The organism is Micromonospora matsumotoense (genome assembly GCF_050951065.1).
In the GTDB taxonomy this organism is placed as follows: Bacteria; Actinomycetota; Actinomycetes; order Mycobacteriales; family Micromonosporaceae; genus Micromonospora; species Micromonospora matsumotoensis.
This window is the reverse complement of record NZ_CP192025.1, coordinates 5,263,394-5,378,736: the sequence shown is the minus strand read 5'-3', so window position 1 is coordinate 5,378,736 and position 115,343 is coordinate 5,263,394. Positions and strand designations below refer to the sequence as shown.

The following is a 115,343-nucleotide window of genomic DNA, read 5'->3' as shown; positions in this document are numbered from 1 at the left end:
CGACCGTGGCCGGGATACCCACCCACCACGCATGCCGCCGCCAGGCACCTTGATTCATGCGCGACACCCTACCGAGGGTCACCAACAGGACACGAAACGATCTTCGTGGGCGTCGAGGCGGGCGTGCCGCTGGCTGGGAGTTGACGTCTATCAATCGAGATTCGTCGATTGACAGAATTTTGTCCGATCGGGACACTGGTTGAAACATAACCGTGCGTGCAAGGCGTGGCGCTGCCGCTCCGGGAGGACCAGATGAGGCTCGTACACCGGCGGCCCCTGCTCGCGGGAGCGCTCGCCGCCGCCACCCTCGTCGGCGTCGTCGGGGTCGCCACCTCGGCCTCCGCCGCCACCGGCTGCCGGGTGACCTACACGGTCTCCAGCCAGTGGAACGGCGGCTTCGGGGCCAACGTCGCGGTCACCAACCTCGGCGACCCGCTCAACGGCTGGCAGCTGACCTGGTCGTTCACCGCCGGGCAGCAGGTCACCCAGTACTGGAACGGCACCGTCACCCAGAACGGCGGCCGGGTCACCGTCGGCGACACCACCTGGAACGCCGCGCTCGGCACCGGGGCGAGCACGTCGTTCGGCTTCAACGGCTCGTGGAACAACGCCAGTAACCCGGTGCCGATCGACTTCGCGCTCAACGGCACCCCCTGCACCGGCGGCACCACCCCGCCCACCACGCCGAACACGCCCACCCCGGGCACCCCACCGCCCACCACCACGCCGCCGCCCACCCCGACCACGCCGCTGCCGAGCACCCCGCCACCCACCCCGAGCACCACCCCGAGCGGCGTGGAGGCGACCATCGTGCCCGACCCGTCCTGGACCTGCGGCCGGTCCGCCGGCATCGTGCCCCCGCCCCGTGGCCGGCTGGTCTTCCGCGCCACCGCCCAGCTCGGGGCGATCCGCGACGTCGGCGTCACCCAGTACGGCCACCGCCGCATCCTCGACATCAGGGGCGGCACGGTCACCGGGGACCGGATCAACGGCACCATCCTCACCGGCGGCCTCGACCTCGAACTCACCCTCGGCAACGGCGCGACCGAGCTGGAACAGGTCGCCATCCTGCGCACCGGCGACGGCACCCCCATCTATCTGCGCAGCTGCGGCGTCGCACCGGCCGGCGAGTCCACCGTGCGGATCGTGCCCGACTTCGAGGCCCCGAACTCCAGCGCGTACGCCTGGTTGAACACCGGGACGTACGTCGGCACCCGGACGGTCGACACCACGACGAACACCCTCGCCCTGGCCGTGTACGACGTCTCCGGGGTCTCGCCGGCCGACCCGCGCGTGCAACTGCGGGACCCGGCCGGGGTGGCCCACCAGTCGTGGGACTGCCTGACCGGCAGCGGCACGCGGGGCGCCGCCGTGTTCACCGAGACCGTCACGCTCGGGGGCAGCGTCTCGGTCGGGGCCAGCAAGCGCGGCACCCGCAACATCATCCCCATCACCGGCGGCACCACCACCGGCCGGGTGGCCGGCTCGGTCCTGCCCGGCGGGGCGGACTACCAGCTCATCGGCGCGACCAGCACGCTGGACGCCCGGTACGTGCTGTCCACCAACGACCGGGAGCTGATCCTGGTCCGCAACTGCGGGGCGTTCGGCCGGCTGGTGCCGACCTTCGAGGCCCGCGCCGCCGGCCCGTACGCCTTCCTCAACGCCAACACCTGGCTCAGCTCCGACCCGGGTTCCGCCCCGGGCGGCGTGAGCATCACCTTCTACGAACGCCGGTAGCGCGGGGAGTCCGCCACCCTCCCCGTCCTGACCCCCGGCCCTGTCCCACGGTCCCCGCCCGGTGGGGCAGGGCCGGGTGGCGTCCCGCCCCGGCCGGTCAGGTGTCCAGCGCCAACCGGGCCACCTCGTCCGCACAGCCCCAGGCCAGGGTCACCCCCGCACCCCCGTGGCCGTACGCGTGCACCAGCCGCCGCCCCGACGTGGCCTGCACCGCCACCCTCGGCCCGCCGTGCCGGGCCGGCCGCAATCCGACCCGCACCGCGAGCACGGGGGCGTCGGCCAGTTCCGGCACCAGCGCCACGCACCGGGCCCGGATCGCCGCCGAGGTGGCCGGGTCCGGGCCGGTGTCCCACTCGTCCGGCTCGAAGGTGCCGCCGAGCACCACGTCGTGCCGGCGCGGATGCACGTAGGTGATCCCCGCCGGGTTCTCCTCGTCGCGGACCGAGGTGGTCAGGCCCGGATTGGCCACCAGCACCAGGTGTCCGCGTACCGGGTGCACCGCCGGGTCGTCGGCGAGCCGGCCGGCGGCCAGGCCGGTGGCGTTGACCACCGTCGGGGCGAGGGCGAATCCGTCGTCGAGCCGGTCCAGCCGGCCGGCCCGGAGCACCCCACCGGCCCCGGTGAGCCGGTCCCGCAGCCAGTCCAGGTAGGGCGGCATCTCCACCGTGGGCGCGGTGAACCGCAGCTCGGACGCGTACGGGCCGGAGCCCGGCCCGGTCACCAGGTCGCCGGTCGCCGCCGCCCACCACGGCGGGCCGGGCCACGGTCGACGCAGCAGCATCCGGGTCGGCCGGGCCACCACCCCGGGCACCCCGGCGGTGGCCTGCCGGCCCAGCTCCGCATGGGTCTCGGTGGCCCAGCGCAGCACCCGGGGGTCCGCGTCGGTGTGGCTGGGATACCAGACGGCGGCGGCGACCGCCGACACCGTGTCCTCGGGCGGGTCGGCGCTCAGCAGCGTCACCCGGGCGCCCCGCTCCCGCAGCCGCACCGCCGCCGTCAACCCGATGATCCCGCCCCCGACCACCAGCACGTCCGCGTCCATCGTCGACCTCCCTGTGGGTGCCGCCCGGAGCCCGGGCGACCGGACCTGGATCGTCTCCCCGACCCGACGGTCCGGTCCAAGACGGAACCGGCGGCCGGCGATAAGCCCCGCTTATGCTCCCCGGATGGGGGAACCACCGACCACCGACCCGACCCGACCGGACCACGGCCGGGCCCGACCGGAGCCGGGTGGGGACCGGGCGGCCCGGCCGGACCCGGGGCGGGACCGGCCGGAGGTCGGGCGGGACGGGTGGGACCTGCGCCGGTGGCGGTACTTCGTGGTGCTCGCCGACGAACTGCACTTCACCCGGGCCGCCGCCCGGCTGCGGATCGCCCAACCCGCGCTCAGCCAGCAGATCCGTGCCCTCGAACGGCAGTTGGGGGTCACCCTGCTGCACCGGGACAGTCACGGCTGCACGCTGACCGGGGTGGGTGCGCAGGTGGCCGGCGAGGCCCGTCGGCTGCTCGCCGAGGTGGACGCCGCCACCGCCCGCATCCGTGACCTGGTCGGTGGGCGCGGCGGCCGGCTGCGGTTGGCGTACACCCGGTCGGCCCGGGGTGGCCGGGTGGACGCGTTGGTGGCCCGGTTCCGGGCGGCCCATCCCGAGGTGGAAGTGGTGCCCGAGACCGGGTGGACCGCGCCGAACGTGACCGGGCTGCTCACCGGCCGGCTCGACGTCGCCTTCGTCCGCCCGCCGGTGCCGGAGGCGGGCCTGACCTGCCGTACCGTCGATCGGGAGGAGTTGCTGCTGGCGGTGCCGGTGGGGCATCCGCTCGCGGCCGGCCGGGCCCGGGTGCGCCGGACCGAGGTGGTCGGGCTGCCCGCGGTGATGTGGCCCCGGGAGAACGGCCCCGGCATGTTCGACCGCACCATCGCCCAGATCTGGCCCGACGGCGGTTTCCACCTGGTCCGCCAGGAACCCGACGACGAGCAGTTGCTGCGCGCGGTGGCCGGCGGCGACGTGGTCGCGGCCGTCCCGGCCGGCCGGGCCCGCGCCCTGAAGGTTGCGGGGGTACGCCTGCGGCGCTTCGCCGCCCCGGTGCCGACCGTCGACGTGGCCCTGGCCTGGCGTCGGGGCACCACCAACCCGGCGGTACGACACCTCGCCGCCCTGCTCGCCGCCGACTGAACGGCGCACCCGAATGTCGGCACGGAACTGTCGATGGACAGATATCCGACACTGTTTCGGAAAGCCCTGCGGGAACGCGAAATGGGATCGCGGGCGGCATTCGCGATAGGTAATGTCCAGCGGCATCGAATTCCGCCAACCGCGGAGTCGGTCGACAGCTTCGTGTCATTGTCGCCGGCGACGATCGGGCTGCCGACCCCTGCGGGTCGCCGACCGTCTCACCCGCCGGCCGGCCGTCCCACCCGCCGGCCGTCCGATCCGCCGACCGTCCGATCCGCCGGCCGTTCGGTCCGCCGGGCCCGTCGTCACGGCCGGCGACATCCGTAGTCGAGGAGCCTCCCGTGTCCGACCTGGGCCCCGAGCCGCAACCCCGTCCGACCCCGCCCGCGCAGACCGCCGGTGCGCGACCCACCCCGACGGGCGAAGTTCCGCTCAGACCGGCCGGCGGTGCTGAGCCGGCCGATGGAGCAGGGCCGGCCGATGGGGCGGAGCCGACCGGGCCCCGGTCCGACGGTGACCGGTTCGCCCATCGGCCACCCGGCTACCCGAGCGCCCTGGTCTGGTTGCGCGCCGGCATCCTGCGGGACTGGCGGGGCGTGCTCGGCTCATTCCTGGCCACCTGGTTCTACGTACCGTTGGCGTTGGTGTCGGCCGTCTGGGGTGGCCTGGCCCTCGGCCTGTACGGGCTGATCGCCGGGGGCACCCGGTCCGACGAGGCGGTGCCCGCGCTGCTGCGGGACGCGCCGCTGGTCGGGCCGCTGCTGGACGCCTTCGTGGCGCGGTCCGGCGGGGTGGTCGGCGGGTTCGCCGGGTTCGTGGTCGGCGCGCTCGTCGGTTTTCTGGTCGTGCTGGTGCTGCCCTGGCGCAACGCCTTCGACGAGCCGGCCAACCTGTTCACCGGCCTGGCCGGAATGGTGGTAGCCGCCGGCCTGGTCGGGGTGCTGTACACCGTGGGGCGGGTGCTGCTGGAACCGTGGCTGCTGGGTGTCTCCGGCGCGCGTCCGCTCAGCCGGCGGGAGGCCGAACGGCTGCGTCCGCTGCTGACCGACTGCGCGGCCCGGCTCGGCCTGCCCGGTGAACCCCGGCTGCTGATCGAGGACGACCCGGTGCTGACCAACGCCCGCGCGTACGCCCGGCACGTGGTGGTGACCACCGCCGTGCTCGGCTGCTCCGACGAGGAGATCGCCGCGCTGCTCAGCCACGAGCTGGTGCACTGGCGGACGGGCGACGAGGTGACCAGCGCGTTCATTCGGGGCGTCGGCCTGCCGCTGGTGCTGGTGCACGCGCTGCCGGCCTGGCTGATGCGCCGGTTTCCGCACCCGGCCACCGACTTCGTGGTGTTCCTGTTCTTCTGGCCGGTGCTGCTCACCATGCGTTACCTGGTCCTGCCCTGCCACCGCCGGGACGTCCGGGCCGCCGAATACCGGGCCGACACCGGCGCGGTGCTCGCCGGACACCGGGAGGGGATGCGCGCGATGCTGGAGCGGCGACGCTCCTTCGAGACCGGGCGCAGCGGCTGGGACGAGGCGGTCTGCGCCACCCACCCGCCGTCCGAGCTGCGCCTGGACCGGCTGGACCAGCCCGCCCCGGACCCGGTCACCGACCGGGCCGCCACCGCGCGCGACCTCGACGCGCTGTTCGGCGGTACGGGGACAGCGGCGCTCAATTCCCGCCGGGCACTGCTGCTGGTCGGCGCGTTGGTGCTGGTGAGCTGCCTCGGCGGTGGGTTGACGGCGGCCCAGTGGGCGTTCTTCCGGCCGCAGGCGGCGGTCGGTGACTACTTCGCGGCTTTGGACGACCACGACGCCCCGGCCGCCCTCGCACAGCTCACCCCCGACGTGCGGGCGGCGGTCGGTGACGATGGCCAGCTCGCCCGGATGGTGGAGGCGAAGGGCTACCAGCCGCCCACCGACGTGTCCGTGACGGCGGTGGAGCGCGACGGCGACGAGGCGTCCGCCACCGTCGCCTACACCCTCGGCGGGCAGCAGTTGACCGCCGAGCTGTCGTTGCGCCGTGACGACTCGGCCGTGCTGGGGTTGTTCCACCGGTGGCGGATCGCCGCCGCCCCGGCCAGCCTGACCCTGCCCGGCGGGCCGGCCCCGCTGACCGTCAACGGGGTGCCCGCGCCGACCGGTCCGGAGCAGGTGGCGGTGCCGCTGCTGCCTGGGGCGTACACGGTGGCGGGGGAGAGCAACGCGCTCAGCGAGACGGCGTCGCGGGTGGTCTATGTCGTACCCGGGCAGCAGAGTGTGAGCGGCGCGGAGCTAACGCCCACGCTGCGACCCGAGGCGCAGTCGGCGGCGGAGCAGAGCGTGCGGTCCTACCTGGACGCCTGCGCGGCGCAGGCGGTGGCCGCGCCCCAGGGCTGCCCGCTGCGCTACTACAGCGGCGGCGCGACGGTGAAGAAGATCGCCTGGAAGATCACCGAGTACCCGACGATCGAGCTGACCCTGACCGGCCCGACCACCGCCCGGGTCTCCACCGCGTACGAGTCGCAGGGCTCGGCGCGCGCCACCGGCAGCACCGTCGGCTACTTCGGAACCACCCCGTTCACCGACACCGGGACGTTCGGGGTCAGCGGCGTGCTGTCGGTGGTCGACGGGAAGCTGACCTTCCAACCCGGTGACGACTGAGCCGCCCGTGGACGACTGAGCCGCCCGTGGACGACTGAGCCGCCCGGTGACGACTGGCCTACTCGGTGCCGGGTGGGCCCGCGGTGCCGACGGAGCCGCCCGGTGCCGGACCGCACCGTGGGTGACCGACTGAGAGGGAGATCGAGATGACCGCGCCCCGTTCCACCGCCCCGGCCCGGCTGGTGCTGGCCCCGCGTGCCGCCGGCCCGCACCGGGTGCCGCTGCTGACCTGGCTGCACCGCGACCCGCGCTACCGCACCCTGGTGCGCGACGCCGGGCAGGCCGGTGGCCGGCCCGGCTTCAGCGACGCGGTGATCATCGCGGTGGTGGCCCAGGGGCTGCTGCCCGGCCTGTTCAACCTGGTGCAGAGCTGGGTGGACCAGCAACGTACCGAGGTGAGCATCCGGCTCCAGGTCGGCGACTCCGAGGTGGAGATCCAGGTCAACGGCCGGACCGACCCGGCGAAGCTGCTCGACCAGGCACAGCGGGCCCTGCACCGGGACGACCCCGGCAACGAGATCACCCCCGCCGGCTGACCCACTGCCGACAGGTCCCGCGCCCCCCGGTCCCGCGGCCCGCCCGTGGGCCCCTCCGTGCCCGTTGGCGCTCAGCAAGGGGGGCGATGTAGCGGCATCCCGGGTTGTGGATACCGCTACATCGCCCCAGTGGCGTGCCCGGCGCGGCGAGGATTCCCGGTGTACTTCCCACCGAGACGCTTATGCCTGTCCGTCATATTGATGACGGACAGGCATAAGCGTTGTTCGGCCTGTTGCCATCAGGCGCGACACGCCGGTGCAGAGGGCCGACGCCGTCACCGCCGCCTGTCGGTGGGAGCCTGCCGTCGGTACCGCGACCACCGTGGTCGCCCGCGGGCACCGTGGTCCGCTGCGGCCGCCACGGTCAGGCACCGGGAGTGGTGGCGCGCCGGGGCGGTCGTCGGGTGAGGGGTGAGCCGGTCAGGCGGCCTTGGCCAGGGCGTCGTACTCCTCGTCGGTGAGCTGCACCTGGGCGGCGGCGACGTTCTCCTCCAGGTGACCGACCGAGGACGTACCCGGAATGGGCAGCATGACCGGCGAGCGGCGCAGCAGCCAGGCGAGCGCCAGCTGGGCGGGCGTCGCGTCGTGGCCGGTGGCGATGGCGTCCAGCGGGCCGCCCGGCTTGGCCAGGTTGCCGGTGGCGATCGGGAACCACGGGATGAACGCCAGGTCGTGGCGCTCGCAGTGGTCCAGGACGTCCTCGGCGCTGCGGTCGGCCAGGTTGTAGAGGTTCTGTACCGACACGATCGGGGTGATCTGCTGGGCCGCCTCGATCTGCGCGACGGTCACCTCGGACAGCCCGATGTGTCGGATCTTGCCCTCCTGCTGGAGCAGGGCCAGCTCGCCGAGCTGGTCCTCCAGCGGCACCTTCGCGTCGATCCGGTGCAGCTGGTAGAGCCCGATGGACTCCACGCCGAGGTGCCGCAGGCTCAGCTCGCACTGCTGGCGCAGGTATTCCGGGCGTCCCACCGGCCGCCAGTCGCCCGGCCCGGAACGGGTCAGGCCGGCCTTGGTCGCGATGACCAGATCATCGGCGTACGGGTGCAGCGCCTCCCTGATCAGCAACTCGGAGACGAACGGCCCGTACGAGTCGGCCGTGTCGATGAACGTGACCCCCATCTCGTACGCCCGGCGCAGCACCCGGACCGCCTCGGCCGGGTCCTTCGGGTCACCCCACACCCCCGGCCCGGTGAGCTGCATGGCCCCGTAACCGAGCCGGTCGACCTGGAGGTCGCCACCGATCCGGTAGGTGCCGGACGCCTTCGCGGGCTGACTGCTGGACCCCATGTGCCGTACCCCGATCCTGTTCGTTGTCGTCAGCGGCAAATCTAGCCACCACCACAACGCCTTTCCCGAAGATCGCCGTCGGCAACACCCGCGGGTCGAATGTGGGCACCGACACGCGCTCAGCCGACGTGCCGGATGACCACCAGCGCCTGGTCGTCGTCGGAGCCGGAGAGCTTGGCCAGGAGGGTGTCCGCGATGGCCTCCACCGGCTGGTCGCGTACCGGCACGAGCACCTCGTGCAACGCCGTCACCCCGGCGTCGTACGCCTGGTCGCGCCGCTCCACCAACCCGTCCGTGTACGCCACCAGCAGGTCACCCGGGCCGAACGCCACAGTGGTCACCGGCACCGGATCGCGGACCAGCCCCAGCGGCAGCGAGTGCCCCGTCCAGACCGTCTCGGGTGGCCGTCCCGACGGCAGCAGCACCGGGTGCGGATGCCCCACCCGGGCCACCTGCGCCTCGCCGGCCACCGGGTCGACCACCATCGCCAGGCAGGTGCCGAGGAAACCGACCCCGAGCAGCCCGGTCAACCGGGGGAACACCTCGGCCAGCGGCACCCCGGACCGGATCAGGGTGTTCACCACCGTCCGCAGCTGCGCCATGTCGGCCGCCGCCTCGACCTGGTGGCCCACCACGTCACCGACCACCACGGCCAGCCGGCCGTCGTCCAGGTCGACCAGGTCGTACCAGTCGCCGCCCAGGTGCAGGCCGCTCATCGCCGGCTGGTAGCGGGTGGCCACCTCCAGGCCGGGCGGCCCGATCGCGGCCGAGGTGCGCAGCCGGCCCGCCAGCCGGGTCACCAGGTTGTGCTCGGCAGCGGCCAACCGGACCCGCTCCAGGGTCTGCTCGCACAGGTCGGCGATGGTGTCCAGCAACGCCAGGTCGTCGTCGTGCAGCGGGCGTTCCCGGGACCAGCCGAAACCCAGCGCGGCGATGGGTCGCCGGGACGCGTCCAGCAGCGGCAGCACCACCGTGGTCACCATGCCGTACGCGCCGGCCGGGTCCGGCAGGCCGGGATGCCGGGCGGCGAACTCGGCCCGGTTGCGCAGGATGATCCGCTCACCGGTGCGCAGCGCGCGGGCGAACGGCCGCGGATCGTCGATGGTCAGGTCGTCGAAGGTGGCGATCAGCCCGGTGGGCAGCCCGCCGTGCCACAGCCGGATCCGCCGGCCCTCGTCCCGCATCGCCAGGCCGGGCAGCGCCGCGCCGAGCGCCATCGGTGCGGCGTCCAGGATCACCTCGATCGCCTCACCGGTGGACCGGGTGACGCTGAGCCGGGCGGCGAACGCCGCCATCGCTCGCGCCGACGCGGTCAGCTCGGCCCGACGCAACGCCTGGCTGCACAGCCCCGCCACCGCGTCGAGCAGGATGCGGCGGGCCTCCTCGTCGGCGACCGGCCCGGCCCACCGCACCTGCAACGCCCCGAGCACCGCGCCGCCTCCGTCGCGCAACGGCAGGCAGAGCCCGTCGGGCAGCGCCACGGTCGTCTCCTCGCGTACCGCGCGGGCCAGCGGTGCGTCGTCGGCGACCGCGAGCCGTCCGGGGCCGCTCCCGCCGGTGACCGTCAGGTCCAACGCGCCCGCCGTGGCCACCGCGACGCGGACCTCGGCCGCCCCGACCAGCGTCGGGGTGACCGTGGTGACCACCTCCGTCACCGCCTCCCGGCTCCCGGCGGCGCTGAGCGCCCCGGCGAGCCGGGCCAGCCCCTCGGCCTGCCGCAGCGCCCGCCGCCGCTCCCCGCCATGCTGATGCGGGACCGGTGGATCGAGGTCCCGGCGCGCAGCGGGAATCCCGGTGCCGGTGCCGGTGGCGTCCGGCCGGCGGGCAGCGGCGGGCTCGTCGACGTCGGTGGCCTCGGCCACGTCGGTGGCCCGGTCGGCGGGGGTGACCGTTGCGGTGACGGTGGTGAAGACGCCGCCCGACCGGCCGGTCGCGTCGACGATCGGACCGGAGGAGAAGACCAACCGGCGTCGCTCCCCGCCGGAGTCGACCTCCCGTTCCTGCCGGCAGGTGACCTCGGCCGCGGTCAGCACCCCGGTCAGCGCCGGCACCGCGTCCGGCCAGACCGCCGCCCCGGGGCGGCCCGGCAGTTGCGGGCCGGTCGGGTCGGGCAGCGCCAGGTATCCGTCGTTGGGCAGCAGCACGAGTTCCGGGCCCCACCAGATCGCCGCCGGGGTCGGGCTGTGCAGGCAGATGATCAGGGCGGTACGCAGGCTCTGCGGCCAGTCCCGCAGAGGCCCGAGCGGGCTGCCGGTCCAGTCGTGCGCGACGATCCAGCGGCCGGTCCGGCCCGCGCCGGAGACGAGGGCCCGCCAGCGTGCGTCGTCCGTCGGCCGGGGAGCGGCGGCGGCGCGAGTCATGTCGGGACCTCCGCTCTGCGGATCGAGCGCTTCCCCATCAGTCGGACCGTACCAGCGTCGGCCGCCGTGCACGTCTGTCGATCATCCGGTACGGGCCTGCCGGAACGTCACCCCCGCTGTCCGGCGGACCGGCACCGGGGGCCACCCGGCGGATCCGCGCCGCGCCGCCCGTCCCGGCCGCCGCCCCCGCGCCGCCCGTCCCGGTGCCCGCTGCCGCATCCGACCGGTGCACGACGGCCGCCGGGGAGTTGTCCCGACCCGCCGCCGGGGGCGTCCCCATCGTGGGACGCTGGCCGGGTCCGGGGGAGACCGGCGCGGGGTGGCGCCGACGCGGGGGAAGGGGACGCGATGGCGGGTACGCCGCGGCTGGACTTCGCACTCGACACGTACGAGTGCATCGTGCTCTATCCCGGACCGGCCGGTCGGGTGCTGCCGAAGGAGACCGTGCAGCGGCTCCAGGCCGAGCACACCGCACACATGCGGGCCCTGCAACGCCGGGGTCTGGTGCTGGTGGCCGGTTCGATCGACGGCCCGGCCCGGGAACCCGCCCCGCCGATCGGCATCGGCCTGGCCCGCACCGGCTCGGTCGACGACGTACGCAGCGTGATGGAGGCGGACCCGGCGGTACAGGCCGGCCTCTACATGGTCGACGTGCTGAGTTTCCTCTGCCCGGCCGGCTCGTTGGAGTTCCCGCTGGTCAAGACCGACAGCTAGGAGCTACGGCGGGAGGACGTCGGGTCGTGGTGACCGACGGTGCCGGTGCCGGGGCGGCTGAGCACGGGAGCGCGCGGACGGCGTTGGCCCCCGGGCGGTACGATTCCCGGCGCGCGGTCGCCGATGCCCGCGACTCCCCGACGTCCCGGCGTGGCCTGCGTCCCGCCGGCCAGGTGCCCACCCCGCGCCTCGTCGGACCCCTGTTCCTCAGTCCGCAAGGGGTCGGCCCCCAGGTCGACCCGGAGGAGAGACTAGCCTGATGGGCGTGAACCGCCGCGCGAAGATCGTCTGCACTCTTGGTCCCGCCACCTCGTCCCCGGAGCGGCTTCGGGGCCTCATCGAGGCGGGCATGAACGTGGCCAGGCTGAACTTCAGCCACGGCAGTCACGCCGACCACGAGTCGGTGTACCGCATGGTCCGCGAGGCAGCCGAGGCGGTCGGCGTGCCGGTCGCCATCCTGGCCGACCTCCAGGGCCCGAAGATCCGGCTCGGCAAGTTCGCCGACGGGCCGCACGAGTGGCGTACCGGCGACTCGGTGGTGATCACCGGGGACGAAATCCTCGGCACCCGGGACCGAGTCTCCTGCACCTACCGCAAGCTGCCCCAGGAGGTGAAGCCGGGCGACCGGCTGCTGATCGACGACGGCCGGGTCGCCGTCGAGGTCAGCGACGTCACCGGCAACGACATCCGGTGCCTGGTCACCGAGGGTGGCCCGGTCTCCAACAACAAGGGCGTCTCGCTGCCGAACGTGGCGGTCAGCGTCCCGGCGATGTCGGACAAGGACGCCGAGGACCTGCGCTTCGCCCTCGGCCTGGGCGTCGACCTGGTCGCGCTCTCCTTCGTCCGCTCGGCGGAGGACATCAAGCTCGTCCATAACATCATGGACGAGGAGGGCGTACGCCGCCCGGTGCTGGCCAAGGTCGAGAAGCCCGAGGCGGTCGACCACCTGGAGGCGATCGTGCTCGCCTTCGACGGCGTCATGGTGGCCCGGGGCGACCTCGGCGTCGAGATGCCGCTGGACCAGGTGCCGCTGGTGCAGAAGCGGGCCGTGCAGCTGTGCCGGGAGAACGCCAAGCCGGTCATCGTGGCCACCCAGATGCTCGACTCCATGATCGAGAACTCCCGGCCGACCCGCGCCGAAGCCTCCGATGTGGCCAATGCGGTGCTCGACGGCGCGGACGCGGTGATGCTCTCCGGCGAGACCAGCGTCGGCAAGTACCCGGTGCTCACCGTCAGCACCATGGCCAAGATCATCACCACCACCGAGGCCGGTTCGATCGGGGTGCCCCGGCTCCAGCACGACCCGCGTACCCACGGTGGCGCGTTGACCGTGGCCGCGTCCTCGATCGCCCGCGCCATCGGGGCGAAGGCGCTGGTGGCCTTCTCGCAGACCGGCGACACCGTCAAGCGGCTCAGCCGGTTGCACTGCGACCTGCCGCTGCTGGCCTTCACCCCGGTCCCCGAGGTGCGCAGCCAGCTCGCGCTCTGCTGGGGCGTGGAGACCTTCCTGATGCCGTTCGTCCAGCACACCGACGACATGTTCCGCCAGGTCGATCAGGCGTTGCTCGGCCTCAACCAGGCGACCCCCGGCGACTACGTGGTGATCGTCGCGGGCAGCCCGCCCGGCACCCCCGGCTCCACCAACACCCTGCGCGTGCACCAGCTCGGCTCCCTGGTCGATGCCGCCTCCGCCCGGGCGCTCCAGTGAGCCTGTCGGCGCGACGAACAGTGTCCGCCCGGTGAGCGCGAGGAGTGCGCCGGGGTTGCGCGCCCCGCAGTCGCGAACAGAGAGAATCCGGTGAACGGGCGTCCGGCGGCGACCGGCCAGGCCGCGGTCGACCAGCTCCTTGAGGTCCTCGACCTCGACCACACCGGCGCGATGACCTTCCGGGGCGTGAGTCCCTCGGTCGGTCCGCAGCGGGTGTTCGGGGGGCAGGTCGCCGGCCAGGCGTTGGTCGCCGCCGGGCGCACCGTCGACCCGGACCGGTTCGTGCACTCCCTGCACGGCTACTTCGTCCGGCCCGGCGACCCGGCCGAGCCGATCGACTACCAGGTGGAGAACGTCCGGGACGGGCGGTCCTTCTCGGTCCGCCGCTCGGTGGCGTTGCAGCACGACAAGCCGATCTTCTTCATGTCGGCGTCCTTCCAGCGGCAGGAGGAGGCCCTGGAACACCAGGCGCCCACCCCGCCCGACGTGCCCGGCCCCGACGACGTCCCGACGATGTCCGACCGGCTGGCCCGCTATCCGGAGCGGCTCGGCATCTGGGGGCAGATCCCCCGCCCGATCGACGTCCGTTACGTCGGCGAACCCGGCTGGGTACGCCCCGGCGACCGCCCCGCCGACCCGTACCAGCGGGTCTGGATGCGCATCGACGGCAAGCTGCCCGATGATCCGCTGCTGCACGCCTGCGCCCTCACCTACGCCTCGGACCTGACCCTGCTGGACTCGGTCCTGTCGGTGCACGGCGAGGTCTGGGGTCCGGGCGGCCTGGTCGGGGCGAGCCTGGACCACGCGTTGTGGTTCCACCGGTCGTTCCGGGCCGACGAGTGGTTCCTCTACGACTGCTGGAGCCCGTCCGCCTCCGGCGCGCGGGGTCTGGCCACCGGCCGGCTGTTCACCCTCGACGGCCGGCACATCGCCAGCGCCGTCCAGGAGGGCCTGCTGCGCCGCGTCGGCGCGTGACCCGGCAGCGCCGCCGACCCACCGCCCGGCACCTGCGCGAGCAGAAGGCCACCCGGCAGGTGCCGACCGGGCGACCGGTCAGAAGCTGCTGACGACCTTCACCAACGCCTCGTCGATGGTGGCCGGGTTCCTGGCGTCGAACGCCTTGCCGGCCGACGCCTTGGCGATCCGGTCCAGCGCGGTCAGGTCCGATTCCTGGTCGAAGGCCACGCAGAAGACCTTCACCGGCTGCTTCGGGTCCAACGCGATGTCCCGCAGCAGCCGGTTCAGGTCGCTGTCCTTCTGGTACTCGTTCTTGCCGTCGGTGAGCACCACCACCGCGTTGATCCGGTTCGGGTCGTACTTGTCGAGCAGGGCGCGGTGCGCCGCGCGGACCGTCGCGTACAGCGCGGTGTTGCCGCCGATGCGCAGCCCGGCCAGCTTCCGGTTGAACGCGCCCCGGTTCAGTGGCGCGAGCCGCACCTCCTCGCTGTACGGCTTCTTCGGCCGCTGCGGGGTCTCGCTGGAGAACGACCAGAGCGCCACCTGGTCGGCGGCGTTGAGCAGCTCGATCGCCTTGCTGGCGGCGTCGCTCGCCACCCGGAACCGGGTCTGGTCGCCGACGCTGGCCTTCATCGAGCCGGAGGTGTCCACGGCGAGCAGGATGTTGGCCTTCTTGCGCAGGGTGTCCCAGCTGCCGAGGATCGCGCCGACCACCTCCGGGGTGGGCGGGTCGAAGTAGCTGAGCCGGTCACCACCCGGCCCGGCCACCGTGGCCAGCAGCGTGTCGGCGGGCTGGCGCTCGTCGTCGCGGAAACCCAGGGCGGCGAAGCTGCGCTGCTGCGGGCCGTCCTGGAGGAACGTGAGGAAGTCCTCGGCGCCCTGGCGTTGCGCCGGGTCGGCCGAGGGCAGCACCACGTACGGGTGGTCGAGGTTGAAGGTGCCCTCCTTGGGGTGCACCGCCACCAGCGGGACCCGGGGCTTGCTGCCGGTGGGGCTGAGCTGCCCCTGGTTGTAGAGGTAGACCAGCTCCTCCTGGAGGACGATCGCGCTCATGTCGGTCGCCGGGGCGTCCCCGGTGGCGGCGGCGTCGGCCTCGGCGAGGTTGCGCAGCAGATCCACCGAGTCGTCGCTGTAGTGCGAGACGTTGGCCTCGATCCGCCGGACGAACTGGGTCACCGCCGGCTGGGCGAGGTCCTCGCTGGTCAGGTCGCTGGCCCGGTTGACCGCCGCGTAGTAGGTGGCGATCGTGGCGGCCAGGCCGGAGGTGGACAGGTGCGGGTTGTCCTTGCCGAAGGTGAACCGGCCCCACTCGGGCTTGCCGAACGCCGCCCAGCCGGTGTCGCCGGAGAGGCCGAGGACGTCGGCCCAGCCGAGCGGGCCGCGCTGCTGCACCACCTCGCCCCGGTCCTTGGGCATGGCGATGACCAGGGGACTGTTGGCGATCGACGGGTACTGCCCGGGGGTCTGGACGGGCCGGCCCGCCGCCTTGTCGAGCAGGCGCAGCTGCCCGGTCCACAGTGACGAGGTGGGCAGCCACACCTGTGGCTCGGCGACCTTCGGCTGGGTGAGCGCCCACCCGCCGGCCAGCGCCTCCATCGCCTCGCCCGAGTTGAGGCCGTGCACGGTCACCTGCGCGCACCGCCCGCCGAAGCGCCGGTCGGCGGCGTTGTACCGGTCGGCGAGCTGGGCGACCAGCTCGCTCTTCTCGGTGGAGGAGCTGACCTCCAGCCGTACGCAGTCGGCCCGGTCCGTCGGCCGGACGTACAGGTAGGCCGCGGCGATCACCGCGAGCCCCGCGACGACGGCCACCGCGTACGGGAGCAACGGTCGGGCGGGACGCTCACCGGTGGCCATCGGCTCCTCCAGGGGTTGGTGCGGCGGGTCAGGCGTCGGTACGGGGTGCCGGCACGGACTGTCCGGCGGGCTGCGGCGGGGGGCCGTGGGGCGCGGCGGAGGGGGTCAGCGCGGCGGCGACCAGCAGACGGACACCGTAGACCACGACGAGGGTGAGCGAGCCGACGGCGGCGGCGGTGCCCACGGCGGTGCTGGCGACGTACCCGGTGGCGCCGCCCAGCGCGCCGAGGAAGATCGCGGTGGACACCCCCCACGGGTCGGCCCACTGCCGGCGCAGCCGCCGCCCGAAGCCGGCGCGCCGGGCCGGCGCGGTGACCACCGTGGCCGGTGGGGCCGTGGCCGTCCGGGCGGGTGCGGGCGGGCGGGCGGGGGCAGGGGCGGTGGCCCGGGTCCCCGGGGGTGCCGTCGGTCCGGGCGGGGCGGACCAGGCCGTCGCCGGTGGGGCCGTGGCCGGGTCGGTCGGCAGCTGCGGCGCGTGGTGGGCGGTCGACGTGGTGGGCCACGGTGCCGCCGGCGGCTGCTGCCCGCTCGGCACGGGCGGTGCCGGGTGGCCGGTCGATGTGGTCGGCCAGGGTCGCGCCACCCCGGCGGTCGGCCAGGGTCCGCCGCCGCGCCGGTCGGCCACGGGTCGGCCGCTGCGCTGGTCGGCGCGTGCGGGGTGACCGGCGGGGGCGGCGGGGTGGACAGGGTCCGGGACAGCTGCTGGGTGGCCGCCGCGTCGGTGCCGGCCCGCAGGACGGTCTGCAACGGCACGTCGGCCCCCGGGTGGGTGTCCCGGCCGAGCAGCCGCAGCAGCACCTCCTGGGCGGTCGGCCGGGCCTGGTGGTCCTTGTCCAGACACTGCCCGATCAGGGTGGCCAGCGGGCCGGAGAGCCCGGTCAGCGCCGGGGGGTCGTGCAGGACCCGGTGCATCACCACCGCGATCGGGCCGGTGCCGAACGGCGGCTGTCCGCCCGCCGCGAAGGCGATGGTGCCCGCCCAGGCGAACACGTCGCTGGCCGGCCCGACCGCGTCGTCGCGGAACCGCTCCGGGGCCATGTAGGGGGCGGTGCCCATGATGCGGTTGGTCATCGTCTCGGTGACGTCCAGCGCGCGGGCGATGCCGAAGTCGATCACCCGGGGGCCGTCGGCCCCGAGGATCACGTTGTCCGGCTTGAGGTCGCAGTGCACCACGTCGGACTGGTGGATCGCGGCGAGCGCGGTGGCGGTGCCCACGGCCAGCCGGTGCAGCGCGTTGCCGCCGATCGGCCCCTGCTCGCGGACGTGCCGTTGCAGGGTGACGCCCTCGATGAACTCGCTGACCACGTACGGCAGGTCGCCGTCCACGTCGGCGAAGAGGATCTGCGCGGTGCAGAACGGCGCGACCCGCCGGGCGGCGGCGATCTCCTTGGTGAACTGGGACTTCGCCGCGGGGTGCTGGTGCAGGTCCACGTTGATCACTTTGACCGCGACCCACCGGCCCTGCTCGTCGCGGCCCAGGTAGACCACGCCCTGACCGCCCGCGCCGAGTCGACCGATCAGCTCGTACGGCCCGGCCTGGCGTGGGTCCCGTGGGTTCAGCGGCGTCACGTCCGGCATCGCTGTCGCTGCCCCCATCGGCCGGTGCTTCGGTGCGCTGGTGTGTGTGTCGTGCCCCGGCGACCCTGCCGGCGACACGGGTATGGTGCCATGCCCACGCCACCGGGACATGGCACCCTACCCGTTCGGTGGAGGGTGGCGACCCGGCCGGCCGGGCCGCCGACTAACCTTGCGGCCATGCGCCTCTCCGCTCGGGTCGACTATGCCCTCCGTGCGGCCGCCGAACTCGCGTCGGTCGCCGATGGCGCGGACTCCGGACGGTCCCGTCCCGTCACCGCCGAGCAGATCGCCCGGTCGCAGGACATCCCACCGAAGTTCCTGGAGAGCATCCTGCTCCAGCTGCGCCGGGGTGGCATCGTGCACGCCCAGCGGGGCCCGGAGGGCGGCTACTGGCTGGCCCGCGCGGCGGCGGAGATCTCCCTCGCCGAGGTGATCCGGGTGATCGACGGTCCGCTCGCCCACGTCCGGGGGCAGCGCCCCGAGCAGCTCGGCTACCACGGCGCGGCGCAGGCGTTGCAGGAGGTCTGGATCGCGTTGCGGGCCAGCGAGCGGGAGATCCTGGAGCAGGTCACCATCGCCGACGTGGCGGCCGGGGTGCTGCCGGGCCGGATCACCGAGCTGGCCGCCGACCCCCGCGCCTGGAGCTGACCCCCGCCAGGAGTCGCTCCCGCGCGTGGAGTTGACCCCGCGTCTGGAGTTGACCCACCGTGGCCCTGCGTCGTCCCATCCACCGATCAGGGGGTTGACCCGGGAGCGTCCGTGCCGCATTGTCGACCAAGTCGATAGGAGATGCCGAATAGTACGGAGGGCTCGTGCGCAAGCTTCTGATCCTCGCCCTGGTCGGGCTGGCTGCGCAGCTCATCGACGGGGCGCTCGGCATGGCGTACGGGCTCACCTCGTCCACCCTGCTGCTCTTCGTCGGCGTCGCACCGGCCGCCGCCTCGGCGTCGGTGCACCTCGCCGAGATCGGCACCACGCTCGCCGCCGGTGTCGCGCACTGGCGGTTCGGCAACGTCGACTGGCGGGTGGTCACCCGGATCGCCCTGCCCGGCGCGGTCGGCGCGTTCCTCGGTGCCACCTTCCTCAGCTCCATCTCCACCGAGAACGCCGCCCCGTGGATGGCCGGGATCCTGTTCGCCCTCGGGGCGTACCTGCTGGTGCGTTTCTCCCGCCCGCTGCGCCAGCGTTCCGGCGCCGGGCGGCTGCGCGGCCGGTTCCTCGGCCCGCTCGGCCTGGTCGCCGGGTTCGTCGACGCCACCGGTGGCGGGGGATGGGGTCCGGTGGCCACCCCGGCGCTGCTGGTGTCCGGTCGGATGGAGCCCCGCAAGGTGATCGGCTCGGTGGACACCGCCGAGTTCGTGGTGGCCGGGGCGGCCAGCATCGGCTTCCTGATCGGCCTGGGCAGCGAGGGCTTCCTGCTGCCCACCGTCGCGGCGCTGCTGATCGGTGGCCTGATCGCCGCGCCGGTGGCCGCCTGGCTGGTGCGGATCGTCCCCGCGCAACTGCTGGGCGCCACCATCGGCGGGGTGATCGTGCTGACCAACGCCCGCATCCTGCTGAAGACCAGCGACGCGGGGTCCACCGTCCGTCCCGTTGTCTACGCGCTGCTCGCGGTGGGGTGGGTGGTGGCCCTGACGCTGGCCGTCCGCGCGCTGCGGCGGACCCGCCAGGCCCGCGCCATCGTCGACGCCGCCACCGAAACCGGTGCCACCACCGCCGACGCCGGTGCCACCTCCGCTGGCACGCCGCCGTCGACGGGCACCGCGCCTACCGCCGTCGCCGGGCCCGCCCCGACCGGCACCGCGCCGATGGGCACCGCGCCGATGGGCACCAAGCCGGCCAGCACCAAGCCGGCCAGCACCGCGCCGACCGGCAGCGACCCGGCCGGGGCCGATGACCGGCTGGCCGTCGTCGAGCGCTGACCGGCGACGGGGTACGCCGCCGGCATCGCCCGTCGCGGGCGTCGCGGACCCCGGTCGACCCGGGGCGGGGCGGTGACGGTCACCCGGGGGGCGTGTTGGCCCGGGCGGACCCGCCGGTCGAGGTGACCCCGGCGAGGATGTCCGTGGCCGCCGCCGACAGCAGGTCCCAGGCCCGGTCCACGTGTTCCGGCCCGGTCAGCGGTGCGCCGACGGCCAGGCGCAGGGTGTACCGGCCGTTGACCCGGGTGTGCGTCAGGTGCACCTGTCCGCTGTCGTTGACCCGGGCCAGCAGCGCCGCGCTGGCCTCGTCACCGGCCCGCAGCCGGAACGTGACCAGGGAGAACGGGTGCGGGGCGGCGAGGGCGAACCGGTCGTCGGCGCGTACCCGGGCGGCGAACCGGTCGGCCAGGGCGATCCCGGAGCGCAGGTGCGCGCGCAGCCCCTCGACGCCGTACCAACGCAGGACGAACCAGAGCTTGAGCGCCCGGAACCGGCGGCCCAGCGGGACCTGCCAGTCCCGGTAGTCGATGACGGCCCCGGATTCGCTGGCGGCGTTGCGGAGGAACTCCGGCATGACGGTCAGCGCCTCGATCAGCTCGCCCCGGTCGGCCACCCAGAAGGCGTCGCAGTCGAAGCCGGTGAGCAGCCACTTGTGCGGGTCGAAGCAGTACGAGTCGGCGTGCTCCACCCCGGCGTGCGACCAGCGCAGCTCGGGGCAGAGCGCCGCCGCCCCGGCGTACGCCGCGTCGACGTGCAGCCAGATGCCGTACTCGGCGCAGATCGCGCCGATCTCCGGCAGCGGGTCGACGGCGGTGGTGGAGGTGGTCCCGATGGTCGCCACCACGATGGCCGGCACCTCTCCGTTTGCCAGGTCCGCCTCGATCGCCGCCCGCAGTGCCGCCGGACGCATCGCCTGGGTCTCCGGGTCCACCTCGATGGTGCGGACGCCCTGCCCGCCGAGGCCGGCGATGCGGGCCGCCTTCTCGATCGAGGAGTGCCCGTGCGTGGAGGTGTACGCCCGGTACCGGCGGTCGACGCCCGCCTCCCGCCAGCGGCCCCCGCTGGCCCGGTGCAGGGCGGCCAGGGTGGCGACCAGGGTCGCCGAGGAGGCCGAGTCCTGGATGACGCCACCACCGGCGCCGGTGGAGCGGAACCTCGCGGGCAGGTCCATCAGCTCGACCAGCCAGTCCAGCACCACCGTCTCCAGTTCGGTGCCGGCCGGGTTGGTGGCCCAGAGCATGCCCTGGGCGCCGAGACCCGAGCTGACCAGGTCGGCCAGCACGCTGGGGCCGCTGGTGTTGGCCGGGAAGTAGCCGAAGAAGCCGGGGTGCTGCCAGTGGGTGACCCGGGGCACGATGATCTCGTCCAGGTCGGCGAGCATCGCCGCGACCGGCTCGCCGTGCGCGGGCGGGGTGGTCGGCAGGGCGGCGGTGACCGTGCCGGGCGGGTCCCGGGGGACCACCGGGCGCTGATCCAGCGTCCGCCAGTAGTCGGCGACCCAGTCGACCACCGCGTACCCGGCGCGGCGGAACTCCTCGGGGTCCATGTGCTCAGCCATGGGCCGAGTCGATCAGGTGGGCCGGCCGGGAGCAAGAGCGGGTACGGGTTGTGCGGGTGGAAAGCGTTGTCCTACGATCCGACTGCGCGGAGTCGAACCATGGATGTCGATACAAGGCGTCCGTCACCACCGTCAGTACGGCGCGCCATCCCGCCGGCCCGGGCAGGCCGGCGTCGGCACCGTGCGCTGACCTCCGCGAAAGGCGTTTCCGTGCACCTGAGCCCACCCCGTCGCCGCGCCGCGTTACTCGCCGCCGCCGCGGCCACCACCCTCGCCGCCGGCACCCTCACCGCCGTGACGGCCTCGGCCGCCGCCGCCGGTTGCCGGGCCGACTACAAGATCAGTAGCCAGTGGGGCGGCGGCTTCGGCGCCGACGTCCTGGTCACCAACCTCGGCGACCCGATCAACGGCTGGACGCTGACCTGGTCCTACACCGCCGGTCAGCAGGTCGCCCAGGCGTGGAACGCCACGGTCACCCAGTCCGGTGCGCAGGTCAGCGCCAAGGACGCCGGCTACAACGCCGCGCTCGGCACCAACGGCACCGCGAGCTTCGGCTTCAACGCGTCGTGGAACAACGCCAGCAACCCGACGCCGGCCAGCTTCGTGCTCAACGGCACCACCTGCACCGGCGACACCGCGCCGACCACCGCACCCCCGACGACCGCGCCGCCGACCACGGCACCGCCCACCACCGCACCCCCGACCACCCCACCCCCGACGACACCACCGCCGACCACGCCCCCGCCGACCAACCCGCCGGCCGGGGCCAAGCAGCTGGAGAACCTCGACCGGGGACTGATCAGCGTGCGCTCCGGCAACGGGAACCTGGTCTCCTGGCGGCTGCTCGGCACCGAGACCTCCGGGGTGTCGTTCAATCTCTACCGGGGCTCCACCAAGGTCAACGCGTCGCCGGTCACCGGGGCCACCAACTACCTGGACAGCGGGGCGGCGGCCGGTTCGGCGTACACGGTGCGGGCCGTGGTGAACGGCACGGAGCAGGCGGCGTCCGCGCCCGCGCTCCAGTTCGCCAACGGCTACCTGGACGTGCCGATCCAGCCGCCGGCCGGTGGCAGCACCCCGAGCGGGGAGGCTTACAGCTACTCGGCCAACGACGCGAGCGTCGGCGATCTCGACGGTGACGGCGACTACGAGATCGTGCTCAAGTGGGACCCGTCCAACGCCAAGGACAACAGTCAGTCCGGCTACACCGGCAACGTCTACGTCGACGCGTACACCCTGACCGGCAGTCGGTTGTGGCGCATCGACCTGGGCCGCAACATCCGGGCGGGCGCCCACTACACCCAGTTCCAGGTGTACGACTACGACGGTGACGGCAAGGCCGAGGTGGCCATGAAGACCGCCGACGGCACCCGCTCCGGCACCGGCCAGCTGATCGGCTCGTCGTCGGCGGACTACCGCAACTCCAGTGGCTACGTGCTGTCCGGCCCGGAGTACCTGACCATGTTCAACGGGCAGACCGGCGCCATCGCCTCCACCGTCAACTACGACCCGCCGCGCGGCACCGTCTCCTCCTGGGGCGACTCGTACGGCAACCGGGTCGACCGGTTCCTCGCCGGCACCGCCTACCTGGACGGGCAGCGACCGTCCCTGATCATGGCGCGCGGCTACTACACCCGCGCGGTGATCGCCGCCTGGGACTTCCGCAACGGCACGCTGACCAAGCGGTGGACGTTCGACTCCAACGCCTCCGGCAACTCGGCCGCCGCCGGCCAGGGCAACCACCAGCTCTCCGTCGCCGACGTCGATGCCGACGGCCGGCAGGAGATCGTGTACGGCGCGGCCACCATCGACGACAACGGCCGGCTGCTCTATTCCACCGGCAACGGCCACGGTGACGCCCTGCACGTCGGTGACCTGGACCCGAGCCGGGCCGGCCTGGAGGTCTTCAAGGTCGACGAGGACGCCAGCAAGCCCAGCTCGTGGTTCGCCGACGCGCGTACCGGTCAGATCATCTGGAAGACCGCGGCCTCCGGTGACAACGGTCGGGGTGTCTCGGGTGACATCTGGGCCGGCAGTCCGGGTGCCGAGTCGTGGTCGTCGGCGGTCGACGGCCTGGCCAACACCCGGGGGCAGAACATCGGCCGCAAGCCGTCGTCGGCGAACTTCCTCGCCTGGTGGGACGGCGACCCGGTGCGGGAACTCCTCGACGGCACCAAGATCGACAAGTACGGCACGGGTGGCGAGACCCGGCTGCTCACCGGCAGCGACGTCGCCTCCAACAACAGCACCAAGTCCACCCCGGCGCTCTCCGGCGACATCCTCGGCGACTGGCGCGAGGAGGTGATCTGGCGGACCGGCGACAGCCGGTCGCTGCGGGTCTACAGCACCCCGACCCAGACCAGCACCCGGATCTACACGCTGATGCACGACCCGCAGTACCGCGCGGCGATCGCCTGGCAGAACACCGCCTACAACCAGCCGCCGCACCCGGGCTTCTTCATCGGCGACGGCATGTCCACCCCGCCCACGCCCAACATCTACCTGCGCTGACCGACCCGGACCGCACCCGCCCCGACCAGGGTGGCTGCGGTCGGGGCCGAAAACGCAGGCACCGGGTCGCCAGCCGCGGAATCCGCTCAGCTGGCGACCCGGTGCACCACACCGCAGCACCCCCGACCCGTCCCGACCGGGAGTGCCGTACCACCACCGGTCATAAAGTTAGAGGTCTTGCGCGACGGTGGGGTGACGTGGCTATGAAGAGCGTGTTTCAGACGCTCCGGGAGAGCCCACCGGCGACCTTCCCGGCCACCAGCTCGAAGGAGCGCACCCGGTCGACCACGTCGTACACCATCGTGGTGAGCATCAGCTCGTTCGCGCCGGTGCGGGCCAGCAGCTCGGACAGCTGCCGACGGACCGTCTCCGGCGAACCCATCGCCTGACCGTCGCGGCGCTGCCGGACGAACTCCCGCTCGATCTCGTTGTACGGATACCCGGCGGCATCCTCGGGGCTGGCCAGCGGCTCCGGCCGCCCCGACCGCAGCTTGAGGAACGACAGCGCGCTCGGCCCGGACAACCACTCGGCCCGCTCGTCGGTGTCGGCGCAGACCACGTTCACCGCCACCATCGCGTACGGCTCGCTCAGCCAACGCGACGGCCGGAAGTGCTGCCGGTAGAGCTGGAGCGCGGGCAGGGTGTGCTGCGCGCTGAAGTGGTGCGCGAACGAGAACGGCAATCCGAGCAGCCCGGCGAGCTGGGCGCTGAACCCGCTGGAGCCGAGCAACCAGACGGCGGGGGACTGGCCCAGCCCCGGGGTGGCGGTGATCGCCCCCGGGTCGTCGCCGCTGAAGTAGTTCATCAGGTCGGCCAGCTCCCGGGGGAAGCCCTCCGCCGACAGCCCCTCCATGGTGCGGCGCAACGCCAGCGCGGTCCGCTGGTCGGTGCCCGGGGCCCGACCGATGCCGAGGTCGATCCGGCCCGGGTGCAGCGCCTCCAGGGTGCCGAACTGTTCGGCGACGACCAGCGGCGCGTGGTTGGGCAGCATCACCCCGCCCGAGCCCAGCCGGATCGTGGTGGTGTGCGCCGCCAGGTGGGCGAGCAGCACCGCCGGTGCGGAGCTGGCGATCGCCGGCATGTTGTGGTGCTCGGCCACCCAGAACCGGCGGTAGCCCAGCTCCTCGGTCCGGCGGGCCAGCTCGGTGGTGTGCCCGAGCGCCTCGGAGGCGGTGGCCCCGGCGGCGACCGGAGCAAGATCAAGAACAGACATCGGTACGTCGATCACGTCACTGCCCAACCCGCCCCGCGCCGGATTTGTTCCCTGGTCGCGGAGACCGACCGGCTGCTCGGTGCTGCCCCGGGTGGGTTCCTCCGGGCCGTTGCCACGCCATGATCAGGAAGATCTGTCGGCACCGTACGATGCAGGTGGATGAACACGCGCGCGCTGCCGAACTGCCCGTATCATCGAGGTGCCGGGAGCGGGATTCGAACCCGCAAGCCCTTTCGGGCAGAAGTGTTTGAGACTTCCGTGTATGCCATTCCACCATCCCGGCGTCACCCCGCGGGGCGCGTGGCTCACTGTACCCGACTAGGCTCTTGCGGGAGTATGGGCGGTAGCTGTGCCGAGATCGATGGTGGGGGTAGGGCTGGTGGCCGAGACGCAGACGGATTCCGAGCGCAGGCGGGTACTGATCGCCGAGGATGAGGCGCTCATCCGACTGGACCTGGCCGAGATGCTGGTCGAGGAGGGCTATGAGGTCGTCGGCGAGGCCGGCGACGGCGAAACCGCCGTCCGGTTGGCCGAGGAACTCAAGCCCGATCTCGTCATCCTCGACATCAAGATGCCGATCATGGATGGGCTGGCGGCCGCCGAGCGGATCGCCGGCGCCCGGATCGCCCCGGTGATCATCCTGACCGCGTTCAGCCAGCGTGACCTGGTGGAGCGGGCGCGCGCCGCGGGCGCGATGGCATACCTGGTGAAGCCGTTCCAGAAGAGCGACCTGGTGCCGGCGGTCGAGATCGCCCTCTCCCGCTACTCCGAGATCGCCGCCCTGGAGTCGGAGGTGGCCGGCCTCACCGACCGGCTGGAGATCCGCAAGACGGTCGAACGCGCCAAGGGCGCGCTGATGACGACGTACGGGATGACCGAGCCGCAGGCGTTCAAGTGGATCCAGCGCACCGCGATGGACCACCGGATGACCATGAAGGAGGTCGCCGAGCGGATCCTCGCCGAGACCGCCGGTGGCGAGATCGCCGAGCAGCCCACCACCTGACCGGGCGTCCGCAGGTTCCGGAGCCCACCCGTCGGTGGCTAGCATCGATGGATGGCCCCTCGGTGGATCTTCGCGGTGCTGGGTGTTCTCACCGTGGCGACGGCCGCCTGTGACCCGGTGCCCCCACCCGGCGGTGACGAGGCCCCGGTCCTCCCGGCGTGGCATCCGCTGACCCTGCCGACACCGCCGGGTCCGCCCGGCCGCATGCTGCTGCGCGACGCGACGGCCTGCGCGGGTCGTTGGTACGCCATCGGCGGCGTCGCGGATGCCGACGGCGGCACCCGACCGGCCGCCTGGACCAGCCTGGACGGTGCGACCTGGAGCGTCGTGCCGATCGCCGCGGAGTCCTTCTACGGCAGGCAGAACGTGCTCTACGCGGCCGGCTGCCGGGACGGCGAGTTGGCGGCGGTCGGTGCCAAGACCGGTGGGGCGCACGGCAATCCGCGGGTGAGCACCTGGCGGCAGCGCGCAGACGGCGGCCTGGTCGAGGTCTCGGCGTCGTTCGAGACGTACGGCGGTCCGAAGGCGGTCAATGTGTCCCGCCTGGCGGGCGGCCCGGCGGGCTGGCTGGTCGTCGGCAACCGGTCCAGCGGCGCGGCGGCCTGGGTGTCCCCGGACGCGGCGGACTTCGCGCTGGTGGAAGGGGTGCCGGAACTGGCCAGTGACGGCCGCGGGATCAGCTGGGCCTTCGACGCGGTGGGCGTGCCCGGTGGCTGGCTGGCGGTCGGCGGCGTGCTGCCGGCTGGTCGCATCGATCGTGACCCGGTCGCCTGGTCGTCGGCGGATGGCCGCAGTTGGCGACGGACGTCGCTGTCCGGAACGGACCGCTACGAGGAGTTGCAGCGGGTGGCGCTGATCGACGACGCGGTGGTGGCGGTCGGGTTGCGCGGTACGGCGTTCGGCGCGTGGCGTCGTGACGGCGACCGATGGGTGGCCGTCGGCGGGTTCGGCGGGACCGCCCCCTCGAAGGTCCCGTCGGTGGACGGCCTGGTGGCGGCGGACGGCCGGCTGGTGGCGGCGATTTCGGACGGGGCGTCCCGTTCGGTCTGGACGTCCGCCGACCGGGGCGGCTCCTGGCAGCGGATGGAGCTACCCGGACCGGTGCCGGCGGGTGCGGACCGGGACGTCGCGGTGGTGGCGGTGGGGCGGCGACTGTGGATCTTCGCCGACGACGGTGTGCGCCCGACGGTGTGGTCGGCGGAAATGCCCGTAGATGGCAGGGTCCAGCGCCGGGACGAGCGGCCGAGGTAGGGCTCCAAGGACCAGTCAGGGGCCGACCTGTTACGGGCTCCTGGCCGATCGCGCACGTCTTCGTAACGGTTTCGCAGACCACGGGTCAAGGTCTTCCCCGGTCGAATGAGTGTCGGTACGCTCCGCCATCACGAGCCGTAATGCAGGGGGCGTTCCTGCTGGGTGGGTGGTGGTGCGGGCTGTACTCTCGCCGCCCTCCCGGGATGGTCGCCTTCTGCTTTTGGAGGAGGTCAGGAAGCCGTGAGGCGTAGCTATGTACGGGCACTGGGGGCCGCCGCGCTTGCCGTGGCGATGGTCGGTGCCGCAGGTTGCCAGGACACGGGCGGCGGCGAGACCACCGGGTCCGGCGACTGTGGTGGCAAGATCGCTATCTTCGGCGCATTCACCGGTGACAACGCGGGCCTCGTCCTGCCGTCGCTGAACGGTGCGAAGCTCGCCGTGAAGCAGTTCAACGAGAAGAACTCGGACTGCAAGGTCACCCTGCAGGAGTTCGACACCCAGGGCGACCCGGCCGTGGCGACCCCGTTCGCGAACCAGATCGCCGGTGACAACTCGTTCCTCGGTGTGATCGGCGGCCACTTCTCCGGCGAGTCCGACGCCACCATGCCGATCTACCAGGCTGCCGGCCTGGCCATGATCAGCCCTTCGGCGACCCGGGCTGACCTGACCCAGAAGGGCAACAAGTCCTTCTTCCGGGTGGTCGGCAACGACGGCACCCAGGCGGGGGCCGTGGCCACCTACCTGAAGTCGCAGAGCGCGGCGAAGGTCTTCACCATCGACGACGGCAGCGCGTACGGCGCGGGCATCACTGCGGAGCTGGCCAAGAACATCGGCCCGACGCTGGCCGGCACCGACAAGATCCAGGAGAAGCAGGCGCAGTTCGACGCCACCATCTCCAAGATCAAGGCGGCGAAGGCGGACTTCGTCTTCTACGGCGGGTACACCCGCGAGGCGGCCCCGCTGGTGAAGCAGATGCGTGCGGCCGGTATCCAGGCCAAGTTCGTCGGCCCGGACGGTCTCTACGACCCGGCGTTCCCGAAGGGTGCCTCCGGCGGCGCCGAGGGCGCGATCATCACCTGCCCCTGCCTCCCGGCCGACAAGGCGGGCGGCACCTTCTCCGCCGACTACCAGAAGGAGTTCGGCCAGGCGCCGGGCTCCTACGGTGCGGAGGGCTTCGACGGCGCCCAGATCTACCTGGACGCCTTCAAGGACGGCAAGAAGACCCGGGCCGACATCCTGGCCTACGTGAAGGCGTACGACAAGCAGGGCGTCTCGAAGTACATCAAGTTCGACGACAAGGGTGACGTCGACCCGTCGAAGGTCGTCATCTGGGCGTACCAGATCAAGGGCGAGGAAATCAGCGCCCTGCAGGAGCTCAAGCTCAGCTGACGACACAGCAGGGGGTGCGGCCGGGGCGTGGTCCCCGGCCGCACTCGATGCAAGGAGACCCCGTGCATTTCGATGAACTGATCGGACACCTCGGCCAGCACACCGTGGACGGCCTGTCCAAGGGTGCCATCTACGCCCTGATCGCCCTCGGCTACACCCTCGTCTACGGCGTCCTGCGCCTGATCAACTTTGCCCATTCCGAGGTCTTCATGGTCGGCACCTTCGCGGTGCTGGGCCTGTGGACCGCGTTCGGGGTGAAGAACAACCCGCCGATCGGCCAGGCGGTGCTCTTCTTGGTGCTCGGCCTCATCGCCGCAGCGATAGCGTCCGGTGGTACCGCCCTGGCGATCGAGCGGATCGCCTACCGTCCGCTGCGCCGTAAGAACGCGCCACCGCTGATCTTCCTGATCACCGCGATCGGCATCTCGCTGGTGCTGGTCGAGGTCTTCGGTCTGCTGCTGCCGGACATGGCGGGCGGCGCGTTGCCGACCCTGTTCGGCCGGGCCCGGCAGATCGTCGGCATGCCGACGATCATCCAGCAGGAGACGCTCCTGCAGATCGGCAACACCGCGATCACCAACATCCAGCTGATCGTCTTCGTGTCGGCCGTGGTGATGATGGCCCTCCTGGACTGGTTCATCAACCGCACCCGGTACGGCCGAGGCGTGCGCGCGGTGGCGCAGAACCCGGAGACCGCCGCGCTGATGGGCGTCAACCAGGAGCGCGTGATCATGTTGATCTTCATGCTCGGTGGCATCATGGCCGGTGCGGCCGCGCTGCTGTGGAGCATGCGGTTCGGCTTCACCCAGAACAGCATCGGCTTCGTACTCGGTCTCAAGGCCTTCACGGCCGCGGTGCTCGGCGGCATCGGCAACCTGCGGGGTGCCCTGGTGGGCGGCCTTTTCCTCGGCATCGTCGAGGTCTACGGCGCGACGCTCTTCGCCTCCAACTGGGAGGACGTCATCGCCTTCGTGGTGCTGATCGTGGTGCTGATGTTCCGCCCGACCGGCCTGTTGGGCGAGTCGCTCGGGAGGGCCCGCGCATGATCGACAAGATTCGTTCCGCAGACCGGCGGAGGGTCAGCCTGCTGACCTCCGTGGGTGACCGGTTCAGGGCGCTGCCGAAATGGCAGCAGGCTGCGGCGATCCTGGCCATGGTGGCGTTCCTGTACTACCTGCCGCTGCTCGGCGTCCCCGGCCTGACCTGGCTGCGGACCGACTCCATCGCGGGCGGCAACAACTGGGCCGGCGTGCTGTTCGTCTGCGCCATCTATGTCCTGGTCGCCATCGGCCTGAATGTGGTGGTCGGCTTGGCCGGCCTGCTCGATCTGGGCTACATCGGGTTCTTCGCCATCGGCGCCTACAGCGTCGCGCTCTTCGGATCAGTCAACTCGCCGGTGGTCAAGTGGATCCAGCAGGAGTTCGACCTGCCGCCGACGTGGGCGGTGACCTGGGCGGTCTGCCTGCTTCTCGCCATCGTGCTCACGCTGATCTCCGGCGTGCTGCTCGGCTGGCCGACGCTGCGCCTGCGCGGTGACTACCTGGCCATCGTGACGCTGGGCTTCGGCGAGATCATCCGGATCGTGGCGCGCAACGCGACCGGTCTGACCAACGGCCCGCAGGGCATCTCGGCCATCCCCGGCCCGGAGGGCCCGCCGTCGGGGGACAACAAGGTCTTCGGCCTGATCGACGCGAAGCCCTGGTACTGGCTCGCGATCACGATGGTGCTGCTGATGGTCTTCCTGGTCCGCCGGCTGGAGCACAGCCGGGTGGGCAGGGCCTGGCTGGCGGTGCGTGAGGACGAGGACGCTGCGGCGGTGATGGGGGTCTACCCGTTCAAGGCCAAGCTCTGGGCCTTCGCCATCGGCGCGGCACTGGGCGGCCTGTCAGGGTTCCTCTTCGGCAGCCGGAACGCGTTCATCGACCCGACCCAGTTCAACGCGAACCTCTCCATCCTCTTCGTCGCCATGGTCGTCGTCGGTGGATCGGGGAACATGATCGGTGTCTCGCTCGGCGCGGTGTTGCTGGCCTACCTACCGGAGCGGTTCCGGGAGGTCGCCGACTACCGGTGGCTGGCCTTCGGTCTCGCCATGGTGCTGGTGATGATCCTGCGTCCGCAGGGCCTCATCCCGAGCCGACGGCGGGCCCGTGAGTTGAAGGATCGCGCGGCGGCTGCAGAGGAGGCGCCCGCTCATGTCTGACCAGATGACCACCACGACGCCGAAGATTCCGGCCCAGCCCGGCCCGAAGCCGGTGCTGCTCGAGGTCGACGAGGTCACGCTCCGCTTCGGTGGAGTGGTGGCCCTCGACAAGATCAATTTCAAGATCTACGAGGGAGAGATCCTCGGGCTCATCGGTCCGAACGGCGCGGGTAAGACCACCAGTTTCAACGTGATGACCGGCGTCTACCGGCCCACCTCCGGGGCGGTTCGCTTCCAGGGTGAGAAGGTGACCGGCCGCAAGCCGCACCAGATCAGCCGGATGGGCATCTCCCGCACCTTCCAGAACATCCGGCTCTTCCCGGAGATGACGGCGCTGGAGAACGTCATGGTCGGGACCGACTCCCGGCACAAGACCAGCGTGCCGGGTGCGCTGTTCCGGCTGTACCGGGTCAAGCCGAAGCCGGAGGAGCTGCCGAAGGTCACCGCCACGTCCGGGATCGTCCGGACCTGGCAGGAGATCCGCCGGACCTGCGCGAAGACGTTCGGGTTGTCCCGGCACATCCTTGAGGAGCGGGCTGCCGAGGCGAAGTCGCTGGAGCTGCTGCGGTTCGTCGGCATCGCCGACCGGGCCAACGACGAGGCGCGCAACCTGCCGTACGGCTATCAGCGTCGGCTGGAGATCGCCCGGGCCCTCGCGACCGAGCCGAAGCTGATCTGCCTGGACGAGCCGGCCGCCGGCTTCAACCCGGCAGAGAAGGAGGACCTGCTCTCCCTGATCCGCAAGATCCGTGACATGGGGCTGACCGTGCTGCTGATCGAGCACGACATGCGCCTGGTCATGGGGGTCACCGACCGGATCGTGGTGCTGGAGTTCGGCCGGAAGATCGCCGAGGGTGCGCCAGCCGAAGTCAGTCGAGACCCGCGGGTGATCGCCGCGTATCTGGGGGAGCCCGCCGATGGCGCTGCTTGAGCTGGACAACGTAAGCGTGTCGTACGGGCGCATCGAGGCCCTGCACGGCATCAGCCTGACCGTCACCGAGGGTGAGGTGGTGGCGTTGATCGGTGCAAATGGCGCGGGCAAGACCACCACCATGCGGGCCATCTCCGGTATCCGGACCCTGTCACAGGGCCGGATCTCCTTCAACGGCGAGGACATCAGCAAGCTCCGGGCCGACCTGCGGGTGGTCCGGGGACTGTGCCAGTCGCCCGAGGGCCGGCAGATCTTCCCCGGCATGACGGTGATGGAGAACCTGGACATGGGGGCGTACACCCGGCGGGACTCCGCCGGCATCGCCGCCGACCTGGACCGGGTGCTCACCCTCTTTCCCCGGCTGGCCGAGCGGCGCAAGCAGGCCGGCGGCACGCTCTCCGGCGGAGAGCAGCAGATGCTGGCCGTCGGTCGGGCGCTGATGAGCCGCCCGAAGCTGCTCCTGCTCGACGAGCCGTCGATGGGTCTGGCGCCGATGGTCATCCGACAGATCTTCGACATCATCACGGAGATCAACCAGCAGCAGGGCATCACCATCCTGTTGGTGGAGCAGAACGCCCAGCAGGCGCTCTCCAGGGCCCACCGGGGTTACGTGCTGGAGACCGGCCGGATCGTGAAGGAGGGGTCCGGCCAGGACCTGCTCACCGACCCGGCGGTCAAGGAGGCGTACCTCGGCGTGTCCTGACCGCACCAGGCGCGAACGAACCGGCCGGCGAGTCACTCGCCGGCCGGTTCGTTCGTGTGCACCGAGCGGCGGCCGCCGGCCCCGGCGTCGAGTCGGCGCGAAGGTGAGCAGGATCAGTTCATGAAGCCCCAGGAAGTACCGGCCGTGGCCAAGGCCGACATCGCAATGGTTCTCGCAATTTTCCGCATGGCTCTCCGTTGTCTCCCCTTCCAGGTTCGCTGTTCTTCGCCCATGCCTGCTGCCTTTCGGCTTCTCCGGACCTGCCTATCGAGGCTTCTGTATTCCCCGAGCCGGTCGGCGCGTTGACGGCCACCTCATGGTTCGGCTGACCGGAAGATGGGTACGCGTTGAGCCACGACCGTTCGACGCGCCATTCGGTATGCTCCGGAAATAGCGTGGCAGCGCATGGTGGCATCGCCCTTCCTGTGTTTGCCCGCAACGCAGGAAGGGCGATGCTGTTGAAGGTGGGGTGTAGGCCAGCCGCTATTTCTGCCGGGCCCGCTTCAGTTCATGTGCCCGCGTAGCCGGTAGAAGTTCCGCGGGGCGACGCTGTCCCGTTCAGCGGTGCAGGTGCACGTTTGGTGCTGCCCGGTCAGCTTGCGACCGTGGCCGGTGGCCTGGCGGTCGGACAGGACTTGTTGCAGCCCGCTGGCCACCCAGACCCCGGCGAATGCCGGGCTTGCCGCAGGTGTGACACCTGCCGTCGCGATAACAGTGGCCGTACTCAATCGCTGCACAAGTGTCCTCCACTGGATCTGCTTGTCACAGCGATGCTGGCATCGAAGATCCTTGTCAACCCTTGAAGTCGGTGACGAGGTGTGCGGGGCGCGGCAATCCTGTTCACGTAGTCGGATTTCCGCTGGTCACGGCATCGGTGAAGTCGGTGGGGCGGTGCATCACGGCTGGCGGTCGACGTCGAGGCCCGGCCGCTGATGCGGTGTTACCCATCGGGGGCGTCGCGGAGCGTGGCGAACAAACGGTGGTCCTTTTCCGGTCCGGGCTTGAGGGCATTCTCGCCCGGCGCTATTTCGCACACCTGGTGGAGGCGGTTGTCGATATGCTGTTCTGCGTCCGGGCGGGATGCCGAGGGTCTACTCGGTGGGCGGGAGGGGTCTGCGGGTTGTCGCGCGTTCGCCGGGCTGGTTCGGTCCGGGGCGGTCAGTCGTTCCGCGACCCGGTGCTGGTGCGCAAGCACTGTCGGCCTGCCGTACTAGAGTCGCTGCCGTGACAGCTACGACGCCGCGCCTGCTTCTCGTCGACGGACACTCCCTGGCATACCGGGCGTTCTTCGCTCTGCCGGTGGAGAACTTCTCCACCACGACCGGGCAGCCGACCAACGCGGTCTACGGCTTCACCTCGATGCTGATCAACGTGCTCCGCGACGAGCAGCCGACCCACATCGTGGTCGCCTTCGACGTGTCCCGGCACTCCTTCCGCACCGAGAAGTACGCGGAGTACAAGGCCGGCCGCAGCGAGACCCCGTCCGACTTCAAGGGTCAGGTCAGCCTGGTCAAGGAGGTCCTCGACGCGCTGCGCATCCCGGTCGTCGAGCAACCGGGCTACGAGGCCGACGACGTCATCGCCACCCTCGCCTGCCGGGCTCGCGACCAGGGCATGCAGGTGCTGATCAGCACCGGCGACCGGGACGCCTTCCAGCTCGTCGGCGACACCGTGACCGTGCTCTACCCCCGCAAGGGCGTCTCCGACCTGGCCCGGATGGACCCGGCCGCGATCGAGGCGAAGTACGGCGTGGGCCCGCAGCGCTACCGCGACCTGGCCGCGCTGGTCGGCGAGACCAGCGACAACCTGCCCGGCATCCCCGGCGTCGGCCCCAAGACGGCCGCCAAGTGGATCACCACGTACGGCGGGGTCGAGGGCGTGATCGCCCACGCCGACGAGATCAAGGGCAAGGCCGGCGACAGCCTGCGCGAGCGGCTCGCCGACGTGATCCGCAACTACGAGATCAACTGCCTGGTCTCCGACCTGGAGCTGCCGATCCGTCCCGAGGACGCCCGCTGGCAGGGCTGGGACCGGGAGGCCGTGCACCAAGTCTTCGACACCCTCCAGTTCCGCATTCTGCGCGACCGGCTCTACCAGTACCTGGAGGCGGTGGAGCCGGAGGCCGAGGCGGGCTTCGACCTGGCCGCCGAGGTGCTCACCGCGCCCGGCGCGTTGACCGGCTGGCTGGCCACGCACGCCCCGGTCGGCACCCAGGTCGGCGTGGCGGTGAAGACGCCGGCCAAGCCGAAGGAACCCCGCGAGCGTTACGAGCCGCAGCTGGAGGCACTGGCGTTCGCGCTGGCCACCGGTCCGGCGGCTTGGCTCGACCCGACGACGCTGGCCGAGGACGACGAACGCGCCCTGGCCGGCTGGCTGGCCGACCCGCAGCAGCCGAAGGTGCTGCACGACAGCAAGCACGCCCGGCTCGCGTTCGCCGCACGTGGCTGGTCCCTGGCCGGCGTCGCCCGGGACACCGAGGTCGCCGCCTACCTGGCCCGTCCCGACCAGCGCTCCTACGACCTGACCGATCTGGCGCTGCGCTATCTGCACCGCGAGCTGCGGGTCGACGTGCCGGAGACCGGGCAGCTCACCTTCGACGGCCTCGGTGACGACGGCGAGGCCGAGCAGAACCTGATGCTCCAGGCGCGGGCCACCCTCGACCTGGCCGACGCGATCGACGCCGAGCTGTCCCGCGACGGCGAGCAGTCCGCCCGGTTGATGGCCGAGGTGGAGCTGCCGCTGTCCGAGGTGCTCGCCGCGATGCAGCGCGTCGGCATCGGCGCCGACCTGGACTATCTCCAGGAGTTGGAGGCGCACTTCGCGGGCGAGGTGAAGTCCGCCGCGCAGAGCGCGTATGCCGCCGTGGGGCGGGAGTTCAACCTGGGCTCGCCCAAGCAGCTCCAGGAGCTGCTCTTCGGGGAGCTGGGGCTACCGAAGACCAAGAAGATCAAGACCGGCTACACCACCGACGCCGACGCGCTCCAGTGGCTGTACGCGCAGAACCCGCACCCGGTGCTGGAGCACCTGCTGCGGCACCGGGACGTGGCGAAGCTCAAGACCACCGTCGACGGCCTGCTCAAGTCGGTCGCCGACGACGGCCGCATCCACACCACGTTCAAGCAGACCGTGGCGGCCACCGGCCGGCTCTCCTCCACCGACCCGAATCTCCAGAACATCCCGATCCGCACGGAGGAGGGCCGGCGCATCCGCCGGGCCTTCGTGGTGGGCGACGGCTACCAGACGTTGCTCACCGCCGACTACAGCCAGATCGAGATGCGGATCATGGCGCACCTGTCCCTGGACGAGGCGCTGATCGAGGCGTTCAACTCCGGCCACGACTTCCACGCCGCCACCGCGTCCTCGGTCTTCGAGGTCCCGGTCGGCGAGGTCACCGCCGACCAGCGCCGCAAGATCAAGGCGATGAACTACGGCCTGGCGTACGGGCTGAGCGCGTTCGGCCTGTCCCAGCAGCTCGGCATCACCGCCGAGGAGGCCCGAGGGCTGATGGACAACTACTTCGCCGGCTTCGGCGGGGTGCGCGACTACCTGCACGAGGTGGTGGCCCGGGCCCGTCAGGACGGCTACACCTCCACCGTCCTGGGTCGCCGCCGCTACCTGCCCGACCTGGTGAGCGACAACCGGCAGCGCCGGGACATGGCCGAGCGGATGGCGCTCAACGCCCCCATCCAGGGCTCGGCGGCCGACATCATCAAGGTCGCCATGCTGCGCGTCGACACCGCGCTGCGCGACGCCGGGCTGCGGTCCCGGATGCTGCTCCAGGTGCACGACGAGTTGGTCTTCGAGGTCGCCCCCGATGAGCGGGAGGCGTTGGAGGCGCTGGTCCGACAGGAGATGGGTGCCGCGTACCCGCTGTCGGTGCCGCTGGAGGTCTCCGTCGGCGAAGGCCGGGACTGGAACAGCGCCGACCATTAGTCCCGGTGGCCCGGTGGCCCGGTGGCCCGGTGGCCCGGCGGCCGAGGTGGACTGGTCGGTCCGATGGGCTGGTCGGCTGGTCGGCCCGGTGGGCTGGTTGGTCCAGTGCCCGTTGATCCGTAGCCCATCGCCGCCGGTTGGCCCGGTGATCGGCTGTTCGGGGAATGACGGGTCCGGTTCGCGGTTCGGCCCGGTGGTGCCCGCCGCCTGCTGTCCGTCGCGGGTCGGCCGGGGCGCGACGCCGGCGCCCGGGTGTTGACCAGGACGAGGGTGTCCTCCGCCTGTTGTCCGTTGCGGGTCGGCCGAGGCTACGTGCTTCCGGAAGTCGTTATGCCGCGCTGTCATATTCATGCCCCAGCGGTATATCGCTCGCGGTGGTAACCATGTCCGGAGGTGGATCGCGTCGCGGGGGTCCGCACGCGGTGGCGGGATCAGCGGCACGAACACCACATCGCAGGCGGGGTGGCCGGCTGATCCGGCTGTGGACCGGGCTCGGGGTGCCCCTCAGCGGTGTCCACGCGGGTGGACCGGGCTCGGGGTGCCCCTCAGCGGTGTCCACGCGGGTGGGCCGGGGGTGTGCGTCATCCGTCGGCACTCAACGGTGTCCACCACGGGTGGGCGGGGGCGTGGTCCGTCGGCATGTCGGCGGCCTTCCACCACGGACGAGCGGCGTGCGGGTGGTCTGTCGGAGGGGCGGGCTAGCGTGCTGGGCAGCGCATTCGACCTGACCAGTGGCATTCTGACCGGCTCGATCGGGACCAGGGGGAGACATGACCACACTCCACAACCGGCCGCACACCGCGCTGCTCGTCGTCGACGTGCAGAACGGCGTCGTCGCGGGGACGTACCGGCGGGACGACGTCGTCGGCATCGTGGGCGCACTGGTGCAGCGGGCCCGACACGAGGGGGTGCCGGTCATCTGGGTGCAGCACTCCGACGCCCAACTCGTCCGGGGAGGCGACGACTGGCGGATCGTCCCCGAGTTGGTCCCCGGCGAGGCCGAGCCGCTGGTCGAGAAGCACCACGGCGACTCCTTCGAGGACACCCCGCTGGAGTCGGTGCTGGCCGGGCTGGGGGTCGGGCGGCTCCTGGTGGCCGGTGCGGAGACCGACGCATGCGTCCGGTCGACGCTGCACGGCGCGTTCGTCCGGGGCTACGACACCACGCTGGTCGGCGACGCCCACACCACGCAGGACCGGACGGCGTGGGGGGCTCCACCGCCCGAGCAGGTCGTCGCGCACACCAACCTCTACTGGGCCCACCAGACGGCCCCGGGACGCACGGCCGGCACGGTCGAGGCGAAAGACGTCGACTTCGCCGCCCTGGCCTGACACCCGTCGTCTCGGCCTGACTTCGCTCGGGGCGACCGGCGCCGGTCATCGCAGCGGGTCATGTCCCCAGTTCATCAGCGACCAGCGCCACTTCGTGTCCCGGACGTCGCCGGCGGGTCGCTGCGCCAGGTGCCGGTGCACGTACCCGGTCACCGTGCGCATGTGCTGGTAGTCGGCGGCGGAGAGTTCGGCCCGCTTGCGGCGGAGCAGGTCGACGATCCGCCGACCGGACGAGTGGCCGACAGATTCGCCGCCACCTGACCGGCCACCCTTGTGCGAGCCGACCCGCTTGGACTCCGCCGTCTGCAACCACGAGGACAGCTCGCCGGGCCGCATGTTGACCGCCTCGGTGAACTCCCGGTAGGTCTGCTGCGGATCGTCAGCCCGGCTCATCGCGCACCGCCTCCGGCCAGTGGACGACGTCGGGGGCCGACGTGATGGCTGCGGCACCTCTGCTCGGCCATGACCGCCGCGTACCCGACGGCGATCCACCGAAACGGTCAGGTCGGGCCGGGTGGTGCGTCGCCGGGCCTGGCTCGGCGGTCGGCAGCTTGCGGTCGAACGGTTCGACCCGCTCGGCCGGCGGCCGGTGGTGGCGCTCAGCCCGACTCCGACGCCGTGCCTGCCCGTCCGGAGCGATGCGTAGCACCGGCCGGGTAGCTGCCGGCGGGCTTCTCGGTGACGAAGATGGCGGTGCCGGGGAAGAGTCGTCCGCGCAGCGGGCTCCACTGCCCCCACGTCTCCCGGTGTCCGGCCGGCCACTCCGGCTCCACCAGGTCCAGCAGGCGGAAGCCCGCGTCGATCAGCTCGCGGATCCGGTCACCGAGCGTCCGGTGCTGCTCGACGTAGCTGGCCACCCCCCGTTCGTCCTGTTCCACGTAGGGCGAGCGGTCGAAGTACGAGTGCACGGCGGTCAGCCCGCCCTCACCGGGGTCGTCCAGGAAGACCCAGCGCATCGGGTGGGTCACCGAGAAGACCCAGCGCCCGCCGGGGCGCAGCACCCGGTGCACCTCGGCCATCAGGGCGGCCGAGTCGTCGACGAACGGGATCGCGCCGAAGGCCGTGCAGGCGATGTCGAAGGATGCCTCGGCGAACGGCAGGGCCAGCGCGTCGGCCTGCACCAGCGGCACGCGTACCCCGGTGGTGCCGGCGGCGCGGGCGGCGTGCCGCAGCATTCCGGCGGAGAGGTCGAAGGCGACCGGGCTCGCCCCCTGGGTGGCCAGCCAGCGGGCGCAGGACGCCGCTCCGCAGCCGACCTCCAGGACCCGCCGCCCGGCCACGTCGCCGAGCAGCCGCGCCTCGGACTCGCGCAGCCCCTCCGGGCACCAGCGGAAGTCCACCTCGCCCAGGAACGCGCCGTGCTCGGCCTGGTAGTCGTCGGCATCGGCGTCCCACCAGCCGCGGTTGGCCCGTCGTGCCTCGGTGTCGCCCACCCGGCGCCGGAGCACCCGCTCGTCGTCGTCCACCCGCTCACGCTAGGCCCTGAGGTGGTACCGCCCGCCGGACCCCGGCGTGCGCGGCGTGCCGGACCGCCGTACGCTGTCGGTCCCGTGGGGCGGATGTGACGGATGAGACACCGGAGGCGCTTTTCCACCGAAATCTCCGCTTTCGCAGCTGGTGGGGTCGCGAGGACCCGGGAGGGCTTGCACGCTGTGGTAATGCAGCGGGTAGGCTAGACGATGCGCTCGTGGATCGTGTACCTCGGCAGGGAGCAGGTGCGCGGTCACCGGAGCACCAATGATCTTCTCTTGGTGATCGTTAGGTGGGCCCGGTGGCGGATCCGCTGGCGCGAACGGGTCACTGCGACACCACGCCTGCTGTGACAACCCATCCGACCGGAGCAACCGCCCACATGACGAGCAGCATCGAGGCCCCCTCGAGCGCCACCCGGGTCACCCACGACGATCTCGGTTCCGAGGAGGCTTTCCTCGCCGCGATCGACGAGACCATCAAGTACTTCAATGACGGCGACATTGTCGAAGGCACCGTCGTCAAGGTCGATCGGGACGAGGTCCTGCTCGACATCGGCTACAAGACCGAGGGTGTCATCCCCTCGCGGGAGTTGTCGATCAAGCACGACGTGGACCCCGCCGAGGTCGTCTCGGTCGGTGACCACATCGAGGCCCTGGTCCTCCAGAAGGAGGACAAGGAGGGGCGTCTGATCCTCTCCAAGAAGCGGGCGCAGTACGAGCGGGCCTGGGGCACGATCGAGAAGATCAAGGACGAGGACGGCGTCGTCCGCGGTTCGGTCATCGAGGTGGTCAAGGGTGGCCTCATCCTCGACATCGGGCTGCGCGGCTTCCTGCCCGCCTCCCTGGTCGAGATGCGGCGGGTGCGTGACCTGCAGCCGTACGTGGGCCGCGAGCTCGAAGCCAAGATCATCGAGCTGGACAAGAACCGCAACAACGTGGTCCTGTCCCGCCGGGCCTGGCTGGAGCAGACGCAGTCCGAGGTGCGCACCGAGTTCCTCAACAAGCTCCAGAAGGGGCAGGTCCGCAAGGGCGTCGTCTCGTCGATCGTCAACTTCGGCGCGTTCGTCGACCTGGGCGGCGTGGACGGCCTGGTGCACGTCTCCGAGCTGTCCTGGAAGCACATCGACCACCCGTCCGAGGTCGTCGAGGTGGGCCAGGAGGTTGAGGTCGAGGTCCTGGACGTCGACCTGGACCGCGAGCGGGTCTCGCTGTCGCTGAAGGCGACCCAGGAGGACCCGTGGCGGCAGTTCGCCCGCACCCACGCGATCCAGCAGATCGTGCCGGGTAAGGTCACCAAGCTCGTCCCGTTCGGTGCCTTCGTCCGGGTGGACGACGGCATCGAGGGCCTGGTCCACATCTCCGAGCTGGCCGAGCGCCACGTGGAGATCCCGGAGCAGGTCGTGCAGGTCGGTTCCGAGGTCATGGTCAAGGTCATCGACATCGACCTGGAGCGCCGCCGGATCTCGCTGTCGCTCAAGCAGGCCAACGAGGGCTTCGTCGAGGGCGAGGAGCACTTCGACCCGACCCTCTACGGCATGGCCGCGACGTACGACACCGAGGGCAACTACATCTACCCGGACGGCTTCGACCCGGAGACGGGCGAGTGGCTCGAGGGGTACGACAAGCAGCGCGAGACCTGGGAGAACCAGTACGCCGAGGCGCGTCAGCGCTGGGAGGCCCACACCAAGCAGGTGCAGACCTCCCGGGCCGCCGACGCCGAGGCCGCTGCCAACCCGGCTCCGCCCGTGGCCGCCGGTGGCACCACCACCACCTCGACCAGTTCGTCGACCCCGAGCCGGCAGGCCGAGGAGCCGGCCGGCACCCTGGCGACCGACGAGGCGCTCGCCGCGCTGCGGGAGAAGCTCGCCGGCGGCAAGTGATCCTGGAGGCTGCTTCCACCCGGTAGGGCGTCTGACGTCCCCGCCGGTCGGGAAGCGTCCCTGACGAAGAGCCCCGCCTCCGGTCCGCTGCACGCGGATCGGGGACGGGGCTCTCGCCGTTCCCGCCTGCCCCGCTCCTTGCGTGCGCTCCCTGCCCCCGCCCCTGTTCCGGCCCGCTCCGGTTTCCGCCCGCGCCGGGCTCCATCGCGGCGGCATGATCGACTCCGTGCCGACGCCGCGGGGCGGGCGGTCCACGGGGCGGGGGCGGTGTGGTGGAACGGGAGCCGATCCGGTTGACTGGGTCGGTGCTGAGGGTGGGGTTGACCGGTGGCATCGGGTCCGGCAAGAGCGCGGTGGCGACCCGGCTGGCCGGGCAGGGTGCGGTCATCGTCGACTCCGATCGGATCGCCCGGGAGGTGGTCGCGCCGGGCAGTGCGGGGCTGGCCGAGATCGTCGTCGCCTTCTCCGACCGGGTGCTGACCGCCGACGGCGCGCTGGACCGGGCGGCGCTGGGCGCGATGGTCTTCGCTGACGAGGCCGCCCGTCGCCGGCTGGAGCAGATCACCCACCCCCGGGTCCGGGCCCGGTCCGCCGAGTTGTCCGCCGCGGCACCCGTTGACGCGGTGGTGGTCAACGACGTACCGCTGCTGGTGGAGGTGGGGCTTGCGCCGTCGTACCACCTGGTGGTGGTGGTGCAGACGGCCGTGGCCACCCGGTTGGCGCGGTTGGCGCGGGACCGGGGGATGACCCGGGCGGAGGCCGAGCGGCGGATCGCCGCCCAGGCCGACGACGCCCGCCGCCGGGCGGCGGCCGATGTGATCCTGGACAACGACGGCGGTCTCGACGAACTGCACGCCGCCGTGGACGCGCTCTGGCGGGACCGGCTGCTGCCCTACGAGCGCAACGTGCGGGAACACCGGGCGGTCCGGGACGGGTGGGTGGTGTCGACCGAGCCCGACCCGACGTGGCCGCAGCAGTACGCCCGGCTCGCCGCCCGGATCCGGCACGCGCTCGCCCCGGCCGACCTGCGGATCGACCATGTCGGCTCGACCGCTGTCCCGGGGCTGGCCGGCCGGGACGTCATCGACGTGCAGGTGACCGTCCCGTCGCTGGCCGAGGCGGACGGCGCGTTGGCGCAGCGACTCGCCGATGCCGGGTTCCCGAGGGTGCCCGAGGCCCGGTGGGACCGCCCCGGGCCGGCCGGCGGCGACGGCGGGGAGAAGCGACTGCACGGTGGTGCCGACCCTGGGCGGCCGGTGCGGGTGCACCTGCGGGTGGCCGGATCACCCGGTTGGCGGCACGCCCTGCTGATGCGGGACCACCTGCGTGCCGATCCCGATCAACGGGCGGCGTACCTGCTGGTGAAACGGGAGTTGGCGGCGTCGGCGCCGCTGGAGGGCCCGGGGCACGCCACCGCCGACGACCCGTGGTTCGCCGAGGAGCGGCTGCGGGCGGAGGCCTGGGCGGCGCAGACCGGCTGGTGTCCCTGACCGCAGCACACCCACCCCGCCCCGGCCCGGCCGTGACGCCAGCGGACCCCGTTGACGTCAGCCGGGCCGTGACGTCGATGTGGCCGTGACGTCAATGGGGGTCGTGACGTCAATGGGGTCGTGACGTCGACGGTGCCTCGCGGCGAGGCGGGACGATTCCCGCCGGCAGCGGACCGGGGCTCAGGTCCAGCTGCGCCCACAGGCCAGCGGGGGTGCGCAGTTCCAGCCGGCGCAGGAAACCGGCCCGGTCCAGCCAGTACCGCAGGCGCAGGCTCTGCTGGCGTACCTCGAACACGTCCACCGCTCGGTTGGCCCGCCGGTCGCCCCGGACCCGGACGGCGGCGCCGACACCCGGGAGCTGACCACCGGCCCGCACCGCCGCGTCGACCAGCACGTCCAGCTGGTCGGCCGGCTGACTGCCGGTCCGCCAACCGGTCCCGGCCGGTGGCGGCACCGGCGGAGCGGGGGCGGTGGTGCCCGGCCCGACCGGTACGTCCGTCCGGGCGAAGCCGGACCGGTCCCGACGCAGCAGCGTCCGACGGCCGAGGGTGTCCAGTTCGGCGACCGACAGGTACGCGACACCGGCGGACCAGCTGAGCCAGCCGGCACCCCGCAGGTTGGCGGCGCTGCCGAGCGGGGCGGTCACGGTGACCGCAGCCCCGGTGCCGGCACGCAGCCGGGTGGCCAGCCGGCCCAGCCGGGCGGCCTCCTCGTCGGTGAGGGCCCGGGGCAGTCCCGGCCGGCCACCGAGCGCGTCGACCGGCCACGGCGTCGGCCGGTCGACCCGGTCCAGCTCGACGGTGATCGGGGTGCCGTCGGCGAGTCGGCCCGCCCAGCGACGCAGCCGGGCATCCCGGTCCACCCACCAGCGGGGGTCCGCGTCCCCGGCCACCGGGTGGCCGGTCGGTGCGGTGGTCGGCCCGGCCGGTCGGCCGGTCGGTCCGGTCGGCCGCAGCGCCGCCTGGAGGACGTCCACCGGGTCGCCGCCGACGGTGTCCCGGCCGAGCCACCGTCCGCCGCCGGCGTGCAGTGGCTCGGCCGGTTCGGCCCGGTCGGCGGCGAGCGCGAAGAGGACGTCGAGCGCACCGGCCAGACCCCGCCCGGACGGCGGGTTCCGCAGCCGCCAGCGGTCACCGGGGGGCACCAGCGGTGGCCGGGCCGGGGTCACGATCGCGCGGGGATCGGGCCGCTGCACCAGGACCGACGGGGTGGCCTGCACCAGGCCCCGATCCTGCCCGGCGCCCGGTCCGCCGACGTCGAGGTAGGCCAGCGGACGGGACCAGTCGACCCAGCCGACCAGGTCGGTGCGGCCGGCCCCGGTGCCGACGGCCACCCGTACCCCGGCCCGGACGTCCCGGTAGGTGCTGACCCGGACGGCGGCCAGCCGCTCGGCCTCGTCGGCGGTCAGTGCGCGGGCCGGTGCGGGCGGTGCGGGCGACCAACTGGGCAGGCCGGCCACCAGGGCGGCGGCGGACGTGGCGGCGACCACGCCCAGGACGACCATGGTGGTACGTCGCCGGCCGGGGGCGCTCTCCTCGGCCGTGGGTGCGACGACGGTGACCGACCGGCGGGCCGTGCGGTGCTGCCGTCCGGCGCGTCGCCGGCCCGGGCCGGTGCCGGGTAGGTGTCGGGGCCGGTCGGACGAGGTCTCCACGTGTGGTGAACGGGCCGGCCCGGGGCGGGGTGACGCCGGGGTGCCGGTCCGGGGGTGGCGGGCTGGCCGGACAGGCAGGGGCGCTCGCGGCGGCCGGTCTGCGCCAGGGGCGCGACCACGCGGGATGCGCACGCCGGTGATGTCCGGGTGCTGCGACCCCAGGTGCCGGGCGGTGGGAGCCTGTCGAGGCCCGGCCACCGCCGCGGTCGGCCGCCGCGAGCGGCCTACGGTGTCCAGGCTAGCCCTCTGAGATGTGGGCCACAATGGCAATATCGAAGGTGATCACCGGCTGGCGGCGGTCGCGGTGGAGTGTCGGACCTGCGGCGTACCGTGGATGCCATGGCGCTCGACATTCCTCGGCTCGACGGTCGCTTCCAGGTCGTCAGTGACTTCCAGCCGGCCGGCGACCAGCCGGCCGCCATCGATGAACTTGAGCGTCGGGTCCGGCGTGGCGACCGTAACACCGTGCTGCTCGGCGCCACCGGCACCGGCAAGAGCGCCACCACGGCGTGGTTGGTCGAGCGGCTGCAACGGCCGACCCTGGTGCTCGCCCCCAACAAGACGCTCTGCGCCCAGTTGGCCAAGGAGTTCAGCGAGCTGCTCCCGCACAACTCGGTGGAGTATTTCGTCTCCTACTACGACTACTACCAGCCCGAGGCCTACATCCCGCAGACCGACACCTACATCGAGAAGGACTCCTCGATCAACGAGGAGGTCGAGCGGCTGCGGCACAAGGCGACCATGTCGCTGCTCACCCGCCGCGACACGATCGTGGTGGCGACCGTCTCGGCCATCTACGGTCTGGGCACCCCCGAGGAATACCTCGACCGGGCCGTCCGGGTCACCATCGGGCAGGAGCTGGACCGCGACCAGCTGCTGCGCCGGCTGGTCGACATCCAGTACACCCGCAACGACATGGCCTTCCAGCGGGGCACCTTCCGGGTCCGGGGCGACACCCTGGAGATCATCCCGGCGTACGAGGAGCTGGCGGTCCGGATCGAGCTGTTCGGTGACGAGGTGGAGAAGCTCTACTACCTCAACCCGCTCACCGGCGACGTGGTCAAGGAGGTCGACCACCTGTTGATCTTCCCGGCCACGCACTACGCGGCCGGTCCGGAGCGGATGGAGCGGGCCACCCGGGACATCGAGGCCGAGCTGGGGGAGCGGCTGGCCGAGCTGGAACGGCAGGGCAAGCTGCTGGAGGCACAGCGGCTGCGGATGCGCACCACCTACGACCTGGAGATGATGCGTCAGGTCGGTTTCTGCTCCGGCATCGAGAACTACTCCATGCACATCGACGGCCGGCTGCCCGGCAGCCCGCCGCACTGCCTGCTCGACTACTTCCCGGACGACTTCCTCACCGTGGTCGACGAGTCGCACGTCACCATCCCGCAGATCGGCGGCATGTTCGAGGGCGACGCCTCGCGTAAGCGGATGCTGATCGACCACGGTTTCCGGCTGCCCAGCGCCGCCGACAACCGTCCGCTGCGCTTCGACGAGTTCCTGGAGCGGGTCGGCCAGCTGGTCTACCTGTCGGCCACCCCGGGCACCTGGGAGATGGAACAGGCCCAGGGCGAGTTCGTCGAGCAGGTCATCCGCCCCACCGGCCTGGTCGATCCGGAAGTCGTGATCAAGCCGACCAAGGGCCAGATCGACGACCTGATGCACGAGATCAAACTGCGGACCGAGCGGGACGAGCGGGTGCTGGTCACCACGCTGACCAAGAAGATGGCCGAGGACCTGTCGGACTACCTCCTGGAGAACGGCATCCGGGTGCGTTACCTGCACTCCGAGGTCGACACCCTGCGCCGGGTGGAGCTGTTGCGCGAGCTGCGCAAGGGCGACTACGACGTGCTGGTCGGCATCAACCTGCTCCGGGAGGGTCTCGACCTGCCCGAGGTCTCCCTGGTGGCGATCCTGGACGCCGACAAGGAAGGCTTCCTGCGCAGTGGCCGGTCGCTGATCCAGACCATCGGCCGGGCCGCCCGTAACGTCTCCGGCCAGGTGCACATGTACGCCGACAAGATCACCCCGTCGATGGCGTTGGCGATCGACGAGACCAACCGTCGTCGGGCCAAGCAGATCGCGCACAACGAGGCGCACGGGATCAGCCCCGAGCCGCTGCGCAAGAAGATCCACGACATCCTCGACGACATCTACCGCGAGGCGGAGGACACCGAGAGTTCCCGGATCGGCGGGGCCGCCCGGCAGCTCTCCCGGGGCAAGGCGCCGGTCAAGGAGACCCGCAGTCGCAGTCGGACCACCGCCGGGACGCCCTCCCGGGAGGGGATGGCGCGCGCCGACCTGGCGCAGCTGATCCAGGAACTCAACGACCAGATGCTCGCCGCCGCCCGGGAATTGCAGTTCGAGCTGGCGGCGCGGATCCGGGACGAGGTCTCCGACCTGAAGAAGGAACTGCGCGGGATGGACGCCGCCGGGGTGAAGTGACGGGCGATCCGGTGCTGGACGAGGTGTGCGTCGGGACGCCGGCCGGCGGGCTGCGCCCCTTCGTGGGCCGTTACCTCGGCTACCGGGAGGGCATGCCGGGGGTGTGGCATCCGGGCGGGGGACACCGCCGCCACTGGTCCGGCACGAGGCGGCCGGTGCCTTCGTGGTCCTCATCCTCGGGTGGGGCGCCCCGCTCGACGTGCTGAACCCGCGCTCGGCGGCACACAGCGCCTACCGGGTGGACTCGTTCGTGGCGGGGCCGTACGACGGCTACTGCACGACCTCGACGGTGGGTGCCGGGGCCGGGGTGGAGTTGCTGCTCACCCCGCCGGCAGCTCGCCGGATTCTCGGGGTGCCCCTCGGTGAGCTGGCCAACCGGGAGGTGCCGGTCGACCAGCTCACCGATGCCCGGCACGCCCGTCGGGCCGGATCGTCCCGAGCCGTCGAACGGCGGGGCCGAGCCGGTGGGCAACTGGGCCGAGCTGGCGGTGCGTGGGGGGTACTACGACCAGGCGCACCTGATCCGGGAGTTCCGGGAGTTCACCGGGGCGACCCCGGCGGCGCTGGGCCGGCCCGGTTCCCATTCGTCCAATCCGGGCTGAGTCCGGGGCGGCACACTCGACGCATGACGAACATCTACCCGACCTTCCGGTATCCCGACGCCCGGGCGGCGATCGACTGGCTCTGCGCCGCGTTCGGGTTCCGGGTCCACGCGGTGCACGACGGCCCGGACGGGGCGGTGGCGCACGCCGAACTGGCGCTCGGCGACGGCATCATCATGCTCGGCACGGGCCGGGGCGAACCGGATCGGCCCGCCGATGACGCCTACGCTGTCTACGTGGCGGTCGACGACCTGGACGCCCACCACGACCGCGCGCGGGCCGCCGGGGCGGAGATCATCCGAGGCCCGTTCGACACCGACTACGGTTCCCGCGACTACGCGGCGCGGGACCTCGCCGGCTACGTCTGGTCGTTCGGCACCTACCGGCCCTGACCCGCCCCGGAGCGGTGCCGGCGGAAGCGCCGGGCGGGCGGGCGAAACGGCCCGACGCGCCACCGGCGGCATCCGAATCAGGCTCAGAAAAATGTTGCGGTGAGCAAGCAATGTGTTGCCCTGGGTGATGATCCTGCGTACCCTCCCTCGTGGGGAGGCCGGGATGCCATTGTCATCGAGTCCTGTCATTCGACGCGCGAGGCTCGGCGCCGAGCTGCGCCAGTTGCGCAGACGGGAGGCGCTGACGCTGGAACAGGTCTGTGCCCGGCTGGGCTGGGCCTCCACGTCCAAGCTGTCCCGCATCGAGTTGGGGCAGAGTCGGCCCGATCTGGCCGACGTGCTCGATCTGCTGGACATCTACGAGGTGCCGTCGCCGCAGCGCGAGGCGCTGATCGTCATCGCCCGGGACGCGGCGACCGGTCGCGGCTGGTGGAAGGCGCTCGGCGAGATGAGCGAGCGGCAGCGCACCTACGCCGAGTTGGAGGCGGGGGCGGCGACCATCGTGGAATACCAGCCGACGGTGCTGCCCGGCCTGCTCCAGGCACCCGGCTACGCGCGGTTGCGGATCACGGCCGGCCGGCTGCTGCACCCGGACGTCGACGTCGAGGCCGACCTGCGGGCCCGGCTCACCCGGCAGGGGGTGTTGCGCCGTCCCGATCCGCCGCGGTACACCGCGTTGCTCGACGAGCGGGCCTGTGATCCGGCCGGCCTGCCCGCCGAGGTCTGGCATGAGCAGTTGGACCAGTTGCTGGCGTTTGCCGAGCTGCCGCACGTGACCATCCGGATGGTGCCGAGGACGGCGGTGCCGCGCGGTGGGGCGTACCCGTTGACCGCCTTCTCGTGTTACTCGTTTCCTGACCCGGCCGATCCGCGCACGGTGATGCTGGAGGCGCTGACCACCGACGTGCGGCTGGCCTCCGACGTCGACGTCGGTCGCTACGACCGGATGACCGGCTGGCTCTCCGCCGCCGCGCTCAGCGCGGCGGAGACGGTGGATCTGCTCGGCCGCAGGGCCGCCGGTCTCGTCGTCGGTCCACCCACAGGCACCGCCGTCGGTCCTGGCGATGGCGGGGGGACCGTCCACGGTGGGGGAGCGGCAGCCGAAGGCGCCGACGGCAGCGGGCCCGGGACGCCGGAGACCAGCAGGCGGGCGGCCGGTCCGGGCTCACCCGTAGCGGTGGAAGCCACCCTCGGAGTCGATGACCTGGCCGGTGATCCAGTCCGCCTCCCGTGAACAGAGGAAACGCACCAGTCGGGCCGCCTCCTGCGGGGTGCCCCAGCGGCCGGCCGGAAAGCGCGCCGCCACGGCGGCGTGCGCGTCCGGTGGGGCGTAGCCGGTGTCGGTCGGTCCGGGATTGAGGCAGTTGACGGTGATCCCCCGGGCCATCAGCAGTGGCGCGAGCTGCGCGGTGAGGTTCTCCAGGGCGGCCTTGCCGGCCGCGTAGGCCAGCTCGTCGGGCATCGGGCCGAGGCGTTGGCCGCTGGAGAAGAACACCAGCCGGCCGCCCGCCCCGGCGGTGAAGGCGGTGGCGAAGGCGTCGGCCAGCAGCAGGGTGGCCCGGACGTTCACCAGCAGATGCCGGTCGATCTCGATGGCGTCCAGCTCGCCCAGGCGGGTGCGGGTGGAGTAGGCGTGGGCCGCCACCACGGCGTCGAGCCGGCCGTGCCGGCGTACCGCCTCGGCGACCAGGGCCGCCGGGGTGGCCGGGTCGAGCAGGTCGGCGGTGACGTGGCCGGCGGCCTCGCCCAGCTCGGCCAGCAGCGCCGGCACGCCGTCCGTGTCGCCGCCGTAGGGCTGGGCGTCGTCGTAGCCGGGCAGGCCGGTGAGGATCAGCCGATGCCCGTCGGCGGCGAGGATACGGGCGACCGCCGCGCCGATGCCGACCCGTCGGCTCACCCCGGTCACCAGGAACACCCGTGCGGTCATGCGGGCCAGTCAACCGGACCCGGCACGCCGGACGCCACGGATTAGTTCCACGCCGCCGCCCGGAGCAGCCGCGCGGAACAGCCACCGGCGTCGCACGACCCCGGGCTCGCCCGCCGGCCCTGCGGTCACGGTGGGTTTGCCGCGCATGGGGGTTCGCCGCGCGACCACCGGACCCGGCGCCCCCGAACGCGTCGGGGCCGGTGTGCCGCGCGTGCGCCGCACGATAACCCGGAGGTACGACAGATTCGGATCGATCCGGATCGACCAGGGTAGATTCTTGCCGCCGCGGAGCCGGCCCGATCGCGACCGCCCGACTCAGGCCGGGACGTCGACGAAGTGCTCGACCCGGGGCGGGCCGGCGAAGTGCGGGCCGATCAGCGCCCGCCACCTGCCGAACGCCTCGGTGGCCCGGAAGTTCTCCTCGTGCGCCTGCACCGAGTCCCACTCCACCAGGAGCACGAACCGGGAGGGGGATTCGATGCCCCGGGTCATCCGGACCGATCGGCATCCCTCGGCGGCGATGATGATGGCGTGCGCCTCCGCGTAGGCGGCGGCGAACCCGTCCTCGTGTCCGGGCAGTACGTCGATGAGCGCGACCTCAAGCACCATGCTGACAGCGTGCCACGCGGCGCTGCTCCGCCACCGGGGCGGGGCCGACCTTCGCGCCCGACTACACCTAGCCTCCTAGGATGCCTTAGCGGGTGTGCCACGCGCTACCGCGCCGGCCGCCCAATACGATCGGCCTTCACCTGCGATATCAACTCCGGGAAAGAGCCGAGGTGCGGCCCGCCGCAACGCTGACGGGACGCGGCGACCGGAGTCGGAACGTGATGCTGCCGGCAATGCATGCCGCAGGAGATGCGCCGGTGGCCCTCGATGGTGAACAATGGCGGCCGAGGAGGGGAGTATTCCCTCGCGACGGAGTCGTCAGCACGGTCGAGCGTCACCCCGACAATCGACCCGGCTCCGCCGGTCAGTGCCCCGTTCGCGGGTCACTGGCGGAAGAGACCTCCGTCAGTCACCAGTGTGTGCGTCGTCGCCCACCCCGCCGTCACGCGGCGTACGGTGTGCCCCGACGCCGCGTGTCTGTCGGAGGATGGATTTGAACGTGTCCGGAATGGTGTGGGCGGGAACCCTCGTCGCACTGACGGCTGTGCTCCTCGTCGACCTCTTCATCATCGGTCGCCGGCCGCACGAGCCGAGTGTCCGCGAGTCGAGCCTCTGGGTCAGCTTCTACGTCGGCCTGGCGCTGCTCTTCGGGGTCGGGCTGTGGGTCACCGCGGGCGGCAATGTGGCCGGCCAGTTCTACACCGGTTGGCTCACCGAGTACAGCCTCTCGGTGGACAACCTCTTCGTCTTCGTGATCATCATGGCCCGGTTCGGGGTGCCCCGGAAATATCAGCAGAAGGTGCTGCTCGTCGGCATCGTGCTGGCACTGGTCATGCGGGGCGGCTTCATCGCCGCCGGAGCGGCGCTGCTCGCCCAGTTCTCCTGGGTGTTCTACATCTTCGGCGCGTTCCTGATCTACACGGCGATCAACCTGGCCCGCCAGGGTGAGCCGGAGGAGGACGAGTTCAAGGAGAACCTGCTGATCCGGTGGAGCCGCAAGGCACTGCCGATCTCGCGGGACTACGACGGCGCGAAGCTCACCACCCACCAGGCCGGCCGGCGGCTGTTCACCCCGATGCTGGTGGTGATGATCGCGATCGGCACCACCGACCTGATCTTCGCGCTGGACTCGATTCCGGCGATCTTCGGGATCACCCAGGAGCCCTATCTGGTCTTCACCGCGAACGTCTTCGCGTTGATGGGCCTGCGGCAGCTCTACTTCCTGGTCGGTGGGCTGCTCGACCGGCTGATCTACCTGAGTTACGGCCTGGCGGTGGTGCTCGGCTTCATCGGCGTCAAGCTGGTGCTGGAGGCGTTGGCCGACAACAACCTGCCGTTCCTCAACGACGGTGAGCCGATCGGCTGGGCGCCGCACATCCCGATCTGGCTGTCGTTGACCGTCATCCTCGGCTGCCTCGCCGTGGCGACGGTGGCCAGCCTGGTCAAGTCGTCCCGGGACCGCCGCCGCGAGCTGGTGGAGGCCCACCGCTGACCGTAGTGGCCACGATGGGCGTCACCGCACTGCCGGTGACGCCCATTCCCCGGTCAGACCCGGTGCGCGCCGACCAGGGTGGCGACCCGGTCGGGCGCCAGTGGCTCCGCCAGCACCCGCCGCTGCCGGTAGCAGGCGTGCAGCATCCGTGGCCCGCTGCCGGCGGTCACCAGGCCGACGTGGTGGACTCCCCGCCCGGGTCGGGCAAAGAAGTAGAGGTCGCCGGGGCGTTCCTCGCCGGTCGGCACCGGAGTGGTGGCCGCCGCCTGGTCGTCCGCGTCGCGGGGTAGTGTCACGCCGAATCGCCGCCAGACCAGGTGCACCAGGCCGGAACAGTCGATCCCGTGCCCGGATAGCCCACCCCAGACGTACGCGACGTCCCGTAGCCGGGCGGCCACGGCGAGCACGTCGTCGGCCGTCGGTGCGCCGGCGGGCAGGTCGGTGACGTCGGCCTCGGGCACCCACAGTGGATCGGGTCGACCGGGCACCCGGACCGGTCGCCACCCGTCGACGGCGGGGCCCACGGGCCGGAGCCGGGTGCCGAGGACCACCCCGGACAGGGTCACCGGACCGTCCGGGGTGGCGCGCAGGCCGGTGCTGACGGCATCGACGACCAGTGGGTCGGGCGGGTCCCCGTGCGGGGTGGCCGGGGCGAGTTGCGCGGCGGGCAGCCAACCGGGATAGCCGCGCGGGTCGCGTCGGGGGGCGGCCTGTTCCACCGCGACCACCTCGGCCCAGCCGTCGGGGTGCAGCGCGGTCACCAAGACCCGTTCGCCGAGCAGTAGTTGGCTGAGCACGCAGTCGCCGACCCGTTGGGTGGCGTCCATCCCGGTGATCCAGCCGTCGGTGTCGGACGGTACCGCCAGGGCCGGCCGGTCGACCGGCCGGGTCGCGCCGGGGTCGGTCCACAGGGTGGCGACGGCCACTCGTACGAGGGCCTCGCGACCCGGCTCCAACTCCACGTCGACCTCCGGCTCACGTGTCGGTGCCCTCATCGGACGATAGGAAAGAAAACTGCGATCATCAACCTTGACGTTGAACTTTTGTTTCGGTCACCGAGGTGATGCCGAGCCCCGGGGCGTCCGGCAGCACCACCGTGGCGCCCTCGTACCGCAGCCCCCCGCGCACCGGTGACCGGGCCAGCCACCAGGCGGCGTCCAGGTCGGACACCGCGCTGGTCCGGTACGCGGCGGCCAGGCTGGCCGCCGCGCCGACGCCGACCTCACTCTCCATCATGGACCCGACGAGGGTGCCCATCCCGTGCGCCCGGGCCAGCTCCAGCAGGGTCCGCGCGGGCCTCAGCCCGCCGCACTTGGCGAGCTTGACGTTGACCAGGTCGGCGGCCCGCCGCCGGATCACCTCGACCAGGTCCCGTACCCCGAACACCGCCTCGTCGGCCAGGATCGGCACGCTCACCCGGTCGCCGACCCAGGCCATGCCGTCCAAGTCCCACCGGGCGACCGGCTGCTCGACCAGCTCCACGTCGAGCCCGGCGTCCTCGACGCCCCGGATCACCCGGACCGCCTCGCGCGGCGTCCATCCCTGGTTGGCGTCCAGCCGGATCCGCACCTGCGGGCCGACGGCCGCCCGGACCGCGCGGACCCGGTCCAGATCGCCCGCCGCGTCCGTGCCGACCTTCAGCTTCAGCACGTCGAAGCCCTCGACCTGCCGCTGCCGGGCGGCCGTCGCCAGCTCCGCGCCGTCCCCGGCGGCCAGCGTGACGTCCGTCGGTACCCGCAGCGCCGTGCCGCCGAGCAACCGGACCAGTGGTACGCCGAGCCGCCGCGCCGCCAGGTCGTGCAGGGCCACGTCCAGCGCGGACCGGGCCGCCTCGTTGCCGGCCACCGTCGCCGCCATCTCGGCGCAGCGGGCCAGCACGTCATCGGCGTCCCGCCCCACCACCGCCGGGCCGAGCACGGTGCGTACGCACGCCTCCGCGCCGGCCACCGACGCCCCGGTGACCTGCCACACCTGTGGCGCCTCCCCGTAACCGGACCGCCCGTCGTCGTCGGTCACCTCCACCACCAGGGTCTCCACCGTGGTGGTCCGGCGCAGCGCGGTGACGAACGGGGTGTGCAGGGGCGCGGACAGCCGGTGGGTGCGTACCGCGGCGATCGTCATGTGCGGCACCCTATACGCACCATGTCGCCGGAGAGGGAGATCGATGAGCGTGCGGGACTGGGAGCTGGTGGGCGCACCGAACGCCCGTGACCTGGGCGGACTACCCACCACGGAGGGGCGGCGGGTACGCGTCGGCCGGCTGATCCGGACCGCGGCGCTGGGTCGGTTGACCGAGGCAGACCTGACGGTGCTGGGCCGGCTCGCCCCGGCCTGCGTCGTGGACCTGCGCGACGACTCCGAGACCGTGCTCGCCCCGCCGAACCGGCTGGTCGGTGACCCGTTCCTGGTCCGGCTGCCGGTGCTCGACCCGGCGCACCCCGGGTTCAGCTACCTCTCGGCGGTGCTGCACGGCCATGACCTCACCGGCTACGAGGAGCAGGCCCGGCGGGGCGCGGCGGCGGCGATGGCGGAGGTCTACCGCTGGTTCGTCCGCGGCGCGGCGGCCCGGGAGGGCTTCGCCCGCGCGGTCCGGTTGGCGGCCGACCCGGCCCACCTGCCGTTGCTGTTCCACTGCTCGGCCGGCAAGGACCGCACCGGGTGGCTGGCGGTGGTGCTGCTCACCGCCCTCGGCGTCGACGAGGAGACGGTGCGGGCCGACTACCTGCGGCACAACGACCTGACGGTGGAGCTGCGGGCGGCGGCGTCGGCGGCGATGCTGCGCCGACGGCCGGAGCTGGACCCGGAGACGGCGCAGGCGGTGCTGGGGGTCCGCCCCGAGTATCTGGACGCGGCGTACGACGAGGTGCGCCGGGTGCACGGGTCGTTCGACGCGTACCTGGTCGACGGCCTGGGGGTGACCCCCGAGGTCCGTGCCGCCCTACGGACGCACCTGTTGGACTGACGGTGCGGCCCGGCGGTGGACCGGGGTCGGTCGCCGGCAGGTGGGGCCGGGGTCGGTCGGTGGCCGGTCAGCCGGCCAGGTCGTGCCGGGCCGCCCAGGCCGTCGCCGAGATCTCCGCGACCAGTCGGCAGGCGTCGTCGAGGTCGTCGTCGGGCGCGGCGGCCAGGTCGGTGGTGGTGCAGACGGCGATCACGTACGCCGGGGCGTCGTCGGGCAGGACCACCCCGGCACCGTGCCGCACCCCGCGTACCCAGCCGTTCTTGTGGGCGATCCGGGTGCCGTCGGGCAGCCCGGCGGCGAGATCCTCCCGGTGCCGCTGGGCCAGCAGCACGTCCAGCATGGCGGCGCAGGCCGCCGGGGAGGCCAGGGGGCCGGGGTGCTCGACACCGGCAGCCAGCCCGCCGAGCAGCGCCGCCAGGTCGGCGGGGGTGACCAGGTTGGTGATGCCCGCCTCCCGGGCGGCGGCGTCCTCGATGCCCCGGCCGGTGACGCTGTGCCGGGCCCCGGCGAGCCGCCACGCTTCGGCCACGGCGGGCAGCCCGACCCGGTCGATGAGCAGGTTGGTGGCGAAGTTGCTGGACCGGGTGATCATCCGGTCGGCCAGCCAACGCGGGGTGGCCTGCCCGCCGAGCCGCTCCCAGACCGCGTCGTCGTTGTCGTAGTGCCGGGCGCAGGAGAACCGGGGCGCGTCCGGCCGGGCCGAGTCGAACTCGTTGACCACCGGCACCGGCGCGTCCAGGGCGAGGGTGCCGGCCTCGGCGGCCCGGTACAGCGCCACCAGCACCGCGACCTTCATGGTGCTGGCCGCGTAGTGGGTGGCGTCGGGGGTACGCGTCCAGCTGGCCGGGGCGTCGAGCCGGCCCACGTACGCCGAGACGGTGCCGGGCACCCGGTCCAGCCGGGCGTCGAGGTCATCCCAGGTCATGCCGGTGACGCTAGCGGACCGCCGGCCCACCCGGAGGCCGGGACCGCGTCGGCCCCCACCCCTGTCCTGCTCGTGGGCTGTGGCCGGGGTGGGACGGGCGGGAGCCCCGGTCCGCGTGCGGCGGACCGGGGCTCCGGGTGGTGCGGGGTGGTGCGGGGTGGGTCAGCCGGCGTGCTTGCGGCGGGCGGCCATCCGGCCCCGCTGGGTCTGGTCCAGCACCACCTTGCGGATCCGGACGGCGACCGGGGTCACCTCGACGCACTCGTCCTCGCGGCAGAACTCCAGCGCCTGCTCGAGGGAGAGCTTGCGCGGCGGGATCAGCTTCTCGGTCTCGTCGGAGGTCGAGGCCCGCATGTTGGTGAGCTTCTTCTCCTTGGTGATGTTGACGTCCATGTCGTCGGAGCGGGAGTTCTCCCCGACGATCATGCCCTCGTACACCTCGGTGGTCGGCTCGACGAAGAGCTGGCCGCGCTCCTGCAGGTTGATCATCGCGAACGGGGTGACCACGCCGGTCCGGTCGGCCACCAGCGACCCGTTGTTGCGGGTACGCAGCTCACCGAACCACGGCTCGTACGACTCGAAGACGTGGTGCAGGATGCCGGTGCCCCGGGTGTCGGTGAGGAACTCGGTGCGGAAGCCGATCAGGCCGCGCGCCGGCACCAGCCACTCCATCCGGATCCAGCCGGTGCCGTGGTTGACCAGCTGTTCCATCCGACCCTTGCGGGTGGCCAGGAGCTGGGTGATCGCGCCCAGGTACTCCTCCGGCGCGTCGATGGTCAGCCGCTCCACCGGCTCGCAGACCTTGCCGTCGATCTCCTTGGTGACCACCTGCGGCTTGCCGACGGTCAGCTCGTAGGACTCGCGGCGCATCTGCTCGACCAGGATCGCCAGGGCCAGCTCGCCGCGGCCCTGCACCTCCCAGGCGTCCGGCCGCTCGGTCGGCAGGATCCGCAGCGACACGTTGCCGACCAGCTCCTTGTCGAGCCGGTCCTTGACCATCCGGGCGGTGACCTTGGCGCCCTTGACCCGGCCGACCAGCGGCGAGGTGTTGGTGCCGATGGTCATCGAGATGGCCGGCTCGTCCACGGTGATCAGCGGCAGCGGGATCGGGTTCTCGGCGTCGGCCAGGGTCTCGCCGATCATGATCTCCGGGATGCCGGCGACGGCGATGATGTCACCGGGGCCGGCCGAGTCGGCCGGCTTACGCTCCATGCCCTCGGTCATCAGCATCTCGGAGATGCGGACCCGTTGGGTGTTGCCGTCGGTGCGGCACCAGGCCACCGTCTGGCCCTTGGCGATGGTGCCCTGCCGCACCCGGCACAGCGCCAGCCGGCCCAGGAACGGCGAGGCGTCGAGGTTGGTGACGTGCGCCTGCAACGGCGCGCCCTCGTCGTAGGAGGGCGGCGGGATGGTGCCGAGCAGGGTCCGGAACAGCGGTTCCAGGCTGGTGCTGTCGCCCGGCACCGTGCCGTCGGCGGGCTGGGTCAGCGAGGCGATGCCGTCGCGGGCGCAGGCGTAGACGATCGGGAAGTCGATCTGCTCCTCGTCGGCGTCGAGGTCGAGGAAGAGCTCGTAGGTGTCGTCCACGACCTCCTTGATCCGGGCGTCGGGGCGGTCCACCTTGTTGATCACGAGAATGATCGGCATCCGGGCCTTGAGCGCCTTGCGCAGCACGAAGCGGGTCTGCGGCAGCGGGCCCTCGCTGGCGTCGACCAGCAGCACCACCCCGTCGACCATGGTCAGGCCGCGTTCCACCTCGCCGCCGAAGTCGGCGTGGCCGGGGGTGTCGATGATGTTGATGGTGACCGGGTCGGAGCCGTCCGCCGGCAGGTAGCGCACGCCGGTGTTCTTGGCCAGGATGGTGATGCCCTTTTCCCGTTCGAGATCCATCGAGTCCATGACGCGCTCGGTGTTCTCACCACGGGCCCCGTAGGCGCCGGCCTGCCGCAACATGGCGTCGACCAGGGTCGTTTTGCCGTGGTCGACGTGGGCGATGATGGCGACATTGCGGAGGTCGGTGCGAAGCTGCATACCCTCCATACTCCTGTCTACGGTTGCCGGGGCAGGTGTCGGGGTCACCCCGTCACCGCCCGGATCTCTGCCGGAACTGCTGTTCCGGCCATGCCAGCTGCGGGTCTGCCGAGCCCACCGGCGTCCCGCCGGCCCGGTGGGGCGGCGGGCACCTGGTCGCGACGAGCACGGCGGACGAGGCCACAGTGATCTTCGGTCTGTCGGTGCCGGGGGAGTCTCGACCCTGCTGGTCGGTCTCCTAGCGTACGCGGGTCCGCGAAGGCCCGTCTCGGCACTGCTCCCGCTGAGCGGGCCGGCCGTGACCGGCGACACATCCGCCGACGGGCATCCGGCCGGGGTGACCACCCTCTCGGGTGGTCACCCCGGCCGGATGGGCGGGCCGGTGCGGTGTCCGGCGGCGGGTCGGGTTCAGTACCGGGCGGCGGGGGCCGGCGTCGGGGTGGCGGGCACCTCGTCGACGCCGCCGGCGTCCCGGTGGATCCGTCCCGGCCACCAGAACCGGTCACCGAGCACGAATGCCAGAGCCGGCACCAGCACGGTGCGCACCAGCAGCGTGTCGAGCAGCACGCCGAGGCACACGATGATCCCGATCTGGGTCAGCAGGATCAGCGGCAGCACGCCGAGGACGGCGAAGACCGCGGCGAGCAGGATGCCCGCGCTGGTGATCACCCCGCCGGTGACCCGCAGGGCGGAGAGCATCCCGTCCCGGGTGCCGGCTTGGCGGGCATCCTCCCGGGCCCGGGTGACCAGGAAGATGTTGTAGTCCACCCCGAGCGCGACGAGGAACACGAAGGCCAGCAGCAGTACCCCGCTGTCCAGCGCGGGGAAGCCCAGCACGTGGTCGAAGAGCAGCCACGCCGCACCCAGGCTGGCGAAGAAGGACGCGATCACGGTGAGCACCAGCAGCAGCGGGGCGAGCAGGCCACGCAGCAGCACCACCAGCACGGCGAGGACGAGCACCAGGATGATCGGCAGGATCAGCCACAGGTCGCGGGTGTTGGCCTCGTCGGAGTCGTACGTGGCGGCGACGGTGCCCCCGACGAGCGCCCCGTCGGCTGGGCCGGCGCCCTCGACGGCCGGTGGCGCGGAGTCGGGTACGGCGGCGACGGCGTCACGCAGTGCCGCGACGGCCCGGTCGGACGCCGGGGTGCCCGGTTCGTCGGTGAGCACCACGTCGACCTGGGCGACGGCGTCGCCGACCGCGCCGGGCCGGGCGGAGGCGACCCCGGGCACCCCTGCGGCGACCCGGGTGACCGCCGGTGCGGCGGCCGGGTTGGTGAGCACGGCCACCGGCTGGGTGGTGCCGGCGGGGAAGGCGCGGGCCAGTGTCTCGGCTCCGGCGACCGCCTCCGGCTTGACCCGGAACTGTTCGGTTTCGGACAGGCCGGTGCGCACGCCCAGCCCACCGAGGGCGAGGCCGGCGAGCAGCAGGGTGGCGAGCGCGGCGACCGGCACCGGGCGGCGGATCACGGCCGCGCCGAGCCGGCCCCACAGCTTGCCCTCCCGGACCGGGCCGCCGACCTTGGGCACGAACGGCCAGAACAGCCCCCGCCCGAAGATGACCAGCACGGCGGGCAGCACGAACAGCGCCGAGAGCATGGCGAACACCACTCCGGTGGCGCAGGCCACCGCGAGCGCCCGGTTGGTTTCCTGCTCCGACAACAGCAGCGTGAGTACGCCGAGCACGACGGTGCCGCCACTGGCCAGGATCGGTTCGGCGGTGCGGCGTACGGCGGCGCGCATGGCGGCGAACCGGTCCTCGTCGCGGCGCAGCTCCTCCCGGTAGCGGGCGATGAGCAGCAGGGCGTAGTCGGTGGCGGCGCCGAAGACCAGCACGCTGGCGATGCCGGTGACCGCGCCCTCCTGGAGGTTGATGCCGACGGCCGGGACGATGGTGTCCACGGCCCGCAGGGTGAGCTGTTCGGTGGCGGCGACCACGATCAGCGGCACGATCCACAGGAACGGGCTGCGGTAGGTGATCAGCAGCAGCAGGGCGACCACGCCGGCGGTGACCGCGAGCAGGGTGATGTCGGCGCCCTCGAAGACCTTGGTCAGGTCGGCGGTGAAGGCGGGTGCGCCGGTGACCGCGACGGTGATCCCGTCGGGCAGGCCGGTGAGGGCATCGCGTACCTGGGCGACCTCGTCGGCGACGGCCTGCTGGCCGCCGGCGGTGTCCAGCGGGACGGCGAGCAGCGCGACGGTGCCGTCCGGGGAGACCTGGGGTGGGCTGACCTGACCGCCGACGGCGAGCCGGCCCAGCGCGCCTGCGCGGTCGGTGACGGCGGCCCGGTCGGCGTCGGTCAGCGCCGCGCCGTCGTCCCGGCTGACCACGACGATCGCCGGCTGGACGTCCCTGGCCGGCAACTGTTCCTGGAGGCGCTCCACCCGGGTCGACTGCCACTGCACGGACAGGCCGGTGGTGGAGACGGGGGCGGGGTTGTCGGGCGTGGGGAGCCCGAAGACGATCGCGCCGACGACGATCGCGGCGACCACGGTGAGCCAGGCGGCGAGCCGGCTGCGGGCGACGCGGGTGAACAGAGACATCGGATGCCCTCTTGGTCTGTGGTGACGCCGGACGGAGAGATAGCACGTTCTTCGAGTATCTTGATGGACGAGATTATCGGCAGCTGCTCTATGCTGCAACCGGGGGCATCGACAGGGGGCGACGGCGGGCGTGGCAGCGCACGAGATGTATCGGCGGCGGGACGATCCGCGCGGGCGGATGGTGGCCGACATCACCAACGACCTGCGGCGATACTCGGTGGACGCGCAGCACATCGGGCACGCCTTCGCCGGCATGCACGGGCTCAACCCGACCGACCTGCACGCCCTGATCGCCGTGATGGACGCCGAACTGGTCGGCGACCCGATCACCCCCGGCCGGCTCGGCGAACAGCTGAACCTCTCCTCCGGGTCGGTGACCGCACTGATCGACCGGCTGGAACGCGCCGGACACATCCGCCGGGACCGGGACACCGCCGACCGGCGCAAGGTGTTCCTGCACTACGCCGACCAGGGGGCCGCCCTGGCGATGAGCTTCTTCGGCCCGCTCGGGCGGCGTACCGACGAGGTGATGGCCCGGTTCACCGACGACGAGCTGGCGGTCGTGCACCGGTTCATGGCCACCACGGTCGCCTCGATGCGGGAGCACCGCGACGCCATCCGGGCCGCCCGCGCCGAGCCGCCCCGTCGCCCGGCGGACTGACCGCCGTGCTGGACCGGTCGCTCGCCCGACTCGCCGCCGCCGCGCTGCGGCTGCCGGCCGCGCCCACCCACCGGGTCGACGTCACCCGCGGCCTCGTGGTCCGGGCCCGCGACGGGGCGCGGCTGCGCACCGACCACTACGCCCCCCGACTGCCCGGTGCGCCGACCGTGCTGATCCGCACGCCGTACGGGCGGGGCGGGCCGATGCGGCTGCTCGGCCGGCTGATCGCCGGTCGCGGCCTCCACCTGGTGATCCAGGCATGTCGGGGCACCGACGGCTCCGACGGGCTGTTCGACCCGCTGGCGCACGAGCGCGACGACGGCCTGGACACCGTCGACTGGCTGCGTCGGCAACCCTGGTACACCGGCCGGTTCGGCATGTTCGGGGCCAGCTACCAGGGCTTCGTCCAGTGGGCGCTGGCCGCCGACGCGGGGGAGGAGCTGGCCGCGATGGTCGCGGTGGTCACCGCCTCGGCCACCCGCGACTCCACGTACGCGGGGGAGTCCTTCGCCCTGGACACCGTGCTGACCTGGGCCGAGCTGCTCCAGGCGCAGACCGTGCCGTGGCTGTCCCGGCAGTGGGAGCTCAAGCGCGGGCAGCCCCGGCTGGCCGCCGCCCTGGCCCACCTGCCGCTGGCCGAGGCCGACCGGGTGGCGACCGGGGTGACCGTGCCGTTCTTCCAGGAGTGGCTGCGTCACCACACCCCGGACGCCGACTACTGGCGGACCCGGGTCTTCGGCGCGCGGATCGCCGAGGTGCGTGCCCCGGTGGCGATGATCAGCGGCTGGCAGGACATCTTCCTCCCCGCCCAACTCGCCGACCACGCCGCGCTGCGGGCGGCGGGCGTGCCCACCCAGCTCACCGTCGGCCCGTGGACGCACGGCAGCCCCGGGTTGCTGGCGGAGTCGCTGCGGGAGGGACTGGGCTGGCTCGACGCCCACCTGCACGGCCGGCCCGCGCCGTCGCGCGCCCCGGTGCGGGTGCACGTCGGCGGGGACGGCGGCGGTTGGCGCGACCTCCCCGACTGGCCGCCACCGGCGACCGGGACCCCGTGGCACCTGCACGCCGGGGGCCGGCTCGCCCCGCAGCCGCCGGCGCCGTCGACCCCGGACACCATCCGGTACGACCCCGCCGACCCCACCCCGTCGCTCGGTGGCCCGCTGCTGGTCGCCCAGCGCGCCGGCAGGGTCGACAACCGTACCGTCGAGGCCCGGCCGGACGTGCTGGTCTACACCGGCGCGGTGCTGGCCGCCCCGGTCGAGGTGGTCGGCCCGGTCCACGCCGAGATCTTCGTCCGCAGCGAACTGTCGTACCTGGACGTCTTCGTGCGGCTCTGCGACGTGGACCGGCGCGGCCGGTCCTGGAACGTCTGCGACGGCCTGGTCCGGATCGCTCCCGGCCGGTTCCCGGTCGACCGGGACGGGGTGACCCGGGTGCCGGTGGCACTGTGGCCGGTGGCGCACCGCTTCGCCGTCGGGCACCGGCTGCGGGTGCAGGTCGCCGGCGGCGCCCACCCCCGGTACGCCCGCAACCCCGGCACCGGGGAACCGCTTGGTGCGGCGATCACGCTCCGCGCAGGGCTCCGGCAGATCCTGCATGATCCAGCGCATCCGTCGCGGTTGGTGCTGCCGGTGGTCCCCGCCACCTCCCAGCTTGCGCCTATCTGAAGACAAGCCATCTGAGCTGGGCTTTCTTGCCCCCTGCGGATATCGTTTTTCGCAACGCTCGATGACGTGCATCAGTGGTCGGGTCCGCTCTCACCGGCGGGCACTGCTTACCAGGAGTCACCCCTTTCCCGACCCCTGGCATGGTGTTGAAGCAGCCGGCACCCCGGTTCCGGCTGCGGAAAGGGGACGTCATGACGACGGCTCCGGCCAATCTGCTGGCGGTCCGCCGGCTCCTGCTCGACACCATCGAGAGCCTCGACCCTGCCGCGGTGGGGATCGTCGGCGATCCGGCCCACCGGGGCGGCTACCACACCGGCTCGGACCGGGTGGTCGCCAACGACTACTCGGTGGTCGAGTCGCCCCGGGACTCCGCCGGCCTCACCCTCTATGCCTCAGGGTTGGACGTGGGCACGTTCAGCGTCCGGTCCGGCGGCGTCACCCACAACCTGCGGACGTTCTCCGAGTGGTGTGTCGCCCAGTGCCGGGCGAACACGGCGGACAGTCGCGACCTGCGGGAGATCATCTATTCCCCGGACGGCAAGGTCGTGCGGCGCTGGGACCGGCTCGGCAAGCGCAGCTCCGGCGACGACTCGCACCTGTGGCACACCCACTTCAGCTTCTTCCGCGACTCGACCAAGGCCGGACGGGACCAGACCCCGCTGTTCCGGCGCTACCTGACCGGCCTCGGACTACTGGAAGGCACCGACATGACCCCCGAAGAGCACGCCTGGCTGGAGACCGTCCACAAGAACCTGACCGTCCTGGACGGCCGGAACCCGGTGGGGCAGATCTACACCCGGATGGCGATGGGTGAGGACCACACCAACCCCGACCTCGTCGTCCCGCACCCGAGCCTGAAGTCGCTCGGCGCACAGTTGACCTCGCTGCAGACCGCGCTGACCACCCTGGCCGACAAGGACTTCCCGGACGAACAGGTGATCATGGCCGGCGTCCTGACCGGGCTCACCCCGGAGAAGATCGCCGCCGCCATCCCGCCCACCATCGCCAAGCAGGTCGCCGACGAACTGGCCAAGCGCCTGGTCGCCTGACCACCGACCCCGTGGGCACCCCTTCCGCCACGCCTCCTGCGGAAGGGGCGCCCACGGTTGTCCGGCGCGGGCCTGGGCGGGGCGTTACCCCACGGGGCCACCGTAAAGCTGATCTCGGAGGCCGATCTCGGCGAGCCCGGTCAGCACGGCGGCAGATTCCTGGACCTGACCGGCGCGATCTGGCACAAGAGCACCCGCAGCAGCGGCAACGGCGGTGACTGTATGGAGGTGACTGCCCACCTGCCCGGCGTCGTCGGACGCCACCGCTGTTCCGCCCGGACGGCGGAGTCCGCTCGGTCCGGCGGGATGGGCGGGCGTGGGACGCGCCGCGATGGTGCCCCTGGTAGCGGTGTCACGGCGGGCGGGACACCCAACATCTGCCACCTTGAGTCGATCATGGCGATGTCGGGTCGTGCCGGTGCCGGCACCGGGTGGGAGTGGCCGTCGGCCACTCGACAGCGCTCGGTGGCGGCGGCCGAAGCCGCCGCCACCGGCACGGATTTACAGCGGGCGGACGTTCTCCGCCTGCGGACCCTTTTGCCCCTGGGTCACATCGAACTCGACCTTCTGGGCCTCCTGCAGTTCCCGGTATCCGCTACTGGCGATCGCCGAGTAGTGGACGAAGACGTCGGGGCCTCCGCCGTCCTGCTCGATGAAGCCGAAGCCCTTTTCCGAGTTGAACCACTTGACCGTGCCGGTTGCCATGCATCTCTCCCTGTTTACAACGGGTGATCCCGCCGCTTCGACGGATGATCGCCCTGTACTGCCCCGACAGTAACCGGCCGATCCGGTTTTTGCCGGCTGAAGTGCCGCAGGAAGTTGCGCGGAAACTCGCGGGTCGGCCCGGAATGCCGTCCTTCGGGTGGTCCGCTCCGGCACACTCGACCGGTGAACGGACTGAGTACCGCCGCGTTGACCGAGCTGGAGCGGGAGATCGACGCGCCGGGGGACGGGCTGGACCGGCTCCGGCTGGTGCCCACGCCGTTCGTGCCCGAGGTGCGGCTGCACCTCGCCGAGGACGCGATCGTCTGGTGGGCCCGGATGGAGGCGGCGGCCGGCCGTACCCTGCCACCGCCGTTCTGGGCGTCGGCCTGGGCCGGCGGCCAGGCGCTCGCCCGCCACCTGCTGGACCACCCGCACCTGGCCGCCGGTCGCCGGGTGCTCGACCTGGCCGCCGGCTCCGGACTGGTCGCCATCGCCGCCGCGCTGACCGGCGCCACCCAGGTCGTCGCCAACGACGTGGACCCGTACGCGATGGCGGCGGTGACCGTCAACGCGCGGGCCAACCGGGTACGCGTGCAGGCCCGCCACGGTGACCTGCTCGACGACGACGACACCCAGGCCGACCTGCTGGTCGCCGGGGACGTCCTCTACGACCGGGAGTTGGCCGACCGGGTGCTGCCCTACCTGCGGCGGGCCGCCGCCAACGGGACGCAGGTGCTGGTCGGCGACCCGGACCGGGGGCACCTGCCGTGGGACGTGCTGGAGGTGGTGGCCAGCTACCCGGTGCCCACCACCGAACCCTCCGTCGACTCCCCGGTCCGCCGGGTGCAGGTGCTGCGACCCCGGTGAACCCCGCCGGCCCGGCCGGGGAAAAGTCGGGGAGTGATCAGGGTCGCGGCCCGATGCGCCGGAGCACCTCCGCACCGTAGCGTCAGGCCGTGCTCGACGAACTCGCCCTGCTCGGAGACCTGCCGCCCGCCCTGCTGATGGCGGCGCTCGGGCTGGTGATGCTCGCCGACGCCGTCCCGCTGCTCGGCGTGTTCGTCCCCGGCGACGTGGCGATCCTCGCGGCGGTGGGGGTGGGTCGACCCCTCGCCGGCGTCGCGACCATGGTGGCGGTGGTCGTCGGCTGCCTCTCCGGTTGGTCGCTGAGCTTCCTCGCCGGGCGGGTCTACGGGGAGCGCCTGCGGCGCAGCCGGGTCGGTGGCTGGATCGGCGAGGGGCGCTGGTTGGCCGCCGAGCAACTGCTGCGCTCCGGCGGTGGGCGGATGGTGCTGGTCGCACCCTTCCTGCCGGTGTTCAACACGCTGCTGCCGCTGGCCGCCGGGGGCCTGCGGATGTCGTACCGCCGGTTCGTCTGCTGCGCGGCGCTCGGCGCGGCGGCGTGGGCCGGTCTCTACCTGGCGCTGGGGACGGCGTCACGGGCCCTGGCCGGGCTGCTGCCCGGCGACCCGTTGCTGGTCACCATGGCGGTGGGGCTGGTGCTGGCCGGCCTGGTGCTGCTGGCCACCCGGCGTCGACTGCGCGGGCTGACCGTCGTCGGCCAGCCCGGCTGACCGCCGCCGGACGGGCCCAGTGGTAGCCACCCGGTCGCGGACTGCGGGCCGCCACCCGGTCACCGGTCGTGGGCCGACCCCCGGTCACCGGTCGTGGGCCCGCCGCGCGGCTACCGGCTGCGGGCCCGCCCCCGGTCACCAGCCGCGCGCCCGCCACTGTGGCAGCGAGGCTCGCTCCGCGCCGAGGGTGCTGTCGGCACCGTGGCCCGGGTAGAACCAGGTGTCGTCGGGCAGCCGGCCGAACAGCTTCTGCTCGACGTCGTCGATGAGCTGGCCGAACCGCTCCGGGTCCCGGTCGGTGTTGCCCACGCCACCGGGAAACAATGAGTCCCCGGTGAACAGATGCGGCGTGCCGGCCGGGTCGCGGTAGAGCAGTGCCACCGAACCGGGCGTGTGCCCCCGGACGTGGATCACCTCCAGCGTCTGGTCACCCACCGCGACGGTGTCGCCGTCGGTCAGGGTCTGCGCCGCGATCGGCAACCCTTCGGCGTCGTCGGCGTGCACCAGGGCGGGCGCGCCGGTCTTGGCGACGACCTCCTCCAGCGCCACCCAGTGGTCCATGTGCCGGTGGGTGGTGACCACCGAGGTCAGGCCGGCGTCGCCGATCAGGTCGAGCAGCCGGGGTGCCTCATTCGCGGCGTCGATCAGGACCTGCGCACCGGTGTCGCGGCAGCGCAGCAGGTAGGCGTTGTTGTCCATCGGGCCGACCGACAGCTTGGTGACGGTGAGTCGGTCCAGTTCCCGGACGGCGGGCGGGCCGCCGTGGGTGACGTCTCCGGTGTAGCTCATGGGCGGTCTATATCCATTCGGGTGGGGTCGGGAGGGGACCGTTCGGGGTGACGGTCAACACGTCGCCGCTGCTGCGGCCGATCAACCAGGCGACCAGTTCGGCGGCGGGGCCGGCGACCTGCGGGGCGTCCTGCGGGTCGCCCACCACCAACTCCGGCCGGTTGCCGTCGGCGGGCCGCAGCACCAGCGCCGGGGCGTCCGGACGCGCGGCGAGCCCACCGGCCACCTCGTGCAGCAGGTGCTGGGCGAACGCGGCTGGCCAGTCCGCCGGCCGGTAGCCGGTGCCCAGGTCGACGTGGTGCACCTCCAACTCGCGCCACCGGCCCCAGAGCACCAGGGCGACCGGCCACGGGCCGCGTCGGGTCTGCACGGTGCCCTGCCACGCCTGCGCCGGCATCACGGCCACCGCCTCGGCGAACCGGTCGGTGCTGCGACGCAGGTCGGCCAGCAGCGCGGCGGGCGGCCGGTCGGCACCGGCGGCGATGTCGGCGTCCCGGGCGGCGTCGCTGGCGTACATCGGGATGTCCTCGCCGGTGCGGGCGGCGGTGAGCAGGTTGACGAACCCGTCGGCGTTGCGGGCCAGGTGGGTCAGCACGTGGCCACGGGTCCAGCCGGGCAGCAGGCTGGGAGCCGCGACGGCCGCCGCGTCGAGCCCGGCCGCGGTGTCCAGCAGGCGGGCGGCCGCGTCGGCCGCCGCACCGGTCAACAGCAGTGGATCGGTGGTCACGCCACGACCCTAACGGTCCCGGGAGCGTTGCGCCGCCGGGGAATTCGCTTTCGGCGCGTCGGTACGACGCCTACCGTCGGCTACGACGCGGTACCGGGACGACGGACGGGGGTGGTGATCATGCCGGTCGCAGGACGCGTGTTCGGCCACGACCAGTTCCGACCCCGGTGAGGATGACATGACGATCGATCTGACCGCCCTCGGCCTGGACGCCGAGCGGGCGGCGTACGCGCGACGGCGTCCGGACCGCCGGCCCGGCCGGGTGGCCCGGGTCGACCGGGGGGTGTGCACCGTGCTCGCCGCGGACGGACCGGTCCGGGCCAGTCTGGGCCCGGCGGTGCTGGCCGCCGCCGCCCGTGACCTGACCGCGTTGCCGTGCGCCGGTGACTGGGTGCTGCTGGCCCGCTGGCCGGACGGCCCGGTGACCGTCGACGCGGTGCTGCCCCGGCGGACCGCGCTGATCCGCCGGACCGCCGGCAAGGACGCCAGCGGCCAGGTGCTCGCCGCCAACCTCGACACCGCGGCGGTGGTCGAGCCGGTGCACCCGGAGCCGGACGCCGCCCGGATCGAACGGCTGCTCGCGCTGGCCCACGAGTCGGGGGCCACCCCGCTGGTGGTGCTCACCAAGGTCGACCTGGCCGCCGACCCGCAGGCGGTGGCCCGGCAGTTGGCCGCGGTGGCCCCCGGGGTGCCGGTGCTGCCGGTCAGCGCCGAGCAGGGCACCGGCCTGGCGCCGCTGCGTCCGCTGGTCGCGCCGGGCCGCACGCTGGCCCTGCTGGGGCCGTCCGGGGCGGGCAAGTCCAGCCTGGTCAACGCCCTGGTCGGGGCGGACGTCATGCCGACCCAGGCGATTCGACGCGTCGACGGCAAGGGCCGGCACACCACCACCTGGCGGGCGCTGGTCCCGGTGCCCGGCGGCGGGGCGGTGCTGGACACCCCCGGGGTCCGGGCGGTCGGCCTGCTGGACGGGCACGCCGGCCTGGACCGGGCGTTCACCGACATCGCCGAGCTGGCCACCGGGTGCCGGTACGCCGACTGCGGGCACACCGCCGAGCCGGCCTGCGCGGTGCGGGAGGCGCTGGAGAGCGGGGAGCTGCCGCCCCGGCGCTGGGAGAGCTGGCGTCGGCTCCAGCGGGAGGTGGCGTACGAGGGTGGTCGCCGGCAGAGCCGGCTGGCCAGCGAGCGGCGGGGCGGCTGGCGGGGCGGTCGTCGCCGGTCGGCCCGCCCGACCACGCCCCCACTGCCGGGCGGATTCTGACCGGCCCGATCCCGGGGGACACCGACCGGGTCGGGCCGGGGCCACGGCCGGTGTGGGCCGGGTCCCGCTGCCGGGGTGCCGGCGCGGCGGACGGGGTCAGCGCGGCGGCGACCAGCAGAGGGGCACCGTAGCTGCGCCGGGGTGCCGGGTCGGCCGGAGGCCGGGTGGTCCGGGGTCGGGTGGTGGGGTTGGCCCGACCGGGGTGAGCTGGTGGAATGTGTGGGTGCGGAAAGTTGTCGTACCCCGGGGCTAGAGTTGCCGAGGCGTTCCTTCCGCGCCCCGCAAAACCGCTCGGATCACCCTCGGAGCGGACAGATCCGCCTCACATTCTTCTTCCGGGAGCACCCGCACCGTGGCCGACCGTCTGATCATCCGTGGCGCGCGCGAGCACAACCTGCGTGACGTCAGTCTCGACCTGCCCCGGGACGCGCTGATCGTCTTCACCGGGCTCTCCGGCTCGGGCAAGTCGAGCCTGGCCTTCGACACCATCTTCGCCGAGGGGCAGCGCCGCTACGTCGAGTCGCTGTCGTCGTACGCGCGCCAGTTCCTCGGCCAGATGGACAAGCCCGACGTCGACTTCATCGAGGGGCTGAGCCCGGCCGTCTCCATCGACCAGAAGTCCACCTCGCGCAACCCGCGCTCCACCGTCGGCACCATCACCGAGGTCTACGACTACCTGCGGCTGCTCTTCGCCCGCATCGGCGAACCGCACTGCCCGGTCTGCGGTGAGCGGATCTCCCGGCAGAGCCCGCAGCAGATCGTCGACCGGGTCCTGGCGATGGCCGAGGGGACCAGGTTCATGGTGCTCGCCCCGGTGGTCCGGGGTCGTAAGGGCGAGTACGTCGACCTCTTCGCCGAACTCCAGGGCAAGGGCTACGCCCGGGCCCGGGTCGACGGGGTGGTGCACCCGCTGACCGAGCCGCCCAAGCTCAAGAAGCAGGAGAAGCACACCATCGAGGTGGTGATCGACCGGCTCAGCGTCAAGGCGAGCGCCAAGCAGCGGCTGACCGACTCGGTGGAGGCCGCGCTCGGCCTCTCGGACGGCCTAGTGCTGCTCGACTTCGTCGACCTGGCCGAGGACGACCCGGCCCGGGAGCGCCGCTACTCCGAGCACCTGGCCTGCCCGAACGACCACCCGTTGGCGATCGAGGACCTGGAACCCCGGGTCTTCTCGTTCAACGCGCCCTACGGGGCCTGCCCGGAGTGCACCGGTCTGGGCACCAAGAAGGAGGTCGACCCGGAGCTGGTCGTCCCCGACCCGGAGCGCACCCTGCGCGAGGGCGCGCTGCAACCCTGGGCGACCGGGCACAACCTGGAATACTTCCTGCGTCTGCTGGAGGCGCTCGGCGAGAGCCAGCACTTCGACGTCGACACCCCGTGGCGGGCGCTGCCGGCGCGGGCGCAGAAGACGATCCTGCACGGCTCCGACGACCAGGTGCACGTCCGCTACCGCAACAAGTTCGGTCGGGAGCGGTCCTACTACACCGGCTTCGAGGGCGTGGTGCAGTGGATCGAGCGCCGGCACACCGACACCGAGAGCGAGTGGTCGCGGGACAAGTACGAGGGCTACATGCGCGACGTGCCCTGCGCGGCCTGCGGCGGCACCCGGCTCAAGCCCGAGGTGCTGGCGGTCACCATCGCCGGCAAGAGCATCGCCGAGGTCTGCAGCCTGTCGGTGGGTGAGGCGGCCGAGCTGCTCGCCGGCATCGCGCTGACCGACCGGCAGAAGATGATCGCCGAGCGGGTGCTCAAGGAGATCAACGCCCGGCTGCGGTTCCTGCTCGACGTCGGCCTGGACTACCTCTCCCTGGACCGGGCGGCCGGCACCCTGTCCGGTGGCGAGGCGCAGCGCATCCGGCTGGCCACCCAGATCGGCTCCGGTCTGGTCGGCGTGCTCTACGTGCTCGACGAGCCGTCGATCGGCCTGCACCAGCGGGACAACCACCGGCTGATCGAGACCCTGCTGCGGCTGCGCGGCCTGGGCAACACGCTGATCGTGGTGGAGCACGACGAGGACACCATCCGGGTCGCCGACTGGATCGTCGACATCGGGCCCGGCGCGGGTGAGCACGGCGGCCGGATCGTGCACAGCGGCTCGGTGCCGGCGCTGCTGGACAATCCCGAGTCGGTGACCGGGGCGTACCTGTCGGGTCGGCGGGAGATCCCGACGCCGAAGCAGCGTCGGCCGCAGACGCCGGAGCGGGAGCTGGTGGTGCACGGGGCGCGCGAGCACAACCTGCGCAACCTGACCGTGCCGTTCCCGCTGGGCCAGCTCATCGCCGTCACCGGGGTCTCCGGCTCGGGCAAGTCGACGCTGGTCAACGACATCCTGTACGCGGTGCTGGCCAACCAGATCAACGGCGCCCGGCTGGTGCCCGGCCGGCACACCCGGGTCTCCGGGCTGGAGCACGTCGACAAGGTGGTCGGTGTCGACCAGTCGCCGATCGGCCGGACGCCGCGCTCCAACCCGGCCACCTACACCGGGGTCTGGGACCACGTCCGCAAGCTGTTCGCCGAGACCACCGAGGCCAAGGTCCGGGGGTACGGGCCGGGCCGGTTCTCGTTCAACGTCAAGGGTGGCCGCTGCGAGGCGTGCTCCGGTGACGGCACCATCAAGATCGAGATGAACTTCCTGCCGGACGTCTACGTCCCGTGCGAGGTCTGCAAGGGCGCCCGGTACAACCGGGAGACCCTGGAGGTGCACTACAAGGGCAAGACCGTCTCCGACGTGCTGGAGATGCCGATCGAGGAGGCGGCCGAGTTCTTCTCCGCCATCCCGGCCATCCACCGGCACCTGCGGACGCTCAACGACGTGGGCCTGGGCTACGTCCGGCTGGGCCAGCCCGCGCCGACCCTGTCCGGCGGTGAGGCGCAGCGGGTCAAGCTCGCCTCCGAGTTGCAGAAGCGTTCCACCGGCCGCACGGTCTACGTGCTCGACGAGCCCACCACCGGCCTGCACTTCGAGGACATCCGCAAGCTGCTGATGGTGCTGGAGGGCCTGGTCGACAAGGGCAACACGGTGATCACCATCGAGCACAACCTCGACGTGATCAAGACGGCCGACTGGCTGATCGACATGGGTCCCGAGGGCGGTCACCGGGGCGGCACGGTGCTCGCCACCGGCACCCCGGAGGAGGTCGCCGAGGTCGCCGAGAGCCACACCGGCCAGTTCCTGCGCGGGGTGCTCAAGCTCGCCGGCGAGGCCCGGGGGGCGAAGGCGGCGGTGACCCGGGCGTCCCGGGCCAACGGTGTGACGCCGAAGGCGCGTACCCGCAAGGTGCCGGCCGGGGCCCGCTGACCCGCCGGGTCGACGGCCGGCCCGCCCGCCCCGCCCGTCGGCGTGCCGCTGGTCATCCGGTGCCGGGGTTCCGGCCCGGCTCCGAGGCCCGTCGCGGACGTTCCCGGGCGGGCGGGGTGAACCGTCGGGCACAGTGGTGCGTGTGCCCCAGTGAGGCCGCGATGGTCGACGACCGGCGGCGGCAGTCGAGAGAAAGGCCGGAGATGAACGACGATCAGGTGCTGACCGGGCCCGGTACGCAGACCCGACGCGCCCTGCTGGCCGGGGCCGGTGCGGTAGGGGCCTCGGTTCTCCTGACCGCCTGCGGCGACGACTCCGGTGACGAACCGGCCACCCCGGCCACCGGTGGGCCGGCGGCGACCGGCGGCGGGTCAGGTGCCGCCGCGATCGCCAAGACCGGCGACATCCCGGTCGGTGGCGGTCAGGTCTACGCCGCGCAGGGAGTGGTGATCACCCAGCCGACGGAGGGGCAGTTCAAGGCGTTCGACCCGATCTGCACCCACCAGGGTTGCCCGGTGTCGAACGTCGACGGCGGGACGATCAACTGCACCTGCCACAACAGCAAGTTCGCCATCACCGACGGCGCGGTCAAGCAGGGCCCGGCGACCACGCCGCTCGCCGCCAAGGAGATCAAGGTCGAGGGCGACCAGATCTCGCTGGCCTGACCGACACCGGCCGGCACGGAGGACGACCTCCGTGCCGGCCGGTCTGGTCGGGCTCAGTGCGCGTAGACCGCCATCTCCCAGATCGAGTAGCCGTACGTGGTGGCCCGGGTCACCCCGTGCATCCGGACGTACCGCGCGGTCTGGGTGGGGAAGGCCGCCACGTCGGTGCCGCCGTCGCCGGCCGTGGTCGACCAGACCGACCGCCAGGTCGACCCGTCGTTCGACACCTCGATCCGGTACGACCGGGCGTACGCCGACTCCCAGGCCAACGTCACCCGACCCACCTGGCGGGCCGACCCGAGGTCCACGGTCAGCCACTGGTCGTCCGCCCAGCTGCTCGCCCAGCGGGTGCCGAGGTCGGAGTCGACCGCCTTGCCCGCCCCGAAGAACAGCTCGCTGCCGGACGCGGTGACCGGCCGGCCGGCGGCCAGGTTGGTCAGGTCGTCGCCCCGCCGGGACGGGAACGAGACCACCTGCTGAAAGGTGGGCCGGTTCTGCCAGGCGATGGTGGCGTGCCTGATCCCGCCCAGCGGCGACTGGATGATCGCGTCCGCGCACCACTGGTCACCGGCGGTGCAGCTCGCGTCGCCGGGATAGGTCTGGGCCGCCGGGGTGGCCGCCGCCGTGCGCAACGTGTCCAGCAGCACCTGCCGGCAGCCGGCCAGGTTCCCGGCGCCGCAGTAGCCCCGGCCCAGCCCGCCGCGCACCGGGTCACCGAGCACCGCGCGCAGGTCCTTGTCGACATAGCCCCACCAGCCGTACTGGAAGGACGAGCCCTTGTGCGCCTGGGCCTCGCTGGCCGAGGTGGGCAGGCTGGACACGTCGCCCTGCTGGTGCCCGGAGGGGGACTCGTTGAGCTGGATCGCGTTGATCAGCGACTGGTAGAGGTCCGGGCCGAGCTGGTCGCGGAACATCCCCCGGACCAGCAGCGGCCACCAGGCGTCGAAGGTGCGGATCGCCTCGGCGTGCCGGTAGACCTTCGACCCCTTGGCCGTCTCGACCCGCAGCGCGCCGTCCTGCCGCCACGCCTTGAGCCGGCTGATCTCGGCGGCCAGCGCGGTGTCCGCGACGGGCTGGCTCTCCAGCACCCGGATCAGCTCGTCGAGCACCTCGGCCCCGCGCAGGTCGGTCAGGCCGGCCTGCTCGACCAGCGCGGTCAGCGAGCCCCGGTCGAACTTCCGGCCGGCCGCCAGGGCCGCCTTGAGCGGGCGGTCCAGCAGGTCGGCCCGGTGCACCGCGCCGAAGCTGTAGTTGCCGTCCGCGCCGCCGAAGTCCTTGGCCTGCTTGTTGTTCCAGCTGATGTAGTAGTCCTGGTTCACCGAGCGGGGGTGGGCGGCCAGCGGGGCGTAGCTGGCGGTGTTCGTCGCCGGGTCGAAGCCCTGCCACTCGTAGGCCGGCTCGGCCTTCATCGGCAGGTTCGGGTTGGACCCGGCGGCCCGCACCGGGTTCAGCCCGGAGTTGAAGTACGCCGACTCGGTGGAGTTGACGTAGAACCAGTTGAACGCGTACTCGACGTTGTTGGCCGAGGCGACGAAGGCGTCCGCCGAACCCATCTGGGCCGGGTCGTTGAACATCTGGAAGCCGATCGCCGAGTCGGCCTCGTGCCGGTAGGTGGAGCGCAGCTGGGTGAAGGCGTGCGGCCGGCCGCCCACCGTGCCCCGCCAGGACACCAGGCCGAGCTTCGTCCGCCAGGCGACCAGTTTGTACGACCCGGCGGCGGTGCCGTCGGCGACGGTCGGGCTCCACTTGTTGACGTGGGCGAGCTGCTCCATCGCCACGCACTGCCCCCGGTAGAGGTAGTGGTCGGCGGCGAGGGTGGGGGTGCTGCCGTCGGTGGTGCACAGCGGCACCGCGTAGGTGTCGGTGATGTCGTGGATCGAGGAGGTGGCGCTCCACGCGTAGTCTTGGCCCCGGCCGAGCAGCACATAGAGGTTGAGGCCGGCGAACGCGGCCCCCCGGGCGCTGATCCCCGGCCCCTGCAACTCCTGGATCATCAGCAGTTGCGGGGAGAAGTAGCCGGTCTGCGGGCCGAAGACCGCGACCGGGTGGCCGGTGGCCGAGTTCGCGGCGGAGACCACCGCCGCGTTCGACATGCCCCGGTGCGCCGGGCTGATCGTCAACCCGGACAGCGCGGCGGCCAGCTCACCGGCCGCGTTCGTGGCACCGGCACCGGTGGCGGCGGCGGTGTTGGTGGTGGTGGTGCGGGCGGCGGCGGTGGTGCCGGCGGAACCGGTCGGGTCGGTGAAGATCGGCTCGACCCGGGCCGAGCCGGCGTCGGGCAGCGCCACGCTGGCCGCGTCGGGGGAGGCGTCGCCGTACGGGAAGCTCTGCCCGTCGTGCAGGGTCAGCACGGTCTCCGGGTCGTTCTGGTTGCGGAACGCCGTCCACACCTTGTCGCCCTCGGTGGCCCCGTACTTGGCGCGGGCGGCGATCCGGACCAGCGCGGACTGCATCTCGGTGCCACCCCCGCCGCCGAACAGCCCGCCCACCACGCCGGCGATGGCGATCAGGTCGGTGAGCTGGAACGGCTCCGGGCCACCCGCGTTGGTGATCGCGTCCAGGTGGCCGGTGAGCACGTACTCGCCGGGGCAGTTGCGGGCGCCCATGCAGACGCCGATGTAGGCGTTGATGCCGGCGATGTACTCCTGCACGTCGGCGTAGAGCTGCTGGCCGCGCGGCCCCTTGGTGCGTAGCGCCTCGATCTGTGCCTGAAGGTCCGCCTCGTGGTACGGCGAGTTGCGCCAGACGCTCTGCTCCAACGCCCGGTTCCCGGGGGCGCCCCCGGCGAACGAGGTGAGGGTGCCCCGGCCGACGTGGCGCAGCAGGTCCATGGTGAACAGCCGGTCCTCGGCCCCGGCGTAACCCGCGCCGTACATGGTGCCGCCCCGGGTGCTGCCGGTGACGTGCGGTACGCCGGTGGCCTTGTCCCGCAGGATGCGTACGTCGGCGCGGGGGGAGTAGTCGCGTTCGACCTGCCCCTGCGGGACACCGAAGGACGCGTCGTTGAAGAACGAGCCGATCTGCTCCTCGCGCAGGCCGGCGTAGCCGTAGACCAGGTCGGCGTACCGGCCGAGCTGGTCGGCGGAGTGCCGGGGCAGGGTGCCGAGGGCCTGGTTGCCGAGCACCTCGACCAGGGTGGCGTTGCCGTTCTGGCCGGGTGGCAGGATGTCGCCGCACTCGCCGAGGCAGTTGTCGTTGGCCGCGTACCCGCTGGTGGTGACGGCGGCGGGCGCGGCGGTGGCGGCGGGGGGTGTGGGGGTGGCGACCAGCAGGGCGGCGACCGCGACGGCGGCGGTGCCACCGGCGAGGAGACGGCGGGTGGGGCGGGGACGGGGCATGGTGATCCTCCGATGAGGATGGGGATCTTTACGTGAATAACATTCGGTTACCGGATGGTAATCTCCGTCCGTCGATATCGGAAGACGTCCATCGCGCGGCTGCCGGATCGTTGCCCGGGAGTATCGAGCCGGTCGGCGCGCGTGGATAGCTTTCGATCCGGCACCCGGGCCGTCGCCCGCCCGTCGCCCCCGCCTCCGCCCGGCGTTCGCCCGCCGGTCCTCCCGCCCCTGACCGGCGCACATCCGCCGGCCCCCGCCCCCGACCGGCGGGCACCCGCCGGTCCCCGTATCCGACCGGCGGCACCCCGTCGGTCTCGTCACTCCAGATTGGACCGTCGATGAAGGTCGTCCGTCTGCTCGCGTCCGCGACGCTGCTCGCGGCCGTGCTCACCCCGTCCGGGCCGGCCGCCGCGTCCGCGGCCCCGGGCACCGCTACCGCCGCGCCCACGTCGGGGGCGTTCTCCGTGCTCACCTACAACGTGGCCGGCCTGCCGGACATCATCTCCAGCGGCGACCCGGCGACGAACACCCGGCCGATCGGCGAGCGGCTCGGTGGGTACGACATCGTGCACGTCCAGGAGGACTTCAACTACCACGCCGACCTGTACGCCACCGACCAGCACCCGTACCGGACCCCGACCAGCGGGGGCGTGCCGTTCGGCAGCGGCCTCAACACGCTGTCGAACTTCCCCTACAGCGACTTCGCCCGGGTGAAGTGGAACTCCTGCAACGGCACCGACTGCCTCACCCCGAAGGGCTTCACCGCCAGCCGCATCCGGTTGGCTGAGGGCGTCTTCGTCGACTTCTACAACGCCCACCCGAACGCCGGCAGCACCGACGCCGACCTGGCCGCCCGGCGGGCGAACCTCAGCCAGCTCTCCGCGTACGTCACGGCCAACTCGGCCGGCAACGCGGTGGTGCTGATGGGGGACCTGAACGTCCGCTACACCCGTACCGGCGACAACATCCGCGACCTGGTGGCGGCCAACGGCCTCACCGACGTCTGGGTGCAGCAGGAGCGGGGCGGCCAGCCGCCGGCCGCCGGTGACCCGGCGCTGCTCTGCGACCCGGCCAACGTGACGGACGGCTGCGAGGTGGTCGACAAGATCCTCTACCGGGGCAACAAGCTGGTCCGGCTCGCCCTGAACCGCTACCACAACGAGCACGCCCGGTTCCTCACCCCGACCGGCGGGCCGCTGTCGGACCACTACCCGCACGCCGCCTGGTTCGACTGGACCCTCGCCCCCGACCTGCGGGCCAGCGACACCTGGGGTGGCCCGCACGGTGACCCGTTCACCGACGCCGACCGGGTCGGCCCGGCGGTGACCCGGGTCACCCTGCGCGGTGGCTCCCGGCTCGACGCCGTCGGGGTGGACCTCGCCGACGGCGGCCAGCTGCGCCACGGCGGCACCGGCGGAACCGAGGCCAGCCTCACCCTCGCGCCCGGCGAGCGGATCACCCAGGTCACCCTGACCCAGGGCCAGAAGGACGGCCGGACCCGGATCTTCTCGGCCCGGCTCAGCACCGACCAGGGCCGCACCCTCAGCACCGGTACGCCCACCTCGGCGGCGGTCACCTTCACCGCGCCCCCGGGTGGTCGACTGGCCGGCTTCTTCGGCCGCAGCGGCACCGAGGTCGACCAGCTCGGCGTGATCTGGAGTGTCGGGGGCAACGGATAGTCTCGGTGCCGTGGCTGATCCCTCGACCTACCGTCCCGCGACCGGCACGATCCCCGAGTCCCCCGGGGTCTACCGGTTCCGCGACGGCACCGGCCGGGTGATCTACGTCGGCAAGGCGAAGAACCTGCGCAGCAGGCTCAACTCCTACTTCGCCGACCCGTGGGGGCTGCACGAGCGCACCCGGCAGATGGTCACCACCGCCGAGTCGGTGGACTGGGTCACGGTGGGCACCGAGGTCGAGGCGCTCCAGCTCGAATACACCTGGATCAAGCAGTACGACCCCCGGTTCAACGTCCGGTACCGCGACGACAAGTCGTACCCGTACCTGGCGGTCACCCTGGACGAGGAATACCCGCGGTTGCAGGTCATGCGGGGCGCGAAGCGTAAGGGCGTGCGGTACTTCGGACCGTACTCGCACGCCTGGGCGATCCGCGAGACGCTCGACCTGCTGCTGCGGGTCTTCCCGGCCCGCACCTGCTCCGCCGGGGTGTTCAAGCGGGCCGGGCAGGTGGGCCGGCCGTGCCTGCTCGGCTACATCGGCAAGTGCTCCGCGCCCTGCGTGGGCACCGTCTCCGCCGACGGGCACCGGGCGATCGTCGACAACTTCTGCGAGTTCATGGCCGGCCGCACCGACAGCATGGTGCGCCGCCTCGAACGCGAGATGATCGAGGCCAGCGAGCAGTTGGAGTTCGAGCGGGCGGCCCGGCTGCGCGACGACGTGGCCGCCCTGCGCCGGGCCATGGAGAAGCAGACAGTGGTGCTCGGCGACGGCACCGACGCCGACGTGGTCGCCTTCGCCGACGACCCCCTCGAAGCCGCCGTGCAGGTCTTCCACGTCCGCGACGGCCGGGTCCGCGGCCAACGCGGCTGGGTGGTGGAGAAGACCGAGGAGCTGACCACCGGCGACCTGGTGCACCACTTCTGCACCCAGGTCTACGGCGGTGAGCAGGGCGAGGCGGACGTCCCCCGGGAACTGCTCGTCCCCGAGCTGCCCGGCGACGCCGACGCGCTCGCCGACTGGCTCAGCGCCCGCCGGGGCAGCCGGGTGTCATTGCGGGTGCCCCAGCGCGGCGACAAGCGGACCCTGCTGGAGACGGTGGGCCGCAACGCCAAGGACGCCCTCGCCCGACACAAGCTCAAGCGGGCCGGCGACCTCACCACCCGCGGCAAGGCGCTCGACGAGATCAGCGAGGCGCTCGGCATGCGCACCTCACCGCTGCGCATCGAGTGCTTCGACGTCTCCCAGATCCAGGGCACCGACGTGGTGGCCAGCATGGTCGTCTTCGAGGACGGGCTGCCCCGCAAGAGCGAATACCGCCGGTTCATCGTCCGGGGGGCCACCGACGACCTGTCGGCGATGTCCGAGGTGCTGCGCCGCCGCTTCGCCCGCTACCTCGACGCCCGCGCCGAGACCGGTGAGCTGGGCGAGGAGACCGCGTCCGACCCCGACCGCCCCGGCATCGACCCGACCACCGGCCGGCCGCGCAAGTTCGCGTACCCGCCGCAGCTGGTGGTGGTCGACGGCGGTGCCCCGCAGGTGGCGGCGGCGGCCCAGACGTTGGCCGAGTTGGGCATCGACGACGTGGCGCTGTGCGGGCTGGCCAAGCGGCTGGAGGAGGTCTGGCTCCCCGACGACGAATACCCGGTCATCCTGCCGCGCACCTCGGAGGGGCTCTACCTGCTGCAACGAGCCCGGGACGAGGCGCACCGGTTCGCCATCACCTTCCACCGGCAGCGGCGCTCCAAGCGGATGACCGAATCGGCCCTGGACACCGTCCCCGGGCTGGGCGAGGTCCGCCGCAAGGCGCTGCTGCACCACTTCGGCTCGCTCAAACGGCTCTCCGCCGCCACCGTGGAGGAGATCACCGAGGTGCCCGGGGTGGGTCGCCGCACCGCCGAGGCGATCCTCGCCGCCCTCGACGGCGACACCGCCCCTCCTAGCCCCGCCCCCACCTCCACCACGGCCGACTGACCTCCCCGCCTGCCCGCTCCTGCTGCCTGCTCCTGCTGACCTCCCGCCTGTTCGGTGGGACCGCGTCCTCGGCCCGAGCCGCCCCGTTTGGGGCTCAGGCAGCATGATCGACTTAACTGGGGCGATATTGCGGTGTCCGACGGCGGCGATACCGCAACATCGGCCCACAGGAGTGGATCAACGGCGGCGAGGCCGCGAGCTGGCCCGGCCGGAGTCCGGTCAGGGGTCGGCCGGGGTCGTCGGGGTCGGAGTCCGGTCAGGGGGTCGACGTCGGCTGTCAGGGTTGGTCGGCGAGGACGGTGAGGATGGACTCGCCGTACTTGGCGAGCTTGTTCTCGCCGACGCCGCTGATCCGGGACAGCTCGGCCAGCGAGGTGGGGGAATCGGTGGCGATCTGCCGCAGCGTCGCGTCGTGGAAGATCACGTACGCCGGCACGCCCTGTTCCTTGGCGGTGGCCCCCCGCCAGGCGCGCAGCCGCTCGAACAGCGATCCGGCCGCCGGGTCCAGCTCGGCGACCACGGTGGCCGCGCCGCGCGGCTTGGCCGATCGGGTCGAGGCCACCTTCTCCGGCTCCCGGCGCATGGTCACCGTGCGGCGGCGGGCCAGCACCTCCGCGCTGGCCTCGGTGAGCGCCAGCGTGCCGTAGTCGCCCTCGACTGCCAACAGCCCCTCGGCGAGCAGTTGCCGGACCACCCCGCGCCACTCCGCCTCGCGCAGCTCGGTGCCGATGCCAAAGGTGCTCAGCGCGTCGTGGCCGTACTGGCTGATCTTGTCGTTCTGCTTGCCGATCAGGATGTCGACGCAGTGCCCGGCGCCGAAGCGCTGGTTGCGTTCCCGGTCGAGCCGGTAGACGGTGGAGAGCAGCTTCTGCGCGGCCACCGTGCCGTCCCAGGTCTCCGGCGGGGTCAGGCAGGTGTCGCAGTTGCCGCAGTCGGCCGTGCCGGGCTGGCCGAAGTATTCGAGCAGTTGCACCCGGCGGCAGCGGACCGTCTCGCAGAGCGCCAGCATGGCGTCCAGGTGGGTGGCGAGGTTACGGCGGTGCGCCAGGTCGCCGTCGGACGTCTCGATCATCTTGCGCTGCTGCACCACGTCCTGCAGGCCGTAGGCGAGCCACGCCGTCGACGGCAGCCCGTCCCGGCCGGCCCGCCCGGTCTCCTGGTAGTAGCCCTCGACCGACTTGGGCAGGTCGAGGTGGGCCACGAAGCGGACGTCCGGCTTGTCGATGCCCATCCCGAAGGCGATCGTGGCGACCATGACCAGGCCGTCCTCGCGCAGGAAGCGCTGCTGGTTGGCGGCGCGGGTGCCCGAGTCCAGGCCGGCGTGGTAGGGCAGCGCGGCGACCCCGTTGGCGACCAGGAACTCGGCGGTCTTGTCCACCGAGGCCCGGGACAGGCAGTAGACGATGCCGGCGTCGCCCGGGTGCTCGTCGCGCAGCAGGGCCAGCAGCTGCTTGCGCGGCTCCTTCTTGGGCACGATCCGGTACTGGATGTTGGGCCGGTCGAAGCTGGCCACGAAGTGCTTGGCCTCGGTGAGCTGGAGCCGGGTGGCGATCTCGGCCCGGGTGGCGCTGGTGGCGGTCGCGGTCAGCGCGATCCGGGGCACCGTCGGCCACCGCTCGTGCAGCATCGACAGGGCCAGGTAGTCCGGGCGGAAGTCGTGCCCCCACTGGGACACGCAGTGCGCCTCGTCGATGGCGAACAGGCCGATCCGGCCCCGGTCGAGCAGTTGCTGCACGCCCCGGGTGCCCAGCGCCTCGGGGGCCAGGTAGAGCAGATCCAACGCACCATCGGCGAACGCCTGCTCGACCGTGCGCCGGGCCGCGTAGTCCTGCGTCGAGTTGAGGAAACCCGCGCGTACGCCGACCGCCGTCAGCGCGTCGACCTGGTCCTGCATGAGGGCGATCAGCGGGGAGACGACCACCGCGACGCCGTCGCGGACCAGCGCCGGGACCTGGTAACACAGCGACTTGCCGCCACCGGTGGGCATCAGCACCAGGGCGTCCCCGCCGGCCACCACGTGATCGATGACCTCCTGCTGGAAGCCCCGGAAGGCGTCGTAGCCGAAGACCCGGCGGAGCACGTCGAGGGCGTCGGAGGCGCGCAGCTCGGTGGGGGAGACCATCCGGGGAGTCTACGAGCCCGCCCCGACAACGCCGTCCACGACGCCCCCTGGACCCGTCCCGCCCGCCCCGCAGCCTCACCCGTCGCCCTGAGTCGTCCCTTCGCCGGAGCCACCCGTTGCCCGGCAGCGTCACCCGGAGCTGTCCCCCTCGCCCCAGCAGAGTCCGCCGAGGCCGGCCGCGCTGTGGAAGCCGGGGTGCCCGGTGACATCCATGCAGACCTCGCCGTCGGGGCCGATCCGGCCGCAGAAGACCGGCTCGACGTGGTTCCAGGCATCGGCCCGGGACAGCAGCGCGGCGTTCGCGGCCAGCTCGGGGCGCAGGATCGTCAGCCCTTCCGTATAGACGACGGCCTGGTCGCGAGCCTCGCCCAGGTCGGCTGCCAGGTAGGACAGGTGCAGCGTCCACCGGCGGTCCAGCTGGTAGGCCCCGGCCGGCGGCCCGTTGCGGTCCGACCGCCGCTCGCGCTCGGTCGGGTAGCGGGTGACCAGGGAGTCGGCGTACGACGAGAGAGCATCCGGCTTCGCCAGCGCGTGTGCGATGGCGGCCCGGACCCGCTCGGACACGTCGGCCCGGTCGAGCATGGCCGCCAGGTCACGATGAAAGTCGGACCCGGACTGCCCCCACCGCGACGATCGATTGTCAGTCACTGTTACCCCCGGATTTCGGTTGGCCTCAACAGCTTGAAACACTGAGACTGCACCATGGCAAGCGATCTTGCAACGTAGCACTCGACTGTGTCAGACTGCATGCAACCGGACACTCCGGCTGTCGTGTCCGCCTCTCTGGCCCGTGTAGGAGGTACCGCTATGGCGTCGGCTGCGAGTCCCACGATTCGTGCGCGTCGACTGCGTCGTGAACTGCGTCGCCTGCGTGACCTGCGAGGTCTGACGGTCGATGACGTTGCCCGCTCGGTGGGCTGGCATCGAGCAAAGGTGATCCGCATCGAGCAGGGGCACAGCGGAATCGCTGCGGACGGTTTGCGAAAGCTCCTGGATCTCTACGACGCATCTTCCGAGGAGCGGGAGGCGCTGACCAGTCTTGCGCGTCAGGCCCGGCAGAAGGGCTGGTGGAGCGTGTACGGCGACGTGCTGCCCGATGACTACGTCGGATTCGAGGCGGAGGCGGAGGCGATCAGCACGTTCCAGAGCCTTCACATCCCAGGTCTGTTGCAGACCGAGGAGTACGCGCGAGCGATCATCCACGCCGGACGCACGACTGCAAGCAAGGACGAGGTCGATCGAGTCATCGCGGCGCGTCAGGCACGGAAGATCCTGCTCACGCGGGATGCGCCTCCGAAGCTCTGGATCATCCTGGACGAGGCTGCGGTGCGACGAGTCGTTGGCGGAGCCAAGATCATGAGCGTTCAGTTAGGGCGCATCATCGAGGCATGCCAGCTACCAGCCGTCGAGGTGCAGGTGCTGCCCTTTGCTGCGGGCGCGCACGCCTCGATGGGTGGTGCCTTCACGATTCTCGACTATGCGGAGCCAGCGCTCGACCCGGCCATCGTCTACGTGGACAACGACACCAATACGCTCCTGCTGGAGGAGGAACAGCAGGTCTCGCGATATAAGCTCGTCTTCGACCACCTACGTGCGAAGGCGCTCGACCCTGACCAGTCTGCCGACTTTCTCGTCAGGATCTCCGCCGAGCTTCAAGACTGAGTCTTGGCCTGAGGAGCACCATGATGACCACGCCCGACCTTGCGAACGTGACCTGGCGTAAGAGTGCTCGTAGCAGCGCAAATGGTTCGGATTGCGTTGAGGTGGCCGAACTCTCCAGCGCGTTGGCGGTGCGGGACTCCAAGGACCCGCAGGGGCCGGCACTCCTCTTCGACCGGGGCGCCTGGTCGTCGTTCGTCGTCGGCCTGCGGCGTGGCCTGCATGGCTGACCCGCTCGCCGGGCAGCCCTCGCCCTGATGCCGGCGGCGTCACCCACACCCGGTTAGATGGCCGGATGGCGGTACGTATCGACATCGAGGCCCTTCGGGCCGAGGCCGGGTCTGTGGCCTGCGCGGCGGCGGACAAGCTCCAGGCAGCCGGTCAGCCGACGGAGATCGTGGCGGTCGGCGGGGGAGCATCCTGCGTGATCCGGGAAGCCGGGCAACCGCCGTACGAGGTCTGGGTGGGGGTCACGGCGGACGGCTTCACCGTCGAGTGCGACTGCCCGGCCGGTGCGGAGCTGTGCGGGTACGCGGTGGCCCTCACCGCCGCTGCCCTGGAAGACGGATTCTCGTGGTCCTCGGCGGCCACCCCGCCGTCGGCCGTGGAAGTCGATCCCAGGCTCACCGAGCTGGCCGAACTCGCGCGCGGTATTCCCGCCCGCCGGTTGGCGTCGCTGGTCGCCGAGTGGGCGGCCACGGATCGCGTGCTGGAGAACAGGTTGCGGGCACACGCCGGCCAGCTCGAACCCCTCACCACCGGCGAGCTGGACGACATCCGGCGGACGATCGACAACCTGGCCCACGAGGCGACCAGCGGCGACCGGTGGGACCTGCACGACGTGGAGAAGGCCGGCCGGGCGATCGTCGAGGAGGTCGAGGTGCTCGCCCAACGGCCGCCGACCCAGGAGACGCTGGTGCTGGTCGAGCGGGCCGCCCGCGCCTGGGACGGTCTCGCCGGCTACCTCTGGGACGCCTGGGAGACGTACGAGGAGGAGCCGGCCGAGATCGGCGGCGCCCTGCGGGCGGTGCACGTCCGGCTCTGCGAGCAGGTGCAGCCGGACCCCGACGACCTGGCCGCCCGGCTCGCCGAGATCGTCGGGGCGGCCGAGGTCGACTCCTGTCTCGACGAGCCGGGGGACTACCTCGGCGTGCTCGGTCGTGACCGGGTCAAGGCGCTGCGCAACCGCCGCTGACGTTCGCGACCGTCGAGCGGCCACAGCTTTCCCGGACAGCCGTATGCCTGCCCGTCATATTCATGACGGGCAGGCATACGGCTGTGTGTCGAATGATGCTCCCGGCGGCCGGGTGCCGGTCGAGCGGTGGGTCGCGCCGCCGGCTGACTTCGTGCCGCCGGTCGGGTCCGTGCTGCCGGGCGACCCGCCGTCGGGCGTGCCGGGATCGACGCCGCCCGCCGGGATAGAGTCGTCGACTGACCCTGTGCGGTACGGGACCCATCGGGGCTCGCCGCCACGGAACCGGGAGTGGTGGGATGGGCGAGGCGCGGACAACCGGCGGGCACGTCGAGGGCGGCACAGCCGAGTCGGACACCACGCTGGTGGTGGTCACCGGCCTGTCCGGCGGTGGTCGCAGCACGGTGGCGCGCGCCCTGGAGAACGTCGGCTACTACGTGGTGGACAACCTGCCGCAGGCGCTGATGCTGGACATGGCCGAGCTGGCGATGAAGGCCGGTGGCGCGGCCCGGCGTACCGCGATGGTGCTGGACGTGCGGTCGCGGGCCTTCTCCACCGACCTGGCCGGGGCGATCCGGGAGCTGAAGGAACGCGGCTTCTCGCCCCGGGTGGTCTTCGTCGACGCCGACGACGAGGTGCTGATCAGGCGGTTCGAGAGCGTCCGCCGGTCGCACCCGTTGCAGGGCGGGGGACGGCTGGCCGACGGGATCGCCGTCGAGCGCGCGCTGCTGGAGGAGGCCCGGGACCAGGCCGATGTGATCATCGACACCAGCCACCTCAACGTCAACCAGCTCCGTCGTCGGGTCGAGGAGCTGTTCGGTGGGGAGGACGCCCGCCGGCTGCGGCTGACCGTGCTCTCCTTCGGTTTCAAGTACGGCCTGCCGCCGGACGCCGATTTTGTGCTGGACGCCCGGTTCCTGCCCAACCCGTACTGGGTGCCGGAGCTGCGGGAGCACACCGGTCGGGAGGCGGCGGTCAGCGCGTACGTGCTCGGCCAGGAGGGCGCGGACGCCTTCGTCGCCTCGTACGCCGACCTGGTCAACGCCACCACCGCCGGATTCGAGCGGGAGGGCAAGCGCTACCTGACGGTGGCCGTCGGCTGCACCGGTGGCAAGCACCGCAGCGTGGCGATCGCCGAGGAGTTGGCCGAGCGGCTGCGCCAGTCGGGGCTGGCCGCCAACGCGCAGCACCGGGACCTGGGGCGGGAATGACGGTGACGTCGGTGGTCGCCTTCGGCGGGGGGCACGGCCTGTCCGCCTCGCTGCGGGCGCTGCGGCACTGCGCCGGGGAGCTGGACCTCGACATCACCGCCGTAGTCACCGTCGGCGACGACGGCGGTTCCAGCGGCCGGTTACGCCGCGAACGTGGCGGCCTGCCCCCGGGTGACCTGCGGCAGGCCCTGGTCGCGTTGGCCGGGGACCATCCGGCGACCCGGCGCAGTGCCGGGCTGTTCCAGCACCGGTTCGCCGGTGACACCCGGGACGGGCTGGCCGGGCACGCGGTGGGCAACCTGGTGCTCTGCGGCCTGATGGAGCAGCTCGGCGACCCGGTCGCCGCGCTGGCGCACGCCGGGGCGATGCTCGGCGCGGTCGGCCGGGTGCTGCCGATGTCCGCCCAGCCGGTGGACATCGAGGCCCGGGTCCGTGGCGTCGACCCGGCCCACCCCGACGAGGTACGCACCGTGCGTGGTCAACACCAGGTGGCGGTGACCACCGGCACCGTGGAGGCGCTGCGGATCACCCCGGACGCCCCGGTGGCCTGTGCCGAGGCGGTGGCCGCGGTCGAGGGCGCGGAATGGTTGATCTTCGGACCGGGCAGTTGGTACACCAGCGTGCTGCCGCACCTGCTGGTGCCGGGGCTGGCCGAGGCGATCGTGACCAGCCCGGCCCGGCGGCTGGTCACCCTCAACCTGGCCGCCGAGCAGGAGACCCTGGGCCTCTCGGTGGCCGATCACCTGGCCGCCCTGCGCTGGTACCTTCCGCAGCTCACCGTGGACCACGTGGTGGCCGACTCCAAGGCGGTGGGTGATCCCGAACCGGTCGGGCGTGCGGCAGAATCGCTGGGTGCCCGGTTGGTCCTCGCCCCGGTCGCCGTCGACGACGGCACGCCCCGTCACGATCCGGCCGCCCTGGCAGCCGCACTGGTGCCTGTCCTGGGCGCCGATCGTTAAGCACGTACGTAATCACCGGCGACACGCCGGTACCGGTCCGTGAGGGGGCGCACTATGGCGATGACGGCTGCGGTCAAGGACGAGCTGAGCCGGGTCGACGTGCCCAAGCCCTGCTGTCGGCGGGCGGAGATGGCGGCGCTGCTGCGTTTCGCCGGTGGGCTGCACATCGTCTCCGGTCGGGTGGTGGTGGAGGCGGAGTTGGACACCGGGGCGGTGGCCCGCCGGCTGCGCCGGGAGATCGCCGAGGTCTACGGCTATCCCAGCGAGATCCACGTGCTCGCCTCGGGAGGGCTGCGCAAGGGCAGCCACTTCATCGTCCGGGTGGTCAAGGACGGCGAGGCGCTGGCCCGGCAGACCGGTCTGCTCGACGTCCGGGGCCGGCCGGTACGCGGCCTGCCGCCGCACGTGGTGGCGGCGAACGTCTGCTGCGCGGTGGCGGCCTGGCGGGGGGCGTTCATGGCGCACGGCTCGCTGACCGAGCCGGGCCGATCCAGCGCGCTGGAGATCACCTGTCCCGGGCCGGAGTCCGCGCTGGCCCTGGTGGGGGCGGCCCGCCGGATCGGCATCACCGCCAAGAACCGCGAGGTGCGCGGGGTGGACCGGGTGGTGGTCAAGGACGGTGACGCGATCGCCGCGCTGCTCACCCGGGTGGGCGCGCACTCCAGCGTGCTGGCCTGGGAGGAGCGTCGGGTACGCCGCGAGGTGCGGGCCACGGCCAACCGGCTGGCGAACTTCGACGACGCCAACCTGCGCCGCTCGGCGCGGGCGGCGGTGGCCGCCGCCGCCCGGGTCACCCGGGCGCTGGAGATCCTCGCCGACGACGCCCCGAACCACCTCACCTCGGCCGGCCAGCTGCGGCTGGAGCACCGCCAGGCGTCGCTGGAGGAGCTGGGTGCGCTCGCCGACCCGCCGTTGACCAAGGACGCCATCGCCGGGCGGATCCGCCGGCTCCTGGCGCTGGCCGACAAGCGGGCCCGTGACCTGGGCATTCCGGATACCGAAGCGGCTGTCACGCCGGACATGCTCGTGGTCTGATAGGACGGTGAGCCGCCATCCTGCGGGCGAGTGCGAGGCACGAGCCGGCGGGAGCGACGCGCCACGGCTCGGGTGGGTGGGGCGTGCCGTGCCGTCGACCCGACGGGGTCACCACCCGCCGCAGGACGACGCGGCACGCTCGGATAGGGTCGTCAGGTACGGCAAGGGGGCCGGCACAGGCACTCCTCGCCGTGCACACCGCCTCGGGCGGTCAGGTCCTAGCAGACCGTGGCGGGGTAGCCGAGACGAATCGTCACCGGCCGGCTCACCGGCCGGCGAACACACCTCCGCCGGCCCGGTTCTGACGTCGGCGGACCAGAACGCGAGGAGATGGGACCTGTGACCATCCGGGTTGGCATCAACGGCTTCGGCCGCATCGGCCGTAACTTCTTCCGGGCCGTGCTGGCGTCCGACGCCGACATCGAGGTCGTCGCCGTGAACGACCTGACCGACAACGCGACGCTCGCCCACCTGCTCAAGTACGACAGCATCCTCGGTCGCCTGCCGCACGAGGTCAAGGCCACCGCCGACGAGATCATCGTCGGCGGCAAGACCATCAAGGCGTTCGCCGAGAAGGACCCGTCGAAGCTGCCGTGGGGCGACGCCGGCGTGGACGTCGTCATCGAGTCCACCGGCTTCTTCACCGACGGCGCCAAGGCCAAGGCGCACATCGACGGCGGGGCCAAGAAGGTCATCATCTCCGCTCCGGGGAAGAACGAGGACGTCACGGTCGTCATGGGCGTGAACCACGACCAGTACGACCCGGCCAAGCACACCATCATCTCGAACGCGTCGTGCACCACGAACTGCCTCGCGCCGATGGTGAAGGTCCTGCACGACACGTTCGGCATCGAGCACGGTCTGATGACGACGGTCCACGCCTACACCCAGGACCAGAACCTCCAGGACGGGCCGCACAAGGACCTGCGTCGCGCCCGCGCCGCCGCGCTGAACATCGTGCCGACCTCGACCGGTGCCGCCAAGGCCATCGCCCTGGTCATGCCGGAGCTCAAGGGCAAGCTCGACGGCTACGCGCTGCGGGTGCCGATCCCGACCGGTTCGGCCACCGACCTGACGGTCAGCCTCAGCCGGGAAACCACCGCGGACGAGGTCAACGCAGCGATGAAGGCCGCCGCCGACGGTCCGCTCAGGGGCATCCTGGTCTACAACGAGGACCCGATCGTCTCCTCCGACGTCGTCACCGACGCCGCGTCGTGCCTCTTCGACGCGCCGCTGACCAAGGTCGTCGGCAAGCAGGTCAAGGTCGTCGGCTGGTACGACAACGAGTGGGGCTACTCCAACCGGCTCGTCGACATGGTCAAGCTGGTGGGTTCCTCGCTGTGAGCATCCGCAACCTCGACGACCTGCTCGCCGAGGGGGTGTCGGGTCGGCGCGTGCTGGTGCGCGCCGACCTGAACGTCCCCCTCGACAAGCAGACCGGGGAGATCACCGACGACGGCCGGATCAGGGCCGTCCTGCCCACCCTGGGTGCGCTCGTCCAGGCCGGGGCGAAGGTCGTGGTCTGTTCGCACCTGGGTCGCCCGAAGGGCGCCCCGGACGCGAAGTACAGCCTCCGTCCGGTCGCCGGGCGGCTCGGTGAGCTGCTCGACGCGCCGGTGCACTTCGCCACCGACACCGTCGGCGAGTCGGCCCGCACCACCGTGGACGCGCTGGCCGACGGTCAGGTCGCGCTGCTGGAGAACCTCCGCTTCAACAAGGGGGAGACCAGCAAGGACGACGCCGAGCGGGGCGCCTTCGCCGACCAGCTCGCCGCGTTCGGCGAGGCGTACGTCGACGACGCCTTCGGCGCCGTACACCGCAAGCACGCCAGCGTCCACGACGTACCGGCCCGGCTGCCGCACGTGGCCGGCCGGCTGGTGCTGCGCGAGGTCGAGGTGCTGGGTCGGCTGGCCGGCGAGCCGGAGCGCCCGTACGTGGTGGTGCTCGGCGGTTCCAAGGTCTCCGACAAGCTGGCGGTGATCGAGGCGCTGCTGCCGAAGGTCGACCGGCTGCTCATCGGCGGCGGGATGTGCTTCACCTTCCTCAAGGCCCAGGGCCACGAGGTGGGCACCTCGCTGCTGGAGCAGGAGATGGTCGAGACCTGCGGCAACCTTCTGGCCCGCGCCGACGGCAAGATCCTGCTCCCGGTCGACGTGGTGGTCGCGGACGCCTTCGCCCCGCACGCCGCGCACGACACGGTGCCCGCCGACGGCATCCCGAGCCACCGGCTCGGCCTGGACATCGGTCCGGAGACGGTGGCCGGCTTCACCGCCGCGCTGTCCCCGGCGAAGACGGTCTTCTGGAACGGCCCGATGGGCGTGTTCGAGATGCCGGCGTTCGCCAACGGCACCCGGGGTGTCGCCGAGGCGATCACCAAGACCGACGCGTTCACCGTGGTCGGTGGCGGTGACTCCGCCGCGGCCGTCCGGGCCCTCGGGCTGGACGAGTCCTCGTTCGGGCACATCTCCACGGGCGGCGGCGCCTCCCTGGAATACCTGGAGGGCAAGACCCTCCCCGGCATCGCGGCCCTGGAGGACTGATGGCGAGTGTCACCCGCCGGCCGTTGATGGCCGGCAACTGGAAGATGAACCTCAACCACCTCGAAGCCAACCTGCTGGTGCAGAAGCTGGCCGCGAGCCTCACCGAGCAGCAGCTCACCGCCGTCGAGACGGTGGTCCTGCCGCCCTTCACCGACCTGCGCACCGTGCAGACCGCGGTGGACGGCGACAAGCTGCTCATCGGCTACGGCGGGCAGGACCTGTCGCCGTACCAGTCCGGCGCGTACACCGGGGACATCTCCGGGGCGATGCTGGCCAAGCTGGGCTGCACGTACGTGGCGGTCGGGCACTCGGAGCGGCGGCAGTACCACTACGAGGACGACGCGCTGGTCAACGCCAAGGTGGCCGCCGCGCTGGCCAACGGGCTCACCCCGATCCTCTGCATCGGTGAGGGCCTGGAGATCCGCGAGCAGCTCAAGCAGGTGTCGCACTGCTGCGACCAGCTCGACGGCGCGCTCAAGGGCCTCACCGCCGAGCAGGTCACCAAGGTCGTGGTGGCGTACGAGCCGGTCTGGGCGATCGGCACCGGTAAGACGGCCACCCCGGAGGACGCCCAGGAGGTCTGCGGGGAGGTCCGCAAGCGGCTGGCCGAGACCTATGACCAGGGCACCGCGGACCAGGTCCGGGTCCTCTACGGCGGCTCGGTCAAGTCGTCGAACGTCGCGTCGATCATGGCGCAGCCGGACGTGGACGGTGCGTTGGTGGGCGGGGCCAGCCTGGACGCTGAGGAGTTCGCGAAGATCTGCCGGTTCCCGGAGCACACGGGTCGCTGATCGCTCGCTATTCTTGACTCCGCCCGTCCGTCGGTCGGTGCCGCCGTGCCCGATCTGTCCGGGCGAGGATCGTAACGAGAGGACTGACCCCAGCCATGCCGATCTGGTTCGCATACACGTTGATCGTGTTGCTGGTCATCACGAGCGTTCTGCTCACCATGCTCATCCTGCTGCACCGGGGTAAGGGCGGCGGACTGTCGAGCATGTTCGGCGGCGGGGTCAGCTCCAGCCTGGCCGGCTCGTCGGTGGCCGAGAAGAACCTGGACCGCTACACCGTCCTGGTGAGCATCGTCTGGTTCGCCTGCATCGTCGGGCTCGGCCTCTGGCTCCGACTCCAGCTCAACAGCGGGTCCTGAGCGACTCGATCAGGTCGTACAATCTGCGCGCGGTCCGTCACGGACCGCGCGCAGTTTTGTTTCTCCGCCACGTCGCCCACCGCCCGCCTCAGGCGGTGGTCCCCTCCGACGACAGGAGCAACCGTGCCCAGTGGCAACGTCATCCGTGGTTCACGAATCGGTGCGGCACCAGAGCGCCCCACCGAACGGTACGAGCCGGCCCCCCGCCGCGCGGTCACCTACTGGTGCCGCAACGACCACGTCACCGAGATCCGGTTGGCGGTGGACGCCGAGGAGCCGGCCGTCTGGGACTGCCCGCGCTGCGGGCTGCCCGCCGGTCAGGATGCGCAGAACCCGCCCGGACGCGCCCGCCCCGAGCCCTACAAGACCCACCTGGCGTACGTGAAGGAGCGGCGTACCCCGGAGGAGGGGGAGGCGCTGCTGGCCGAGGCACTGGCCGCCCTGCGCCGCCGACGCGGCCGGGAGTGACCGCTTCGGCGGTGGGGTGAGCTGACCCCGGGTGCGGGCGGACCGGCCCCCGCTCAGCGCAGGCTGCGCAGCCGGGCCGGCACGTCGGCCGCCGCCGCCCGGTCGAGCAGCCAGAGGGTCCGCGAGACGCCCTGCACCCCGGCGGCGGGCAGCTGCTTGGAGCCGGCCCCGGCCAGCGCCATCCCCACCGCCCGCGCCTTGTCGGCCCCGCTGGCGACCAGCCAGACCTCCTCGGCGGTGTTGATCGCCGGCAGGGTGAGGGTGGTCCGCACCGGCGGGGGCTTCGGGCTGCCCCGCACCGCGCTGACCGGCCGGGTGTCGTGGTGCACCGGGTGCTCGGGGAAGACCGACGCCACGTGCCCGTCCTCGCCGACGCCCAGCATCAGCACGTCGAAGTGCGGCAGCGCGGCGTGCCCGGGCCGGGCCGCCCGCGCCAGCTCCTCGGCGTACGCGGCGGCGCCGGTCTCCGGGTCGTCGCCGGTGGGGCCGTCGGTGGCCGGCATCGGGTGCACCCGGGCCGGGTCCAGTGGCACCAGGTCCAGCAGCGCGGCCCGGGCCTGCGTCTCGTTGCGCTCCGGGTCGCCGGCCGGCAGGAAGCGCTCGTCGCCCCACCAGATGTCCACCCGGGACCAGTCGACGGCGTCGTGGGCGGGCAGGGTGAGCACCGCCCGGTGCACCGCCGCGGCGATCCGCCCGCCGGTCAACACGATCGACGCCGCTCCCCGCTCCGCCTGCGCGTCGAGCAGCTTCACCACCAGCCGGGCCGCCACCGCCTGCGCCAGCAGATCGGCGTCGGCGTGGACCGCGACACTCGCCTCACTCATCTTGGCCTTCGTTTCCTGACCGCTCGGCGCGGTCCTGCTCGTGGGGGGCGGGGACCGGTCGGCCCGCCGGGTGCCGGTGTCACCAGGGGTCTCGTCGTGCGGTGCGGGGCAACCGGTCGACTCCGCCGACGGGCGGGGGAGAGGCACCGACTCCGTCGGCGTCCGTCCGCCTCCCGGAGCGGACCCGGCTGGCCCCGAACCGACCGGTGGGCGGCCCCGCAGGACCGCCCACCGACCGTTCGGTCAGGATGTCGTGCTGGTGTCGGCGTGGGCGGACACGCCCGCCTCCGCCCGTCGCGCGGTGGCCGGGTCCTTCCAGACGTGCACCCGCTGGGCCGGTCGCTGCTCCAGGCCGGCCAGGCCGGCCGCGGTGCCCAACGCCTCGGCGTACACCTGGTCGGCGTCGAGCCGGCGCAGCTCCTCGGCCAGCTCGTCACCGAGCGGGCGACGCACCAGCGGCAGCATCCGGTCGTCCTGGCCGGTACGCCGGAACGTCGCCATGCTGTCGTCCCGGGTCAGCGTCAGCTCGTCGCCGTTGGCGCAGCGCAGCTGCACCTGACGCATCCTCGGGTGGTCGTCGGTGTGCCGCCACTGCGGTTGGATGCCGAGCCGGGCGGCCAGCCACCCCTGCATCAGCGCCGCCGTCGGGTCCCGGCGCGGGGCCACCACGGTCGCCTCGGTGACCCGTGCCTCGGTGGTGTCGAACGCCCCGGCGACCAGGGTGCGCCACGGGGTGATCCGGGTCCACGCCAGGTCGGTGTCGCCGGGCGAGTAGTCCCGGGCCCGTTCCCGCAGCGCCTCGATCGGGTCGACGGCCTGCGCGCAGTCGGTGATCCGCCGGTCGGCGACCACCCCGAGGAAGTCGGTGGCGATCTCCGCCGGCGGTTCGCCGTGCCACCAGGTGACCACCGGTACGTCCGGCACCAGCAGCGGCATCACCACCGACTCGGCGTGCAGGGCCAGCCGGCCGTACATCCGGGTCACCACCGCCTCGCACGGGCCCAGCCGGCCACCGACCACGATCTCCGCGTCCAGCCGGTTGCGTTCCCGCTCCACGTCGGCGCGCACCACGACGAGCAGCCGGCACGGGTGGGCGGCGGCGGCGATGGTGGCCGCCGCCTCCGCTTCCCGGACCCGCTTCTCGTCGACCACCACGATCAGGGTGAGCGCCATCCCGCTGGCCACCCCGCCCGCGCTGCGCCGCTCGGCGGCGAGCGCCTTGACCACCTCGTTGCCGGTGGTGTCCCACAGCCCGATCATGCTCTTCTCCAAGCCCGGCCCTCGCGGGCCAGCATCTCGTCGGAGGCCCGGGGACCCCACTCACCGGAGCGGTACGGCTCCGGCTTCGTGCCCTCCCAGGCGTGCTCCAGCGGGTCCACCACCGCCCAGCTCTGCTCCACCTCGGAGGCGTCCGGGAAGAGCGTCCGGTCGCCGATCAGCACGTCCAGCACGAGCCGTTCGTACGCCTCGGGGCTGGACTCGGTGAACGCCTCGCCGTACTGGAAGTCCATCGCGATGTCGCGGACCTCCATGGTGGTGCCGGGCACCTTCGACCCGAACTTGAGCACCACGCCCTCGTCCGGCTGCACCCGGATGACCAGCTGGTTGTTGCCCAGCGACTCCATGTCGGCCGTGTTGAACGGCAGGTGCGGGGCCTTCTTGAACATGATGGCCACCTCGGTCACCCGGCGGGGCAGCCGCTTGCCGGCCCGGATGTAGAACGGCACCCCGGCCCAGCGGCGGTTCTGGATGCCCAGCTCCACGGCGACGTACGTCTCGGTGGTCGAGTCGGCGGGGACGCCGTCCTCGTCGAGGTAGCCGACGGCCCGCTCGCCACCCACCCAACCGGGCAGGTACTGACCGCGCACGGTGCCCCGGGCGACGTCCTTCGGCAGGGTGATCGCCTTGAGCACCTTCAGCTTCTCGGCCCGGATCTCGTCGGCGTCGAAGCTGGTGGGCTCCTCCATGGCGACCAGGGCGAGCAGTTGGAGCAGGTGGTTCTGGAGCACGTCCCGGGCGGTGCCGACCGAGTCGTAGAAGCCGGCCCGGCTGCCGATGCCGACGTCCTCGGCCATGGTGATCTGCACCGAGTCGACGTACTTGGAGTTCCACAGCGGCTCGAAGAGGTTGTTGGCGAACCGCAGGGCGAGGATGTTCTGGACCGTCTCCTTGCCCAGGTAGTGGTCGATCCGGAAGACGTCCTGGCGGGTGAACACGTCGTCGACCAGGTCGTTGAGTTCCTTGGCCGAGGGCAGGTCGTTGCCGAACGGCTTCTCCACCACCACCCGCCGCCAGCCGCCGCACTTGTCGTTGTCGGCCATGCCGGTGCGGGCCAGTTGCTTGAGCACCACCGGGAAGGCCGACGGGGGGATGGAGAAGTAGAACGCGGCGTTGCCGTGGATGCCGTGGCTGTCGCGCAGCTGGTTCAGGGTCGCGGCGAGCTTGTCGAAGGCGGCGTCGTCGTCGAACGAGCCACCGACGAACTTGACGTTGCCGGCCAGCCGGCCCCACACCTCCTCCCGCCACGGTGTCCGGGCGTGCTTCTTCGCCGACTCGTGGGCCAGCGCCTCGAAGTCGCCGTCGCCCCAGTCCCGGCGGGCGAAGCCCAGCACCACGAATCCGGGCGGCAGCAGCCCCCGGTTGGCCAGGTCGTAAACCGCCGGCAGCAGCTTCTTGCGCGCCAGGTCACCGGTCACCCCGAAGATCACCAGGGCGCACGGCTCCGGGATCCGGGGGAGCCTTCGGTCCTGCGCGTCGCGCAGCGGATTCACGCCGTCTCCTCGCTCCGTCTGGTCCATGTCGTCCATCGTCACGCCCGCCATTGTCCGATCGCGTCCAGCCGGGCCGGTGCGGCCGGCCTGTCGGCCGGGGGCCGGCGCAGCATCGGCCGGCCCCGGTCGGATGGTGCCACCGGGAGGCCCCGCGCGTACAGGGCAGCCGGTACGGCGGCGGGCGCGGTCGATCCGACCGCGTCCGCCCCGGGCACCGCGAGACCGGCGGCGGCAACGGCCCCGCCGGTCAGCAGATCACTCACGTCGCCACCGGTGGTGCGGTGACGACGGCGTGGCACGTCGCGGGGCCGGGCCCCGCGACGCCTGCGACGCCGTCGGTCACGCGTTGCCCCCGGCCCGCCGGGCCGCCTCGGCGTTGCCCTTGGCGGCCTCGTTCGGCGCGCCGGTGCCCTGCGCCGCCGCGGTCAGCGACGTGCGGACGCCGTCGAGCAGCTCACCCCAGCTGGCCTCGAACTTCTCCACGCCCTCCCGTTCCAGGGTGGCGATCACGTCGGCCATGTCGATGCCGACGGCGGCCAGGTCGGCGAAGACCTTCCGGGCGGCGTCGTACGCGCCGGTGACGGTGTCGCCCCGGGTCTCGCCGTGCTCGGCGTACGCGGTGACGACCGACTCGGGCATGGTGTTGACGGTGCCCGGCGCGATCAGTTCCTCGACGTAGATCACGTCCCGGTAGTCCGGGTTCTTGGTGGAGGTCGACGCCCAGAGCGGGCGCTGCGGGTGGGCGCCGGCGTCGGCCAGGGCCTGCCAGCGGTCGGAGGAGAAGACCTCGGTGTACCGCTCGTAGGCGAGCTGGGCGTTGGCCACGGCGGCCTTGCCGCGCAGCGCCTTGGCCTCCTCGGAGCCGATCTTGTCCAGCTGCTTGTCGATCTCGGAGTCGACCCGGGAGACGAAGAACGAGGCCACCGAGCCGATCACGGACAGGTCGTGGCCGTTGGCCTTGGCCTGCTCCAGACCGGCGAGGAACGCCTCCATCACCGCGGAGTAGCGGTCCAGCCCGAAGATCAGCGTCACGTTGACGCTGATCCCCTCGGCCAGGGTCGCGGTGATCGCCGCCAGCCCCGCCTCGGTCGCCGGGATCTTGATGAACAGGTTCGGCCGGTCCACCAGCCACCACAGCGCCTTGGCCTCGGCGACCGTCTTGTCGGTGTCGTGGGCGACCCGGGGGTCGACCTCGATGGAGACCCGACCGTCGACGCCGTCGCTGCCGTCGTACGACGGGCGCATCACGTCGCACGCCCACCGCACGTCGTAGGTGGTGAGCATCCGGACGGCCTCTTCGACCTCGATGCCCCGGGTGGCGAGGTCCTTCAGCTGCCAGTTGTACTCGTCGGCGTCGCTCAACGCCTTGGCGAAGATGGTCGGGTTGGTGGTCACCCCGGCCACGTGCTTCTCGCGGCGGAGCTGGTCCAGCCCGCCGGAGCTCAGTCGTACCCGGGAAAGGTCGTCGAGCCAGACCGCCACTCCGGCGGCGGTGAGGTCACCCAGTCTGTCCGTCATGCCGTCCACGCTCCCCTCAGTTGCCGGTCGTGAAACCGGTGATGTCGCCCACCCGGGTCAGCGCCGCGTGCGCGGCGGCCACGATCCGGTCGGGGGTGAATCCGAACTGCTCGAACAGCACGGTGTGCGGCGCGCTGGCGCCGTAGTGCTCCAGGCTGACGCTCTCGCCGAGGTCGCCGACGACACCGCGCCAGGACATCCCGATGCCCGCCTCCACGCTCACCCGGGCCCGGACGCCGCGCGGCAGCACCGACTCCCGGTACGCCTCGTCCTGCTCGTAGAACCACTCCTGGCAGGGCATCGACACGACCCGGGTGGGGGTGCCGTCGGCCTCCAGCCGCTCCCGGGCGGTGAGGCAGAGCTGCACCTCGGAGCCGGTACCCACGATGATCACCTGCGGCGTGCCGGTGGACGCCTCGGCCAGCACGTACCCGCCCTTGGCGGTGCCCTCGGCGCCGGCGTACTGCTCGCGGTCCAGGGTCGGCAGCGGCTGCCGGCTCAGCGCCAGCGCGGTCGGCCGGTCGGTGTGCTCCAGCGCCTGCCGCCAGGCCCAGGCGGTCTCGTTGGCGTCGGCGGGGCGGACCACGTCCAGGCCCGGGATGGCGCGCAGCGCGGTCAGGTGCTCCACCGGCTGGTGGGTCGGCCCGTCCTCGCCGAGGCCGATCGAGTCGTGCGTCCAGACGTAGGTCACCGGCAGCTTCATCAGGGCGGCGAGCCGTACCGACGGGCGCATGTAGTCGCTGAAGACCAGGAAGGTGCCGCCGTACGGGCGGGTGCCGCCGTGCAGGGCGATGCCGTTGAGGATCGAGCCCATGGCGTGCTCACGGATGCCGAAGTGCAGCGTGCGGCCGTACTCGTGGCCGGGGAAGTCCTTGGTGGCGTGGGCGGCCGGAATGAACGACGGCTCGCCCTTCATGGTGGTGTTGTTGCTCTCCGCCAGGTCGGCCGAGCCGCCCCACAGCTCGGGCAGCACCGGGGCGAGGGCCTCCAGCACCTTGCCGGAGGCGGCCCGGGTGGCGACACCCTTGGCGTCGGCGGGGAAGGTCGGCAGCGCGTCCGTCCAGCCCTGCGGCAGCACCCGGCCGGCGATCCGGTCGTAGAGCGCCTTGCGCTCCGGGTTGGCCTGCGCCCAACCGTCGAACTCGCCGGTCCACGCCTGCTCGGCCTCGGTGCCCCGGGTCAGCACTCCCCGGGCGTGGCTGAGCACGTCCTCGTCGACCTGGAAGCTCTGCTGCGGGTCGAAGCCGAGGATCTCCTTGGTGGCCTTGACCTCGTCGGCGCCGAGCGCCGAGCCGTGGATCTTGCCGGTGTTCTTCTTGTTGGGCGCGGGCCAGCCGATGATGGTGCGCAGCGCGATGAACGAGGGACGGCCGGTCTCGGCCTTCGCCGCCAGCAGCGCCTGGTAGAGCGCCTCCACGTCCTCGTGGTAGTCGCCCTGGTCGGCGTCGCCGGCCCGCCAGTCGACGGTCTGCACGTGCCAGCCGTACGCCGCGTAGCGGGCGGCGACGTCCTCGCTCTTGGCGATGCGGGTGTCGTCCTCGATGGAGATCTCGTTGTCGTCGTAGATCAGCGCGAGGTTGCCCAGCTGCTGGTGCCCGGCGAGGGCGCTCGCCTCGTGGCTGATGCCCTCCTCGATGTCGCCGTCGGAGGCGATGCACCAGATGTGGTGGTCGAAGACCGACGCGCCCGGCTCGCTCTCCGGGTCGAACAGACCGCGCTCGCGGCGGGCCGCCATCGCCATCCCGACCGCGTTGCCGAGGCCCTGCCCGAGCGGACCGGTGGTGGTCTCGACGCCCGGGGTGTGCCCGTGCTCCGGGTGGCCCGGGGTGAGCGAGCCCCACTGCCGCAGCGACTTCAGGTCGTCCAGGCTCAGCGGGTAGCCGGCGAGGAAGAGCTGGATGTAGAGCGTCAGGCTGGAGTGCCCGGCGGACAGCACGAACCGGTCCCGGCCGGGCCAGTTCGGGTCGGCCGGATTGTGCCGCATCACCCGGTTGAACAGCAGGTACGCCGCGGGCGCGAGGCTCATCGCGGTGCCGGGGTGGCCGTTGCCGGATTTCTCCACGGCATCCATGGCCAGGACGCGGACGGTGTCGACGGCCCGGCGGTCGAGGTCGGTCCAGTTGAGTGCGGGTCGGTTGGCAGCCACTATGGTTGTGCTCCTCGGCAGATGGGCGGAACCCTCACTGGTGACCCTATCGAGCGGGTCTAAACGTCCGCCCGGGGATCTCAGCAGGCAGTTACGTACGGGCGGGTCTGATCGTTCGGTCACCCGTCAGGTGTGACGGCCCGCACCGTTGTCGGGTCGCCCGGGCAGCGAAAACGACAGCGCGTAGTGTGTGGTGCGGTGTGCGGGCCCCGACGGGGCCCCGCCGAACCGACTTCCCCTGCCGACGCCGGAAGGTGGCAATCCGTGAGCATGATCACCGAGCGCCCCGTGAGCAACTCTGCCGGGCAGCCGCCGGTGCGCGCGGTGGCCGGGGAGCCGACGTCCCGCCGGCGGGACGTCCGGGCGGTGCTGGCGGCGTACGTGACGCTGACCAAGCCACGCATCGTGGAGTTGCTGCTGGTGACCACGGTGCCGGCGATGATGCTCGCCGACGGCGGTCTGCCGTCGCTGTGGCTGATGGCGGTGGTGCTGGTCGGTGGCTCGCTCGCCGCCGGTGCGGCCAGCGTGCTCAACTGCTACATCGACCGGGACATCGACCAGTTGATGCGGCGGACCAAGCGGCGTCCGCTGCCGGCGCACACCGTCTCGCCCCGCAGCGCCCTGATCTTCGGTCTGGTGCTGGCGGCGGTGTCGATCGCCCTGATGGCGACGTTCACCAACCTGTTGGCGACGGCGCTGACGCTGGCCGCGATCGTCTACTACGACCTGGTCTACACGCTCTGGCTCAAGCGGACCACGACGGCGAACACCTTCTGGGGCGGGGCGTGCGGGGCGGCCCCGGTCCTGATCGGCTGGGCCGCGGTGACCGGGTCGTTGGCACCGGCGGCCTGGGTGCTGTTCGCGGTGGTCTTCTTCTGGCAGATGCCGCACTTCTATCCGCTGGCGATGAAGTACAAGGACGACTATGCCCGGGCCGGCATCCCGATGCTGCCGGTGGTGGCCTCGGCCCGGCGGGTGAACGCCGAGATCCTGATCTTCGCCTGGCTCACCGTGGCGACCTCACTGGCGCTGTGGCCGTTGGGCATGAGCGCGATCTACGGGGTGCCGACCGCCGTGGTGGGCACCGTCTTCCTGGTCGAGGCGCACAAGCTCTGCCGCCGGGTGACCCGGGGCGAGCCGGTCAAGCCGATGCGCCTGTTCCACTGGTCGACCACGTACCTGACCATCGTGTTCGCCGCGGTGGCCCTCGACGCGCTGCTCTGACCGGGGGCCCGGCCCGCTCCGCCGCGCCCTGCCGACGGTGGTCCGAACGGTCGACGACGCCGGCCGGGTGGTCGGAATCGCGTCCGGATGGTGAGATTTTCTTCGGGTGCCGCAAGCCGCCATGAGCTGGACAAATCGGGGCGATACCTACAGGGCGTTGTGCCCGTATTTATCCGACATGTGCGGGCAATCTGCCTTCGATTTCCGATAAACCCTCGGGTAATTGGCATCACAAATAGTTCATGGTTCTCGCGCGTCGGGGTGCGGGTCTGCTTAGGCTTCGCGTATGGCAGAAGGTTCCGATACGACGCTGACGGCTGAACAGACCGCCGAGCCGGCCCCCAACGGGCTGGTCTCGGGCATCAAGTCCTTCGCCGCCGGACACGGTGGCGCGAAGGCGGTCATCGAGTACGTCGGCAAGCGTGGCGCGCGGATCGTCCTGGTCGGCGCCGACGGTGCGTGGGGCGACCAGTTCGCCGACGACACCGTGACCGCCCGGGAGGCGTGCGCCCAGGCGGGAGTCACCGTCGAGAACGCCTGGGAGCGTGAGCTGATGGACCAGATGCGGCCGAGCAACGACCTGTGGCGGTCGATGGCCCGGCGCACGATGGCCCGCTGACCCACGATGGCCCGCTGACAAACGGCACCGTGACCCACCACCAGTCGACCCGGGGGAAACCCCGGGTCGCTCTCGTCACCTGCTCCGGCTTCGCCGAGCTCTACGCCGACGACCGGCTCGTGCTCGCCCCGCTGGCGGCCCGCGACGTCACCGTCGAGGCCGCCGTCTGGGACGACCCCCGGATCGACTGGGGTCACTACGACCTGGTCGTGCTCCGCTCGCCGTGGGACTACGCCCCGCGCCGCGACGAGTTCGTTGCCTGGGCCCGTACGGTGCCGACCCTGGTCAACCCCGCCGACGTGGTCGAGTGGAACACCGACAAGCGCTACCTCGGCGAACTCGCCGCCGCCGGAGTGCCCACCGTGCCGACCTCCTGGGTCGCGCCGGGCGACACCTGGGTCCCGCCCCCGCCGCCCGGCGAGTACGTGGTGAAGCCGACGGTCAGCTCCGGCAGCCAGGACACCGGCCGGTACGACGCCGCCGACCCGCGACACGGGGAGTTGGCCGCCGCCCACGTCCACCGGTTGTCGGCGGCCGGTCGGGTCGCCATGATCCAGCCCTACCTGGACGTGGTGGACACCGCCGGTGAGACCGCCCTGCTCTTCGTGGCCGGCCCGGACGGCCTCACGTTCAGCCACGCCATCCGCAAGGGCGCCATGCTCGATGGCCCGGACCTGGGCGTCGAGGGGCTGTTCCGGCCGGAGGACATCAGGCCACGTACCGCCGCCGACGCCCAGTTGGCGGTCGCCGCGCAGGTGCTGGCCGAGGTCCCGGGCGGTCCGCAGCGGCTGCTCTACGCCCGGGTGGACCTGCTCCCGGGCCCGGACGGCACACCCGTGCTGATCGAGTTGGAGCTGACCGAGCCGTCGCTGTTCCTCGGGTACGCCGACGGCGCCCCCGACCGCCTTGCCGAGGCGGTGCTGACCCACCTCGCCCGCCGCTGACCGTCCCGGCCGCGCCGGGCGGGTCGCCCAGGCTGGGAGGCCCACCGCCCACCGCCCACCGCCCACCGCCCACCGCCCACCGCCCACCGCCCACCGCCCACCGCCCACCGGACGTCCCGGACAGCGGCGGCACGCCCCGGTGCGCTCAGACGGTGGCGGGCACCCGCTGCACGGTCGGCGGCGACGCCGGGTCGGCGGTGACCGGCCGGCGCTGCCGGGTGGACCAGAGCAGCCCCAGCGTGGCCAGCAGCACCAGGCAGGAGCCGAGCATGTGCGCGGCGACCAGCACGGCCGGCAGGTGGGTGAAGTACTGCACGAAGCCGACCAGGCCCTGCCCCAGCTCCACGGCGACCAGCACCAGGGCGGCCCGGGCCGGGCCGGTCGCGTCGACCGCCCGGAATGCGAGGACGAGGGCGACGGAGAGCCCGATCAGCAGGAACACCCCGTCGGCGTGCACCTGGGAGATCGTTTCCGGGTCGAGCCCGTTGCGGGCCGCCCCGTGGTCGCCGGCGTGCGGGCCGCTGCCGGTCACCCAGGTGCCGACGACCAGGACCGCCACGCTGACCGCGGTGGTGAGCAGGGCCAGGGTGCGCAGCGGCCGGGGCACCACGGGCACCGCCGGTCCGTCCGGGTCGACCACCCGCCGCCAGAGGGCGTACGCCGCCGCGATGACCGCCATCGAGGCGAGGAAGTGCAGCCCGACCACCCACGGGTTGAGGTTGGTCAGCACGGTGATCCCGCCGATGACGGCCTGCGCCGGAATGCCGAGGAACACCGCGACCGCCAGCCCCAGCAGCCCGGTGCGTCGGGGCCGGTGGGCCAGCACGGCCAACAGGGTGGCCAGGGCGATCGCCCCGACGGCGAAGGTGAGCAGCCGGTTGCCGAACTCGATCACCCCGTGCACCCCCATCTCGGCCGTGGTGGTGTACGACGCGTCGGTGCACCGGGGCCAGGTCGGGCAGCCCAGCCCCGACGCGGTGAGCCGGACGGCCCCACCGGTCACCACGATGGCCACGTTGGCCACGATCGAGGCGTACGCGAGGCGGCGCAGCAGGGTGGCCGGGAGCGGGTGGCGGTCGAGCAGGCGGACCAGCGCGGCGGGGACCGGGAACCGGACGGATCGCTTCACGCAGCGAATCCTACGCACCGTAGTTGATCCCGATCGGGTGACTCCGCCGCCCCGGTGGGCGGAATCACCGGGGTTGGGTTTGCAGGGCCCCGACGAATTACGTAACGTTGTCGTTGTGAAAAAGGCGACGGCGCTCTCCGGGCACCCGTCGACGGCCGTCGAGGTCGTCGGCGTCGGCGCGCGGTCCCGTCGTGCCGGGGGGCGCATCGGCCCGGCTGCCGGGCGGTCCGCCTTGCCGGAGCTGACCCCGGCCGCGTCCACCGATCTTTCCACCCGGGACCGGGTTACCCAGCTCCTGCTGGAGCAGGGGGCGACCACCGCCGGCCAGCTCGGCTCGGCACTCGGCCTCAGCCCCGCCGCGATCCGCCGGCACCTCGACGCGATGCTCGCCGACGGCGACGTGGTGGCCCGGGAGCAGACCGTGCGGGGCAGCCGGGGCCGGGGTCGGCCGGCGAAGGTCTTCCTGCTCACCGACGCGGCCCGCGGGCGCTGCGGCACCCACCACTACGACAACATGGCCACCGCCGCGTTGCGCTGGATCGCCAGCAGCGGCGGCCCCGACGCGGTCGAGGCGTTCGCCGCCGACCAGGTCGCCGCGCTGGAGGCCCGCTGCCGGGCCGCCATGGAGGACGCCGGCGACGATCCGCTGGCCCGCTCCGAGGCACTGGCGGGGGCGCTCACCGCCGAGGGCTACGCTGCCAACGCGTCCACGATCGCCTCCGGCGGGCAGCTCTGCCAGCACCACTGTCCGGTGGCGCACGTGGCCGCCGAGTTCCCCCAACTGTGCGAGGCCGAGACGGCGGTCATCTCCCGTCTGGTCGGCACCCACGTGCAGCGCCTGGCCACCATCGCGCACGGCGACGGGGTGTGCACCACGCACATTCCGGCCCAGCCGCGCGCCCAGTCCGGTAACACCGTCACCACTGTGAGGACAGATAGATGACCGAGCAGATCGTCCAGCCCCTGACCCAGGAAGAGCAGCTTGCCGCCCTCGGTCGTTACGAGTACGGCTGGTCCGACTCCGACGTCGCCGGGGCGGCCGCCCAGCGCGGCATCAACGAGGCGGTGGTGCGGGACATCTCGGCGAAGAAGAACGAGCCGGCGTGGATGCTCGACCTGCGGCTGAAGGGCCTGCGGCTGTTCGGCCGCAAGCCGATGCCGTCCTGGGGCGCCGACCTCACCGGGATCGACTTCGACAACATCAAGTACTTCGTGCGGTCCACCGAGAAGCAGGCCACCAGCTGGGAGGACCTGCCGGAGGACATCAAGAACACCTACGACCGGCTGGGCATCCCCGAGGCGGAGAAGCAGCGGCTGGTCGCCGGGGTCGCGGCGCAGTACGAGTCCGAGGTGGTCTACCACAAGATCCGTGAGGACCTGGAGGAGCAGGGCGTCCTCTTCCTGGACACCGACACCGCCCTCAAGGAGCACGAGGACGTCTTCAAGGAGTACTTCGGCACGGTGATCCCGGTCGGCGACAACAAGTTCGCCGCGCTGAACACCTCCGTGTGGTCCGGTGGCTCGTTCATCTACGTGCCGAAGGGCGTGCACGTGGAGATCCCGCTCCAGGCGTACTTCCGGATCAACACCGAGAACATGGGCCAGTTCGAGCGGACGCTGATCATCGTCGACGAGGGCGCGTACGTGCACTACGTCGAGGGCTGCACCGCGCCGCTCTACTCGTCCGACTCGCTGCACAGCGCGGTGGTCGAGATCATCGTCAAGAAGAACGCGCGCTGCCGTTACACGACCATCCAGAACTGGTCGACCAACGTCTACAACCTGGTCACCAAGCGCGCCGTCTGCCACGAGGGCGCGACCATGGAGTGGGTGGACGGCAATATCGGCTCCAAGGTCACCATGAAGTACCCGGCGGTCTACATGACCGGCGAGCACGCCAAGGGCGAGGTGCTCTCGGTGGCGATGGCCGGCGAGGGCCAGCACCAGGACGCCGGGGCCAAGATGGTGCACGCCGCACCGCACACCTCCTCGACGATCATCTCCAAGTCGATCGCCCGGGGCGGCGGCCGTACCTCGTACCGGGGTCTGGTGCAGGTGCTGGAGGGCTCGCACCACAGCCGCAGCACGGTCAAGTGCGACGCGCTGCTGGTCGACACCATCTCCCGCTCGGACACCTACCCGTACGTCGACATCCGCGAGGACGACGTGTCGATGGGGCACGAGGCGACCGTCTCCAAGATCAGCGACGACCAGCTCTTCTATCTGATGAGCCGGGGGCTGAGCGAGGACGAGGCGATGGCGATGATCGTGCGGGGCTTCATCGAGCCGATCGCCAAGGAACTCCCGATGGAGTACGCCCTGGAGCTCAACCGCCTGATCGAACTCCAGATGGAGGGCGCGGTCGGCTGACGCCGCCCGCCGGGCCGGGTCGGGTACCGACGCACCCGCCGGAGCGGTCGCGGCCCAGCCCGTCGGCCCGGCCCGCGACCAGCCCGACCCACCCTCCGCTCAATATCACGGACAGACACACCAAGGAAGAGATGACTACCCAGGCTTCCGCGCCGCCCAGCACCAAGTCGCAGGCGCTCCGCTCGTACGACGTCGCCGACTTCCCGGCCCTCACCGGCCTGGAGGAGGAGTGGCGTTTCACCCCGCTCAAGCGGCTGCGCGGGCTGACCGGCGCGGCACCGGCCGCCACCGGTGTGGTCCGCCACGAGTACGCCGACCTGCCGGCCGGCGTCACCGTCGGGCGGATCGGCCGGGACGACCCCCGGGTGGGCAGCGTGCTCACCCCGGTCGACCGGGTCAGCGCGTTGGCGTACGGCGGCGCCGGGGAGACGTTGCTGGTCGAGGTCGCGGCCGACGCCGTGGTCGAGGCGCCGGTGACCCTGCGGGTGGTCGGGGACGACGCCGGCGGGCTGGCCTTCGGGCACACGTTCGTCGACGTGGGCCGGTTCGCCGAGGTGGTGCTGGTGCTGGAGCACGTCGGTGCCGCGACGCTGGCCGACAACGTCGAGGTGGCGGTGGCCGACGGGGCGAAGCTGACCCTGATCACGGTGGCCGACTGGGCCGCCGACGCGGTGCAGGCCCAGCACCTGAAGGTCCGGCTCGGCCGGGACGCCAAGGTGTCGCACATCCAGGTCAGCCTGGGTGGTGACCTGGTCCGCCAGTACACCACTGTCGAGTACACCGGCCGGGGCGGCGAGGCCGAGCTGCACGGCGTCTACTTCGCCGACGGCGGCCAACACCTGGAGCACCGTCAGCTCGTCGACCACAACGTGCCGGACTGCCGCAGCTACGTCGGCTACCGGGGCGCGTTGCAGGGCGAACAGGCGCACACCGTCTGGGTGGGTGACGTGCTGATCCGGGCCGAGGCGACCGGCACCGACACGTACGAGATCAACCGGAACCTGTTGCTCTCCGACGGCGCGCGGGCGGACTCCGTACCCAATCTGGAGATCGAGACCGGCGAGATCGCCGGCGCCGGCCACGCCAGCGCGACCGGGCGGTTCGACGACGAGCAGCTGTTCTACCTGATGGCCCGGGGTATCCCGGCGGACGAGGCCCGTCGCCTGGTGGTCCGGGGCTTCTTCGCCGAGGTGATCAACAAGATCCCGGTCGAGTCGCTGCGCGAGCGGCTGGGGGACGCGATCGAGGCCCGGCTCTCCAAGGGTGGGGCCTGACATGATCCGGATCTGCGCGACCGAGGACGTGCCGAAGGGCACCGTGATCAGCGCCGACGTGGACGGCACCCAGGTCGCCGTGGTGCACGGCACCGACGGCGGGTTCTATGCCGTCCACGACGAGTGCTCGCACGCCTCGGTCGCTCTCTCCGAGGGTGAGGTCGAGGGCTGCACGCTGGAATGCTGGCTGCACGGTTCCCGTTTCGACCTGCGGACGGGTGAGCCCACCGGGCTGCCCGCCACCGAACCCGTTCCCGTCTACGCCGTCGAGGTCCGCGACGGCGACATCTATCTTCCCGTGGGCGCCGACGGCCGCCCGACGCCGAGCAATGGAGTGACCCGATAATGAGCACCCTGGAGATTCGCGACCTGAAGGTGTCGGTCAAGCTGCCCGAGGGTGAGCTCAAGCCGATCCTCGACGGGGTGAACCTGACCGTCCGGTCGGGGGAGACCCACGCCATCATGGGCCCGAACGGCTCCGGTAAGTCGACCCTGGCGTACTCGATCGCCGGCCACCCCAAGTACGAGATCACCGGCGGCTCGGTGACCCTCGACGGCGTCGACGTGCTGGAGATGACCGTCGACGAGCGGGCCCGCGCCGGCCTCTTCCTGGCCATGCAGTACCCGGTCGAGGTGCCCGGCGTCTCGGTGGCGAACTTCCTGCGCACCGCCAAGACCGCCATCGACGGCGCGGCCCCGAAGCTGCGTACCTGGGGTGGCGAGCTGCGCGGCGCGATGGAGAAGCTCCAGATGGACCCGGCGTTCGCCCAGCGCAACGTCAACGAGGGCTTCTCCGGCGGCGAGAAGAAGCGGCACGAGATCGTGCAGCTGGAGCTGCTCAAGCCCAAGATCGCCATTCTTGACGAGACCGACTCCGGCCTCGACGTGGACGCGCTGCGGGTGGTCAGCGAGGGGGTCAACCGGGTCCGGGACACCGGCGACACCGGCCTGCTGCTGATCACCCACTACACCCGCATCCTGCGCTACATCAAGCCCGACTTCGTGCACGTCTTCGTGGCCGGCCGGATCGTCGAGCAGGGCGGCCCGGAGCTGGCCGACAAGCTGGAGGAAGAGGGCTACGAGCGGTACGTCGCCGGAGCCGGCGCGGCGCGGGCCTGAACACCACGGACAGGGGCGCTGAGATGACCACCATCGCCATCCCGGACGGGATGCCGCAGTACGACGACGTGCCGCGCTTCGACGTGGCCGCGGTGCGCGCCGACTTCCCGATCCTGGACCGGGAGGTCAACGGGCACCGGCTGGTCTATCTCGACAGCGCCAACACCTCGCACAAGCCCCGCCAGGTGCTCGACGTGCTCACCGGGCACTACGCGAGGCACAACGCCAACGTGTCGCGCTCGGTGCACACCCTGGGTACCGAGGCGACCGAGGCGTACGAGGGGGCGCGGGCGAAGATCGCCGCGTTCGTCAACGCGCCGAGCGTGGACGAGGTGGTGTTCACCAAGAACTCCACCGAGGCGATCAACATCGTGGCGTACGCGTTCTCCAACGCCTCGCTGCGCGCGGACGCCGACCCCCGGTTCCGGCTCGGCCCCGGCGACGAGATCGTGATCTCCGAGATGGAGCACCACTCGAACATCGTCCCGTGGCAGTTGCTGGCCGAGCGGACCGGCGCGACCCTGCGCTGGTTCCCGGTCACCGACAACGGCCGGCTGGACGAGTCGGGGCTGGACGAGCTGGTCACCGAGCGGACGAAGATCGTCTCGCTGGTGCACACCTCCAACATCCTCGGCACGGTCAACGCCACCGCCCGGATCACCGAGCGGGTCCGTCAGGTGGGTGCGCTGCTGCTGCTCGACTGCTCGCAGTCGGTGCCGCACCTGCCGGTGGACGTGGTCGACCTGGACGCCGACTTCATCGTCTTCACCGGGCACAAGATGTGCGGCCCGACCGGCATCGGCGTGCTCTGGGGCCGGGGCGAACTGCTCGCCGCGATGCCCCCGGTGATGGGCGGCGGTTCGATGATCGAGACGGTGACGATGGCCCGGTCCACGTTCGCCGCGCCGCCGGCCCGGTTCGAGGCGGGCACCCCGCCGATCGCCGAGGCCGTCGCGCTCGGCGCGGCGGTCGACTACCTGACTCGCGTCGGGATGCGGGCGATCCAGTGGCACGAGAAGGAGCTGACCGCGTACGCGCTGGACGCCCTCGCCACCGTGCCGGGGCTGCGGATCTTCGGTCCGACGGTGCCGGTCGGCCGGGGTGGCACCATCTCGTTCGCGCTCGGCGACGTGCACCCGCACGACGTCGGGCAGGTCCTCGACTCGCTGGGCGTGCAGGTGCGGGTGGGCCACCACTGCGCCAAGCCGGTCTGCACCCGGTTCGGTGTGCCGGCCATGACCCGGGCCTCGTTCTACCTGTACACCACCACGGAGGAGATCGACGCCCTGGTGTCGGGTCTCGAACAGGTGCGGAGGATCTTCGACTGATGCAGCTGGAGCAGCTCTACCAGGAGATCATCCTGGACCACTACAAGCGTCCGCAGGGGCGCGGTCTGCGCGATGCCGACGACCCCGACGCCGAGGTGGGCGAGGCGCACCACGTCAACCCGACCTGTGGTGACGAGGTGACCGTGCGGGTGGCCGCCGCCGACGACATCGTGGTGGACATCTCGTACGACGGGGCCGGCTGTTCGATCAGCCAGGCGTCGGCGAGCGTGTTGTACGACCGGCTGTCCGGTCGGTGCGCGGAGGAGATCGCCGCCGTGCACGCGGGATTCGTGGAGTTGATGTCCGGCCGTGGCCAGGTCACGCCGGACGAGGAACTACTCGGTGACGGGGTGGCGTTCGCGGGTGTCGCCCGCTACCCGGCCCGGGTCAAGTGCGCGCTGCTGCCGTGGATGGCGTTCAAGGACGCCGCGGCACGCGCGGGGGTGGGCATGAGCCCGACGGAGGTTGAGGCATGAGCGAGAACACCGCTACCGCGGCGACGCCGGAGACCGGCGACGCCAGCACCACGCCGACCGGTGCGGTGCCGCCGCCGGCCGTCAACGGCGCTGCCGGGACGGCGGGTGCCGACGCCTCGCCCGGTGTCGCCGGGACCTCGGCCGGCGAGGCGACGGCGGACGTCGACGGGTCGGCGGGTGCTGAGTCGGCCCCGGCCGACGCCGGGGCGGTCGCGGCCGCCGGGTCGGCCGGTGGCAGGGCGGTCGTCGCCGACATCGAGGAGGCGATGAAGGACGTCGTCGACCCCGAACTCGGCATCAACGTGGTCGACCTCGGCCTGGTGTACGGCGTGCACGTGGACGACCAGAACGTCGCCACCCTGGACATGACGCTGACCTCGGCGGCCTGCCCGCTCACCGACGTGATCGAGGACCAGACCCGGCAGGCGCTGACCACCGGCCCCGGCGGGGGACTGGTGGACGACATCCGGATCAACTGGGTCTGGTTGCCGCCATGGGGCCCGGACAAGATCACTGACGAGGGGCGGGACCAGCTCCGCTCGCTGGGCTTCAACGTCTGACCCTGGTCGGCTCCGCGGGCACGGCACCCCTCACCGGGTGCCGTGCCCGCTCCGTCTTCGCGGCTGACCCCTGCGGCCTTGGCCTCCCTCGGGCTCACTCGTTTCCTCGCGTCTTCGCGCCCTCACGAGGCCACCCGCTCCGCCAGGCCCACACCCGCTCCGCCAGGCCCACACCGGCTCCGCCAGGCCCACACCCGCTCCGCCAGGCCCACACCGGCTCCGCCAGGCCTCCGCGTCTGCACAAGACCACCCCGCTCCGACAGGCCTGGCCCCTTGGGCCCTTGCGTCCTCTCAAGCCGACCCACAACAGCAGGCCCGCCCACCCTCGGGCCTTCGCGTCCACTCACCCATTCCCACAGCCTGACCCGTCCCGCGCGTCCATGATTGGGGACGCGCAGCTGATGATCGACTCCTGTGGGGCGATATTGGGGTGTTCCCGCCCGCCGGATACCCCCACATCGGCCCCGATGTGATGATCATCGTGGCGTGGCGTGGCGTGGCGTGGCGTGGCGTGGCGTGGCGTGGCGTGGCGTGGCGTGGCGTGGCGTGGCGTGGCGTGGCGTGGCGTGGCGTGGCGTGGCGTGGCGTGGCGTGGCGTGGCGTGGCGTGGCGTGGCGTGGCGTGGCGTGGCGTGGCGTGGCGTGGCGTGGCGTGGCGTGGCGTGGCGTGGCGTGGCGTGGCGTGGCGTGGCGTTCGGGCCCCGCAGGGCTGGGAAATCCGGTGGTGGCCCGGCGGGGTCGGGGCCGATGATGGGCCGATGATCGAGGCGTACCCGATGCAGAGTCCCGTCCGTGCGGCCGCCGCCGCGCGCCGACAGCGGGCCCTGCGGGGGCGCGGATCGGCCCGCCACCGATCGTCGTGACCGCCGCGTTCCTGGCCGGTCTGGTGGCCGGTTACGGCGTCGCGGTCCCGGTCGGCGCGATCGCGGTGCTCATCCTGGGGCTCAGTGCCCGGACCTCGTTCGGGGTCGGTGCGGCTGCCGCGCTCGGCGTGGCCACCGCGGACGGGCTCTACGCCGCCGTGGCGGTGCTCGGCGGTGCGGCGGTGGCCGCCGTGGTCGCGCCGGTCGCCGGGCCGCTGCGGGTGGTGGCGGCGGTGGTGCTGCTCGCCCTCGCCGCCCATGGCGGCTGGCGGGCGGTACGCCCTCGGGCTGCCGCGCCGGGTGCGCCGACGCCGGGCCGAGGGATCGACACCCCCGGGCGCGCGTTCGCCGGGGTGTTGGCGCTGACCCTGCTCAACCCGGCCACGGTGGTGTACTTCGCGGCGCTGGTCCTCGGTCGGCCCGACGCGGCCCGGGCCGCTCCGGCAGCCGCCGGGCTGTTCGTCCTCGGTGCCTTCGTCGCGTCGGCGAGCTGGCAGCTGCTGATCGCCGGGGGTGGCACCCTGGTCGGCCGGGTGCTCGTCGGCCCGCGCGGTCGGCTGGTGACCGGGCTACTCTCCAGCGTGATCATCGCCGCGCTCGCCGTGGCGCTGCTGATCGTGCGCTGAGCCGTCGTCCGGGCACCGCAGCGGGCGGGGTCGGCGGGCTGCGTCGGCGGATGCGACCGCCGGCCGGCGCCGACCGGTCGGGTCCGGTCCGGTCGGGTCCGGTCGGTGGTCGGAGGCGTGGGCCCGGTGCCGGCGGGGCGGGCCGACCGCCGTGCCGTACGGTCGGGTCATGAGCAGCCGACCCGCAGCCGGCGGCGGCCGGTGGGTCGAGGTCGACCCGGTCCGGGTCGCCCGCTGGGCCGAGGGCTTCGCCGACCGGCACGGCCCGCCCACCACCACCGTCGAGGGGTACGGGCTGCTGCTCACCGCCCCCGACGGCGCAACCGCCGAGCTGCATCTCCCACCGGGTGCCCCGCCCCTCGGCGACGCGGCGGGTGATACCGCCACGCCCTCGCGGATCGACGGTCTGCCGGGATTCGTCAGCGTTGCCGCCGCACCCCGCCGGATCGGTTTGCTGCTCGCCCGCAAGGGTGCGGTGGCGGTCGGTGTGGCACTCGGTGAGGAGCTGCGGGTGTCCAAGGTGGACACCCGTTACGTGCAGGGGCGTACCGCCGCCGGGGGGTGGTCGCAGCAGCGGTTCGCCCGGCGGCGGGACAACCAGGCGAAGGCGGCCCTGGGCGACGCCGCCGAGCTGGCCGTACGGCTGCTGCTGCCGGCGGCGTCGACGCTGGCGGCGCTGGTCTGCGGTGGCGACCGGCGGGCCGTCGACACGGTGCTGGCCGACCGGCGGTTGGCCCCGCTCGCCGGGCTGCGTGCCGAGCGGCTGCTCGACGTGCCCGAACCCCGGCACGCGGTGCTGGTCGGCGCGGTCACCGCCGCCCGCGCGGTCCACGTCCTGGTCCGCGATCCGGCCTGAGCCGGTCCGCGAGGACGACGGCGGCCGGTGGGCGTGCGCCCGTCCGACCGCCGTGCCGGTGCCGGTGCGGTGCCGGTGCGGTGCCGGTGCGGTGCCGGTCAGAGGCTGCCGCCGAAGGTGTCGCAGGACTTCGGGTCACCGGTGGTGTAGCCCTTGGTGAACCACTGCTTGCGCTGCTCGGAGGAGCCGTGGGTGAACTCCTCCGGGTTCACCGGGCGGTTGGCCCGCTTGGAGACGGCGTCGTCGCCGATCTTCTCGGCGGTGTCGATCGCCTGCGCGATGTCCTGCTCGGTGATGCTCTTGAAGATCTTCTGGCCCTGCTCGTCGGCGGTGCCGGTGGCGTTCTTGGCCCAGGCGCCGGCGTAGCAGTCGGCCTGGAGCTCCAGCTTGACCGAGAGCGCGTTGGCGCTGTCCGGGTCCCGCTGCTGCTGGCGACGCATCTGCGCCTCGGTGCCGAGCAGGTCCTGCACGTGGTGTCCGTACTCGTGGGCCAGCACGTACGGCTGGGCGAACTCACCCTCCGCGCCGAGCTGGTCGGCGAGGGTCTGGTAGAAGGTGAGGTCGATGTAGACCAGGTCGTCGGCCGGGCAGTAGAACGGCCCGACGCCGGAGTCGGCCTGGCCACAGCCGGTGTTGACGCCCTGGCTGAAGAAGACCGTCTTGGACGGCTGGTACTGCTGGCCGAACCGCTCCGGCAGGGCGGTACGCCAGTACGCCTGGATCGAGTTGACGTAGAGGGTGTTGCGGCAGTCCAACTGCTTGAGCGCGTCGTCGGCGGAGCACTTCTGGGTAAGCGACGTGTTGTCGCCCGACTCTGCGCCGCCGCCGCCGTTCATGGCGTTCAGGCCGAATCCGCCACCCACCAGGGCCACCAGTACGGCGATGATGAGGCCGACGATGCCGCCGCGCCCACCCCCGCCGGGGATCGGGATGCCCATCCCGCCACCCCCGCCGGATCCCCGCCGGTCGTCCACCTGGCCGGTGTCGACCCGCGCGTTCTCGTTCAGCTCCATGTTGACCCCGATCACCGATTCGTCACGTCTGAGGGTTGCGGTACCGGACGGGTCCGGACGGGGTTTCCGGTACCCGATGATCTTGCCCGGTAATCCGGACGGTGCGCGCCGAGCCGCCCGGTACACTTGTCGGGTGCTGCGCTGCGAAGGCTGAATCGCCCCGCGCCGACGGGAAACACCGCCCGCCGGCGCTTTCGCGTGCCCTGAGCCAGCCCTCCAGACCCCCGAGAGCGAGTACCGGAAATGATCAGTGTCACCGGCCTGGAACTGCGCGCCGGTTCCCGGATCCTCCTGTCCGACACCACCCTGCGGGTGCAGCCCGGTGACCGGATCGGACTGGTCGGCCGCAACGGTGCCGGCAAGACCACCACCCTCAAGGTGCTGGCCGGCGAGGGGCAGCCCTACGGCGGGCAGATCGACCGGCGGAGCGCCATCGGCTACCTGCCCCAGGACCCGCGTACCGGCGATCTGGAGGTCACCGGCCGGGACCGGGTGCTCTCCGCCCGGGGGCTGGACGTGCTGATGGCCCAGATGAACGAGATCGAGCAGCGGCTCGCCGACGGCGTCGACGACAAGCTGGTCCGCCGCTACGGCGCCCTGGAGGACCAGTTCGCCTCGCTGGGCGGGTACGCCGCCGAGGCCGAGGCCGCCCGGATCTGCGCCAACCTGGGGCTGCCCGACCGGGCCCTCGCCCAGACCATCGGCACCCTCTCCGGCGGTCAACGCCGCCGGATCGAACTGGCCCGGATCCTGTTCCGCGACGCCGGGGAGAACGGCGGCGGCATCCTGCTGCTCGACGAGCCCACCAACCACCTCGACGCCGACTCGATCACCTGGCTGCGCGGCTTCCTCGCCAACCACAAGGGCGGACTGATCGTGATCTCCCACGACGGTTCGCTGCTGGAGTCGGTGGTCAACAAGGTCTGGTTCCTGGACGCCACCCGTTCCGTGGTCGACGTCTACAACCTGGGCTGGAAGGCGTACCAGGAGGCCCGGGAGACCGACGAGCGCCGGCGTCGCCGGGAGCGGGCCAACGCCGAGAAGAAGGCCGGCGCGTTGATGGCGCAGGCCGACAAGATGCGGGCCAAGGCCACCAAGACCGTCGCGGCGCAGAACATGGCCCGGCGGGCCGAGAAGCTGATCTCGGGACTGGAGGAGGTGCGCGTCTCCGACAAGGTGGCGAAGGTCCGTTTCCCCAACCCCGCGCCGTGCGGCAAGACCCCGCTGACCGCGACGGGCCTGTCCAAGTCGTACGGCTCGCTGGAGATCTTCACCGACGTCAACGTCGCGGTGGATCGCGGCTCCCGGGTGGCCATCCTCGGGCTCAACGGCGCCGGCAAGACCACTCTGCTGCGGATGCTCGGCGGGCTGCTCCCACCGGACACCGGCGAGGTGCACGCCGGGCACGGCCTGCGGTTGGGCTACTACGCCCAGGAGCACGAGACGCTGGACGTGGAGCGCACGGTGCTGGAGAACATGCGGGCGGCGGCGATCGAGCAGTCCGACACCGACCTCCGCAAGATCCTCGGCGCGTTCCTGTTCTCCGGGGAGGACGTGAACAAGCCCGCCGGGGTGCTCTCCGGTGGTGAGAAGACCCGACTCGCCCTGTCGACCCTGGTCTGCTCCGGCGCGAACGTGCTGCTGCTGGACGAGCCGACGAACAACCTCGACCCGGTCAGCCGCGAGCAGGTGCTCGACGCCATCGCCAACTACCCCGGCGCGATCGTGCTGGTCACCCACGACCCGGGCGCGGTGCTCGCCCTCAAGCCCGACCGGGCGATCCTGCTCCCCGACGGTGACGAGGACGCCTGGAGCGACGACCTCCTCGAACTGGTCGAACTGGCCTGACCCGCCCCGGTCGCCGGCGCCGCCCCCACCGGGGCGGACCCGGCGACCGGCCGGTGGTCAGGCGGCGAGGTCGGCCAGCCGGCCGAGGACCCCTGAGCCGGCCACGATCACCACGCCGATGGCGACGAAGACGGCCGGGACCAGCCAGTGGCCGGCCCGGTCGATCAGGCCGACCACCCGGGGGTGCCCGCCGAGCAGGGCGGCGACGCCGCA

General features: G+C 72.3%; 93 protein-coding genes, 1 tRNA gene and 3 pseudogenes (2 of these 97 running past the window's edge). 63 read left to right on the top strand and 34 right to left on the bottom strand.

The genetic code is table 11. The annotated features are described in order from the left end of the window. On the bottom strand, positions 1-58 hold the 5' end (the start) of the coding sequence (locus tag ACQP1S_RS22650) for a hypothetical protein (protein ID WP_432898891.1). 2,309 nt of this gene lie to the left of the window's left edge; only the first 58 of its 2,367 coding nucleotides appear in the window; it begins with the start codon at positions 56-58; its stop codon lies off the left edge, out of view. Between the two features lie 194 nt (positions 59-252). Between ACQP1S_RS22650 and ACQP1S_RS22645 the strand changes: the two genes are divergently transcribed. Continuing rightward, entirely contained in the window at positions 253-1,737 is a 1,485-nt protein-coding gene (locus ACQP1S_RS22645) for a DUF3237 family protein (RefSeq protein ID WP_432898888.1), read from the top strand. A gap of 97 nt (positions 1,738-1,834) precedes the next feature. Here the strand turns inward: ACQP1S_RS22645 and ACQP1S_RS22640 are convergent, their stop codons facing one another. Next, entirely contained in the window at positions 1,835-2,779 is a 945-nt protein-coding gene (locus ACQP1S_RS22640) for an FAD-dependent oxidoreductase (RefSeq protein WP_432898885.1), read from the bottom strand. A gap of 124 nt (positions 2,780-2,903) precedes the next feature. Between ACQP1S_RS22640 and ACQP1S_RS22635 the strand changes: the two genes are divergently transcribed. The 3 genes from ACQP1S_RS22635 (at position 2,904) to ACQP1S_RS22625 (ending at position 7,077) form a co-directional block, all read left to right on the top strand. Continuing rightward, positions 2,904-3,908 carry a LysR family transcriptional regulator gene (locus ACQP1S_RS22635; RefSeq protein WP_432898882.1) on the top strand — a complete coding sequence of 335 codons (1,005 nt, stop codon included), beginning with the start codon at positions 2,904-2,906 and terminating at the stop codon, positions 3,906-3,908. Between the two features lie 341 nt (positions 3,909-4,249). Further along, complete coding sequence (locus ACQP1S_RS22630) at positions 4,250-6,541, top strand: M48 family metalloprotease (protein ID WP_432898879.1); 2,292 nt, start codon at positions 4,250-4,252, stop codon at positions 6,539-6,541. Between the two features lie 146 nt (positions 6,542-6,687). Further along, complete coding sequence (locus ACQP1S_RS22625) at positions 6,688-7,077, top strand: effector-associated constant component EACC1 (RefSeq protein WP_432898876.1); 390 nt, start codon at positions 6,688-6,690, stop codon at positions 7,075-7,077. Positions 7,078-7,497: 420 nt separating this feature from the next. Here ACQP1S_RS22625 and ACQP1S_RS22620 read toward each other — a convergent pair whose 3' ends face one another. Then, entirely contained in the window at positions 7,498-8,364 is an 867-nt protein-coding gene (locus tag ACQP1S_RS22620) for an aldo/keto reductase (RefSeq protein ID WP_432898874.1), read from the bottom strand. A 119-nt stretch (positions 8,365-8,483) separates the two neighbouring features. Next, positions 8,484-10,724 carry a PP2C family protein-serine/threonine phosphatase gene (locus tag ACQP1S_RS22615; protein WP_432898871.1) on the bottom strand — a complete coding sequence of 747 codons (2,241 nt, stop codon included), beginning with the start codon at positions 10,722-10,724 and terminating at the stop codon, positions 8,484-8,486. Between the two features lie 348 nt (positions 10,725-11,072). Here ACQP1S_RS22615 and ACQP1S_RS22610 point away from each other — a divergent pair, with 348 nt between their 5' ends. From ACQP1S_RS22610 to ACQP1S_RS22600, 3 genes are all read left to right on the top strand, one after another. Next, on the top strand, positions 11,073-11,438 hold the full coding sequence (locus tag ACQP1S_RS22610; RefSeq protein WP_432898868.1) for a YciI family protein: 366 nt from the start codon (positions 11,073-11,075) through the stop codon (positions 11,436-11,438). 259 nt (positions 11,439-11,697) lie between these two features. Beyond that, on the top strand, positions 11,698-13,146 hold the full coding sequence (pyk, locus tag ACQP1S_RS22605) for a pyruvate kinase (protein WP_091237388.1): 1,449 nt from the start codon (positions 11,698-11,700) through the stop codon (positions 13,144-13,146). 90 nt (positions 13,147-13,236) lie between these two features. Beyond that, positions 13,237-14,121, top strand: a complete 885-nt coding sequence (locus ACQP1S_RS22600) for an acyl-CoA thioesterase (protein WP_432898865.1) — start codon at positions 13,237-13,239, stop codon at positions 14,119-14,121. A 78-nt stretch (positions 14,122-14,199) separates the two neighbouring features. On the opposite strand, the gene ACQP1S_RS22595 is transcribed toward ACQP1S_RS22600, so the two are convergent. Both ACQP1S_RS22595 and ACQP1S_RS22590 read right to left on the bottom strand, forming a co-directional pair. Then, positions 14,200-15,957, bottom strand: coding sequence for an extracellular solute-binding protein (locus tag ACQP1S_RS22595; RefSeq protein WP_432898862.1), 1,758 nt, complete (start codon positions 15,955-15,957; stop codon positions 14,200-14,202). A gap of 105 nt (positions 15,958-16,062) precedes the next feature. Further along, entirely contained in the window at positions 16,063-17,553 is a 1,491-nt protein-coding gene (locus ACQP1S_RS22590; RefSeq protein WP_432898859.1) for a serine/threonine-protein kinase, read from the bottom strand. A 159-nt stretch (positions 17,554-17,712) separates the two neighbouring features. Here ACQP1S_RS22590 and ACQP1S_RS22585 point away from each other — a divergent pair, with 159 nt between their 5' ends. Continuing rightward, on the top strand, positions 17,713-18,183 hold the full coding sequence (locus tag ACQP1S_RS22585) for an RrF2 family transcriptional regulator (RefSeq protein ID WP_091237384.1): 471 nt from the start codon (positions 17,713-17,715) through the stop codon (positions 18,181-18,183). Between the two features lie 164 nt (positions 18,184-18,347). Further along, complete coding sequence (locus tag ACQP1S_RS22580; protein ID WP_432898856.1) at positions 18,348-19,457, top strand: TSUP family transporter; 1,110 nt, start codon at positions 18,348-18,350, stop codon at positions 19,455-19,457. Positions 19,458-19,536: 79 nt separating this feature from the next. Here ACQP1S_RS22580 and ACQP1S_RS22575 read toward each other — a convergent pair whose 3' ends face one another. Further along, a complete protein-coding gene (locus tag ACQP1S_RS22575) occupies positions 19,537-21,015 on the bottom strand; it encodes a pyridoxal-dependent decarboxylase (RefSeq protein WP_432898853.1) in 1,479 nt (492 codons plus the stop codon). 210 nt (positions 21,016-21,225) lie between these two features. Between ACQP1S_RS22575 and ACQP1S_RS22570 the strand changes: the two genes are divergently transcribed. Further along, positions 21,226-23,526, top strand: a complete 2,301-nt coding sequence (locus ACQP1S_RS22570; RefSeq protein WP_432898850.1) for a cellulose binding domain-containing protein — start codon at positions 21,226-21,228, stop codon at positions 23,524-23,526. 217 nt (positions 23,527-23,743) lie between these two features. Here the strand turns inward: ACQP1S_RS22570 and ACQP1S_RS22565 are convergent, their stop codons facing one another. Together ACQP1S_RS22565 and ACQP1S_RS22560 are read right to left on the bottom strand one after the other, a co-directional pair. Further along, positions 23,744-24,739, bottom strand: a complete 996-nt coding sequence (locus tag ACQP1S_RS22565; RefSeq protein ID WP_176738778.1) for an LLM class flavin-dependent oxidoreductase — start codon at positions 24,737-24,739, stop codon at positions 23,744-23,746. A 200-nt stretch (positions 24,740-24,939) separates the two neighbouring features. Beyond that, positions 24,940-25,022 (bottom strand) — tRNA-Leu (locus ACQP1S_RS22560). 96 nt (positions 25,023-25,118) lie between these two features. On the opposite strand from ACQP1S_RS22560, the gene ACQP1S_RS22555 reads away from it, so the two are divergent. The 9 genes from ACQP1S_RS22555 (at position 25,119) to ACQP1S_RS22515 (ending at position 37,480) form a co-directional block, all read left to right on the top strand. Next, the gene (locus ACQP1S_RS22555; RefSeq protein WP_357890736.1) at positions 25,119-25,742 is read left to right on the top strand and encodes an ANTAR domain-containing response regulator; all 624 of its coding nucleotides are present in this window, start codon (positions 25,119-25,121) and stop codon (positions 25,740-25,742) included. Positions 25,743-25,793: 51 nt separating this feature from the next. Continuing rightward, positions 25,794-26,993 (top strand): hypothetical protein, encoded by a 1,200-nt coding sequence (locus ACQP1S_RS22550; RefSeq protein ID WP_432898845.1) that lies wholly within the window; start codon positions 25,794-25,796, stop codon positions 26,991-26,993. Between the two features lie 240 nt (positions 26,994-27,233). Next, positions 27,234-28,382 carry a branched-chain amino acid ABC transporter substrate-binding protein gene (locus ACQP1S_RS22545; protein WP_432898842.1) on the top strand — a complete coding sequence of 383 codons (1,149 nt, stop codon included), beginning with the start codon at positions 27,234-27,236 and terminating at the stop codon, positions 28,380-28,382. 62 nt (positions 28,383-28,444) lie between these two features. Then, positions 28,445-29,428: a branched-chain amino acid ABC transporter permease gene (locus ACQP1S_RS22540; protein WP_363670918.1), complete on the top strand. Its 984-nt coding sequence runs from the start codon at positions 28,445-28,447 to the stop codon at positions 29,426-29,428. Beyond that, positions 29,425-30,582: a branched-chain amino acid ABC transporter permease gene (locus ACQP1S_RS22535; protein WP_432898838.1), complete on the top strand. Its 1,158-nt coding sequence runs from the start codon at positions 29,425-29,427 to the stop codon at positions 30,580-30,582. The genes ACQP1S_RS22540 and ACQP1S_RS22535 overlap by 4 nt, the downstream gene beginning before the upstream one ends. After that, positions 30,575-31,513: an ABC transporter ATP-binding protein gene (locus tag ACQP1S_RS22530; RefSeq protein ID WP_363670922.1), complete on the top strand. Its 939-nt coding sequence runs from the start codon at positions 30,575-30,577 to the stop codon at positions 31,511-31,513. The genes ACQP1S_RS22535 and ACQP1S_RS22530 overlap by 8 nt, the downstream gene beginning before the upstream one ends. Further along, complete coding sequence (locus tag ACQP1S_RS22525) at positions 31,500-32,216, top strand: ABC transporter ATP-binding protein (protein WP_363670924.1); 717 nt, start codon at positions 31,500-31,502, stop codon at positions 32,214-32,216. Before ACQP1S_RS22530 ends, ACQP1S_RS22525 begins: the two co-directional genes overlap by 14 nt. A 1,224-nt stretch (positions 32,217-33,440) precedes the next feature. Continuing rightward, complete coding sequence (gene polA, locus ACQP1S_RS22520; protein ID WP_432898833.1) at positions 33,441-36,149, top strand: DNA polymerase I; 2,709 nt, start codon at positions 33,441-33,443, stop codon at positions 36,147-36,149. Between the two features lie 770 nt (positions 36,150-36,919). Then, entirely contained in the window at positions 36,920-37,480 is a 561-nt protein-coding gene (locus ACQP1S_RS22515) for an isochorismatase family protein (RefSeq protein ID WP_432898830.1), read from the top strand. 48 nt (positions 37,481-37,528) lie between these two features. Here ACQP1S_RS22515 and ACQP1S_RS22510 read toward each other — a convergent pair. Together ACQP1S_RS22510 and ACQP1S_RS22505 are read right to left on the bottom strand one after the other, a co-directional pair. Continuing rightward, positions 37,529-37,873 (bottom strand): annotated as a pseudogene (locus ACQP1S_RS22510) (DUF3140 domain-containing protein); the annotation flags it as partial. A 206-nt stretch (positions 37,874-38,079) separates the two neighbouring features. Further along, the gene (locus ACQP1S_RS22505) at positions 38,080-38,946 is read right to left on the bottom strand and encodes a class I SAM-dependent methyltransferase (RefSeq protein ID WP_432898827.1); all 867 of its coding nucleotides are present in this window, start codon (positions 38,944-38,946) and stop codon (positions 38,080-38,082) included. 386 nt (positions 38,947-39,332) lie between these two features. Here ACQP1S_RS22505 and rpsA point away from each other — a divergent pair, with 386 nt between their 5' ends. Together rpsA and coaE are read left to right on the top strand one after the other, a co-directional pair. Continuing rightward, positions 39,333-40,832, top strand: coding sequence for a 30S ribosomal protein S1 (gene rpsA, locus ACQP1S_RS22500; protein ID WP_091237366.1), 1,500 nt, complete (start codon positions 39,333-39,335; stop codon positions 40,830-40,832). 305 nt (positions 40,833-41,137) lie between these two features. Then, positions 41,138-42,322, top strand: coding sequence for a dephospho-CoA kinase (coaE, locus tag ACQP1S_RS22495; protein WP_432898823.1), 1,185 nt, complete (start codon positions 41,138-41,140; stop codon positions 42,320-42,322). A gap of 109 nt (positions 42,323-42,431) precedes the next feature. Here coaE and ACQP1S_RS22490 read toward each other — a convergent pair whose 3' ends face one another. Beyond that, positions 42,432-43,976, bottom strand: coding sequence for a hypothetical protein (locus tag ACQP1S_RS22490; protein WP_432898820.1), 1,545 nt, complete (start codon positions 43,974-43,976; stop codon positions 42,432-42,434). A gap of 339 nt (positions 43,977-44,315) precedes the next feature. Between ACQP1S_RS22490 and uvrB the strand changes: the two genes are divergently transcribed. The 4 genes and pseudogenes from uvrB to ACQP1S_RS22470 form a co-directional block, all read left to right on the top strand. After that, positions 44,316-46,424 carry an excinuclease ABC subunit UvrB gene (gene uvrB / locus ACQP1S_RS22485; protein ID WP_091238808.1) on the top strand — a complete coding sequence of 703 codons (2,109 nt, stop codon included), beginning with the start codon at positions 44,316-44,318 and terminating at the stop codon, positions 46,422-46,424. A gap of 404 nt (positions 46,425-46,828) precedes the next feature. Beyond that, positions 46,829-47,026 carry a hypothetical protein gene (locus tag ACQP1S_RS22480; protein ID WP_432898817.1) on the top strand — a complete coding sequence of 66 codons (198 nt, stop codon included), beginning with the start codon at positions 46,829-46,831 and terminating at the stop codon, positions 47,024-47,026. Positions 47,027-47,049: 23 nt separating this feature from the next. Next, the gene (locus ACQP1S_RS22475; protein WP_432898815.1) at positions 47,050-47,418 is read left to right on the top strand and encodes a VOC family protein; all 369 of its coding nucleotides are present in this window, start codon (positions 47,050-47,052) and stop codon (positions 47,416-47,418) included. A 163-nt stretch (positions 47,419-47,581) separates the two neighbouring features. Further along, a pseudogene (locus ACQP1S_RS22470) lies at positions 47,582-48,436 on the top strand (helix-turn-helix domain-containing protein); the annotation flags it as partial. 147 nt (positions 48,437-48,583) lie between these two features. Here the strand turns inward: ACQP1S_RS22470 and ACQP1S_RS22465 are convergent. Together ACQP1S_RS22465 and ACQP1S_RS22460 are read right to left on the bottom strand one after the other, a co-directional pair. Then, positions 48,584-49,345, bottom strand: a complete 762-nt coding sequence (locus ACQP1S_RS22465) for an SDR family oxidoreductase (protein WP_432898812.1) — start codon at positions 49,343-49,345, stop codon at positions 48,584-48,586. Positions 49,346-49,660: 315 nt separating this feature from the next. Continuing rightward, a complete protein-coding gene (locus ACQP1S_RS22460) occupies positions 49,661-49,954 on the bottom strand; it encodes an antibiotic biosynthesis monooxygenase family protein (protein ID WP_091237361.1) in 294 nt (97 codons plus the stop codon). A 493-nt stretch (positions 49,955-50,447) separates the two neighbouring features. On the opposite strand from ACQP1S_RS22460, the gene ACQP1S_RS22455 reads away from it, so the two are divergent. Then, positions 50,448-51,446 carry a TerC family protein gene (locus ACQP1S_RS22455; RefSeq protein WP_432908221.1) on the top strand — a complete coding sequence of 333 codons (999 nt, stop codon included), beginning with the start codon at positions 50,448-50,450 and terminating at the stop codon, positions 51,444-51,446. A gap of 53 nt (positions 51,447-51,499) precedes the next feature. Here the strand turns inward: ACQP1S_RS22455 and ACQP1S_RS22450 are convergent, their stop codons facing one another. Continuing rightward, entirely contained in the window at positions 51,500-52,441 is a 942-nt protein-coding gene (locus ACQP1S_RS22450; RefSeq protein WP_432898808.1) for an NlpC/P60 family protein, read from the bottom strand. A gap of 28 nt (positions 52,442-52,469) precedes the next feature. Next, positions 52,470-53,567, bottom strand: coding sequence for a mandelate racemase/muconate lactonizing enzyme family protein (locus tag ACQP1S_RS22445; RefSeq protein WP_432898805.1), 1,098 nt, complete (start codon positions 53,565-53,567; stop codon positions 52,470-52,472). A 43-nt stretch (positions 53,568-53,610) separates the two neighbouring features. Here ACQP1S_RS22445 and ACQP1S_RS22440 point away from each other — a divergent pair, with 43 nt between their 5' ends. Beyond that, on the top strand, positions 53,611-54,408 hold the full coding sequence (locus ACQP1S_RS22440) for a tyrosine-protein phosphatase (protein WP_091237358.1): 798 nt from the start codon (positions 53,611-53,613) through the stop codon (positions 54,406-54,408). 67 nt (positions 54,409-54,475) lie between these two features. Here the strand turns inward: ACQP1S_RS22440 and ACQP1S_RS22435 are convergent, their stop codons facing one another. The 3 genes from ACQP1S_RS22435 to ACQP1S_RS22425 form a co-directional block, all read right to left on the bottom strand. Next, positions 54,476-55,333: a serine hydrolase gene (locus ACQP1S_RS22435; RefSeq protein WP_091237357.1), complete on the bottom strand. Its 858-nt coding sequence runs from the start codon at positions 55,331-55,333 to the stop codon at positions 54,476-54,478. Between the two features lie 162 nt (positions 55,334-55,495). Then, on the bottom strand, positions 55,496-57,364 hold the full coding sequence (typA, locus tag ACQP1S_RS22430) for a translational GTPase TypA (protein WP_432898800.1): 1,869 nt from the start codon (positions 57,362-57,364) through the stop codon (positions 55,496-55,498). 408 nt (positions 57,365-57,772) lie between these two features. Continuing rightward, entirely contained in the window at positions 57,773-59,908 is a 2,136-nt protein-coding gene (locus ACQP1S_RS22425) for an MMPL family transporter (RefSeq protein WP_432898797.1), read from the bottom strand. 145 nt (positions 59,909-60,053) lie between these two features. On the opposite strand from ACQP1S_RS22425, the gene ACQP1S_RS22420 reads away from it, so the two are divergent. The 4 genes and pseudogenes from ACQP1S_RS22420 to ACQP1S_RS22405 form a co-directional block, all read left to right on the top strand. Then, a complete protein-coding gene (locus ACQP1S_RS22420; protein ID WP_432908218.1) occupies positions 60,054-60,569 on the top strand; it encodes a MarR family winged helix-turn-helix transcriptional regulator in 516 nt (171 codons plus the stop codon). Positions 60,570-60,574: 5 nt separating this feature from the next. Beyond that, positions 60,575-62,236 (top strand): CocE/NonD family hydrolase, encoded by a 1,662-nt coding sequence (locus tag ACQP1S_RS22415; RefSeq protein ID WP_432898794.1) that lies wholly within the window; start codon positions 60,575-60,577, stop codon positions 62,234-62,236. Positions 62,237-62,427: 191 nt separating this feature from the next. Then, positions 62,428-63,285, top strand: a complete 858-nt coding sequence (locus ACQP1S_RS22410; protein ID WP_432898791.1) for a hypothetical protein — start codon at positions 62,428-62,430, stop codon at positions 63,283-63,285. Between the two features lie 159 nt (positions 63,286-63,444). Continuing rightward, positions 63,445-63,543 (top strand): annotated as a pseudogene (locus ACQP1S_RS22405) (DUF397 domain-containing protein); the annotation flags it as partial. 243 nt (positions 63,544-63,786) lie between these two features. Here the strand turns inward: ACQP1S_RS22405 and ACQP1S_RS22400 are convergent. After that, positions 63,787-63,990: a cold-shock protein gene (locus ACQP1S_RS22400; RefSeq protein WP_091237353.1), complete on the bottom strand. Its 204-nt coding sequence runs from the start codon at positions 63,988-63,990 to the stop codon at positions 63,787-63,789. 183 nt (positions 63,991-64,173) lie between these two features. Here ACQP1S_RS22400 and ACQP1S_RS22395 point away from each other — a divergent pair, with 183 nt between their 5' ends. Together ACQP1S_RS22395 and ACQP1S_RS22390 are read left to right on the top strand one after the other, a co-directional pair. Beyond that, a complete protein-coding gene (locus tag ACQP1S_RS22395) occupies positions 64,174-64,857 on the top strand; it encodes a class I SAM-dependent methyltransferase (RefSeq protein ID WP_091237352.1) in 684 nt (227 codons plus the stop codon). Positions 64,858-64,946: 89 nt separating this feature from the next. After that, on the top strand, positions 64,947-65,564 hold the full coding sequence (locus ACQP1S_RS22390) for a DedA family protein (RefSeq protein ID WP_432898787.1): 618 nt from the start codon (positions 64,947-64,949) through the stop codon (positions 65,562-65,564). A gap of 135 nt (positions 65,565-65,699) precedes the next feature. On the opposite strand, the gene ACQP1S_RS22385 is transcribed toward ACQP1S_RS22390, so the two are convergent. Beyond that, the gene (locus tag ACQP1S_RS22385; protein ID WP_091237350.1) at positions 65,700-66,353 is read right to left on the bottom strand and encodes an MBL fold metallo-hydrolase; all 654 of its coding nucleotides are present in this window, start codon (positions 66,351-66,353) and stop codon (positions 65,700-65,702) included. Positions 66,354-66,360: 7 nt separating this feature from the next. After that, positions 66,361-67,080, bottom strand: a complete 720-nt coding sequence (locus ACQP1S_RS22380) for a maleylpyruvate isomerase family mycothiol-dependent enzyme (protein ID WP_432898783.1) — start codon at positions 67,078-67,080, stop codon at positions 66,361-66,363. Positions 67,081-67,258: 178 nt separating this feature from the next. Between ACQP1S_RS22380 and rsgA the strand changes: the two genes are divergently transcribed. The 3 genes from rsgA to ACQP1S_RS22365 all read left to right on the top strand — a co-directional run bounded on the left by rsgA (position 67,259) and on the right by ACQP1S_RS22365 (position 72,301). Continuing rightward, positions 67,259-68,338 carry a ribosome small subunit-dependent GTPase A gene (gene rsgA, locus ACQP1S_RS22375; protein WP_432898780.1) on the top strand — a complete coding sequence of 360 codons (1,080 nt, stop codon included), beginning with the start codon at positions 67,259-67,261 and terminating at the stop codon, positions 68,336-68,338. A 352-nt stretch (positions 68,339-68,690) separates the two neighbouring features. Next, entirely contained in the window at positions 68,691-71,636 is a 2,946-nt protein-coding gene (gene uvrA / locus ACQP1S_RS22370; protein WP_432898778.1) for an excinuclease ABC subunit UvrA, read from the top strand. 203 nt (positions 71,637-71,839) lie between these two features. Beyond that, positions 71,840-72,301: a Rieske (2Fe-2S) protein gene (locus ACQP1S_RS22365; RefSeq protein WP_432898775.1), complete on the top strand. Its 462-nt coding sequence runs from the start codon at positions 71,840-71,842 to the stop codon at positions 72,299-72,301. A gap of 53 nt (positions 72,302-72,354) precedes the next feature. Here ACQP1S_RS22365 and ACQP1S_RS22360 read toward each other — a convergent pair whose 3' ends face one another. Then, positions 72,355-75,639 (bottom strand): penicillin acylase family protein, encoded by a 3,285-nt coding sequence (locus ACQP1S_RS22360; RefSeq protein ID WP_432898772.1) that lies wholly within the window; start codon positions 75,637-75,639, stop codon positions 72,355-72,357. A gap of 338 nt (positions 75,640-75,977) precedes the next feature. Between ACQP1S_RS22360 and ACQP1S_RS22355 the strand changes: the two genes are divergently transcribed. Beyond that, positions 75,978-77,318, top strand: a complete 1,341-nt coding sequence (locus ACQP1S_RS22355) for a jacalin-like lectin (RefSeq protein ID WP_432898769.1) — start codon at positions 75,978-75,980, stop codon at positions 77,316-77,318. A 10-nt stretch (positions 77,319-77,328) separates the two neighbouring features. Beyond that, positions 77,329-79,290 carry an excinuclease ABC subunit UvrC gene (uvrC, locus tag ACQP1S_RS22350; protein WP_432898767.1) on the top strand — a complete coding sequence of 654 codons (1,962 nt, stop codon included), beginning with the start codon at positions 77,329-77,331 and terminating at the stop codon, positions 79,288-79,290. Positions 79,291-79,567: 277 nt separating this feature from the next. On the opposite strand, the gene recQ is transcribed toward uvrC, so the two are convergent. Together recQ and ACQP1S_RS22340 are read right to left on the bottom strand one after the other, a co-directional pair. Continuing rightward, positions 79,568-81,412 (bottom strand): DNA helicase RecQ, encoded by a 1,845-nt coding sequence (recQ, locus tag ACQP1S_RS22345; RefSeq protein WP_432898765.1) that lies wholly within the window; start codon positions 81,410-81,412, stop codon positions 79,568-79,570. A 129-nt stretch (positions 81,413-81,541) separates the two neighbouring features. Further along, positions 81,542-81,994 (bottom strand): hypothetical protein, encoded by a 453-nt coding sequence (locus ACQP1S_RS22340; protein WP_432898762.1) that lies wholly within the window; start codon positions 81,992-81,994, stop codon positions 81,542-81,544. 225 nt (positions 81,995-82,219) lie between these two features. Here ACQP1S_RS22340 and ACQP1S_RS22335 point away from each other — a divergent pair, with 225 nt between their 5' ends. From ACQP1S_RS22335 to ACQP1S_RS22285, 11 genes are all read left to right on the top strand, one after another. Further along, positions 82,220-83,074, top strand: a complete 855-nt coding sequence (locus ACQP1S_RS22335; RefSeq protein ID WP_432898760.1) for a DUF5753 domain-containing protein — start codon at positions 82,220-82,222, stop codon at positions 83,072-83,074. 23 nt (positions 83,075-83,097) lie between these two features. Further along, the gene (locus ACQP1S_RS22330) at positions 83,098-83,301 is read left to right on the top strand and encodes a DUF397 domain-containing protein (RefSeq protein ID WP_432908215.1); all 204 of its coding nucleotides are present in this window, start codon (positions 83,098-83,100) and stop codon (positions 83,299-83,301) included. A 65-nt stretch (positions 83,302-83,366) separates the two neighbouring features. Continuing rightward, the gene (locus ACQP1S_RS22325; protein WP_091237338.1) at positions 83,367-84,266 is read left to right on the top strand and encodes a hypothetical protein; all 900 of its coding nucleotides are present in this window, start codon (positions 83,367-83,369) and stop codon (positions 84,264-84,266) included. A gap of 296 nt (positions 84,267-84,562) precedes the next feature. Continuing rightward, positions 84,563-85,474: an RNase adapter RapZ gene (gene rapZ, locus ACQP1S_RS22320; protein WP_091237337.1), complete on the top strand. Its 912-nt coding sequence runs from the start codon at positions 84,563-84,565 to the stop codon at positions 85,472-85,474. Then, positions 85,471-86,433 carry a gluconeogenesis factor YvcK family protein gene (locus ACQP1S_RS22315; protein ID WP_432898756.1) on the top strand — a complete coding sequence of 321 codons (963 nt, stop codon included), beginning with the start codon at positions 85,471-85,473 and terminating at the stop codon, positions 86,431-86,433. Before rapZ ends, ACQP1S_RS22315 begins: the two co-directional genes overlap by 4 nt. A 54-nt stretch (positions 86,434-86,487) precedes the next feature. Further along, positions 86,488-87,468, top strand: a complete 981-nt coding sequence (gene whiA, locus ACQP1S_RS22310; RefSeq protein WP_091237335.1) for a DNA-binding protein WhiA — start codon at positions 86,488-86,490, stop codon at positions 87,466-87,468. Between the two features lie 339 nt (positions 87,469-87,807). Further along, complete coding sequence (gap, locus tag ACQP1S_RS22305) at positions 87,808-88,812, top strand: type I glyceraldehyde-3-phosphate dehydrogenase (protein ID WP_091237334.1); 1,005 nt, start codon at positions 87,808-87,810, stop codon at positions 88,810-88,812. Continuing rightward, complete coding sequence (locus ACQP1S_RS22300; RefSeq protein WP_432898752.1) at positions 88,809-90,008, top strand: phosphoglycerate kinase; 1,200 nt, start codon at positions 88,809-88,811, stop codon at positions 90,006-90,008. The genes gap and ACQP1S_RS22300 overlap by 4 nt, the downstream gene beginning before the upstream one ends. Next, positions 90,008-90,799 carry a triose-phosphate isomerase gene (gene tpiA / locus ACQP1S_RS22295; protein ID WP_091237332.1) on the top strand — a complete coding sequence of 264 codons (792 nt, stop codon included), beginning with the start codon at positions 90,008-90,010 and terminating at the stop codon, positions 90,797-90,799. Before ACQP1S_RS22300 ends, tpiA begins: the two co-directional genes overlap by 1 nt. 95 nt (positions 90,800-90,894) lie before the next feature. Further along, positions 90,895-91,155, top strand: coding sequence for a preprotein translocase subunit SecG (gene secG, locus ACQP1S_RS22290; protein WP_088645052.1), 261 nt, complete (start codon positions 90,895-90,897; stop codon positions 91,153-91,155). A 123-nt stretch (positions 91,156-91,278) separates the two neighbouring features. Beyond that, positions 91,279-91,623 carry an RNA polymerase-binding protein RbpA gene (locus ACQP1S_RS22285; RefSeq protein ID WP_091237331.1) on the top strand — a complete coding sequence of 115 codons (345 nt, stop codon included), beginning with the start codon at positions 91,279-91,281 and terminating at the stop codon, positions 91,621-91,623. Positions 91,624-91,676: 53 nt separating this feature from the next. Here ACQP1S_RS22285 and pgl read toward each other — a convergent pair whose 3' ends face one another. From pgl to tkt, 6 genes are all read right to left on the bottom strand, one after another. Further along, positions 91,677-92,447, bottom strand: a complete 771-nt coding sequence (gene pgl / locus ACQP1S_RS22280; protein WP_432898747.1) for a 6-phosphogluconolactonase — start codon at positions 92,445-92,447, stop codon at positions 91,677-91,679. A 243-nt stretch (positions 92,448-92,690) separates the two neighbouring features. Next, complete coding sequence (locus ACQP1S_RS22275; RefSeq protein WP_432898744.1) at positions 92,691-93,707, bottom strand: glucose-6-phosphate dehydrogenase assembly protein OpcA; 1,017 nt, start codon at positions 93,705-93,707, stop codon at positions 92,691-92,693. Continuing rightward, complete coding sequence (gene zwf, locus ACQP1S_RS22270) at positions 93,704-95,254, bottom strand: glucose-6-phosphate dehydrogenase (RefSeq protein ID WP_363671036.1); 1,551 nt, start codon at positions 95,252-95,254, stop codon at positions 93,704-93,706. Before zwf ends, ACQP1S_RS22275 begins: the two co-directional genes overlap by 4 nt. Positions 95,255-95,256: 2 nt before the next feature. Then, the gene (locus tag ACQP1S_RS22265) at positions 95,257-95,481 is read right to left on the bottom strand and encodes a hypothetical protein (protein WP_357783021.1); all 225 of its coding nucleotides are present in this window, start codon (positions 95,479-95,481) and stop codon (positions 95,257-95,259) included. A 76-nt stretch (positions 95,482-95,557) separates the two neighbouring features. Further along, a complete protein-coding gene (gene tal / locus ACQP1S_RS22260; RefSeq protein WP_432898741.1) occupies positions 95,558-96,736 on the bottom strand; it encodes a transaldolase in 1,179 nt (392 codons plus the stop codon). 16 nt (positions 96,737-96,752) lie between these two features. Further along, complete coding sequence (gene tkt, locus ACQP1S_RS22255; protein ID WP_432898738.1) at positions 96,753-98,882, bottom strand: transketolase; 2,130 nt, start codon at positions 98,880-98,882, stop codon at positions 96,753-96,755. 264 nt (positions 98,883-99,146) lie between these two features. On the opposite strand from tkt, the gene ACQP1S_RS22250 reads away from it, so the two are divergent. The 3 genes from ACQP1S_RS22250 to ACQP1S_RS22240 all read left to right on the top strand — a co-directional run bounded on the left by ACQP1S_RS22250 (position 99,147) and on the right by ACQP1S_RS22240 (position 101,669). Further along, a complete protein-coding gene (locus ACQP1S_RS22250) occupies positions 99,147-100,106 on the top strand; it encodes a heme o synthase (protein ID WP_432898735.1) in 960 nt (319 codons plus the stop codon). A gap of 286 nt (positions 100,107-100,392) precedes the next feature. Continuing rightward, entirely contained in the window at positions 100,393-100,725 is a 333-nt protein-coding gene (locus tag ACQP1S_RS22245) for a hypothetical protein (protein WP_091237324.1), read from the top strand. A gap of 29 nt (positions 100,726-100,754) precedes the next feature. Further along, complete coding sequence (locus tag ACQP1S_RS22240) at positions 100,755-101,669, top strand: ATP-grasp domain-containing protein (protein ID WP_432898732.1); 915 nt, start codon at positions 100,755-100,757, stop codon at positions 101,667-101,669. Positions 101,670-101,814: 145 nt separating this feature from the next. Here the strand turns inward: ACQP1S_RS22240 and ACQP1S_RS22235 are convergent, their stop codons facing one another. Continuing rightward, positions 101,815-102,816 (bottom strand): COX15/CtaA family protein, encoded by a 1,002-nt coding sequence (locus ACQP1S_RS22235; RefSeq protein WP_432898729.1) that lies wholly within the window; start codon positions 102,814-102,816, stop codon positions 101,815-101,817. 187 nt (positions 102,817-103,003) lie between these two features. On the opposite strand from ACQP1S_RS22235, the gene ACQP1S_RS22230 reads away from it, so the two are divergent. The 10 genes from ACQP1S_RS22230 (at position 103,004) to ACQP1S_RS22185 (ending at position 112,269) form a co-directional block, all read left to right on the top strand. Beyond that, positions 103,004-103,741 carry a helix-turn-helix transcriptional regulator gene (locus ACQP1S_RS22230; protein ID WP_432908211.1) on the top strand — a complete coding sequence of 246 codons (738 nt, stop codon included), beginning with the start codon at positions 103,004-103,006 and terminating at the stop codon, positions 103,739-103,741. Beyond that, positions 103,738-105,168, top strand: coding sequence for a Fe-S cluster assembly protein SufB (sufB, locus tag ACQP1S_RS22225; protein WP_091237323.1), 1,431 nt, complete (start codon positions 103,738-103,740; stop codon positions 105,166-105,168). The genes ACQP1S_RS22230 and sufB overlap by 4 nt, the downstream gene beginning before the upstream one ends. Positions 105,169-105,299: 131 nt before the next feature. Then, positions 105,300-106,442 (top strand): Fe-S cluster assembly protein SufD, encoded by a 1,143-nt coding sequence (gene sufD / locus ACQP1S_RS22220; RefSeq protein WP_432898725.1) that lies wholly within the window; start codon positions 105,300-105,302, stop codon positions 106,440-106,442. A 1-nt stretch (position 106,443) separates the two neighbouring features. Further along, entirely contained in the window at positions 106,444-106,788 is a 345-nt protein-coding gene (locus ACQP1S_RS22215; protein ID WP_091237321.1) for a non-heme iron oxygenase ferredoxin subunit, read from the top strand. Then, complete coding sequence (gene sufC, locus ACQP1S_RS22210) at positions 106,788-107,561, top strand: Fe-S cluster assembly ATPase SufC (protein ID WP_091237320.1); 774 nt, start codon at positions 106,788-106,790, stop codon at positions 107,559-107,561. The genes ACQP1S_RS22215 and sufC overlap by 1 nt, the downstream gene beginning before the upstream one ends. A 23-nt stretch (positions 107,562-107,584) precedes the next feature. Continuing rightward, entirely contained in the window at positions 107,585-108,889 is a 1,305-nt protein-coding gene (locus tag ACQP1S_RS22205; protein ID WP_432898721.1) for a cysteine desulfurase, read from the top strand. Then, positions 108,889-109,365 (top strand): Fe-S cluster assembly sulfur transfer protein SufU, encoded by a 477-nt coding sequence (sufU, locus tag ACQP1S_RS22200; protein ID WP_091237318.1) that lies wholly within the window; start codon positions 108,889-108,891, stop codon positions 109,363-109,365. The genes ACQP1S_RS22205 and sufU overlap by 1 nt, the downstream gene beginning before the upstream one ends. Positions 109,366-109,430: 65 nt before the next feature. After that, positions 109,431-109,925, top strand: coding sequence for a metal-sulfur cluster assembly factor (locus ACQP1S_RS22195; protein WP_091238782.1), 495 nt, complete (start codon positions 109,431-109,433; stop codon positions 109,923-109,925). Positions 109,926-110,783: 858 nt separating this feature from the next. Continuing rightward, the gene (locus ACQP1S_RS22190) at positions 110,784-111,413 is read left to right on the top strand and encodes a LysE family transporter (protein ID WP_432898718.1); all 630 of its coding nucleotides are present in this window, start codon (positions 110,784-110,786) and stop codon (positions 111,411-111,413) included. 169 nt (positions 111,414-111,582) lie between these two features. Next, positions 111,583-112,269, top strand: coding sequence for an acVLRF1 family peptidyl-tRNA hydrolase (locus tag ACQP1S_RS22185; protein ID WP_432898715.1), 687 nt, complete (start codon positions 111,583-111,585; stop codon positions 112,267-112,269). A 98-nt stretch (positions 112,270-112,367) separates the two neighbouring features. Here ACQP1S_RS22185 and ypfJ read toward each other — a convergent pair whose 3' ends face one another. Then, complete coding sequence (gene ypfJ, locus ACQP1S_RS22180; protein ID WP_432898712.1) at positions 112,368-113,282, bottom strand: KPN_02809 family neutral zinc metallopeptidase; 915 nt, start codon at positions 113,280-113,282, stop codon at positions 112,368-112,370. Positions 113,283-113,525: 243 nt separating this feature from the next. Between ypfJ and ACQP1S_RS22175 the strand changes: the two genes are divergently transcribed. After that, complete coding sequence (locus ACQP1S_RS22175) at positions 113,526-115,130, top strand: ABC-F family ATP-binding cassette domain-containing protein (RefSeq protein ID WP_357782985.1); 1,605 nt, start codon at positions 113,526-113,528, stop codon at positions 115,128-115,130. A gap of 57 nt (positions 115,131-115,187) precedes the next feature. On the opposite strand, the gene ACQP1S_RS22170 is transcribed toward ACQP1S_RS22175, so the two are convergent. Continuing rightward, positions 115,188-115,343, bottom strand: partial view of a cadmium resistance transporter gene (locus ACQP1S_RS22170; RefSeq protein WP_432898707.1) — the 3' end only. Its footprint extends 447 nt past the window's final position; the window shows 156 of its 603 coding nt (coding positions 448-603); its start codon lies off the right edge, out of view; its stop codon occupies positions 115,188-115,190.

Excerpts from the sequence above, each read along its gene's own strand:
- ACQP1S_RS22645 (WP_432898888.1), top strand. The coding sequence starts at position 253 with ATGAGGCTCGTACACCGGCGGCCCCTGCTCGCGGGAGCGCTCGCCGCC.
- ACQP1S_RS22640 (WP_432898885.1), bottom strand. The coding sequence starts at position 2,779 with ATGGACGCGGACGTGCTGGTGGTCGGGGGCGGGATCATCGGGTTGACG.
- ACQP1S_RS22635 (WP_432898882.1), top strand. The coding sequence starts at position 2,904 with ATGGGGGAACCACCGACCACCGACCCGACCCGACCGGACCACGGCCGG.
- ACQP1S_RS22625 (WP_432898876.1), top strand. The coding sequence starts at position 6,688 with ATGACCGCGCCCCGTTCCACCGCCCCGGCCCGGCTGGTGCTGGCCCCG.
- ACQP1S_RS22620 (WP_432898874.1), bottom strand. The coding sequence starts at position 8,364 with ATGGGGTCCAGCAGTCAGCCCGCGAAGGCGTCCGGCACCTACCGGATC.
- ACQP1S_RS22615 (WP_432898871.1), bottom strand. The coding sequence starts at position 10,724 with ATGACTCGCGCCGCCGCCGCTCCCCGGCCGACGGACGACGCACGCTGG.
- ACQP1S_RS22610 (WP_432898868.1), top strand. The coding sequence starts at position 11,073 with ATGGCGGGTACGCCGCGGCTGGACTTCGCACTCGACACGTACGAGTGC.
- pyk (WP_091237388.1), top strand. The coding sequence starts at position 11,698 with ATGGGCGTGAACCGCCGCGCGAAGATCGTCTGCACTCTTGGTCCCGCC.
- ACQP1S_RS22595 (WP_432898862.1), bottom strand. The coding sequence starts at position 15,957 with ATGGCCACCGGTGAGCGTCCCGCCCGACCGTTGCTCCCGTACGCGGTG.
- ACQP1S_RS22590 (WP_432898859.1), bottom strand. The coding sequence starts at position 17,553 with ATGGGGGCAGCGACAGCGATGCCGGACGTGACGCCGCTGAACCCACGG.
- ACQP1S_RS22585 (WP_091237384.1), top strand. The coding sequence starts at position 17,713 with ATGCGCCTCTCCGCTCGGGTCGACTATGCCCTCCGTGCGGCCGCCGAA.
- ACQP1S_RS22575 (WP_432898853.1), bottom strand. The coding sequence starts at position 21,015 with ATGGCTGAGCACATGGACCCCGAGGAGTTCCGCCGCGCCGGGTACGCG.
- ACQP1S_RS22565 (WP_176738778.1), bottom strand. The coding sequence starts at position 24,739 with ATGTCTGTTCTTGATCTTGCTCCGGTCGCCGCCGGGGCCACCGCCTCC.
- ACQP1S_RS22550 (WP_432898845.1), top strand. The coding sequence starts at position 25,794 with ATGGCCCCTCGGTGGATCTTCGCGGTGCTGGGTGTTCTCACCGTGGCG.
- ACQP1S_RS22535 (WP_432898838.1), top strand. The coding sequence starts at position 29,425 with ATGATCGACAAGATTCGTTCCGCAGACCGGCGGAGGGTCAGCCTGCTG.
- ACQP1S_RS22530 (WP_363670922.1), top strand. The coding sequence starts at position 30,575 with ATGTCTGACCAGATGACCACCACGACGCCGAAGATTCCGGCCCAGCCC.
- ACQP1S_RS22525 (WP_363670924.1), top strand. The coding sequence starts at position 31,500 with ATGGCGCTGCTTGAGCTGGACAACGTAAGCGTGTCGTACGGGCGCATC.
- ACQP1S_RS22515 (WP_432898830.1), top strand. The coding sequence starts at position 36,920 with ATGACCACACTCCACAACCGGCCGCACACCGCGCTGCTCGTCGTCGAC.
- rpsA (WP_091237366.1), top strand. The coding sequence starts at position 39,333 with ATGACGAGCAGCATCGAGGCCCCCTCGAGCGCCACCCGGGTCACCCAC.
- uvrB (WP_091238808.1), top strand. The coding sequence starts at position 44,316 with ATGGCGCTCGACATTCCTCGGCTCGACGGTCGCTTCCAGGTCGTCAGT.
- ACQP1S_RS22480 (WP_432898817.1), top strand. The coding sequence starts at position 46,829 with ATGCCCGGCACGCCCGTCGGGCCGGATCGTCCCGAGCCGTCGAACGGC.
- ACQP1S_RS22475 (WP_432898815.1), top strand. The coding sequence starts at position 47,050 with ATGACGAACATCTACCCGACCTTCCGGTATCCCGACGCCCGGGCGGCG.
- ACQP1S_RS22465 (WP_432898812.1), bottom strand. The coding sequence starts at position 49,345 with ATGACCGCACGGGTGTTCCTGGTGACCGGGGTGAGCCGACGGGTCGGC.
- ACQP1S_RS22460 (WP_091237361.1), bottom strand. The coding sequence starts at position 49,954 with ATGGTGCTTGAGGTCGCGCTCATCGACGTACTGCCCGGACACGAGGAC.
- ACQP1S_RS22450 (WP_432898808.1), bottom strand. The coding sequence starts at position 52,441 with ATGAGGGCACCGACACGTGAGCCGGAGGTCGACGTGGAGTTGGAGCCG.
- ACQP1S_RS22445 (WP_432898805.1), bottom strand. The coding sequence starts at position 53,567 with ATGACGATCGCCGCGGTACGCACCCACCGGCTGTCCGCGCCCCTGCAC.
- ACQP1S_RS22440 (WP_091237358.1), top strand. The coding sequence starts at position 53,611 with ATGAGCGTGCGGGACTGGGAGCTGGTGGGCGCACCGAACGCCCGTGAC.
- ACQP1S_RS22435 (WP_091237357.1), bottom strand. The coding sequence starts at position 55,333 with ATGACCTGGGATGACCTCGACGCCCGGCTGGACCGGGTGCCCGGCACC.
- typA (WP_432898800.1), bottom strand. The coding sequence starts at position 57,364 with ATGCAGCTTCGCACCGACCTCCGCAATGTCGCCATCATCGCCCACGTC.
- ACQP1S_RS22425 (WP_432898797.1), bottom strand. The coding sequence starts at position 59,908 with ATGTCTCTGTTCACCCGCGTCGCCCGCAGCCGGCTCGCCGCCTGGCTC.
- ACQP1S_RS22420 (WP_432908218.1), top strand. The coding sequence starts at position 60,054 with ATGTATCGGCGGCGGGACGATCCGCGCGGGCGGATGGTGGCCGACATC.
- ACQP1S_RS22410 (WP_432898791.1), top strand. The coding sequence starts at position 62,428 with ATGACGACGGCTCCGGCCAATCTGCTGGCGGTCCGCCGGCTCCTGCTC.
- ACQP1S_RS22400 (WP_091237353.1), bottom strand. The coding sequence starts at position 63,990 with ATGGCAACCGGCACGGTCAAGTGGTTCAACTCGGAAAAGGGCTTCGGC.
- ACQP1S_RS22385 (WP_091237350.1), bottom strand. The coding sequence starts at position 66,353 with ATGAGCTACACCGGAGACGTCACCCACGGCGGCCCGCCCGCCGTCCGG.
- rsgA (WP_432898780.1), top strand. The coding sequence starts at position 67,259 with ATGACGATCGATCTGACCGCCCTCGGCCTGGACGCCGAGCGGGCGGCG.
- ACQP1S_RS22365 (WP_432898775.1), top strand. The coding sequence starts at position 71,840 with ATGAACGACGATCAGGTGCTGACCGGGCCCGGTACGCAGACCCGACGC.
- ACQP1S_RS22360 (WP_432898772.1), bottom strand. The coding sequence starts at position 75,639 with ATGCCCCGTCCCCGCCCCACCCGCCGTCTCCTCGCCGGTGGCACCGCC.
- ACQP1S_RS22355 (WP_432898769.1), top strand. The coding sequence starts at position 75,978 with ATGAAGGTCGTCCGTCTGCTCGCGTCCGCGACGCTGCTCGCGGCCGTG.
- recQ (WP_432898765.1), bottom strand. The coding sequence starts at position 81,412 with ATGGTCTCCCCCACCGAGCTGCGCGCCTCCGACGCCCTCGACGTGCTC.
- ACQP1S_RS22340 (WP_432898762.1), bottom strand. The coding sequence starts at position 81,994 with ATGCTCGACCGGGCCGACGTGTCCGAGCGGGTCCGGGCCGCCATCGCA.
- ACQP1S_RS22335 (WP_432898760.1), top strand. The coding sequence starts at position 82,220 with ATGGCGTCGGCTGCGAGTCCCACGATTCGTGCGCGTCGACTGCGTCGT.
- ACQP1S_RS22330 (WP_432908215.1), top strand. The coding sequence starts at position 83,098 with ATGACCACGCCCGACCTTGCGAACGTGACCTGGCGTAAGAGTGCTCGT.
- ACQP1S_RS22325 (WP_091237338.1), top strand. The coding sequence starts at position 83,367 with ATGGCGGTACGTATCGACATCGAGGCCCTTCGGGCCGAGGCCGGGTCT.
- rapZ (WP_091237337.1), top strand. The coding sequence starts at position 84,563 with ATGGGCGAGGCGCGGACAACCGGCGGGCACGTCGAGGGCGGCACAGCC.
- ACQP1S_RS22315 (WP_432898756.1), top strand. The coding sequence starts at position 85,471 with ATGACGGTGACGTCGGTGGTCGCCTTCGGCGGGGGGCACGGCCTGTCC.
- whiA (WP_091237335.1), top strand. The coding sequence starts at position 86,488 with ATGGCGATGACGGCTGCGGTCAAGGACGAGCTGAGCCGGGTCGACGTG.
- tpiA (WP_091237332.1), top strand. The coding sequence starts at position 90,008 with ATGGCGAGTGTCACCCGCCGGCCGTTGATGGCCGGCAACTGGAAGATG.
- secG (WP_088645052.1), top strand. The coding sequence starts at position 90,895 with ATGCCGATCTGGTTCGCATACACGTTGATCGTGTTGCTGGTCATCACG.
- pgl (WP_432898747.1), bottom strand. The coding sequence starts at position 92,447 with ATGAGTGAGGCGAGTGTCGCGGTCCACGCCGACGCCGATCTGCTGGCG.
- ACQP1S_RS22275 (WP_432898744.1), bottom strand. The coding sequence starts at position 93,707 with ATGATCGGGCTGTGGGACACCACCGGCAACGAGGTGGTCAAGGCGCTC.
- zwf (WP_363671036.1), bottom strand. The coding sequence starts at position 95,254 with ATGGACGACATGGACCAGACGGAGCGAGGAGACGGCGTGAATCCGCTG.
- tal (WP_432898741.1), bottom strand. The coding sequence starts at position 96,736 with ATGACGGACAGACTGGGTGACCTCACCGCCGCCGGAGTGGCGGTCTGG.
- ACQP1S_RS22245 (WP_091237324.1), top strand. The coding sequence starts at position 100,393 with ATGGCAGAAGGTTCCGATACGACGCTGACGGCTGAACAGACCGCCGAG.
- sufB (WP_091237323.1), top strand. The coding sequence starts at position 103,738 with ATGACCGAGCAGATCGTCCAGCCCCTGACCCAGGAAGAGCAGCTTGCC.
- sufD (WP_432898725.1), top strand. The coding sequence starts at position 105,300 with ATGACTACCCAGGCTTCCGCGCCGCCCAGCACCAAGTCGCAGGCGCTC.
- ACQP1S_RS22215 (WP_091237321.1), top strand. The coding sequence starts at position 106,444 with ATGATCCGGATCTGCGCGACCGAGGACGTGCCGAAGGGCACCGTGATC.
- sufC (WP_091237320.1), top strand. The coding sequence starts at position 106,788 with ATGAGCACCCTGGAGATTCGCGACCTGAAGGTGTCGGTCAAGCTGCCC.
- ACQP1S_RS22205 (WP_432898721.1), top strand. The coding sequence starts at position 107,585 with ATGACCACCATCGCCATCCCGGACGGGATGCCGCAGTACGACGACGTG.
- sufU (WP_091237318.1), top strand. The coding sequence starts at position 108,889 with ATGCAGCTGGAGCAGCTCTACCAGGAGATCATCCTGGACCACTACAAG.
- ACQP1S_RS22185 (WP_432898715.1), top strand. The coding sequence starts at position 111,583 with ATGAGCAGCCGACCCGCAGCCGGCGGCGGCCGGTGGGTCGAGGTCGAC.
- ypfJ (WP_432898712.1), bottom strand. The coding sequence starts at position 113,282 with ATGGAGCTGAACGAGAACGCGCGGGTCGACACCGGCCAGGTGGACGAC.
- ACQP1S_RS22175 (WP_357782985.1), top strand. The coding sequence starts at position 113,526 with ATGATCAGTGTCACCGGCCTGGAACTGCGCGCCGGTTCCCGGATCCTC.